Raw genomic sequence first — 114,381 nt, forward strand, 5'->3', positions numbered from 1 at the left:
TGGCGCATGCGCCACTCGCTCACCGACATGGTGCGCAGCGCCTGGGAGGCCCGCCGCGCCGCGAGCTGAGCGCGAGTCATCCGCGCCCGAATCATAACGTCTGCTCAACACCCGGCGTGTCGTGACCCTCGTGAAGCCTCGACGGCGAATCGAGGGTTTACGATCTACGACTTGACTCTCACGAACTACACCGGTGTAATTGGTCGTGACACACCCTCTGGGTGGTCGGTACAACTGGGTGGGAGACGATATGGGAAGTCCTGAATATCGTTCTGGAGTACCTGACGATTGGTTCATCGATCCGGTCAGGCTGGGAGTTCCCGGCGTGCGACCGACGGTCGACGACGACAATCCGTTGGCGTGGCAGAGCGACGCATTGTGCGCGCAGACCGATCCCGAGGCGTTCTTCCCTGAAAAGGGCGGATCGACGAGGGACGCGAAGAAGATCTGCACCGGTTGCGAGGTTCGGGGCGAATGCCTCGAATACGCGCTCGGCAATGACGAGCGCTTCGGAATCTGGGGCGGACTCTCCGAACGCGAGCGGCGCAAGCTCCGCAAGCGGGCGGTGTGAGGCGCGGAGCCTGCTTCGGCAGGCTCCGCGCTCGGCTTTCCGGCCGCCGTTTTCGAGGCGCGCCCGCCTCGCTTGCGGATGCCGCGGGGTGCGCCGCTTAGGCTGACCCCGATGTTCCCCAGAGTCACCGCCGTCCTCGTCGTGCACCACGGCGGCGACCACCTCCGCCAGACGCTCGATGCAATCCGCTCCCAGGAGCGGACGCCTGACGCGCTCGTCGTCGTCCTCACCGAGGCCGACGACGTCGCACGAGAGCAGGTCGCCTCGGCCTCGCCCTCCCACCTCATCGACCTCTCGCAGCACCTCTCGTTCGGTGCGGCGATCCGAGCCGCCGACCGCGTGCTCGAGGCGCCGGACGGCGACGGCGACGCGCTCTGGCTGCTCACAGAGGACAGCGCCCCCGCGCCCGACGCACTCGCCCAGCTCGTCGCCGCCTTCGAGACCGCGAAGTCGGTCGCGGTCGCCGGCCCGAAGCTTCTCAACTGGGACGAGCCGGAGCGCATCGCCCGATTCGGCCGCTCGATCACCCGGCTCGGACGCAGCGTCGCGATTGTCACCGACGAACTCGACCAGGGCCAGCACGACGGGCTCAGCGACGTCCTCGGGCTCGACCCCGCGGCGATCCTCGTGCGGCACACCGTCTGGCGGGCGCTCGGCGGGTTCGACCCGGGACTCCCCACCGTCGACGACGCGCTCGACCTCTCGATCCGCGCCCGCCTGGCCGGGCACCGGGTCGCAGTCGTCCCCGAGGCGAAGGTGCGCTTCGCCGGTGTCGGCGTCGCCGGCCCCGAAGCCGGCCCGCGAGCTCGCACGACGCGCCGTCGCGTGCGTGCGACCCGTGCGGCCCAGCTGCACCGGCGACTCGTCTACGCACCGCTGCCGTTCGTGCCGCTGCACTGGCTCAGCTTCCTGCTGCTCGCCGTCGTCCGCTCGGTGCGGCTCCTGCTCGTCAAGGCGCCCGGCGCCATCCCCGGCGAGTTCGCCGCGGCGTTCACGACGATGTTCTCGGGCGCGCGGGTGCCGCGGGCCCGGCGGGCCCTGAAGTCGGCGCGCACGGTCGGATGGTCGGCGATCGCCCCGCTCCGCATGCAGCCCGACGAGATGCGGCGCCGGCGGCAGCACTCCGCCGAGGCCCGCCGTGAGCGGGCGCGCGGGCGCAAGCACGAGCTCCAGTTCATCGGCACGGGCGGGGGATGGATCCTCCTCGCGACGGCGGCCGCCTCCGTGGGGCTCTTCTCCTGGCTGCTCGGCTCGGGCGGGGTCGGCGGCGGGGCGCTCCAGCCGCTCTCGAACGACCTCGCCGACCTCTGGCGGAACGCCGCCTACGGATGGCGCGACCTCGGCACCGGATTCGTCGGCGCGGCCGACCCGTTCGCCGGCGTCCTCGCCGTCCTCGGCTCAGCGGCGTTCTGGGCGCCGTCGTTCGCGCTCCTGCTGCTCTGGCTCCTCGCGATCCCCGCCGCCGCCGTCGGCGCCTGGTTCGCCGCCTCGCGACTGACCGAACGCGCCTCGGTGCGCGCCGTCGCGGCGCTCCTCTGGGCCTTCGCGCCGCCGTTCCTCATCGCGCTCGGCGACGGACGCCCCGGAGCCGTGCTCGCGCACGTGCTGCTGGCGTGGTTCGCGTTCGCCGCCTTCGGCGCCGCCACCTCGTGGGCGGCGGCAGCCACCGCTTCGCTGCTCCTCGCCGCCCTCGTCGGCGCCGCCCCGAGCCTCGCACCCGCGCTGCTCGTCGCATGGATCGTCGCGCTCGCGGTGAGCGGGCGCGCCTGGGTGCGCCTCATCGGCCTGCCGATCCCGGCGCTCGTGCTCGCGCTGCCGCTCGTCGTCGATCAGCTCCGTCGTGGCACGCTGCTCGGCCTCGTCGCCGATCCGGGGCTCCCGACCGGGAGCGGCATCCCGTCGACCTGGCAGCTCGCCCTCGGACTCCCCGACGGCTCCTGGGGTGGGTGGGAGGACTTCTTCTCCGGCTCCGGCTCCGGCTCCGTCGACTTCCGCATCGCCCTCAGTGCGCTCGTGCTGCCGCTCGTGCTCGTCGCGCTCACCGCGGTGCTCACCCGCTCGCTCCGGGCCGCCGCGCTGTCCCTCGGAATCGCGCTCCTCGGCTTCGCGACCGCGGTCGCCGCGGCGCACCTCTCGGTCGCCTCGGCCGGGTCGCACGCCATCCCGGTCTGGACGGGCGGGGGCCTCAGCCTCGCCTGGCTCGGCCTCGTGCTCGCCGCCGTGCTTGCGCTCGACGCGATGCGACGCGGCCGCGCGCTGCTCGGATGGGTGGTGTTCGCCGCGATGGCGGCCGCGATGCTGCCGACCGGGATCGCGCTCGCAACGGGCTCCGTCGCCGTGCAGCCCGCGACCGCTCGCACGCTGCCCGCGTTCGTGGGCGCGGAGGCCGAGACCGACCCGCGGGTCACCACGCTCCGACTGACGCCGGCCGCCGACGGAAGCCTGCGCGCGACCCTCGAGCGCGGCACCGGGACCACGCTCGACGAGCAGTCGACGCTCGCGGCGACCGCGCGGACGCTGTCGGCCGAGGAGGAGGAGCTCGCGCTCGTCGCCGGCAACCTCGCCTCGCGCAGCGGCACAGGGGCGGAGGCGGCGGTCGAGGAGTTCGGCGCCTCGTTCGTGCTGCTCGACGAGCCGGTCGACGCCGACGACAGCGCCGCGGTCGCGGTGGCCGATCGCGCGCGCACCGCGCTCGACGCCAACTCGGCGCTCGTCGCCGTCGGCGAGACGGACTTCGGCACGCTCTGGCGCTTCACCGCCGCGGAAGCCGACGCCCCGGCCGCGCAGATCCCGGCCGACGCCGGAGGATGGATCGCCGGCGTCATCACCGCCGTGCAGCTCCTCGTGCTCGGAGCGACGCTGCTGCTCTCGATCCCCACCGGAGCCGGGAGGGAGGCGGATCGCCGACCCGAGCGGCGCCGCCCGGTGACGCCACGGCGGAAGGAGCGGGCCGCCGCGGCGGCCGCCGGTACCGCGGTCGCAGAGCCGGAGGTCGATGCGCAGCAGGACGATGCCGTCGACGACGCCGCCGATGCCGGCGAGAGCGGCCCCGCCGACGGGGCGGTCGATGCGGGGGATGCCTCGGCGGAGGACGCGCGCCCGGATGCGGGCGCGGAGCCCGATGCGGGCCCGGAGCCCGACGCCGGCACGGTTCCCGACTCGGCCCCCGATGCCGACGCCGGAGCCGACTCTGGCGAGTCGGGCCCCGAGGCATCCGAACCCGAACCCGAGCCCGAGCGCCCGGAGGAACCCACCCCCGCGAGCGAAGGAGACGACGATGGCCGATAAGCGCGAACTCGCTCGCAACGTCGCCCGCGCGGGTGGTCGCGGCCTCGCCCTCGTCCTCGCCGGCGGGATCGCGGCGGCCGCCCTCGCGGCGGCGGCCCTCGTCCCGTGGCCCGAATTCCGCGTCGAACCGCCCTCGACGGTGGTGGAGCCCGCGGAGACCGGGCAGCTGCGGGTCTGCCCCGGACCGCTGCTCTCGCTCGGCGACGACGCCGCCGACGCGACGACCGCGGTGTCGGTCGGCTCGACCTCGGTCACGACGGGCGTCTCGCCCGACGACGTCGAGATCACCGAGACGCCGCTCGGCGCCCCCGAGAACCCGAACGCCGACCGCGACGGCACCCCGCTCGCCATCACCACCGAGGCCGGTGCCGCCGGTGCCGGTGAACTCGCGGGAGCGCAGGGGCAGCGCAGCGAACGCGAGACGATCGCCGGATTCGCCGCCGCCGCGTGCGACGAAGCGGTCGCCGAGGCCTGGCTCGTCGGCGGTGCCACCGATGTCGGCCGGAGCAGCATCGTGCTGCTGTCGAACCCCAGCGAGGTCGCCGCGACGGTGGACGTGCGCGTCAGCGGCGAGAACGGCCCGGTGGAGGCCCCGTCGGCGCTCGGCATCACGGTGCCGGCCGGTGAGCAGCGCGTGCTCTCGCTCGCGGGGCTGGCGCCGAACCTCCGCTCACCCGTGGTGCACGTGACCAGCACGGGCGGTGCGATCGCGGCGACGCTCGAGCACTCGGTCATCGAGGGGCTCACCCCTGCGGGGGTCGAGCTCGTCGGCCCGACGGCGATGCCCGCGACGACCCAGCTGATCCCCGGCTTCGTGGTGCCGACCGCCGGCGGCGTCGACCCGGCCGACGACCACGCCGAGGGCGACGACCACCCGGCGGTGCGGCTCTTCGCGCCGGGCGACGAGCCCGTCGAGGTCTCGATCGGCGTCGCCTCCGAGTCGGGCGGCGGCGGGGCGGGCATCGACGTCTCGCTCGAACCCGGCCAGGTGACCGACGTGCCCCTCGGCGAGCTCGACGAGGGCGACTACACGATCACGCTCGAGGCCGACGCGCCGATCGTCGCCGCGGCCCGCGCGACCACCGGCACCCCGCAGGCGCAGACCGCCCCCGGCGGCGACGACGAGGAGTCCTCCGTCGACCTCGCCTGGACGGTCGCCACGGCACCGCTGCTCGATGACGCCGTCGTGGCCGTGCCTCGCGGGCCCGGTCCGGTGCTGCACCTGCTGAACCCGGGCGACGAGGAGCTCGAGGTGCTAGCCGTCGTCGACGGCGAGGAGCGCGTCGTCCGGCTCGCGCCCGAGGAGGCGGCGTCGATCGAGCTCGAGCAGCGCAGCGTCGTCGAGCTCGGCGGGGCCGACGGGGTGCACGCCACCGTCTCGTTCTCGGGCGAGCGCGCCCTGTCGTCGTTCCCGGTCCGGCCGCCCGGGCCGCTCGACTCGCCGATCGTCGTCACGCCGCGCTGAGCGGGGCGCGGTGCGCGCGGAGCCGTTCGTCGCCGCGCGGCGTCGCCGCACGCCGAGGGGCGCGTCAGAAGTGGCGGTAACGTCCCGGCGCGAGCTCCCACGGGTCGCGGCCCAGGAAGTCGGCCACGGCGCGGAAGACGCAGCTCTCGACGAGCAGCTTCTCGTCGCGGTCCTCGCCCTCCTGCAGCCGGAGGAAGCGCACGATCGGGAGCCGGAAGAAGACGATGCGACGCTCGTCGTGGTAGACCTTCCACCGGTCGATGTGGTCCTCGTGGATGGCCTCGGCCGGAGCCTGCGCGACCTCGAACACGACCCCGTCGAGCTCGGGCCAGAGTCCGCGCAGGTACGACACGGTCGTGCCGATGGTGAGCTCGAACTCGTCGAGCCGGGTCGAGAGCAGCGGAAGGTGCGGCCCGGTCACGGGGGAGCGCATGCCACGGCCGTGGCGGTCACGGGCCAGCCGTCTCGGAGAGCGGGGCGCGACACGACGGGAACGGGGCATGCATTCCATCCTATTGTCGGCACCGATCGCTACTCTTGATCTGCCATGAGACGTTGTTCGCGAACCGCATGCGCCGCCGAAGCGGTTGCGACGTTGACCTTCGACTACGCCGAGTCCACCGCGGTGCTGGGCCCGCTCGCCGTCGTCCGCGAGCCCCACGGCTACGACCTCTGCGCCAGGCACGCCGAACGCACCTCGGCGCCCGTGGGCTGGCAGGTCGTGCGGCACACGGCGCTCGGTGGGGTAGGTTTCAAGGCATGAATCCCGCTGCACCATCCGACGCACGCGCGCGCCTCGACGCGGTCGTGAAGGCGTACGACGTTCGCGGAATCGTGGGCGAGGGGCTCACCACAGAGACCGTCGAGGCACTCGGCGCGGCCTTCGTCGACGAGGTCGGCGCGGCCGGCGGGCGGGTCGTCGTCGGACACGACATGCGCGACTCGTCGCCCGCGTTCGCGGCCGCGTTCGCGGCCGGGGCGGCCGCGCGCGGCGCCGTCGTCGTGTCGATCGGCCTGTGCTCCACCGACGAGAGCTACTTCGCGTCGGGTTCGATGGATGCCCCGGCGGCGATGTTCACCGCCAGCCACAACCCCGCCGCCTACAACGGCATCAAGTTCTCGCGCGCGGGCGCCCAGGGCATCTCGCTCGACACGGGCCTCGCGGCGATCCGCGACCGGGCCGCCGACTTCCTCGAGCAGGGCATCACGCCCGTCGAGATGCCCGGTGCGGTCCTCGAGGCCGACGTCCTCGGCGACTACGCGGCCTACCTCCGCACGCTCGTCGACCTCCGCGGCATCCGCCCGCTCAAGATCGTCGTCGACGCGGGCAACGGCATGGGCGGCCTCACCGTTCCCGCCGTCCTCGGCGAGGCCGCAGGCCTTCCCGCACTGCCGCTCGAGATCGTGCCGCTCTACTTCGAGCTCGACGGCACTTTCCCGAACCACGAGGCCAACCCGCTCGAGCCGGCGAACCTCGTCGACCTGCAGCGTGCGGTCGTCGAGCACGGCGCCGACCTCGGTCTCGCGTTCGACGGCGACGCCGACCGCTGCTTCGTCGTCGACGAGCGGGGCGGCGCCGTCACGCCTTCGGCCGTCGCCGCGATCGTCGCCCTCCGCGAGATCGCCCGCGTCGGTGCAGCGGGCGAGACGAACGTCAACGTGATCCACAACCTCATCACTTCGCGCTTCGTGCCCGAGACCATCGAGGCCGCGGGCGCCGTGCCGGTGCGCACCCGCGTCGGGCACTCGCTCATCAAGGACCAGATGAAGGCGACGGCTGCCGTCTTCGGCGGCGAGCACTCGGCCCACTACTACTTCCGCGACTTCTGGGGTGCCGACAACGGCATGCTCGCGGCGATGCACGTGCTCGCCGAGTTCGGCGCGCAGGACGCCCCGCTCTCCGAGTTCGGCGCTCGGTTCGACCCGTACGCGCTCTCGGGCGAGATCAACTCGGTCGTCGACGACGTCCCGGCCGCGTACACGCGGATCGTGGAGGCGTTCACGGGCCGCGGTGAGTTCGATGAGCTCGACGGTCTGACCGTCATCGGCCAGACCGCCGGCGACGAGCCGTTCTGGTGGTTCAACGTGCGCCCCTCGAACACCGAACCGCTGCTGCGCCTGAACGTCGAGGGCGGCGACGAGCCCACGATGGCCGCCGTGCGCGACGAGGTCCTGGCGCTCATCCGCAGCTGAGCCCCCCCCCCGAAAGGGGGGAGGGAATCCCGACCGCGCGTCGGTATTGTCGGGAGCCGAACACGGTCCGGCCCAGCGACAGCGTTGCCGCGCACACGGTTCTTCCCGACCGGAACCCTACAGCCGGAGACCACGTGCGTCCTCGATCGACCCTGCCCGCCCTCGGTACCGCTCTGCGTCTCGGCCTCGTCGCCGTGCTCGCCTCGACCCTCGCACTGGGCGCGGTGTCGCCCGCGGTGGCGGAATCCGCCCCGCCGACCGCTCCTGCGATCGAGGAGACGTCGCCGCCGACACCAGGTGGCGAGGCATCCGAACCCGAAGCCGAACCCGCCCCCGCCGTCGACGAGCCGAGCGAGCAGGTCGCGAGTGCGACCCTCACGGGAGTCGTCACGTCGACCGACGGCGTACCCGTCGGCGACGTCGGCGTGAACGCCTACCGCCACAACGGGGAGTACCTCGACTACGTCGCCGGCACGCCGACCGCCGAGGACGGCGGGTACGCGTTCGACTCGCTCGAACCTGGCACGTACACGCTGGAGTTCACCCCGCCGTACGGATCGGCGTTCGTCGGCGAGTGGTGGAACGACCAGCGAGAGCAGTGGTCGGCAGACATGTTCGAGCTCATCGAGGGCGACGCGCTCTCGGGCATGGACGCCGTGCTGGCGCTCGGCGGTGCCGTCGAGGGCGTGGTCAGCGACGCCGACGGCACGCCGCTGCCGGACGCCGGTGTCACGGCGTACGCGGTCGTCGACGGTTCGCTCGAGCACCGGGGCACGGCCTGGACCGGTCCCGACGGCACGTTCCGGATCGGCGGGCTGTCCGAGGGGACCTACACGCTGGAGTTCGGCGCACCGTGGTCGACGGCGTATGCGGGCGAATGGTGGAACGACAAGCCCGACCAGAACTCGGCGGACACGTTCGAGGTCGTCGGCGGCCAGACGGTCTCGGGTCTCGTCGCCGGACTGTCCGCGGGCGGCTCGATCACCGGGGTCGTGACGGGCGTCGACGATGCGCCGCTCGCCGGCGTCAGCGTCGTCGCGGACGGCCCGAACTGGTCGGCCGCGGTCACCGACGCCGACGGGGTCTATGCGATCCAGGGCCTCGCCGCCGGCAGCTACACCGTCTCCTTCGAGCCCGACGCATTCGACCCCGGCACCGTCTCGGGGTACGTTGCCGAGTACTGGGACGATGCCGCGACCGTGCTCGACGCTGCACCGGTGAACATCGGCGGCGGCGAGACCGTGGCCGGCATCGATGCCCGACTCGCGAGAGCCGGTGGCGTCTCCGGCGTCGTGACGTTCGACGGCGAGCCGATCGCCGGCGTCGAGGTCTCCGTCAGCGGCGCCGGCTGGGGCTCCGCCACGACTGATGCGGACGGGCGATACGAGGTGCTCGGGCTGTCCGCCGGCGTGTACGACGTCTGGTTCTCGATGCCGAGCGGCAGCCCGTACCGCGGCGGCGGTGCCGCTGTCGAGGTGCCCGACGGCGAGACCGCGGTCCTCGACTACACTCCCGAGCGCGCCGCGGGCGTGAACGGGCGGATCACGGTCGCGGGCTCCGGCACCGCCGTCGCGGGGGCGACGGTCACGCTGTACACCTTCGGCGGCGCCTCGGCGGGCATCGCCGTCACCGACGACGACGGGCGGTACGTGGTCGCTCCGCTCGACGGAGGGCGCTACCTCCTCGAGGTGACCGGACCCGGGATCAGCACGACGTGGTCGGGCGGCTCGCCCACACGTGCAGGAGCGGACAGCTTCTCGGTGGCCCCGTCGACCGACGTCCGCCACGATGTCGAGGCGCCGGCCGCCGGATCGGGGGCGATCGCCGGAACGGTCTCGGTCGAGACGGGCGACGGCGTCGTCGCCGCGCAGGGAGCCGTCGTCGAACTGCACACGCAGCGCGGTCTCGTGCGCACCGTCTCCGCAGATGCCGACGGCGGTTACCGCTTCGACGGCCTCGATGCCGGCAGCTACGCGGTGCGGTTCGCCGAGACGCCGTGGTCGTCGCAGACGTGGTGGTGGGACGGGTCGCTCCGCGACACGGCACGCTTCTTCGAGGTCGGCACGGAGACCGTCACCCGCGACCTGACGCTTCCCGGGCTCGGCTGGATCAGTTCGGCCATCGACGTCGACCCCTCGTACACCGGGGACATCCTGATGGAAGCCGTCGACCCCGACACCGGTGAGGTCCTCGCTTCGGGCAGCACGATCGACGGCGACGTCCACACGCTGTACGAGGTGCCGGCCGGCGGGGTGAAGCTCCGCTTCAGCGGCCCGATCCACGACAGCTGGTGGGGTGGGGGATCCTTCGCCGAGGCGCCGACGATCGCCGTCCCGATCGGCGGCGAAGCGCGCGCGGACGCCAGCCTGTCGCTCGACACCGTCCTCAGCGGCACGGTACTCGATTCGGAAGGCGCGCCGGTCCCCGGCGTCGGGTTGCTCATCGCCGCCGTCGACGACGCGAGGACCTTCTGGGCGTACTCCGACGACTCGGGCGGGTACCGGGTCACCGGGCTCGAGCCCGGCGAGTACCGGGTGGGCGTCTCCGATGGCGCGGTCGGAGCATCGTCACCCGTGATCGTCGAGATCGCGGCCGGCGCCGCCGAGGCGACCCGCGACATCCGCCTCGAAGCGGCGACGCGCCTCGTCGGCACCGTGACCCATCGCGGCGAGCCGGTCGAGAGCTGCGTCGGGGTGCGCGAGGTCGGCGCGCCGAGCCGCGAGTCGTTCTGCACCGATTCGAGCGGTGCATACGAGCTCCGGCTGCGCCCGGGCACCTATCAGGTCTCCTTCCGCACGGTGAACGACGTCGGCGCCGCAGGACAAGTGCAGCAGGTCACTGTCGCCCCCGGGCACTCGGGCACGCTCGAGCTCGACGCCGACCTCGAGACCGGCGGCGTCATCGAGGGGCGGGTCACCGCCGATCTGGGTGACGGCCCGGAGCCGATCGCGGGGCACTGGGTGCATGCCGACGGGGTCGCCGGACCTGCCGCGTCCGCCGAGACCTCGGCCGACGGCTCGTACCGCCTCTGGGGTCTGCAGAACGACGTGCCGTACGACGTCGTGTTCGGGTATCCCTGGAACGATCTCGGCATGGAGTGGTGGAACGACGCCCCGTCACCCGGCTCGGCGACGACCGTGACTCCGGGCGCCGAGCCGGTGACCGGCATCGACGCCGAGCTCCGACGCGGGGCCGGGCTCAGCGGACGCGTCACCGACGCCGACGGGCTCGGGGCCTCGCACGTCACCGTCGAGGTCTACTCGGCCGACGGCGACCTCCTCGGAGACCAGCAGGCCGATTCTCAGGGCTCGTACTGGTTCAACGGCCTGCCCTCCGGTGACGTGAAGCTGCGATTCGTCCCCTCCGCCGACTGGACGCCCGGCTACCTGGCCGAATGGTGGCAGGACGCCGGCGCGGCAGCCTCGGCGGAGCCGGTCGCGGTCGAAGCCGGTCGGGAGACCGCCGGAGTCGACGCGACGCTGAACCGCGTCGGCACCGTTCCGGTCGAGCTGAGCGAGCCCGCGGTCTCGGGCGTCGCCCGCGTGGGGAGCACGCTGACGGCCGTCGCCGCGGCGACGACCGACGGCGCCACGCTCGGCTACGAATGGCTCGCCGACGACGCCGTGGTCGCCGGCGCAGCGGGTGCGGAACTCGTGCTCGAGCCCGAGCACCTCGGCAAGCGGATCTCGGTGCGGGTGACGGGAACGGCGGAGGGCCACCTGCCGACGACGCTGACCTCCTCCCAGACCGATCCGGTCGAAGCGGAAGGCGTCGACCCGACGCTGCCGCGGATCTCGGGTTCGCCGGTCGTCCGCGAGCGGTTGAGGGTCGACGCCGGCCCGAAGCCGCCCGGAGCGAGGTTCGCCTATCGCTGGTTCGCCGACGGTGCACCGATCGCGGGGCCGCCGACGTCGACGCTGCGACTCACTGAGGCGCACGTCGGTGCCCGCATCACCGTGCTCGTGACGACGCTCAGGGGCCGGGTCGTGGTCGAGCAGCGGATGTCGGAGCCCACCCTCCCGGTGCAGCCGGCCGGGGCCGTGCACCCGCGGGGTCCCGGCGCGCAGGGGTAGCGTTCCCGGCCGGGCCCGACGGCGACGCAGTGCGTCGCCGTCGGGCGCGGCCTGCGAGAATGGACGGCATGACGACGCTGCCCGCCACCACCGCACTCCCGTACAAGGTCGCCGACCTCTCGCTCGCCGAGGCGGGGCGTCACCAGCTTCGGCTCGCCGAGAACGAGATGCCGGGCCTCATGGCGCTGCGGGCCGAGTTCGCCGAGGCGCAGCCGCTCGCCGGAGCGCGCATCGCGGGCAGCCTCCACATGACGGTGCAGACGGCGGTGCTCATCGAGACGCTCGTCGCGCTCGGCGCGCAGGTGCGCTGGGCGAGCTGCAACATCTTCTCCACGCAGGACGAGGCGGCCTCCGCGATCGTCGTCGGACCCGAGGGCACGGTCGACGAGCCCAAGGGCGTGCCCGTGTTCGCGTGGAAGGGCGAGACCCTCGACGAGTACTGGTGGTGCACCGACCGCATCTTCGACTGGTCGGCCGAGGCCGCCGAGGCGGGCGCCGACTGGATCGGCCCGAACCTGATCCTTGACGACGGCGGCGACGCCACGCTGCTCGTGCACCGCGGACGCGACTTCGAGGCCGCCGGCGTCGTGCCTGAGGCCTCTGCCGCCGACAGTGGCGAGTACCGCGTGATCCTCGACACCCTGCGCCGTTCGCTCGCGACGAGCCCCGACCGCTGGACCCGTATCGCCGACGAGCTCACGGGCGTGACGGAGGAGACCACGACCGGCGTGCACCGCCTCTACGAGCTGCACGCGGAGGGCGGGCTGCTCTTCCCGGCGATCAACGTCAACGACTCGGTGACGAAGTCGAAGTTCGACAACAAGTACGGCATCCGCCACTCGCTGCCCGACGGCCTGAACCGCGCCACCGACGTGCTCATGGGCGGCAAGGTCGCGTTCGTCGTCGGCTACGGCGACGTCGGCAAGGGGGCCGCTGAGGCGCTGCGCGGCCAGGGAGCCCGCGTCATCGTCAGCGAGGTCGACCCGATCTGCGCGCTCCAGGCCGCGATGGACGGCTACCAGGTCGCCCGCGTCGAGGACGTCGTCGGCGAGGTCGACATCTTCGTGACCTGCACGGGCAACAAGGACGTGCTGCGGCTCGAGCACATGCTCGAGATGAAGCACCTCGCGATCGTCTCGAACGTCGGCCACTTCGACAACGAGATCGACATGGCAGCGCTCGAATCGCTCGAGGGCGCCGAGAAGGTCGAGATCAAGCCGCAGGTGCACGAGTGGCGTCTGCCGACCGGCCGCTCGATCCTCGTGCTCAGCGAGGGCCGGCTCATGAACCTCGGCAACGCGACGGGCCACCCGTCGTTCGTCATGTCGAACTCGTTCACCAACCAGGTGCTCGCGCAGATCGAGCTGTGGACCCGCATCGACGAGTACCCGATCGGCGTCTACGTGCTGCCGAAGCACCTCGACGAGAAGGTCGCGCGCCTCCACCTCGACTCGCTCGGCGTGCGGCTCACCGAGCTGAGCCCCGAGCAGGCGGCCTACATCGGCGTGCCGGTCGACGGGCCCTACAAGGTCGACCACTACCGCTACTGAGCGGCCGGATGCCTCGGCCCCCGCGTCAGCGCTCGGGGAAGCCGGGCGGGGTGGCGGTGAGCACGGGGGCGAGCGCGGCCATGCGCTCGGCCTCGAGGCCGAGCGCGACGAGGTCGCGTTCGCGCCGGAGCGCGGCGACCCCGGCGAGGAACCGCTCGGCCGGGGCGTCGGGGACCGGCGAGACGTAGGGGGCGACCTCCGCGGCGAGCGACGCCGCCACCCGCTCGCGACTCGCCGGCGCGAGGTGCGGGGCGTTCTGGAAGAACGACGCAACCCGGCGCGCGAGCGGGTCGGGAAGTCGCCCGAGGTCGGCGATGGAGGCCCATGCGGCGAGCTCGACCGGGACTCCGAACGCGGTCGACGGCGGCACCGGTACGCGCTCGACCTGGCCGTGGGTGCCGGCGAGCAGGTCGCCGAGCCGCTTCGATGAGGGATTCAGGAAGCCGACGAGCACCGCGAGCCCGCCGAAGGTCATGTAGATCTCGACGACGCCCACGAGCGCTCGGATGAAGGCGTGCCGGAAGCCGATCGCGCCGCCGTCGTCGCGCACCACGCGGAGCCCGAGGGCCAGCTTGCCGAGCGAACGACCCCGCGAGGCCGTCTCGACCGTCGTCGGCAGCACGACGAGCACCGCCACGAGACCGGTGATCAGCACTGCCCGGAAGGCCGCCTCGTCGACGCCGAGGCCCGCGAGCAGGAAGACGAGGCCGATGAGGAGCGCGATGTTCACGAGCACGTCGATCGCGGCACCGCCGGCGCGGATGAGCGCGCTCGCGGGCCTGAGATCGAGGCTGACCGCCTCGCCGGTGACCACTCCGTCGTCGTCGAAGCGGGCGAGCCGGACGGGCTCGGCGGTCGATTCGGCCATGGGTAGTATTCAAGCAGATGGACCTCGAAGCGCTCGCCTCAGCCCGCCGTGACGACTGGCAGCGACTCGACGCGCTCGCGCGCAGCCCGCGCCTCAGCGGGCCCGAGACCGACGAGCTCATCGAGCGGTATCAAGCCGGGGCATCCGACCTCTCGCTCGTGAAGTCGACGGCCGGCTCGACCGCCCTCGGCGACCGCCTCTCGCTCTCGCTCGCGCGAGCGCGGCTGCGGTTCACGGGCGCGCCCGAGAACCCGCTGCGCCAGCTCGCGCGGTTCGTCGCGCTCGACCTCCCGGCGGCGCTCCACCGCATCCGCTGGCTCACGCTCGCGGTGGCCGTGGCCACGTTCGTCATCGCGGCGCTGTACGCCTGGTGGATCCTCGGCGATCCGCGGGCGCTCGCCTCGATCGGCTCGGAGCGGGAGCTCCGGCAGATCGCCGAGGAGGGCTTCGCCGCCTACTACTCGGAGCACCCGGCGGGCTCCTTCGCCGGCTCCGTGTGGACGAACAACGCGTGGATCGCCGCCCAGTGCGTCGCCTTCGGCGTGCTCGGCGTCTGGGTGCCGTGGGTGATCATGCAGAACGCGCAGAACCTCGGCGTGAACGCCGCGGTCATGTTCGCGTACGACGAGGTCGACACCTTCTTCCTGTACATCGCGCCCCACGGACTGCTCGAGCTCACCTGCGTGTTCGTCGCCGCTGCGGCGGGTCTGCGCATCTTCTGGGCCTGGGTCGCCCCGGGGCCGAGGCCGCGCGGGGTCGCGCTCGCCGCCGACGCGCGGGCCCTCTTCACCGTGGCCATCGGACTCGTGTTCTTCCTCTTCATCGCGGGCCTCATCGAGGGCTTCGTGACGCCCGCACCGTGGCCGTGGGCCGTGAAGATCGGCATCGGGGCGCTCGCGCTCGGCGGGTTCCTCTTCTACATGCTCGTGGTCGGCGGTCGGGCGCGGCGCGCAGGGGCGACCGGCGACCTCGCGGCGTTCGACGCCGGGGCCACGCGGGTCGTCTCGGGCTGAGGCGCCGAGCGCTCCTGGCGCGCGCAGCGCGCTCCTCCCGGTTGCGGCGGCACGGGCCGAGAGGAGATCGTCGGGTTCGGAGGACGATCCGCGACGTTTCCTCCTCCCGATCGGTCGATCTCCTCCGCACCCCCGCGGACGTGCGGTGAGACGACGAAAGGCGGATGCCCCGTGGGGCATCCGCCTTCGTCAGTCGCAGTGTCGACTACGCGGTGAGCTTCGCGGGGCGGTCGAAGACCGCCTTGTAGATCACGCCGGCGAGCAGCGCACCCACGATCGGGGCGACGATCGACGCCCAGAGCTCGGTGAGGGCGAGCTGGCCGCCGAAGATCGCCGTCGCGATCGAGCGGGCCGGGTTGAACGAGCCGTTCGAGACCGGGCCGGCGACGAGCACGAGCACGGTGAGCGTGAGGCCGATCGCGAGCGGGGCGAGGTTCGACGCCGCGCGGCCGGCGGAGGTCACGCCGAGGATCACGAAGAGGAAGATCGCGGTGGCGACGATCTCGACGATGAGGAAGGAGCCGAGGCCGAAGCCGGCCGGGGAGAGCTCGTCGTAGCCGGTCGACACGCTGCGGAAGATCGCGATGTCGAACTTGGGGCCGGTCGAGAGGACGCCGAGCAGCACCACCGAGCCGAGGATGCCGCCGACGACCTGGGCGGCGATGTAGCCGAGCACGTCCTTCCAGGCGAAGCGACCGGCGATCGCGAGCCCGAGCGTGACGGCCGGGTTGAAGTGACCGCCCGAGATCGGGCCGAAGGCGTAGATGCCGACGACGACCGACAGGCCGAGTGCGAAGGCCACGCCGAGCAGGCCGGTGTTCGCGGAGGAGAAGATCGCCGCGCCGATGACGCCGAAGACGAGGATGAACGTGCCGAGGAGTTCGGCGATGAGCTTCTGGGCGGTCGACGGAGCGGCGACAGCAGGTGCGGTGCCGGCAGGTGCGGTGTCAGCAGGTGCAGTGTCAGACATTGAGTCCCTTTCGTAGGGTGGGCGGGCGCGGACGGCGACCGCCCGAGCGTGGCGCTGCCTCATCGGCGCCTCCCAGAGCGTAGCGAGAGTGCGGTTCTGCAGCGGTGAACCCCGCGCGAATGTTCGAAAACTGCGTCGTGTGACGCTGCGAGTCGCCGTCGGCGTGCGTGTCGGCGACGGGAACGGTGGGGTCAGAGGCGCCCGGCGGCCTTGAGCTCGAGGTAGCGATCGGCGAGGGCCGGGGGCAGCTCGTGCGGCGCGGCCGTGACCGTCTGGGCGCCGAGCCGGCGGATCGCCGCGCCGACCCGTTCGCCGTCGAGGAGGCCCCGCTCCGCGGCGGCGGCGGCGTACACCTCGTCGAGGTCGCCGCGCAGCCGGCTCGTCTCGATGAGGGTCGGGTCGGCGACCGAGGCGACGACGACCGTGTGCCGGGCGGTGAGCTGCGGCAGCACCGACAGCAGTCCCCTGGCGGAGCCGGGGGAGTCGGCCGCGGTCAGCAGCACGACGAAGGCGTGACGGCTCGTCACCGCACGCACCTGGCCGGGCACGAGCGCCCAGTCGGCTTCGACGAGCTCCGCGTCGATGCCCGCCATCGTGTCGACCATGCGGGCGAGGAGGTCGGCTCCGCTCGCGCCGTGCACGCGCCCGCGCAGTCGCCGGTCGGTCGCGAGGAAGTCGACGCGGTCGCCCGCGTGCGACGCGAGCGCGGCGAGGAGCAGCGAGGCCTCGTAGCTCGTGTCGAGCCGGGGTTCATCGGCGATGCGTGCTGCCGCGGTGCGCGAGGTGTCGGCCACGATGACGATGCGACGGTCGCGTTCGGGGCGCCAGGTGCGGACCATGAGCCGCGTGTTGCCAGGGACCTCGGGGTCGATGTGGCGCGCGGTCGCCCGCCAGTCGACGGAGCGCACGTCGTCGCCGCGGACGTACTCGCGGATCGAGTCGAACTCAGTGCCCTGGCCGCGGATGAGGAGCGGCGTCCGTCCGTCGAGCTCGCGCAGCCGGGTCAGCCGCGAGGGCAGGTGCACCCGCGAATGGAAGGGCGGCAGCACCCGCACCCGCCCCGGCGCCGCGAGGGTCGCCTGCCGTGCCCACAGGCCGAGCGGCCCGGCGGAGCGGATCGTCACCTGTTCGGTGCGGCGATCGCCACGACGGGTCGGCACCAGGTGCAGGGTCATCCGGCGGCGCTCGCCCGGTGGGATCGAGAGCCGGGGCCGGTTCGGTCCGGCGACCCCGGCCGAGGGCTCCCATCCGTCGCGGACGGTGGCGCGGAGCATCCGGCCGCCGAGGTTCTGCACCGTGAGCTGGGAGGCGACGGGCTCGCCGAGGCGCACCCGGTCGGGCAGTTCACGGCCGAAGGCGACCGTTCGGGGCGAGGCGGCGAGCGAGAGGTCGACGATGCCGGCACCGGTGACGACGAGGAGCCACCCGACGAGCGCGAGCCAGGCCAGCGGCGCGCTCGAGAGGCCCGCCACCACCACGGGGACGACCCCGAGGGCGACGAGCAGCGCGAATCGACCGGTCAGCGCCATCTCAGAGCGGAACCTGCACCTGCTGCACGATGCCGCGCAGCACCTGGTCGACCGAGACGCCCTCGAGCTCGGCCTCGGGGCGCAGCTGCACCCGGTGGCGCCAGACCGGCAGCAGCATCGCCTGCACGTGGTCGGGGGTGAGGGACTCGAAGCCCGTGAGCCACGCCCAGGCCTTCGACGCGGCGAGGAGCCCCGTCGTGCCTCGAGGGCTCACGCCGAGTCGCATCGAGGGACTGCGGCGGGTCGCACGGGCGAGGTCGACGAGGTAGCCGAGCACGTCGTCCTCGACGCGCACTGCGGCGGCCGCCCGGCGCGCGGCCGCGAGCTCGTCGGCGCCGAGCACCGGCGTGACGCCCGCGGCGGCGAGGTCGTGCGGGTCGAAGCCGTCGGCGTGGCGGCGCAGCAGCGAGACCTCGGCCTCGCGCTCGGGCACGTCGAGGACGAGCTTCAGGAGGAAGCGGTCGAGCTGCGCCTCGGGCAGCGCGTACGTGCCCTCGTACTCGATCGGGTTCTGGGTCGCCGCGACCATGAACGGGTCGGGGAGCGGCCGGGTCACGCCGTCGGCCGAGACCTGGCGTTCCTCCATCGCCTCGAGGAGCGCCGACTGGGTCTTCGGCGGCGTGCGGTTGATCTCGTCGGCGAGCAGGATGTTGGTGAACACCGGGCCCTCCCGGAAGGCGAACTCCCCGGAGCGCGGGTCGTAGGCGAGGGAGCCGGTGACGTCGCCGGGCATGAGGTCGGGCGTGAACTGCAGGCGCCGCGTGTCGAGCTGCAGCGTTCGGCTGAGGGTGCGCACGAGCAGGGTCTTCGCCACGCCGGGCACACCCTCGAGCAGCACGTGCCCGCGGGTGAGCAGGGCGATGATGAGGCCGGTCACCGCGCCGTCCTGGCCGACGACCGCCTTGCCGACCTCGGTGCGGACGCGGTTCAGCGCGCGCCGCAGCTCGTCGTCGGGCGTGGCGGGCGCCGGCGCAGCGGTCGTCTCGTTCGCGATCGGGTCGGTCATGGTCGCCTTCCTGGGTGTTCCGCATCGTGCGGGGTGGAGGTCTCTGGTGCGAGTGTCGCACGCACGGCGCTCTCGAGGTCGTCGAGTTCGTTCGCGAGCCGCACGAGATCGCGGTCGCCGGCGGGCAGCGCCTCGACGAGCACGGCGCGCACCTGCCACGGGTCTCGTCCGGTCGCGGCGGCCGCGGCGGCGGCGATCTCGGAGACGTCGGCGGTGCGGGGCAGTCGCAGCGCCGCGGCGATGCGGGCGATCGCGCCGAGGCGCAGCTGGTCGAGCGCGTGCGGGCGGGCGGCGTTCCTGGCGTACAGGCGCGCGCGGCCCACGGCGGTCTCGCCCGCCGGGACGTGCACGGGGAGGTTCTCGACGACGAGCGGACCGAAGCGGCGCCCCCGCCAGACCCCGGCGACGACGGTCACCACGATCGCGAGCACGAGCACCGGGCTGACCCAGCCGGGGGTCAGCTCGCCGAGCGTGGGCGCCTGGTCGGGGTCGACGTCGAGCGGGCCGGGCAGGTACCACACGAGTTCATCGGATGCCCCGGCGAGCCCGATGGCGAGCGCCGCGTTGCCGCGCTCCGTGATGCGGCCGTTCTCGAACGGGGTCGACGCCCCGACGAGGACGATCCGGCCGTCGCCCGATGAGGGCCCCTCGGCGACGGCGAATCCGTACTCGCCGTCGCGGAAGCACCCCTGCCAGCCGTCGGCGGTCGCCTCGTCGTCGAGGGTGAACAGACGCTGGTCCGTCGAGAGCGCCCCGGCGTCCTCGGCGGCGGGGAGCTCGCACGCGACGTCGTCGAGGGCGCCGGAGGCCGCCCCCGCCATCCTCACGCCGGGGGCGAGCGCCTCGAGTGCGGTGAATCCCGGCTCGACGACGACGAGGCGATCGGAGAACATCGCGAGCCGGCTGAGCCGCTGCTCGTCGAGCAGGCCGAACTCGTCGAACACGAGCACCGTGGCACCGGACTTCGCGGCGGTGAGCGCGGTGTCGAAGTCGGCGGCGGGCTCGACCTCGACGCCGTGGGAGCCGAGGACCTCGACGAGGGCCTTGGCTCCGAGCGGGGCCGGGTTGTCGGCGCCGAGGCGCTGCCCCGCGCCCGAGGCCCCGCCGCGGAGGACGAGCAGCGCGATCGCGCCGAGCACGAGCACGACCGCGAAGACGATCCAGATGCGTCGGCGGCGGACGCCGGCGCGGAACGTCGGGGTGATGGCGGCGGCGGGCGCCGGTTCGACGGCGCCGGAGGGAGCCGCTGCGGAGGGCGGTGCCGCCGTCACCGGACGGCCCCCGCCGCCTCGATGGCCGCGTCGGCGTCGCCGGCCGGTCGCGTCCGAGCGAGCTCCGCCTCGAGTTCGCTCATGCGCTCGTACGCCGCCGCGCTGCCGGTCCCGCCCAGGTAGCGGACCCCGTCGAACTCGGCGGCGGCGGACGCGAGATCCTGATCGCGACCGGGGAACGGACGCGCGGCCGCGATCGCGAAGGCATGGGCGGTGGTGCCCGGGTGCACCTGCACGAGGTCCCGGTCGACCGCACCCCTGACGAGTGCGCGGAAGCGCTCCTCGATGGCGAGCGGCCAGTTGCCGTCCGATGCCGCGAGCTCCGCGGCGCGCCGGAGCGCCGCGAGATCGCGACGGTCGTCATCGTCGAAGAGCGGGACGGCGGCCGACCGTCGCCGACGGAGGCGGGGGGCGCCGAAGACCAGGAAGGCGACGACGACGATCGCGGCGACGACGAGGACGACGATGAGCGTCACGACCGGCGCGGGTACGCCGCCGGCGCCGCCGAGGAGGTCGGCGAACCAGTCGCGGACGGCCTGCATCGCGAGGTCGAAGGCGGTGGGCTTCGAGTTCTGGTACTCGGGCTTCGCGAGTTCGTCCTCGAGCCACCGACGCGCTTCGGGCGCGTCGGGGTCGAGCGGGGTCAGGACGAGCACCGTCAGCGCCGGGGCTGCCCGGGCTCGCCCGCCTCGGGCGGGGTCGGCCAGGCCGTCGCGGGCGGGGTCGGTGCCGGGGCGTGCTGCGTCCAGGCGGGGGCGGCGGGCGGCGGCGCGTACGGGTCGCCTGTCGGGGCCGCGCCCGCATCGCGCTGCTCGACGTGGCGGGCGAGCTCGAGGTCGAGCCCCTCGGTGCGCATGCGGAGGTCGATGTAGATGACGGCGACGAGCGCGCTCTGCACGACCGCGGTGATCGCGCCGATGAGCACCGAGAGCACGAGGGTGACCACGCTCGTCGCGACCGTGATGCCGATGGCGGCCCCCGAGCCGGTCGGGTCGATGATCGCGGCGAGGATGGTGCCGACGAGCGACACCGGCTGCACGACGATCTGCGCGGCCACGTTCAGGATGAGCCCGACGAGCAGCAGGGTGCCGAAGGTGCGCCAGAAGTAGCCGTTCGTGAGCCGCCACGACCGCCGGACGGCCTGCCCGATCCCGGCGTGCTCGAGCACGATGATGCTCGGCACGATCGAGAGCTTCGTGCCGAGCCAGGCGCCGAGGACGGCGAGCCCGAGCACTCCGATGATGGTGACGAGCACCGCACCGATCAGGGCTCCGGGCGAGGTGAGCGCGGCGACGACGATGATGCCGGTGAACACGGCCACGACGATGAGCAGCGCGAGGGTGACGAGCGCCGTCCACCCGAGCAGCGGCCAGATGCGGCGTGCGGCGCGCCGCCAGAGCGCCCCGAATCCGAGGCGCTCGCCGAGGGTCCCGGTGGCGACCTCGACGACCATGACGCCCTGCAGGAAGGCGCCGGCGACGAGCGTGAGGGCGACCGGGACGAGCATGAGCAGGAGGAAGGCGCCCACCCCGCCCGACATGACGGCGTCCATGTCTTCAGTGGCGGCGTTCTCGACGCGGGTGAAGATGAACACCATGAACGGCACGACGACGGCGAGCGTCGCGAGCGCCGAGACGAGCTGCACCACGAGCCCGCTGCCGAAGGTCGCGGCCGGGTTGCGGCGCAGCGCCTGGAACGGCGCCCAGAGCAGGGTGCCGAAGCTCAGCGGACGCAGCGGCAGGAGTCCGGGCTTCGGCGGCGGTGCCCAGGCCCCGGGCGGCGGCTGGAGCCAGGGCTGCTGCTGCTGCGGGGGCGGGCCGTAACCCGGGACGGGCGGAGCCGGGGGTGCGCCGTAGGGCGGCGGAGCCGGGGCATCCGGAGCCGAACCGCTCGCCGGACTGCCGGGCGCCTGCCAGTCGTGATCCGACACCTGTACGCACTCCTTCCGGCGGGGTGCCCCCATGCTCGCACATTCGGCCGACCCGCACGCCGACCGACTACGCTGGAGCGCACCAGACCGCGCCGCGTCGCACGGCACCGACACGGGCCGCGCCGCGTCGCACGGCACCGACAGGAATGAACGGGATGACTTCACGCGTACTCGTCGTCGACGACGACACGGCCCTCGCCGAGATGATCGGCATCGTGCTGCGCACCGAGGGCTTCGAGCCGGTCTTCTGCGCCGACGGCGCCGGCGCGCTCGCCGCGTTCCGCGAGTCGAAGCCCGACCTCGTCCTGCTCGACCTGATGCTCCCCGGCATGGACGGCATCGAGGTGTGCGGTCGCATCCGCGCCGAGTCGGGCACGCCGATCATCATGCTGACGGCGAAGTCCGACACGGCCGACGTCGTGAAGGGCCTCGAGTCGGGCGCCGACGACTACATGGTGAAGCCCTTCAACCCGAAGGAGCTGGTCGCCCGCATCCGCACCCGGCTCCGGCCCACCCCCGACCCGGTCGTCGCGACGCTCGGCATCGGCGACCTCGTGATCGACGCGGCCGGGCACGAGGTGCGTCGCGGCGAGACCCGCATCAACCTCACCCCGCTCGAGTTCGACCTGCTCCTCACCCTCGCCTCGAAGCCGCAGCAGGTGTTCACCCGTGAGATGCTGCTCGAACAGGTCTGGGGCTACCACTACAAGGCCGACACCCGCCTCGTGAACGTGCACGTGCAACGGCTGCGGGCGAAGGTCGAGCACGACCCCGACAACCCGCGCATCGTCATGACGGTGCGCGGCGTCGGCTACCGCGCCGGCGCGACGACCTAGGCGACGGGCCGGATGACCGAGACCTCCGCCACGGCGATCCCGCTCGCGGGCTCGTGGCGCGAGCTGCCGAGACGTCTGAACGCGCTCTGGCGCCGGTCGCTGCAGTTCCGCACGGTCGTCATCACCATCGCGCTCTCCTCGCTCGCGATCTTCGTGATCGGCCTGTACATCTCCTTCAGCGTGGCGTCGAACCTGTTCCAGAGCCAGCTCGACCAGTCGCTCGCCGCCGCGAACAACGCGACGGTGGCGGCGCAGCGCATCCTCAACTCCTCGGTCGCGGCCGACCGCGGCGCCCTGCAGAGCCTCATGTCCTCGACGGTGCGCACCGTGCAGACGACGTCGGGATCCAACTCGATCGTCTACTTCCGGGTGCCGACCGAGACGGCCGTGCGCGATGCGCCGCCCGACCGTGGCGATCCGCAGGTGAGCGCGGTCATCACCGACGAGCTGCGCGAGCGGGTGCAGGCCAACCCCGACGGGCAGTTCTGGCAGTCGGTCGCGCTCGAGAACGCCGACGGCGGCACCGACCCCGGCGTGGTGGTCGGCAGCACCCTCGAGGTGCCGAGGGTGGGCGACTACGAGCTCTACATCGGCTACGACTTCGCCGATGCCCAGCGGACCCTCGGGTTCATGCAGGCGGTCGGCGTGCTCGGCGCGATCGCGCTGATCGTGCTGCTCAGCGCGATCACGCTGCTCGTCGTGCGCTGGGTGATCGAGCCGATCCGCTCGGCGGCCGCGACGAGCCGGCGGTTGGCCGCGGGCGACCTCGGCGTGCGCATGCCCTCGAAGGGAGAAGACGAGCTGGCGACCCTCGCCGCCTCGTTCAACGGCATGGCCGACAGCCTGCAGGCCCGCATCCGCGAGCTCGCCGAGCTCTCGGTGATGCAGCAGCGCTTCGTCTCCGACGTCTCGCACGAGCTGCGCACCCCGCTCACGACCATCAGGCTCGCGGGCGACGTGCTGTACGGCCAGCGCGAGGACTTCCCCGGACCGACGTCGCGCACGGTCGAGCTCCTGCACACGCAGACCGAGCGTTTCGAGCGGCTGCTCGCCGACCTGCTCGAGATCAGCCGCTACGACGCCGGTTCGGTCGAGCTCACGACCGAGCCCACGAACCTCGTGCACCTCGCTGGCGACGCGATCGAGTCGATGCACGAGCTGGCGCGCGAGCGGGGCAGCGAGCTGCGGCTCGTCGCGCCGGGCGGCCATCTCGACGCCGACGTCGACCCGCGCCGCATCCGCCGCATCGTGCGGAACCTCCTCGGCAACGCGATCGAGCACGGCGAGGGGCGCCCGATCGTCGTGTCGGTCGACAGCAACCCGTCGGCGATCGCGCTGTCGGTGCGCGACTACGGGCTCGGCATGACCGAGGAGGAGAGCGCTCGCGTGTTCGACCGGTTCTGGCGCGCCGACCCGAGCCGAACCCGCACGATCGGCGGCACCGGCCTCGGCCTCGCGATCTCGCTCGAGGACGCGGTCGCCCACCGGGGCACGCTCGACGTGTGGTCGCGGCAGGGCACCGGCACCGTGTTCCGGCTGACCCTCCCGCGCGGCGCCGACGCCGAGGCGGTCGTCTCGCCGCTGCCGCTCGAGCCCGACGACGCGCACGCGAGCGGGCCGCCGCCGACGGGCGTCGTCGCCGCGGTCGACGTCGACGCGGGAGGCGAGCGCGGGGCGGCCGCCGGTCGTCCCTCGGATGCCACGGGGAAGGGGGTCCACGATGCGTAGACGTGCGCTCGGGGCCTCCCTCGCGCTCGCGATGGCGGCGCTGCTCAGCGGCTGCGTCGCGCTGCCGACCTCGGGGCCCGTCGGCGTCGGGAACCCCGATCCGGTGGAGGAGTCGGCGGAGCTCGACACGTTCATCCGTCCGCCGCAGGCCGGGGCGACGCCCGATCAGATCGTGCAGGGGTTCATCGAGGCCGCTGCGAGCCCGCGCGGCAACTACGCCGCCGCACGGGATTTCCTCACGGACGAGTTCTCGGCGGAGTGGGTGCCGGGCGCGGGCGCGACGATCGACGTGCTCGCCGACCGTTCGATCGAGGAGCCCGTGGTCGCCGACGACGCCGCCGAGACCCAGCTCTCGGTGGGGGCGACCCCGGCGGCGGAGCTCATGCCGAACGGCCAGTACGAGCTGCCGGACTCGACGGCGGAGGTCACGCTGCCGTATCGCCTCGAACGCGTCGAGGGGGAGTGGCGCATCTCGGAGGCCCCGGACGGCATCCTCATCGACGAGCTGACCTTCGGCGAAGTGTTCCGGCCGTACGAGCTCGCCTTCTTCGATCCCACCTTCCGCTATCTCGTGCCCGACCTGCGCTGGTTCGCGGGGCGCGACTCGGCCCAGACGAGCATCGTCCGGGCCCTGATCGCCGGGCCGGCCGAGTGGCTCGCGCCCGGGGTCGAGACGGCCTTCCCCGAGGGTGTCTCGCTCGAGACGAGCTCGGTGCCGATCGCCAACGGCATCGCGAGCGTCGAGCTCTCGGGGGCGTCGTTCGACGACGTCCTCACCGTGCAGCGCATGCAGGAGCAGCTCGACGAGAGCCTCGTGGGCGTCGTGCGCAACGTCGACGAGGTCGCGCTCGCGATCGACGGGGCGGTGCAGGACGTGCCGCCGCTCGACGACCCACCGGTGCACGACCCGCCCGTCGACCCGCGCCCGGTCGTCTACAACGGCGCCGCCTTCGGACACCTCGCCGCATCGGGCGACGAGATCGAGCCGATCGAGGACATCTCGCCGCAGATCGAGGGGCTCGCCCCGACGGCGGCCGCCGTCGGCCCCCGTGGCCAATCGGTCGCGGTGCGCAACCAGGCCGGCGTCTCGGTCGTGCTGCCCGGCGAGCCCGCCGAGGTGCGCGATCCGCGACAGGGACTGATCACGCCGGCCATCGACCCCGAGGGGGTCGTCTGGTCGGTGCCCGCGACCGCGCCCGGCGAGCTCGTCGCGTACCTGCCGAGCGGCGAGGAGCGCGAGCGCCCCATCCCGGTGCCGTGGTCCGGGTCGACGATCGCGGCGCTCGAGGTCTCGCGCGACGGCACCCGCATCATCGCCCTCCTGGGCGACGGGGTCCGCACCCGCTTCGTGGCGGCGTCGATCGAACGGGACGCCGACGGCATGCCGATCGCCCTCGGCCCCGTGGTGCTCGACCTGTCGGGGCTCGCCGGGACGCCGCGCGACGTGGCCTGGCTCGACGCCAACACGGTCGCGTCGCTGACCTCGCTGCCCGGCGGCGACACGCGTCTCGTCGTGGAGGAGCTCGGCGGCGTGCCCGAGACGATCGCGGGGCCCGAGGGCGGCATCCAGCTCGACGCCGGCAACGGAGAGCGCGACCTCCGGGTGCTCACCTCGGCGGGCGACCTCGACGTGCAGAGCGGCGTGGGCTGGCAGATCCGCGCGAGGGGCATCGAGTTCGTCGCGTCCCAGATGCCCGGCTGATCCGGCGGGCGCGTGCACGTCGCCGCGGCGACCGCTCCTCCCCGGCGGGCTCGCTCGGCCGCGACGTCGCCGATCGGTGCCCGCCGCGGCCGGTCCCGTGCGGGTGCGGGCAGACTCCGTGACGTGAACGCGTCTCCGGCCCTGCGCCTCGTCCGCGCCGCGGCGACCGCTCGCGATGCCGTCCTCGACGGCCTTGCGGTGCTCGCCCCCGTCGCCTGCGCGGGCTGCGGCGCCCTCGACCGCGCCGTGTGCGCCGGGTGCCTGGCCGCCCTCGCCCCCGCGCCGCGCACGGTGACCCGGTCGATCCCAGGCCTCGATTCACCGATCGTCGTGCACGCCTCGCTCGAGTACGCGGGCCCCGTCGCCGCGATCCTCGCCGCATTCAAGGACGGCGGGCGCACGGACGCCGTGCGGCCCCTCGCCCGCGCCATGCGAGCGGCCGTCGTCGCCGCGCTCGCCGACGCCGTGCCGGGCGCCCCCGTCGAGCTGTGCACGGTGCCCTCGACCCGCCGTGCGCTGCGCGAGCGGGGCTACGCACCCGTCGAGCTGCTGCTCGCACGCAGCGGCGTCCGTCCCGCCCGAGTCCTCCGCCTCGCGCGCGACCGCGCCGACCAGGCCGGGCTCGACCAGGCGGCGCGACGGGCGAACGCCGCAGGCGGGCTCGTCGCCGCCCACCGGCTCGACGGGCGGCGATTCCTGCTGGTCGACGACATCCTCACGACCGGGTCGACGCTCGCCGAGGCGGCACGCGCCGTGCGGTCCGCGGGCGGTTCGGTCGCCGGTTCCGCGGTGCTCGCCGAGACCCCGTTGCGTCACATTCGGCTCTCGGCGAACTCTGGGGAAGCGCCCCGTGACATTGACGGTCAAGCGGGCTACGGTGGCAGGACAGGCGTGGTCGATCCACCCTTCAGAACCGGGTGACACGCCGGTGAACGGAGGTCGTCATGGAACTGAACATCGTCGGACGAAACCTGGGGATCACGGACCGCTTCCGCGCCTACGCGACGGAGAAGTCCGAGAAGGTCACGCACCTGAATGACCGGGCCATCTCCCTCGACGTGAAGCTCAGCCGCCACAACGAGAAGAACGGCAACCCGGGTCTCGACCGCGTCGAGCTGACCCTGTTCGGCAAGGGGCCGGTGGTGCGGGCGGAGGCCGACGGCACCGACAAGTACGCGGCGTTCGACGTCGCGCTCGGGCGATTGCTCGAACGCATCAGGAGGGCGAAGGACCGGCGGAAGGTCCATCGAGGCGGCAACCACCGCCACACCTCCCTCCGCGAGGCCACCGACGCAGGCTTCGCCGACGTGGGCGTGCAGGCCGCGGCACCGGAGGTGCTCGAACGGGTGCGCACCGGCGCCATCCCCGTCGTGTCCGAGGCCGACGGGATGGAGGAGGACGAGGTCTACAGCCCCGTCGTGATCAGGCGCAAGGTCTTCGCGTCGACGCCCATGACCGTCGACGACGCGCTCTACTTCATGGAACTCGTGGGACACGACTTCTACCTCTTCGTCGACGCCGAGTCGAACCGCCCGAGCGTGGTCTACCGCCGCAAGGGCTGGGACTACGGGCTCATCGGCCTCGATGAGAACTCCGACGCCGTGCTCGACAGCCCCGTGACGAAGGGGCGCGAGCCCGTGGCATCCTGACCTGACGCATGCTCTGAACCGGCGACCCCGCTCCGTATCGCACGATGCCGAGCGGGGTCGCTCAGGCTGCGGCCCACTAGCATGGCTATGATGACCGCTGGACAGGCGGCAGTGGGCGCCGCCGCCACCCGAGGCGGGCACCGACGACGCAGCGCCCGATGAAACACAGGAGAACATTCGTGGCTTCGATTCTTGAAAAGGTCCTCCGCGTCGGCGAGGGCCGAACCCTCAAGCGGCTCGAGAACTACGCGTCGGCGATCAACGCCCTCGAAGAGGGCTTCCAGGCGCTCAGCGACGAGGAGCTGAAGCACGAGACCGTCGAGCTTCGCGAGCGCTACGCGAGCGGCGAGTCGCTCGACGACCTGCTGCCCGAGGCGTTCGCCGCGGTCCGCGAGGCGTCGCGTCGCACCCTCGGCCTCCGGCACTTCGACGTGCAGCTCATGGGCGGCGCGGCCCTCCACCTCGGCAACATCGCCGAGATGAAGACCGGTGAGGGCAAGACCCTCGTCGCGACGACCGCCGCGTACCTCAATGCGCTCACGAGCCGCGGCGTGCACGTGATCACGGTGAACGACTTCCTCGCGAGCTACCAGTCGGAGCTGATGGGCCGCGTCTTCCGCGCCCTCGGCATGACGACCGGATGCATCGTGGCGGGCCAGACCCCGCAGGTCCGCCGCGAGCAGTACGCGGCCGACATCACGTACGGCACGAACAACGAGTTCGGATTCGACTACCTGCGCGACAACATGGCGTGGCAGGCCTCCGACATGGTGCAGCGCGGTCACTACTTCGCGATCGTCGACGAGGTCGACTCGATCCTCATCGACGAGGCGCGCACCCCGCTCATCATCTCGGGCCCCGCCTCGGGCGAGGCGAACCGCTGGTTCGCCGAGTTCGCGCGGCTCGCCGGCCGGCTCGTTCCCGGTGAGGACTTCGAGGTCGACGAGAAGAAGCGCACGGTCGGCGTGCTCGAGCCCGGCATCGAGAAGGTCGAAGACTACCTGGGCATCGACAACCTCTACGAGTCGGCGAACACCCCGCTCATCTCGTTCCTCAACAACTCGATCAAGGCCAACGCACTGTTCAAGCGCGACAAGGACTACGTCGTGATGAACGGCGAGGTGCTGATCGTCGACGAGCACACCGGCCGCATCCTCGTGGGCCGCCGCTACAACGAGGGCATCCACCAGGCGATCGAGGCGAAGGAGGGGGTGCAGGTCAAGGCCGAGAACCAGACCCTCGCCACCGTCACGCTGCAGAACTACTTCCGCCTCTACTCGAAGCTCTCCGGCATGACGGGTACCGCCGAGACCGAGGCGGCCGAGTTCATGTCGACCTACAAGCTCGGCGTCGTGCCCATCCCGACGAACAAGCCGATGGTCCGCATCGACCAGTCCGACCTCGTGTACAAGAACGAAGAGGTCAAGTTCGCCCAGGTCGTGGAGGACATCGTCGAGCGGCACAAGCAGGGCCAGCCCGTGCTCGTCGGCACGACGAGCGTCGAGAAGAGCGAGTACCTCTCGCGCCTGCTCGCGAAGAAGGGCGTGCGGCACGAGGTGCTGAACGCGAAGAACCACGCCCGCGAGGCCGCGATCGTGTCGCAGGCGGGCCGTCTCGGCGCGGTCACCGTCGCCACGAACATGGCCGGCCGCGGCACCGACATCATGCTCGGCGGCAACGCCGAGTTCATCGCCGTGCAGCAGATGCACGAGCGGGGCCTCTCGCCGGCCGAGACGCCCGACGAGTACGAGGCCGCGTGGGACGGCGTGTTCGAGGCCGTCAAGGCCGAGGTCGACGTCGAGGCCGAGAAGGTGCTCGCCGCCGGCGGTCTCTACGTGCTCGGCACCGAGCGCCACGAGTCGCGGCGCATCGACAACCAGCTGCGCGGCCGCTCGGGCCGTCAGGGCGACCCCGGTGAGAGCCGCTTCTACCTGTCGCTGACCGACGACCTCATGCGCCTCTTCAACGCCGGTGCGGCCGAGAACCTGATGGCGCGCGGCGTGCCCGACGACGTCGCGATCGAGTCGAAGGTCGTCTCGCGGGCGATCCGCTCGGCGCAGTCGCAGGTCGAGGCGCGCAACGCCGAGATCCGCAAGAACGTGCTGAAGTACGACGACGTCCTCAACCGCCAGCGCGAGGCGATCTACGGCGACCGCCGTCACATCCTCGAGGGCGACGACCTGCACGAGCGCACGCAGAAGTTCCTCGAGGACGTGATCGACGAGGTGCTCGCGCAGCACACCGCCGAGGGCAACCCCGACGAGTGGGACTTCGACGCCCTCTGGACCGAGCTGAAGACCCTCTACCCGGTCGGCATCACGATCGACGAGGTCGTCGCCGAGGCGGGCGAGAAGGGCCGCGTCAACCGCGAGTTCGTGCGCCGCGAGATCCTCTCCGACGCGAAGCTCGCCTACCAGCGCCGCGAGGAGCAGCTCGGCAGTCCGGCGATGCGCGAGCTCGAGCGCCGCGTGGTGCTCTCGGTCATCGACCGTCGCTGGCGCGACCACCTCTACGAGATGGACTACCTGAAGGACGGCATCGGCCTGCGCGCGATGGCCCAGCGCGACCCGCTGGTCGAGTACCAGCGCGAGGGCTTCGCGATGTTCCAGCAGATGATGGGCTCGATCCGCGAGGAGACGGTCGGCTTCCTTTTCAACCTCGAGGTCGAGGTCGCACCGCAGGGCGGTACGGGCCCGACGATCGAGGCGAAGGGCCTCGGCCGGCAGAGCGCCTCCGACGACAAGCTCAGCTACACGGCGCCGAGCGACTCGGGCGGTGTCGAGGTGCGCAACCAGCGCGGTCAGGTGCAGCAGGCCGCGACCCAGCGTGCGCGTCGTGCGGTCGCCGAGAGCCAGGCGCCGGCCGCCGAGCCCGAGCGCGGCGCCTTCGGCCAGCGTGCGGGCGGCGAGGTCGCCCCGCAGAACCGCTCGGAGCGTCGCGCCCAGGAGCGCAAGGGGCGCTAGTCCCCGTCGACGTCCGCGGCCCGCGAGTTCCCTCCGAACTCGCGGGCCGCGCTCGTTCCCGAACACGGGTGCCCACGAGTGACGTGCGCCCCGTACGATCGGAGGATCGCCCACTCGAGGAGGAGCCATGGCGTCACGACCCGATGATGCGGCCGCGCTGCGTTCGGACACGATCCACGAGACCGGCGAGGCGGTGATCACCGGGGTCGGCAGCGGGATGCTCCGCGGCTCGCGTTCTGGCGGCATCGCCCGGTTCCTCGGGGTGCCCTACGCGGCGGCGCCGTTCGGGCCCCTGCGGTTCGCCGCCCCCGCGCCGCACCCCGGATGGTCCGGGGAACGCGACGCCACGCGCCCCGGCGCCACTGCGCCGCAGGCGCCCTACGGCGGCGGCCTCGAGCGGGTGCTGCCGAGCGTCGAGGTGGCCGGTGACGAGATCCTGAACGTGAACGTCTGGGCGCCCGAGCCAGGGGACGCCGATCCGACGCCCGAGCCCGACGGCGTCGCCGGGCCGCAGGCCCCGGCCGGCGGGCGCGCGCTGCGGCCCGTGCTCGTCTGGGTGCACGGCGGCGCGCTGTCGCGCGGCGCGAACGCCCTCGACAGCTACGACGGCAGCACGTTCGCCCGCGACGGCGTCGTCTTCGTGGCGATCAACTACCGGCTCGGCTCAGAAGGATTCTCGGTGCTCGAGGGGGCGCCACTGAACCTCGGACTCCTCGACGTCATCGCGGCCCTCCGCTGGGTACGGCGCGAGATCAGCGCGTTCGGCGGCGACCCCGGGCAGATCACCGTCGCCGGGCAGTCCGCCGGCGCCTCGCTCATCGCCGCGGCGCTCGCGCACCCCGACGGGAAGGGCCTCGCCGACCGGGCCATCCTGCAGAGCGGACCGCTCGCCGCCCGACCGCGCGAACGGGCGGGTCGCATCACCCGGCTGATCGCCAAGGACCTCGGCATCGCCGCCGAGCGCGACGCCTTCGCCTCGGTCGCGCCCGACGAGCTCGTCGCCGCGCAACTTCGGGTCACCGCCGGCACGACCCCCGTCACCGGAGGCCCGGGCTTCGCGCTCGCCGTCGGCGAAGGGCTCGCCGACCCCGAGGTCGTGCTCGGGGCGGGAGCCGCCGACGCGATCCCCGTGCTCATCGGCTCGACCCGCGAGGAGGCACGGCTCTGGCTCGAACCGACCGGCCTCACCGCGCGCATCAGCGCCCTGCACCTCGCCGCGGCCCGGCTCAGCTTCAAGATCCGCGGCGCGACCATGCGCGTCTACCGGCGGAACAGGCCCGGCGCGAGTCGTGGCGAGCTGTTCGGAGCCCTCGCCACGGACCTCCTGCTCCGGCTTCCGATCAACCGGTTCGCCGACGCCCGCCTCGGGCGCGGCGCCGCGACGTGGGTGTACGAGTTCGGCTGGTCGAGCCCGCGCCTCGGCCTCGGTGCTGCGCACTGCATGGAGCTGCCTGCGGTCTTCGACCGGCTCGACGCCGCCGACGCGCTCGCGCTCACCGGGGGAGCCGCGCCCGAGTCGCTCGCCGGCGAGATGCACGGCGCATGGGTCGCATTCGCCACGCAGGGCGACCCGGGATGGGAACGCTGGACGGCCGACCGGCCGGTGCGCACCTTCGACGCGCAGACGCGCACCGTGCTCGCGCCCAGGGAGGACGAGCGAGCCTGCTGGGACTGAGCCCCAGGCTGCTCAGAGCACGCTGACGGCGCTCGCGCGCCAGCGCCGGTCGAAGCCCTCGAGACGGATCGCCACCGCTCGAGAGCGCGCACGCTGATGCACCAGCACGACCGCCTCGACGACACCCTCGGCGGGCTCGTGGAGGTGGACCCGACCGATCGCGAACGTGGGGCGCTGCGCCTGCTGGCCCTTGACCCGGCGGGCCCTGGCCGCGAGCACGACCCGCTTCGACAGGGCGCGGTAGACGTCGTCGGTGACCCAGCGCGCCAGCTGCTCGAGGTCGCGAGCCCCGGCGAGCGACTCGAGGACGCAGTGGGTGAGGTTGCGCAGCAACGGCTCGGGGTCGGGGAGCTCCGAGCTCCGCGTCGGCTGGCGTGCGAAGTAGTCGTCGTCCAGCTCGAGGTGGCGGGCGGCACTGCCCTGCACCGCGGCCGTTCGGGCGGCAGCGGCATCGCGTACGGTCATCTTTGCTCCAGTAGGGCTGGGAGTCGCCGTTCGGGCAGCGACGAGGCTCACCCCCCGAGAGGGGGACAGAAGTGACTCACTGGAGTGAAATTTAGGCAGGGCGTCGGATCGTGTCAAGAGATTTCTCCGCCTGTGGAGAATTCGGGCGTCACGGGGCGTCACCCGGTAGCGTCGCTGCATGCGATGGGACCTGCTGTTCGACGACCTCGAGTCGCAGCTCGATCGCGAGCAGCACGACGAGCAGCGAGCACTCGCGCTCGAGGAGGAGCGCCTCCGGCTCGGCCGGCTGACGTTGCGCGATCGACTGGCCGCCATCGCGCGTGCGAGCGACGCCGGGGGAGCGGGCGACGAGCTCGTGCGCCTCGAGCTGCAGGGCGGAACGGTGCTGGGCGTCCGTCCGCTCGGGTTCGGCCGCGACTGGATGAGCGCCGAGATCCGCCATCACGGCCGGCCGGTCGAGCAGTGCATCGTGCCGCTCTCGGCGGTCGCCGCGATCCTGCCGGGCCGCGGTCAGCTCGATCCGAGCCTCGCGGTGCTGCCCGAGGCATCCGTTCGACTGGCCGAGCGCATCGGACTGCCCTTCGTGCTGCGCGATCTCTGCCGTCGGCGCACCGCCGTGCAGCTCACCACGATCGACGGCACCGCGCACGGCACGATCGACCGGGTTGCGCGCGACCACCTCGACCTCGCACTCCACGAGCGTGGGAGCGCTCGCCGCGAACGCGAGGTGTTCGGCTACCGCATCGTCCCGCTCGCGCGCCTGCTCCTAGTGCGGTTCGACTGAGTCGCTCGGGTCAGTCGACGGGGCGGACGCGACCGCTGCGGGCCCCTGAGAGCTCGGTGACGTTCGCGAACTCGCCCTCGTTCCACGCCACCCCCACGCGGGTCTCCTCGTACTGCAGCTCGATCCAAACCTCGAGCTGGGCGCGCTCGATGCGCCACGGCCCGGAGGTGCCGACCCGGATCGCCGGCAGCTCGCCGCTGCGGATCAGCTCGTCGACGGTCGCGACGTCGACGGCGAGGATCTCGGCCGCGTCGGCGATCGTGAGGAAGCGGCCGATCTCGCCGCCCGAACCGGGTGAGGTCATGTCTCGATTATCGACCCGATGGCAGTGCCCACGGGGGAGCCCGAGCCACTGTGGATAACTTCGGGACGTTCGTCGCGGTTCGGGCGACCATGGGTGCGGCGCACCCGCGCCGACGACAGAAGGCAGGACCGATGACCGCTCGCAGCCGGGCCGAACGCGGAGCCTTGAGGCTCGACCCGAGGCTCCTCATCGGGCTCGTGCTCGTCGCGGGGTCGACGTTCGGCGTCTGGGCGCTCGTCTCGGGCCTCGACGACACGGTCGAGGTCTACGTCGCACGCGACACGCTCACGCCGGGCGCGGTGCTCGAGCTCGAGGCGCTCGACGTCGCCTCGGTGCGCCTGGGCGCGAGCGAGCAGCACTACCTCCTCGTCGAGGGGGCACCCGAGTCGGCGCTCGTCGTCGCGCGCACCGTGCGGGCCGGGGAGCTCGTGCCGGTCGCCGCCGTCGACGACACCGACCGCACCGGCCTGTCCACCGTCGTGGTGCCGAGCCGCGGCCCGCTGCCGAGCGGGCTCGAGGCCGGGTCGCGGGTCGACGTCTGGTCGGCGAAGGCGACCGAGCGCAGCGGTTTCGAGGCCCCCAGGGTGCTCGTCGGCGGGGCCGAGATCGCCGCACTCGTCGAGGAGGCGGGCATGATGGCCTCCGAGGGCACCTCGGTCGAACTCCTGATCCCGCGCGAGAAGGTCGCCGCGCTGCTCGAGGCGCTCGCCGCGGGCGACGCGATCGATCTCGTCGCGACGCGATCGGCGGGCGACTGAGATGGCGCGCCTCGCGCTCGCACTCGACGCCGCCACCGAGGACCGCCTGCTGCCCGACCTCGTCGAACACGGGCACGCGGTGGTCGCCCGGCTCGTCGGATGGCGTGATGTCGTCGAGAGCCTCGACGTGCTCGCGCCCGACGTCGTGCTCGTCGGAGCCGGGCGGGGCACGCTGAGCGCCGAGCTGCTCGCCGCCTGCGACGAACGCGGAATCCGCCTCGTGGGGGTCGCGGCGAACGATTCCGAGCGCGCGCACGCCGGTGCACTCGGGGTGCACGAGCTCGTCGAGGCCGAAGCCGAGTGGGCCGCCTTCGAGACGCTCGTGAGCGGCGGGGTCGCCGTGCCCTCCCGCCTCGGCGGGCCGGGCGACGGCGCATCGCCCAAGGCCGCGGTCATCGCCGTCTGGGGTGCGGCCGGGGCGCCCGGCCGCACCACCGTGGCGGTCAACGTCGCCGCCGAGCTCGCTGCGGCGGGGCACCGTGTCGCTCTCGTCGACGCCGACCCGTACGGCGGCGGCATCGCCCCCGTGCTCGGACTCCTCGACGAGACGCCCGGATTCGCTGCGGCGTGCCGGCTCGCCGGCGCCGGCGCGCTCGACCGCGCCGAACTCGAGCGCATCTCGCAGCGCTACTCGTCGCCGCGCGCCTCCTTCGACGTCTTCACCGGGCTCGTCGGGCCGAGCCGCTGGCCCGAGCTCTCGCACGAGCGCGTGACGAGCGCGCTCGCGACGATGCGCGAGCACGTCGAATACCTCGTGATCGACACCGGGTTCAGCCTCGAACGCGATGAGGAGCTCACGAGCGACCAGTTCGCGCCCCGGCGCAACGCGGCGACCTTCGCCGCGCTCGACTCCGCCGACCGTGTGATCGCGGTCGGCCTCGCCGACCCGGTCGGGCTCTCGCGCCTGCTTCGCGGTCACGACGAGCTCGGGTCGCTCGTCGACGCCGAGCGCATCGACGTGGTCGTCAACCGGGTACGGCAGAGCGCGCTCGGCATCGACGCGCACGCGCAGGTCCGCCAGACCCTGCGCCGATTCGCCGGGATCACCGACGCCGTGCTGCTGCCGCACGACGGGCGGGCCGCCGACGCCGCGATCCTCCGTGCGCGAACCCTGCGGGACGCTGCGGGGCGGGCACCCCTTCGCTCGGCGCTCCGTGCGTACGTGCTCGGCTCGATCCTTCCCGCACCCGAGCCGGCCCCGCGGCGTCCCCTCGCGCTGCCACTGCTCCGCCGTGCTGCGGCAGGCTGACGCATCCGCGCACTACGCTGGATGGGTGTCGACCCTCAGTGAACTCGTCCTCGCCCAGGGCCGCAGCAGTCAGGCCGACGTCGACTGGCTGCACATGCTCGTCGGCGACCTCCAACTGCTCGCCGATCTCGCCTTCGCCGACATCGTGCTGTGGGTGCCCTCCGGCGACGACGACTTCGTCGCGGTCGCGCACTCCCGCCCATCGAGCGCGGCGACGCTCTTCTACCGCGACTTCGTCGGACAGGGCATCAAGCCCCAGTGGCGCGACCTCGTGACCGAGACGTTCGGTACGGCCCGCATCGCCGACTCCTCGGCTCCCGACTGGTACGAGGAGATGCCGACGCGCGTGCGTGCGGTGCCGGTGATGCGCCGCATCACCGCGACCGGCACGGCGATCGCGGCCGAACCGGTCGCGGTGATCACCCGGCACACGAACCTCGGTGCGACCCGCACGCCGAGCCGGCAGGAGCTCACCTTCAACGAGTGCGCCGAAGAGCTCTTCCAGATGATCGCCTCCGGCGACTTCCCCGACCTCGGCGCGCCGACCGGGCCCCGGCGCGGTGCGCCGCGTGCGTCCGACGGTCTGATCCGACTCGACGTCGACGGCATCACGACCTTCGCGAGTCCCAACGCTCTCTCGGCGTTCAACCGGATGGGCTTCGACGACGAGCTCGAGGGCGAATCGCTCGCCGAAGTGACGACCGCGCTCCTCGGCGGCAAGCTCGTCGTCGACGAGTCGCTGCCGCTCGTCGTGACCGGGCGGGCGCCGTGGCGTACCGACGTCGAGTCGCGAGGCGTGACGGTGTCGCTCCGCGCGATCCCGATCCGCCGGCACGGCGACCGCACCGGCGCGATCGTGCTCACCCGCGACGTCACCGAACTCCGCCACCAGGAGCAGGAGCTCATCACCAAGGACGCGACGATCCGCGAGATCCACCACCGGGTGAAGAACAACCTGCAGACCGTCGCGTCGCTGCTGCGCATCCAGGCACGCCGCACGCACTCCGACGAGGCGCGCGACGCGCTGACGCAGGCGATGCGCCGGGTCGGCGCGATCGCCGTCGTGCACGACACGCTCTCGACCGGGCTCTCGCAGAACGTCGACTTCGACGAGGTGTTCGACCGGGCGCTGCTCCTTGTCGCCGAGGTCGCCTCGGCGCACAACACGACGGCGCATCCGAAGCGCACGGGCTCGTTCGGCGTGCTGCCGAGCGAGTACGCGACGCCGCTCGCCCTCGCGCTCACCGAGCTCGTGACGAACGCGGTCGAGCACGGCCTGGCCGGTCAGGAGGGCGACGTCGAGATCAGCGCCGACCGTTCGCAGACCGAGCTCACCGTCCAGGTGCGCGACACCGGCGCGGGCCTGCCCGAGGGCAAGGTCGGCGAGGGGCTCGGCACGCAGATCGTGCGCACGCTCATCCAGGGCGAGCTCGGCGGCACGATCGACTGGCACACGGTCGTCGGTCGCGGCACCGAGGTGACGATCGAGATCCCGCTGCGCTGGATCACGCAGCCCTAGGGCATGCTGAGCGGTCCTGGGATGCCGCCGACGAGCTGATCACCCGGGTGCCGCTCGCCTTCGGCGCGCCGACGTCCGCGATCGCAGGGCCCGGCGGCGCCGACTGAGGCGTCGTCAGCAGCGACGGTCACCGGGGCGGGCGACCGCCCGAGCAGCGAAAGATGCCCCGGGGCCCGCCGAACGCGGACCCCGGAGCATCGAGGCGATGGGGCTCAGCCCGCGCGGCGGGCGCGAGCGGCGCGGCGCTTGAGGGCGCGGCGCTCGTCTTCGGAGAGGCCTCCCCAGACGCCCGAGTCCTGACCGGTCTCGAGGGCGTACTGCAGGCAGATCTCGGTGACGGTGCAACGGGCGCAGACCGTCTTCGCCTTCTCGATCTGGTCGACGGCGGGGCCGGTGTTGCCGACCGGGAAGAAGAGTTCCGGGTCTGCGGTGAGGCAGGCGGCCTTGTCGCGCCAATCCATGGAGATGCTCCTTGCGTGTACTTCGTTCGCAGACGCGCACGATTGCGCTTGCCCGTGAGGGCTGCTGCAGGGGGAAAGTCGAATCTCGGGAAGTAGGATCATGACTGATCGGCTCACGTCCCTGTGAGCATCAATTCGACCTCATAAATGGTCGCATAGTGGAGAGATCGAATCAATAGCCATGTATGGGACAACGCTGTGAATCGACGCGACGAGACCCGGCCCGAGGCATCCGATCAGGGGGCGAACGAGTCGGCGGGTGCCGGCGGGTCCGTCGAGCCGGCGCAGGACGGCGGTGTGCGCGCCGCGCTCGTGGTCGTGAGCGCCGTGCTCTTCGCCGAGGCCCTGCTCATGGTCGGGCTCGTGATCTGGCTGATCGTCGACCTGTTCGCGCTCGAGCCGTCGTCGATGGCGACGGCGATCGCACTCCTCGTGCTCGTCGTGATCGGCGCCGTCTGGGTGACCGCCGTCGCGTTCGCGTCGTTGCGGCGCGCCCCGTGGTCGCGGGCGGCGGCGATCGTCTGGCAGATCCTGCAGGTCTCCGTCGCGGTCGGCGCGTTCCAGGGGCTCTTCGCTCGCCCCGACGTCGGATGGGCGCTGCTCGTGCCCGCCATCACCGTCATCGGCCTCCTGCTCTGGACGCCCGTGCGGATCGCGTACTCGCGCCCCGAGGACCAGCCCGCCGCCTGACCCTGCGGCGCTGCCGATGAAGCGCGATCGGGCCCGGCCGCAGATGCGGCCGGGCCCGATCGGCGGTCGTCGGGGCGTGTCGCTCCGACGACCGGCTCAGGCGTCGAGGCCGAGCTCGCGTCGCACCCGTGCGACGTGGCCGGTGGCCTTCACGTTGTACATCGCCCGCGCGATGCGGCCCTCCTCGTCGATGATGAAGGTCGAGCGGATCGAGCCCACGACGATCTTGCCGTAGAGCGACTTCTCGCCCCAGACGCCGTACTGCTGCTGCACCGCGAGGTCAGGGTCGGCGAGGAGGGTGAAGTTCAGGCGGTCGCGTTCGGCGAACCGGGCGAGCTTCGGGGCGTCGTCCTTCGAGACGCCGAGCACGCGGATCCCGGCGCTCTTGAACGAGTTGAGGCTGTCGCGGAAGTCGCAGGCCTCGGTGGTGCAGCCCGGGGTCATCGCCTCGGGGTAGAAGTAGAGGACGACCTTCGTTCCGCGCAGCGACGAGAGCGTCAGGGGGACGCCGTTCTGGTCGTCGAGCGTGAAGTCGGGGGCGAGGTCGCCAGGGCCAAGTCGTGCATCGGTCATGTCACCCATCGTAGGCACGCTTCGATGTGCGGATGCTCCGTGGAGGGACGCCTGGGGCGCCCTCCGCGGGCTAGGCGAAGGTGGCGAGCAGGCGCTGCAGCGAGTCGAGGCGGGCGCGCCCCGTCTCGCCGAGCTCGCCCGCGTCGACCGCCTCGACGATCGCGCAGTCGGGGGAGTCGGCGAGGTGCGTGCAGCCGCGCGGGCAGTCCTCGGCGATGCGGGCGAGGTCGGTGAAGGCGCCGAGGATGTTCGCGGGGTCGACGTGGCCGAGCCCGAATGAGCGCACGCCCGGGGTGTCGATCACCCAGCCGGTGCGGCCGTCGTGGTCGATGCGCAGCGACACCGTCGACGAGGAGGTGTGGCGGCCCCGGCCGGTCACGACGTTGACGTGCCCCGTCGCCCGGTGGGCGCTCGGCACGAGGGCGTTGACCAGCGTCGACTTGCCGACGCCCGAGTGACCGACGAAGACGGTGCGGTGACCGAGCAGCGCCTCGGTGATCTTGGCGAGCGGCATGTCGTCGCTGCGCGAGCGGAACACGGGCAGCTCGAGGCCGGGGAAGTTGCGGAGGAACTCCTCGGGGTCGGCGAGGTCGGTCTTCGTCATGCAGAGCAGGGGACGGATGCCGGCGTCGAACGCGGCCACGAGGTAGCGGTCGATGAGCCGCACGCGTGGCTCGGGGTTCGCCGCGGCCACGACGATGAGCATCTGGTCGGCGTTCGCGACGATCACGCGCTCGACCTCGTCGGTGTCGTCGGCGCTGCGCCGCAGGAGCGTCGTGCGCTCCTGCACCCGCACGATGCGCGCGAGGCTGCCCGCATCGCCCGAGACGTCGCCCACGAGGTCGACCCGGTCGCCCGTCACGACCGACTTGCGACGCAGCTCGCTCGCGCGGGCCGCCGTGAGCTCGTGCTCGTCGGCCCCGCCTTCGTCGACGAGCACGGAGTAGCGGCCGCGGTCGACGCCGAGCACGGTTCCGGTGATCGCGTCGGCGTGCTCGGGGCGTGTCTTCGTGCGGGGGCGGGAACCGCGCCGGTTGGGACGCACCCGGACGGCGGACTCGTCGAACTCGGGCTCGTCGTCCTCGTCGTCGTCGGTGCTCCACCAAGTCATGCGAGCAGCCGCTCCCAGAGCGCGGTGAACTGCGGCAGCGTCTTGCCCGTCGAGGCGATGTCGTCGACGACGACGCCAGGCACCGCGAGTCCGATGATCGCCCCGCTGGTCGCCATCCGGTGGTCGGCGTACGCGCGCCAGGGGCCGCCGTGGAGCGGCGCGGGTTCGATGCGCAGTCCGTCGGGCAGCTCGGTGACCCGCCCGCCCAGGCCGTTCAGCTCGGTCGCGAGTGCGGCGAGCCGGTCGGTCTCGTGGTGGCGGATGTGCCCGATGCCCGTGATCGTCGAGGGCTCGTCGGCGAGGGCCGCGAGGGCGACGAGGTTCGGCGCGAGCTCGCCGGCCTCCGAAAGGTCGAGCTCGACGCCCCGGATGCCGCGGCCGCCGTCGGCCGACGGCGACGGTGCGTGCACGGTCAGCCGGTCGCCGTCGAGCTCGACGCGGGCGCCGAATCGGGGGAGGAGCTCGGCCAGCTGCGCACCCACCTGCGTGGTGGTCTCCGGCCACCCGACGATCGTGACCGAGCCGCCGGCGACGAGTGCGGCGACGAGGAACGGGGCCGCATTGGAGAGGTCGGGTTCGAGCTCGACGTCGATCGCGCGGATCGGCCCCGGAGCGACCACCCAACGGCCGGTCTCGGGAGTCTCGACCTCGACGCCGCGTGCGGCGAGGGTCTCGATCGTCATCTCGATGTGGGGCAGGCTCGGCAGTCGTTCGCCGACGTGGCGGAGGTCGAGGCCCTGTTCGAAGCGGGGTGCCGAGAGCAGCAGGCCCGAGACGAACTGGCTCGAGGCCGAGGCGTCGATCTCGAGCGCGCCGCCCGCGACCCGTCCGGTGCCGTGCACCGTGAAGGGGAGGGTGCCGCGGCGGTCGTCGTCGAGGTCGACGCCGAGGCCCTTGAGGCCCTCGATGACCCCCGACATCGGGCGGTTGCGCGCGTACTCGTCGCCGTCGAAGGTCGTCGGGCCGAGCGCGAGCGCGGCCACCGCCGGCATGAATCGCATGACGGTGCCCGCGAGTCCGCAGTCGATCGTCGTCGAACCGAGCAGCTCGTCGGCCGGGGTGACCCGCAGGTCGTCGCCGAACTCGCCGCGGCCGGGCAGGCGCTCGAACCCCGTGCCGAGGGCGCGCAGCGCCTCGACCATCAGCTCGCTGTCGCGCGACCAGAGTGGCGCGCGCAGGGTCGACGGCCCGTCGGCGAGTGCGGCGAGCACGAGCTCGCGATTGGTCAGCGATTTCGACCCCGGAAGCGACACGACCGCGGACAGCGGCGACGTCGCGAGCGGCGCGCGCCACCCGGTATCCGTCTCGGTCGTCTTGTTGTCGCCGTACGGATCGAACTCGGGCTCGGAATACCTCGAAATCTGCATCGGTTATCAACAGTAGCGTCAGGGACGCGGAAGGAGATGGTGCGGATGTCGCTTGCGGTACTCGAACGGCCGGCGGAGCAGCTCGGAGCCCCTCGCAGGGTTCTCGACGGAACCGACGATCTAAGCTTGACGGTGATGACTGCCGACGAGATCGACCAGGCGCCGACCGAAGCCGAGACCCCCGACGAGGCCCGGCCTCTCGGTGAACTCTTCGAGGAGCAGGCGCTGCCGTTCCTCGACCAGCTCTACGCCGCAGCGCTCCGCATGACGAAGAACCCGGCCGATGCGCAGGACCTCGTGCAGGAGACCTTCGTGAAGGCGTTCGCCGCGTTCGGGCAGTTCACGCAGGGCACGAACCTGAAGGCGTGGCTCTACCGCATCCTGACCAACACCTTCATCAACAGCTACCGCAAGAAGCAGCGCGAGCCCTATCAGGGCACGATCGACGAGCTGGAGGACTGGCAGCTCGGCGGCGCCGAGTCGACGACCGCCCGGTCGAGCCGCTCGGCCGAGGCCGAGGCGATCGACCACCTGCCCGACAGCGCCGTGAAGGACGCCCTGCAGGCGCTGCCCGAGGACTTCCGGCTCGCCGTGTACTTCGCCGACGTCGAGGGCTTCTCCTACCAGGAGATCGCCGACATGATGAACACCCCCATCGGGACCGTGATGAGCCGTCTGCACCGTGGCCGGCGACTGCTTCGCGAGTCCCTCGCCGACTACGCCCGCGAACAGGGGTTCGCCGCGGCCGAGAAGGCGCCCAAACCCGCGAGGAGCAAGAAATGACCGACTGCGGCTGCGAGAAGGCGCGAGCCGAACTCGAGGAGTACCTGCACAACGAGCTGCAGGCCGTCGACGCCTCGGACATCCGCGAGCACGTCGAGAACTGCGTCGACTGCCAGGCGGAGCTCCGCGTCGGCGTCGCGATCACCGAGGTCGTGCAGCGGGCCTGCCGCGAGAGCGCCCCTGATCAGCTGCGTGTGCAGGTGCTCGCGCAGATCCGTCTCTACCAGTCGACGCACACCGTCGCCTGACCGGGTCCCGGTCCGCCGACTCAATCGTTCGTTCGATGCGCGCCCGGCCGGTGCGCCCGTAGCGTCGACGGTGTGATCGACACCCCTGCTCAGAAGCACTCGCGCGTCCCGACGTGGCTGCGCGTGCTGATCCCCGCCCTCCTCATCCTCATCTGGTTCGCCGCGTTCGGCGCGGGCGGCGCGTCGTTCGGCTCGCTGAGCAAGCTGTCGGTGAACGACCAGAGCCAGTTCCTGCCCGCGTCGGCCGAGGCGACCGAGGTCGCCGCCCTGCAGGAGGAGTTCCGCGACGCCGAGACGATCCCCGCGATCGTCGTCGTCGCGACCGACGACGGCACCGACCTCGACGACGCGCAGCTCGCCGCCGTCGACGAGCTGCGCTCGGCGTTCGCCGACGTGCCGGGCGTCGTCGACGACGAGGTGTCGCCGGCGATCGCCTCCGAGGACGGCGAGGCGGTCGAGATCGTCGTGCCCATCGAGTCGGGCGACGGGGCCGAGCGGGCGTCGGTCGTCGTGGGCGAGCTCCGGGCCGCCGTCGACGACGCGCCGATCGAGGGGGTGACAGTCGCCGTCGCCGGGCCGGCCGGCTTCAGTGCCGACATCGCGGGCGCCTTCAGCGGCATCGACGGACTGCTGCTCGCCGTCGCGCTCGCCGCCGTGTTCCTCATCCTCATCGTCGTCTACCGCTCGCCGCTCCTGCCGCTCATCGTGCTGTTCACGAGCATGTCGGCGCTCTGCGCGGCCGTGCTCACGGTCGTCTCGCTCGCGAGGGCCGAGGTGATCGTGCTCTCGGGGCAGACGCAGGGCATCCTCTTCATCCTCGTGATCGGCGCCGCGACCGACTACGCGCTGCTGTACATCGCGCGGTATCGCGAGACGCTCGCACGGTACGAGCGCAAGTGGGATGCCACGTGGGCGGCGCTGCGCGGATCGTGGGAGCCGATCGTCGCGAGCGGCGGGACGGTCATCGTCGGACTGCTCATCCTGCTCGTGAGCGAGCTGAACTCGAACAAGACGCTCGGCCCCATCGCCGCGATCGGCATCGTGTTCGCCCTCCTGTCGGCGCTCACCCTGCTGCCCGCGCTGCTCCTCTGGGCGGGTCGTGCCGCGTTCTGGCCCCGTCGGATCGCGCACCGCGGCGAGGCCGCCGAGCCCGCGCACGGCGTGCACGCGGCCGGGGTGCTGCACGAGGCATCCGCACCCGACGAGCGCGACCTGCCCGACCGGGGCCTCTGGGCCGGTGTCGGCCGCCTCGTCTCGCGGCGCCCCCGTACCGTGTGGATCGTCTCCGTCCTCGCGCTCGCCGGCATGTCGCTCGGCCTCGCCCAGCTCGATGCCGACGGCGTGCCCTCGAGCGAGTTCGTGCTCGGCGAATCGCAGGCGCGCGACGGTCAGGCGATGATCGGCGAGCACTTCCCGGCGGGCTCCGGCACCCCGGCGGTCATCGTGGGACCCGAGGACGAGCTGCAGGAGATGGCCGACGTCGCGCTCGCGACCCCGGGCGTCGACTCGGTGTCGGTGGTCTCCGCCGACTCGCCGTCGGGCTCGGCCCCCCTCACCGAGGACGGCGTGCAGGCGTTCGGCCCGCCCGGAACCCCGGCGCCGGCGCCCACCGTCGTGGACGACCGGGTCCTGTTGCAGGCCACCCTGTCGGACGCGTCGGACTCGCTCGAGGCCGAAGCGACCGTCGCCGCCCTGCGCACCGCGCTCGACGAGGTCGGCTCCGAGGTCCTCGTCGGCGGCCAGACGGCGGTCGCGCTCGACACGAACGACGCGGCGATCGCCGATCGCAACCTCGTGATCCCGCTCGTGCTCGCGGCGATCCTCGTGATCCTCATGCTGCTGCTGCGCTCGATCGTGGCGCCGCTCATCCTCATCGGCAGCGTCGTGCTGTCGTTCACGGCCGCACTCGGCGTGTCGGCGCTCGTGTTCGAGCACGTCTTCCATTTCCCTGGGGCCGACCCGTCGGTGCCGCTGTTCGGATTCGTCTTCCTCGTCGCGCTCGGCGTGGACTACAACATCTTCCTCATGACCCGCGTGCGCGAGGAGTCGATGCAGTTCGGCACGCGCCCGGGCATCATCCGCGGGCTCCGGCTCACGGGCGGGGTGATCACCTCGGCGGGGCTCGTGCTCGCGGCGACCTTCGCGGCGCTCGGCGTGCTGCCGATCCTCTTCCTCGTGCAGATCTCGTTCATCGTCGCGTTCGGGGTGCTGCTCGACACCTTCCTCGTGCGCACGCTGCTCGTACCGGCGCTCGCCTACGACCTCGGCCGGGTCATCTGGTGGCCGAGCAGGCTGGCGCGCAGGCCCGAGTAGCGGGCCGGTGCCGTCCGTCGGCGTCGAAGGGCGACTCGCCTCGGCGGGGTTCCCCTGCGACGGCGTGTCGCGGAGCACCGCCGACAGACAGGCACACCCGCGGCTGAGCGGGCCGCCTGGCGCGAGCCCGGGCGGCCGCAACGACGAAGCGAGCGGATGCCGGTGGCATCCGCTCGCTTCGTTCGTTCGTCGAGTGCTAGAGCGTCGTCGCGCGACGCACGAGCTCGGCCTGCTCGGTCGCGTGGCGCTTCGCCGAACCCGTCGCGGGAGATGCCGCGGCCTGGCGGGCGACGACCGTGACCGTGCGGGGCCCGAGCTTGTTCGTCTCGATGATGAAGTACGGCCAGGCGCCCTGGTTCTCGGGCTCGTCCTGGGCCCACATCAGCTCGGCCTCGGGGTACGCGTCGACCACGGCCTTGAGCTCGGTCGCGGGCAGCGGGTAGAGCTGCTCGAGCCGCACGACCGCGATCTCGGTGTTCTGCTGCTTGTCGAGCTCGGCGATCAGGTCGTAGTAGATCTTGCCCGACACGAACACGACGCGCTTGACCGCGGCCCGGTCGCTGATGCGGGGGTCGTCGAGCACCGGCTCGAACCTGCCCTCGGTGAAGTCGGCGACCTCGCTCGTCGCCCCGCGCAGGCGCAGCATCGCCTTCGGCGTGAACACGACGAGCGGGCGACGCGGCCGTGCGTAGGCCTGACGGCGCAGCAGGTGGAAGTACGACGCGGGCGTCGAGGGACGGGCGACCGTCATGTTGTTCTCGGCGCAGAGCTGCAGGTAGCGCTCGATGCGGGCGCTCGAGTGGTCGGGGCCCTGGCCCTCGTAGCCGTGGGGGAGCAGCAGCACGACGCTCGAGCGCTGGCCCCACTTCTGCTCGGCCGAGGAGATGAACTCGTCGATGATGGTCTGCGCGCCGTTGGCGAAGTCGCCGAACTGCGCCTCCCACATGACGAGCGCGTCGGCGCGCTCGACCGAGTAGCCGTACTCGAAGCCCATCGCCGCGTACTCGCTGAGGAGCGAGTCGTAGATCCAGAACTTCGCCTGGTTCTCCGACAGGTTCTGCAGCGGCAGCCACTCCTGGCCGTTCGCGCGGTCGTGGAGCACCGCGTGGCGCTGCACGAAGGTGCCGCGGCGGGCGTCCTGTCCGGCGAGGCGCACCGGGGTGCCCTCGAGCAGCAGCGAGCCGAGTGCGAGCAGCTCGCCGAAGCCCCAGTCGACCTTGCCGTTGCGGCTCATGTCGAGGCGCTTCTGCAGCAGCTGCTGGATCTTCGGGTGCACCGTGAAGCCGGCGGGCTTGTTGTTGAACGCGTCGCCGATGGCGTGCACGACCTCGACGCCGACGCCCGTGGTCTCGAGCTCGCCCGTGGGCTGCTCGGGGACGTGGGTCTGCTCGGTCGCGCCGATCACCGCGATCGCGCCGGTCTGCACGGCGTGGGTCTCGGCGAAGGCCCGCTCGAGGCGGTCCTGGAAGTCGCGGTGCGCCTCTTCGTACTCGGCCTCGGTGATGTCACCGCGGCCGACGAGGGCTTCGGTGTAGAGCTTGCGCACGCTGCGCTTCTGCTCGATGAGGTTGTACATGAGGGGCTGCGTCATCGAGGGGTCGTCGCCCTCGTTGTGGCCGCGGCGGCGGTAGCAGACGAGGTCGACGACGACGTCGCGCTTGAACTCCTGGCGGTAACGGAACGCGAGCTCGGCCACGCGGACGACGGCCTCGGGGTCGTCGCCGTTCACGTGGAAGATCGGCGCCTGGATCGTCTTCGCGACATCGGTCGAGTAGATCGAGGAGCGGGCGTCGCCCGGCACCGTCGTGAAGCCGACCTGGTTGTTGATGTTCACGTGGATCGTGCCGCCCGTGCGGTACGCGCGGAGCTGCGACATCTGCATCGTCTCGACGACGATGCCCTGTCCGGCCATGGCCGCGTCGCCGTGCACGAGGATCGGCAGGGTCGAGAAGGTGCCGATGGGCTTGCGGTCCTGCTTGGCGCGGACGATGCCCTCGAGCACGCCGTCGACGGCCTCGAGGTGCGAGGGGTTCGCGGCGAGCGAGACGGGCACCTGGTGGCCGTCGTCGGCGGTGAAGGTGCCCTCGGTGCCGAGGTGGTACTTCACGTCGCCCGAGCCCTGGCCCGCGGTGGCGCCCTCGAACTCGCGGAACACCTGGCCGTACGTCTTGCCGGCGATGTTCGTGAGCACGTTGAGGCGGCCGCGGTGCGCCATGCCGATGGCGACCTCGTCGAGGTTCTCCTTCGCGGCGCCCTGCAGGATCTCGTCGAGGAGCGCGATGACGGACTCGCCGCCCTCGAGGCTGAAGCGCTTCTGCCCGACGTACTTCGTCTGCAGGAAGGTCTCGAACGCCTCGGCCTCGTTGAGCTTGCCGAGGATGCGCATCTGCTCGTCGTGGGTCGGCTTCTCGTACTTGCGCTCGACCTGCTCCTGGATCCACCTGCGCTGCACGGGATCCTGGATGTGCATGTACTCGATGCCGATGGTGCGGCAGTACGAGTCGCGCAGGACGCCGAGGATGTCACGCAGGAGCGCGGTGCGGGTGTCGCCGAACCCGCCCGTGACGAACTCGCGGTCGAGGTCCCAGAAGGTGAGGCCGTGGCTCGAGATGTCGAGGTCGGGGTGCGAACGCTGGACGTACTCGAGCGGGTCGATGTCGGCCATCATGTGGCCGCGGACGCGGAAGGAGTTGATGAGCTCCTGCACGCGGGCCGTCTTGTCGATCGCGCTCGCGACGTCGACGGCGATGTCGGGAGCCCAGTGGATGGGCTCGTACGGCAGACGGAGGGCGGCGAAGATGTCCTCGTAGAAGTTGCGCTGGCCGATGAGCAGCTCGTGCACCTTCTTCAGGAACTCGCCGGAGCCGGCACCCTGGATGACGCGGTGGTCGTAGGTCGAGGTGAGCGTGATCGTCTTGCCGATCGCGAGGTTCGCGAGCGTCTTCTCGCTCGAGCCCTGGAACTCGGCAGGGTACTCGAGGGCGCCGGCGCCGATGATGCAGCCCTGGCCCTTCATGAGGCGGGGCACCGAGTGCACGGTGCCGATGCCGCCGGGGTTCGTCAGTGAGATCGTCGCGCCCGAGAAGTCGTCGGCCTTGAGCTTGTTCTGGCGGGCCCGCGACACGAGGTCTTCGTAGGCGCTCAGGTACTCGTTGAACGACATGGTCTCGGCGCGCTTGATCGCGGGCACGAGGAGGGCACGGGTGCCGTCGGGCTTCGGGATGTCGATCGCGATGCCGAGGCCGATGTGCGCGGGCTTCACGAGGCTCGGCTTGCCGTCGACCTCGGAGTAGAAGACGTTCTGGCTCGGGAACTCCTTCAGCGCCTGGATGAGCGCCCAGCCGATGAGGTGGGTGAAGCTGATCTTGCCGCCGCGGGTGCGCCGCAGGTGGTTGTTGATCACGATGCGGTTGTCGATCATGAGCTTCGCCGGCACGGTGCGCACGCTCGTCGCGGTCGGCACGGTGAGCGAGGCGTCCATGTTCGCGGCGAGGGCCTTCGGCATGCCCTTGAGCGCCACGACCTCGTCTTCGGCGGGGGCGTCGGCCACGACCGGCTGCGGGCTCGTGACGGGCACGTCGGCCGGCACCGGCTGGGTGCGCGGCGCCACCGAGGTGGTGCGGGCGGCCGGGGTCTGCCCGATCACGGGCACCGGCGCGGTCGCGGGGGCGGCGGGCGCCGCGGCGTCGGCCGCCGGCGCGGCCGGTGCGGCCTGCTGCGGGGCGGATGCCTCGGCGGGAGCCTCAGCGGCCGGCGCGGCCGCGGGCGCCTGGCCCTGCGGGGCGGCGCCGTTCGTCGCGGGGGCCGCTGCGCCCTGTTCGCTCTGCGCGCGGCGCCGCTCGAGCACCGGCCTCCAGGTCTGGTCGACCGAGTCGGGATCGGCGAGGAACTTCTCGTACATCTCGTCGACGAGCCATTCGTTGGCTCCGTATTCGCCCGACGCCGTTTCGTCGGATCCCGCTCCGGTCAATTGGCTCGACACAGCCGCTCGCCCACTCTCTCCGTTGATGCTGGATTCTCGGAGATCGACCCGGCCGCGAACGCGTCGTGGCCGATCACCCACACAAGCCTAAACCCCGCGCGAGGCGCCTCGTGCACGCCGCAGGGGCGCGGCCTACGCTGAGGGCATGGAGTTCTACCGGACGGCCCCGACCCACGACCTGACCTACTCCGACGTGTTCCTCGTTCCGAGTCGTTCGGGCGTGACGAGCCGGCTCGACGTGTCGCTCGCCCCCGACGACGGATCGGGGGCGTCCGTGCCGATCGTCTCGGCGAACATGAACTCGATCACGGGCCCTCGACTGGCGGCGACGCTCGCCCGCCGCGGCGGCATCGGCGTGCTCCCGCAGGACCTGCACCTGCAGGACCTGGCCGAGTCGATCCGCTCGGTGAAGTCGCAGTCGCCGCGCTTCGACACCCCGCACGCGTTCCACCCCGACGCGACCGCTGCCGACGCGCTCGAGTCGCTGCCGCCGTTCGAGGGGCACGGCATCGTGCTCCACGACACGACGGGGCGCTACGTCGGATGCCTCCCCGCGACGAGGCTCGCGAGCGCGCTGCCCGACGCTCGGCTCGGCGACCTCGTGCACGGCGGCATCGCCTCGCTCGACGCCGACGACGTCGACAGCCCCCGCCGCGCGTTCGACCTCATGGTCGAGGCGGAGCTCGACTTCGCGCCGGTGCTCGAGCACGGCCACGTCGTCGGCACGCTGAGCCGGCGGAGCGCCCTGCGCGGCACGATCTACGAGCCGAACGTCGACCGGGACGGCCGGCTGCGGGTGGCGGCGGCGGTCGGCATCAACGGCGACGTGGCCGCGAAGGCGCGCGCGCTCGCGGCGGCGGGCGTCGACATGCTCGTCCTCGACACGGCGCACGGGCACCAGGAGGGCATGATCCGGGCGGTGTCGACCGTGCGCGACCTCGACCTCGGCATCCCGATCGTGGCGGGCAACATCGTGACCGCGGCGGCCGTCGGCGACCTCGTCGACGCGGGCGCCGACGTGCTCAAGGTCGGCGTCGGCCCCGGCGCGATGTGCACGACCCGCATGATGACGGCGGTCGGCCGCCCACAGTTCTCTGCGGTGCTCGAGACGGCCGAGGCCGCGCGCGAGCTCGGCGCCAGTGTGTGGGCCGACGGCGGGGTGCGGTACCCCCGCGACGTCGCGCTCGCGCTCGCGGCCGGCGCCGCCTCGGTCATGATCGGCTCCTGGTTCGCCGGCACGATCGAGGCGCCCGGAACGCTGCGGCGCGATGCATCCGGCCGCCTCTTCAAGGAGAGCTGGGGCATGGCCTCGACCAAGGCGGTTCGCGAGCGCTTCGACCGCCTCTCGCCGTACGAGCTCGCCCGCAAGGAGCTCTTCGCCGAGGGCATCTCGTCGTCGTCGATCTACCTCGACCCGCTGCGTCCCTCGCTCGAGGACCTGCTCGACATGATCACCTCGGGGGTGCGCAGCTCGTTCACCTACGCGGGTGCGCGGACGCTCGCCGAGTTCCGCGAGCGCGCGCTCGTCGGCATCCAGTCCGCCGCCGGCTACGAGGAGGGCAAGGCGCTCCCGGTCAGCTGGTGAATGAGCCCGGTGGTCGTCGGGATCGCCCGCATATACTTGAACGACCATGGATGATCCTCCCTCTGCGAAGAACCCCGGCCATAGACCCTCGCCCGTGACCGTTCGGGGAGGCAGCGTTGTCTGAGTGGATACTCCTCGGCATCGGACTCCTCCTCACGATCGGCACGGGCTTGTTCGTTGCGAGCGAGTTCGCGCTCGTCAATCTCGATCGCGCCGATCTCGAGGCGCGACGCGAGCGGGGTGAGACCCGCCTCGGCATGACGATCGCGGCGTTGAAGATCACCTCGACGCACCTCTCGAGCGCGCAGCTCGGTATCACGCTGACGACGCTGCTCACCGGGTACACGATGGAGCCGGCGATCTCCTCGCTCCTCGCCGAGCCGCTCGCCGCGATCGGGATCCCCGACTCGCTCGTCCGCCCGGTCGGCGCGACGACGGCGATCGTCGTCGCGACCCTCCTCTCGATGATCATCGGCGAGCTCGTGCCGAAGAACTTCGCGCTCGCACTGCCGCTCGCGACGGCGAAGCTCGTGATCCCGTTCCAGACGGCGTTCACCTGGGTGTTCCGGCCCGCGATCGTCGTGCTGAACGGCAGCGCCAACGCCATCCTGCGCGCCGTCGGCATCGAGCCGAAGGAGGAGCTGTCGGGCGCGCGTTCGGCCGAGGAGCTCTCCTCCCTCGTGCGCCGCTCCGCGAGCGCCGGCCTCCTCGAGAAGGACACGGCCACCCTCCTCGGACGCACGCTGCGCTTCTCCGACCACGACGCCTCCGACGTCATGACCCCGCGCCCGCGGGTCGCGGCCGTGCAGCGGCTCGAACCGGCCGAGGCCGTGCTCGAACTCGCCCGCCAGACCGGCTTCTCGAGGTTCCCGGTCTACGACGAGAACCTCGACGACGTCGTCGGCGTCGTGCACGTGAAGCAGGCCGTGGCCGTGCCGCGCGAGCGCCGGGCCGAGGTGCCGGCGTCGGCCCTCCAGTCCGACGCGCTCCGCGTGCCCGAGACGATCAAGCTCGATGCGCTGCTCGGCGAGCTGCGCGGCCGGGGGTTCCAGATGGCGGTCGTCGTCGACGAGTACGGCGGCACCGCGGGGGTCGCGACGCTCGAGGATCTCGTCGAGGAGCTCGTCGGCGAGGTCGCCGACGAGCACGACCGCACCCGGGCGGGCATCGTCCGACGTGGCGACAACGTGAGCTTCCCCGGAATACTGCGACCCGACGAGCTCGTCGAGCGCACCGGCATCCACGTGCCCGAGAACGGCGACTACGAGACCGTCGCCGGCTACGTGATGTCCGAGCTCGGGCGCCTGCCCGTCGTCGGCGACGAGGTCGCGATCGACGAGGGCACGCTGAGCGTGCAGCGCCTCGACGGCCGCCGCATCGACCGGCTGCGCTTCGTGCCGAAACCCCTACCGGCCGACGCGGCCGCCGATGACGAGGAGGCGGGCCGATGAGCGACTGGGCTGGCATCGCCTGGCTGTTCGTGCTGCTCGCGGCGAACGCCTTCTTCGTGGGCGCCGAGTTCGCCGTCATCTCGGCCAGGCGCTCGCAGATCGAGCCGCTCGCCGAGCAGGGCAAGCGCAGCGCCAGGACCGCGCTCTGGGCGATGGAGCACGCGACGCTCATGCTGGCGACGAGCCAGCTCGGCATCACGGTGTGCTCGCTGCTGATCCTGAACGTCTCCGAGCCGGCGATCCACCACCTGCTCGAGGTGCCGCTGCACCTCACGGGCTGGTCGGTCGAGGTCGTCTCGACGGTCGCGTTCATCGTGACGCTCGTGCTCGTCTCGTACCTCCACGTCGTGTTCGGCGAGATGGTGCCGAAGAACCTCTCGTTCTCGGTGCCCGACCGGGCGGTGCTGCTGCTCGCACCTCCGCTCGTGTTCGTCGCGCGCGTGTTCAAGCCGATCATCGTCGCGCTGAACGCGACGGCGAACGGCGTGCTGCGCCTGTTCGGCGTCGAGCCGAAGAACGAGGCGACCTCGACGTTCACGCTCGAGGAGGTGCAGACGATCGTCGACCAGTCGCGCCGCGAGGGCGTGCTCGACGATGCGAGCGGCACGCTCACGGCGGCGTTCGAGTTCACCACGAAGCGCGTGAAGGATGTCACGGTGCCGATGTCGGGCCTCGTGAGCCTGCCGCCGGGGGCGACGCCGGGCGATGTCGAACGGGCGGTCGCCCGTCGCGGCTTCTCGCGCTACCCGATCCTCGGCGAGGGCGGCGAGCCCGACGGCTACGTGCACCTGAAGGACGTGATCGACCTCGACGACGACGAGTTCGACGACCCGATCCCCGCGAAGCGGGTGCGCCGGCTCGTGTCGATCTTCGACGGCACCGACCTCGAGGACGCGCTCGCCACGATGCGCCGCCTCGGCACGCACGTGGCGCGCACCTTCGAGGAGGACGGCTCGACGAGCGGGGTGATCTTCCTGGAGGACATCATCGAGGAGCTCGTCGGCGAGGTGCAGGACGCGACCCGTCGGGGGTAGTCCGTCGGAGGGGGAGGCGGCGTAGACTTTCCACGACCCGAGGAACTCGAGGAATGATCATGTTCGAGAAACTCACGGCGTGCGCCGTCCTCCCCGCCGCCGACATCGACCGGGCGCGCAGTTGGTGGCACGACGTGCTCGGCCGCGACCCGGTGTACGAGGAGACCGAGGGAGGGATGCTGTTCTACGACGTCGGCGGGACGGCGGTCATGGTGTACCGCACCGACTACGCCGGCACCGCGCAGAACACCGCATTCAACCTCTTCAGCGACGACCTCGACCGCGACATTACGGCCCTCCGCACGCACGGGGTCGTGTTCCACGACTACGACCTGCCCGGGCTCACGACCGTCGACGGCGTGGCCGAACTCGGCGACGAGCGCAGCGCCTGGTTCAGCGACAGCGAGGGCAACATCTTCGCGATCGGGCAGATGTCGGCCGAGTCGATGGAGCGGATGGCGCGCATGCGGTCGGACTCTGCGAGCTAGTCGCCCCGACCGGTCGTCACCACTCGCCGTCGTTGTGCTCGGGCCGGGCCCGGAGGTACTGCGCCGGCCACATCGACGTGTCGGCGCCGAGTTCGTGCGCGGCGCGCATCGCGAAATGCGGGTCGCGCATCATCGCCTTGCCGAACATGACGGCGTCGGCGCGGCCCTCCGCGACGAGGTCCTCGGCGTGACGGGCGTCGGTGATGCGGCCGACGGCCGACACCGGCGCCTCCGAGCGCTCGCCGACGTACTCGGCGAAGTGCGCCTGATAGCCCGGTGCGACGGGGATGTCGGCGACGGCCACGAGCCCGCCCGTCGAGATGTCGAAGAAGTCGGCGCCCGCATCTTCGGCCCAGGCCGCGACGACGGAGGTCTGCGCCTCGTCCCATCCGCCCGGCACCCAGTCGGTCGCGGAGAACCGCACGAACAGCGGCATCTCCTCGCCGATCTCCGCACGCACCGCCCGGACGATCTCGAGGAGGAGTCGGGCTCGATTCTCGAGGCTGCCGCCCCACCGGTCGTCGCGCGTGTTCGCGAGCGGCGAGAGGAACTGGTGCACGAGGTAGCCGTGAGCGGCGTGGACCTCGACGAGGTCGAACCCCGCCGTGACCGCACGGCGGGCCGCGGTGCGGAAGTCGTCGATCACCCCGGCGATGCCGGCCTCGTCGAGGGCGAGCGGCTCGCGGTAGCCGTCGAACGCGACGGCCGACGCCGACACGGTCGGCCATCCGCCCTCCTCGAGCGGCTGGGATCCGCGCCGCCGCATCGGTTCGGGCCACACCGAGGCCTTGCGCCCCGCATGCGCGAGCTGGATGCCCGCGGCGGCCCCCTGCGACCGGATGAACCGGGTGATCCGCGACCAGGCCGCCGCCTGCTCGTCGTTCCAGAGGCCCGTGTCGTGGTCGGAGATGCGGCCCTCGGGATTCACCGCGGTCGCCTCGGCGATCACGAGCCCCGCGCCGCCCGCGGCCATCGCACCGAGGTGCACGAGATGCCAGTCGTGCGGCACGCCGTCGCGCGCCGTCACCGAGTACTGGCAGAGGGGCGGCACCCAGACGCGGTTGCGGATCTCGAGCCCGCGGATCGTGATCGGTCGGAACAGCGCGGGACCCTTGTGCGCCGCCCCGCTCACGCCAGGCTCCGGAGCCAGCGCTCGAGCCCCGCGGCATCCGTGAAGACGTGCCCGTCGCCGCCGACGGCGCGCGCGCCCTCGACGTTCTCGGCCCGGTTGTCGACGAAGAGGAACTGCGCGGGCTCGATGTCGAGCTCGTCGATGACGTGCTCGTAGATCGCGGCCTCGGGCTTCACGAGCTCGAGCTCGCCGCTCACGAACACCCGCTCGAAGAGCGGCGCGAACGACCCGTGGCGGAGCCAGCCCGAGAAGTCGGCCCCCGCATTCGAGAGGAGCGCGAGGCGCGTGCCGCCGTCGGCCAGCGCGTGCAGCACCGCGAGCGTGCCCGGGTCGACCGAGAGCCAGCCGCGATGGTCGATCGCCCAGAGCTCGTGCACGTCGAGCGCGCCCCACGCGGCGCCCGTGTCGCGGGCGACCGCCTGCCAGTACCCGGCGATCGAGGTCGTGCCGCGGTCGAGCCCCTCGCGGTGGGCCCAGTACGAGTCCCAGAACGCCTCGGCCGGCACGCCGGCTCGCGCGACCAGCGCGACCCGGTCGGCCTCGGTCGGCTCGCGCGAGATGACCTCGCCGTAGTCGAAGACGACGACCGAGGGCGAGAGGCTGATCGGGGCGAGGGCTGTCGGAGTCATCCCACTCAACCTATCGTTGGTATATGGGCGAACCGTGGCAGGAATGGACCGCCGATGAGGCGGCCGGCTGGGTGAAGGCCCCCTATGCCGGGGACGACAAGTACTCGCGCGGCGTGCTCGGCGTGATCACCGGATCGACCGACTACCCCGGGGCCGCCGTGCTCGGGGTCGAGGCCGCGACCCGGACCGGCGTCGGCATGGTGCGCTACACCGGTCCGCGCGGTGTGCGCGCCGCCGTGCTGCTGCGCCGTCCCGAGACCGTGACGGTCCCCGGACGCGTGCAGGCCTGGCTCATCGGCTCGGGCATCGATCCGACCCGGCGCTCCTTCATGCTGCAGGGCGACCTGCAGCACGCACTCGCCGCCAGGGTTCCCGCCGTGCTCGACGCCGGCGGGCTCGATCTCGTCGGCACGCACACGGCGCCGACGGTGATCACCCCGCACGCTCGCGAGCTCGCGAGCCTGCTCGTCACCCGCGAGGTCGAGGTGAGCGTCGACGAGGTGCGCGCCGATCCCAGGGGCTGGGCCGACCGCGCCGCACGAGAGCTCGGCGTCGCGGTGCTGCTCAAGGGGGCGGTGACCCACATCGCCGATCCCGACGGGGATCGCTACACCGTGACCGCCGACACGCACTGGCTCGCGAGCGCCGGCACCGGCGACGTGCTCGGCGGCATCCTCGGCGCGCTCGTTGCCACGCACCACGCCGAGCTCGCGGTCGACGCCGAGGTGCTGACGAAGCTCGCGGCGACTGCCGCCTGGATCCACGGCGAGGCCGCGCGCCGCGCCAGCGCGGCGGTCGACGGCGGGCCGGTGGCTGCGCTCGACATCGCCGCCGCGGTGCCCCAGGTGATCGGCGGGCTGCTGCAGCGCTGAGGGCGGTAGCGGTGGTTGCGGGCGTGCTGCGCCGCGCTAGCCGTCGAGGAAGCGCGCCAGGAACTCACGCGTGCGCGGCTCGCGCGGCGACGCGAAGAACTCGGCGGCCGGCGCCTGCTCGAGGATGCGGCCGCCGTCGAGGAGCACGACGCGATCGGCGACGTCGCGCGCGAAAGCCATCTCGTGGGTCGCCATCACGATCGTCGTGCCGCGTTCGGCGAGCGAGCGAACGAGCGCGAGCACCTCGCCCACGAGCGCGGGGTCGAGAGCGCTCGTGACCTCGTCGAGGAGGAGGAGCTCGGGGTCGGTCGCGATCGCCCTGACGATCGCCGCCCGCTGCTGCTGGCCGCCCGAGAGCCGATCGGGGAACGCGCCCGCGAAGCCTGCGAGACCCACCGAGTCGAGCAGCTCGAGGCCTCGACGCTCGGCCTCCCGCCGGGGCATCCGATGCACGAGCCGAGAGGCGAGGGTGACGTTGTCGAGCACGCTGAGATGCGGGAAGAGGTTGTAGTGCTGGAACACGACGCCGATGCGTGCGCGCACGCCGTCGGCGTCGACGCGCGGGTCGCTGATGTCGTCGCCGCGGAGCAGGATGACGCCGTCGTCGATCGGCTCGAGGAGGTTGATCGAGCGCAGCAGGGTGGACTTGCCCGAGCCGCTCGCCCCGATGAGTGCGACGACCTCGTGGGCGCCGACCTCGAGGTCGATGCCGTCGAGCACGACCTTGTCGCCGAAGGCCCGCCGGATGCCCTGCAGCCGGAGCAGCGGCTCGGTGGTCGTGGTCATACGATGCTGCCGATCTGCTCGCGTTCGCGCATGCGCGCGGTCACCCAGTCGGTGAGCCGGATCATCGGCCAGGCGAGCAGCACGAACAGCAGCCCCGCGACGACATAGGGCGTGAAGTTGAAGTAGTGGGCCGTCTCGATCTGGGCGGCGCGCACGGCGTCGACGGCGCCGAGCACCGAGATGAGCCCGACGTCCTTCTGCATGGCGACGAAGTCGTTCATGAGCGCCGGCGTCACCTTGCGCATCGCCTGCGGCAGCACGACGCGGCGCATGGTCTGTCCGTGGCTGAGGCCGAGCGAGCGGGCGGCGAGCCGCTGCGAGGGGTGCACCGCCTCGATGCCGGCGCGGAACACCTCGGAGACGTACGCCGAGTACGTCAGCACGAGCGCGATCGTGCCCCAGAACGCGACAGGCATGGCCGGGAAGAAGTCGAGCCCTGGCACGCCGTAGCCCACGAGGTAGAGCACGATGAGCAGCGGCACGCCCCGGAACAGGTCGGTGTAGCCGGCCGCGAGGGCGCGGAGCGGGAAGAACACCGGGCCGCGAAGCGTGCGGAGCGTGGCGAGCAGCAGCGCGAAGATCATCACGCCGATGCTCGCCGCGACGAGCACCTGGATGTTGAGCCAGAGCCCCTCGAGGATGCGGGGCAGCGAGGCGATCGCCACCTCGGGGTCGAAGAACGACTGCTGCACCGCCGCCCAGCCGGGTGAGCCGATGAGCGCCCACGCGAGCAGGGCGGCGAACACGACAGTCGAGCCCGCGCTCACGAGCACCGAGCGGCGGGTCTGCCGTCGGCGGAACGCCCGCCGGTCGAGCTCGACGGCACTCGGCCGCCACGTGGCGGCGCCGGCGTCGTCGCGGTCGGTCGTGGTCACGACGACCACGCTAGCGGCAGCACGGGGATGCCTCGCCGGCCGGCGTTCGGCCGGGCGTCACTCGAGGACCGGGGCCGCGCCCTCGCCGCCGAGCCACTCGGCCGCGAGGGCGTCGAGGGTGCCGTCGGCGCGGAGCGCGTCGACCGCGGCGGTGACCTCGTCGGTGAGCGGGGAGTCCTTCGCGAGCACGAAGCCGAACTCGTCGCCGCCCGCCGAGGTCTCGGGCAGCTGGCCGATGATCTCGCCGCCGTCGAGCTCGGCGCCGGTGAGGTAGAACGCCGTCGGCAGGTCGACGACGATGGCGTCGACGGTGCCGTTCTGCAGCGCGAACTTCGCGTCGTCGTTCGTGTTGAACACGCTCGCGCCGGCCGTCGGCCGGATGATCTCCTCGACCGCGTCGAGGCTCGTCGTGCCCGTCTGCGCGCCGACGTTGAGCTTCTGCAGCTCGTCGATCGAGGTGGCGCCCGAAGCGGGGGAGCCGGCGACCGTGATGACCACCTGGGTCGTCGCGTAGTACGGCGAGGAGAAGTCGACGTTCGCCGCGCGCTCCTCGGTGATCGAGAACTGCTGGAGGTTGAGGTCGAAGGTCTTCGGGCCCGGGGCGATCGCCTGGTCGAAGGTCGTGCGCACCCACACCACGTCGTCGTCGGCGAAGCCGAGCTGCTCGGCGACGGCGTACGCGACGGCCGCCTCGAAGCCCTCGCCGCTCTCGGGGGCGTCGTCGACGACCCACGGGAAGTAGGCGGGCTCGCCGGTGCCGATCGTGAGCTTGCCCGCGGTGACGTGGCCGTCGCCCGCGGCCTCGCCGGTCGCACCGTCGTCTGAACCCCCGGCGGCGCAGCCGACGAGCGCGAGCGTCGCGGACGCGACGAGGGCGAGTGCGGCGAGTGTGCGTCGGGTGTGCGTGCGTCGAGTCATGGCGGCCTCCGGTTGCGTCGGCCTCCAGCATCCCGGATCCCGCCGACACGGCGCGTGCGCGTGGCGGAATATGACGCTCGGCTAGGCTCGTCGCGTGACCGGGGGAGGCGAGCGCGAGACATCCGCTGCCCGGTTGCGGCACGCCCTCGGCGGCCGCGCCGCCCTCTGGACCGCTTTCGCCGCGGTGCACCTGCTGCTCGCGTGGCTGAACCTCTCGGCGCCCGGGTACCCGATGGGCGACGTCACCGGGGTCTACCGGGTGTGGGCCGAGAACGCCTCGCAGGGCTGGCTCCGCATGGGCATCGACGCGCCCTGGGTGTATCCGATCCTCGCATTCGCGCCGATGGCGGCGGCCTTCGCATTCGGCGAGGCGTACATCGCCCAGTCGTGGCTCGCCATCGTCATCGTCCTGGATGCCCTCGCCTTCTCGATCCTGCTCGGCCGTGCGGCGCTCTCCCGCCCGCGGCGGGCGGCCGCCTGGTGGTGGCTCGGTTTCCTCGCACTCCTCGGACCGATCGCGCTCGGCCGCATCGACGCAGTGACGGTGCCCTTCGCGATCGCCGGCCTGCTGTGGGCAGCGGGTCGTCCTCGGGTCGCGGCCACACTGCTCACGATCGGCGCCTGGATCAAGGTGTGGCCCGCCGCCCTCGTGGCCGCGCTCGTGATCGCCTCGCGCCGGCGCGGCGAGGTCGTGACGATCGCGCTCTCGCTGAGCGCGGCGATCATCGGCGTGAGCCTGCTCGCCGGCGCCGGGACGAACGCGTTCGGGTTCATCGCCGAGCAGGCGGGCCGCGGCCTGCAGATCGAGGCTCCCGCCGCGGTGTTCTGGCTGTGGCAGATCGTCGCGGGTGCGAAGGACGTCACGATCGAGTACTCGCAGGACATCCTCACGTTCCAGATCGTCGGACCCGGCGCCGACGCCGCGGCCGCGCTCACGACGCCCCTCATGCTCGTCGCCGCGCTCGTCGTCGCCGCCTTCGGCGTGCGCGCTGCACGTCGCGGGGCGCCGTTCGTCGTGCTCATGGCGCCGCTCTCGCTCGCCTTCGTCGTCGTGCTCATGCTCGCCAACAAGGTCGGATCGCCGCAGTTCGCGACCTGGCTCGCGGCGCCCGTCGTGCTCGGCCTCGTGCTGCGCCCCGTCCGGTTCGCGGCGCCGGCGCTGCTCGCCGCCGCCGTGGCGCTGCTCACGCAGATCATCTACCCGTACTGGTACGGCTGGCTCCTCATCGCGAACCCGGCGTTCGTGTTCCTGCTCACCATGAAGGTCGCCCTGCTCGGCGCACTCCTGGTCTGGTCGCTCATCGTCGTGTGGCAGGCTGGCACCAGGCGGGAGGCCGCGTTCACGACGGGTTGAGCGACGGCACCGACCCCACCCGCCGAGGAGGCAGCATGCTGGTGGCGTTCTCCGTCGCGCCGAGCGGAACGGGCCGCGCGGACGGATCCGTGCACGACGCCGTCGCCGCGGCGGTCCGGATCGTCCGCGAGTCCGGGCTCCCGAATCGCACGACCTCGATGTTCACCGAGATCGAGGGCGAGTGGGACGAGGTCTTCGACGTGGTGCGGCGTGCGACCGAAGCGGTGGGCGAGTACGGCTCGCGGGTCTCGCTCGTGCTGAAGGCCGACATCCGCCCGGGCTGGTCGGGCGAGCTCGATGCGAAGATCGACCGGCTCGAGTCGGCGATCGACGAGGCGGGCGAGGGCGCCGGAGCACCACAGGACTGAGCCCGCCGCTCGGATCCGACGATGTCGCCGTCGGTCGCCCGTTCGGCGTCGGGCTTCTCGAATCGATTCGATCCGTGAGAGAATCGCTCGGTGACCCACGCCTCCGACGAACCGACGACCCTGTCGCCGACCCGCACCCGCCTCGCGCTCCTCGCGCTCGCCCTCGGCGGATTCGGCATCGGCTCGACCGAGTTCGTCGCCATGGGCCTCCTGCCGAACATCGCGGCCGACCTGCTGCCCGGCACCTACGCGGCGTCGCCGGACGCGGCCAACGCGACCGCCGGGTGGGTCATCTCGGCCTACGCACTCGGCGTCGTCGTCGGCGCCCCGACGATCGCCGCCGTCGCCGCACGCTGGCCCCGCAAGCGGCTCCTGCTCGTCCTCGTCGCGGCGTTCACGATTGGCACGATCGCCTCGGCGCTCCTCCCGAGCTTCGAGCTCGTGCTTGTCGCGCGCTTCCTGTCGGCGCTGCCTCACGGTGCCTACTTCGGCATCGCCTCGCTCGTCGCCGCGAGCCTCATGGGCCCGGGCAAGCGCGCCCGCGGCGTCGCCCTCGTGCTCTCGGGCCTCACCATCGCGAACGTCATCGGCGTGCCCGCGATCACCTGGCTCGGCCAGGCGGCCGGATGGCGCGTCGCCTACCTCGCCGTCGCCGCGATCTTCGCGCTCACCTTCGTGGCCGTGCTCGCCGCGGTGCCGTGGCAGGCGGGCGACCCGTCGGCGAGCGTCCGACGCGAGCTCGGGGCGTTCGCCCGCCCGCAGGTCTGGTTCGCGATCGCGATCGGGGCGATCGGCTTCGGCGGCTTCTTCGCGATGTACAGCTACATCGCGCCGCTCGCGACCGAGGTCACCGGCCTCGAGGCCGCGGCCGTGCCGCTCGTGCTCGTCGCCACCGGCCTCGGCATGACCGTCGGCAACCTCGTCGGCGGCCGCCTCGCCGACTGGAGCGTGCGGCGCACGATGTACGTCGCCTTCGTGGCCCTCGCCCTCTCGCTCGCGCTCCTCGCGCTCACGGCGCAGTTCGTCGCCGGCCTCTTCATCGGCGCGTTCCTCATCGGCGCGACCTCCTCGGCGCTCGCGCCGACAATCCAGACCCGCCTCATGGACGTGGCCCGTGACAGCCAGTCGATCGCCGCGGCGCTGAACCACTCGGCGCTGAACATCGGCAATAGCCTCGGCGCGCTCCTCGGCGGCACCGTGATCGCCGCGGGGCTCGGCTACGTCGCCCCGATCTGGGTCGGCCTGCTGCTGACCCTCGCCGGGATCGGGCTCGCCCTCGCGAGCTTCGCGCTCGACCGTTCGCGTCAGCGGCGCGGCCACGCGGTGCCGTACGCGACGGGTGCGACGCCCGCGATCGACTGATCAGCGAGGCATCCGCCCGCCCGTCGTCAGTCGGACTGCAGCAGGATGCCGTCGGCGATCGCCCGCTTGCGCAGCGCCACCTTGGTGCCGACGTCGTAGCCGGAGGCGCGGTACTTCTCACGGATGCGTTTGAGGTAGCTCTTCGCCGTCTCCTCGGAGATGCCGAGTTGGAAGGCGACGGCCTTCACGGGCTGACCGGCGCCGTAGAGCGCCATGACCCGGCGCTCCTGCGCGGAGAGCTTCGGCAGCGTGCCGTCGTCGAGCAGCGTCGCCTCGAGCTCGGGGGTCAGGTAGGAGACGCCCTGCTGGGCGGAGCGGATCGCCTCGATGATCGACTCGACCGGCTCGCTCTTCACGAGGTAGCCCATCGCGCCCGCGCTCAGCGCTTCGCGCACCACGGCGGGTTCGGAGTAGTTGCTCATGAGCATCGTCTGCACCTCGGCCGACTTCAGCATCGACAGCTTCAGCGAGATGGGGATGTTGTCGCGGAGGTCGAGGTCGAGGAGCACCACATCGACCGGGAAGTCGGGATGGGCGAGCAGTTCGGACCAGGAGGGGACGGCGGCGACGAGTTCGATCTCGGACGACGCACCGCGCAGCCACTCGGTCAGGGCGCCGAGCAGCATGCGATGGTCGTCGACGATCGCCAGGCGGATCGGTGGAGCGTTGTCGGGCATTCAGCTTCCCCTCGGACGGGCCGCCTCGGCGGCCGACGCACTCACCGGAACGGTCGGGTCCGTCCGGCATTCGATTTCGATGCGGAAGGAATCGGACCCCGCGACGACGTCGTGTGATCCGACACTACCGACAGCATCCCACGTCGCGGGGTCGAGACGTCGTTGGACGACGCCGGAGACCTCGATCGCGAGATGCACCACGGGGGAATGGTGCTCGCCGTCGTCGTCGCCGTCGGGTGCGGAGACGGTGACCTCGATCGGCCGGGGCTGCCCCTTGCGGAGCTCGCCCACGAGCAGCCACAGCGCGAGCAGCAGGTTGTCGCGCTGCTCCTGCGCGAGGAGGCCCGCCGAGCCCTCGGGGTCGTCGACCACGACCCGATCGCTGAGGTAGGCCGACTCGGTCACCGCATGGCGGAGCCAGGTGTCGGTCCGCCCGGCGATGAGGCGCAGGCGCAGCGCGGCGGCCAGGCGACCCGCGCGCTCGGCGTCGGCGGCGGGCAGCGGGATCGCGATGCGCCCCGAGCCGACGTCGTCGAGCAGCGTCTCGGCGTCGAAGTCGAGTTGCGCGAGCTCTTCGGAGGCGCGCATGCCGAAGGCCGAACGCGGTGTGGATACCGTGCTCTGCACGATCGAGAGATCGAGTTCGCGTCCGACGAGCCGCCGGAATCCGCGGGTCGCGACGACGGCGAGGACGAGCGGCAGCACCGCGGAGGCCGCGACCGAGATGCCCGTCGCGAGGTACGGGCCGGCCGAGGCGGCCTGCAGGAGCGTCGCGACGAGGAGCACCAGTCCGATCGCGGAGGCGACGACGAGGGACACCCGCGTGCCGCGGATCGCGGCGACCGGCATGAGCACGGCGCCCGTGGCCGCGGCGGCGGTCGGCGTGACGCCGAGGTGGAGCAGGCCCCAGCTCGCCGAGACGTCGAGCCACACAGGCACCGCGAGGGCGACGAGCAGCACGACGTACAGCGGGTCGGGCAGCGGCTGGGCGCGCGAGAAGATGCGCGAGACGACGCCGACCGCGAGGATCGCGAGGACCGCCAGCCACGCGCCCCATGGGCCGGCCCCCGGCGGGAAGACGGGCGCGAGGAGCACCGCACGTGCCAGGTGCCAGAGGATGACGATGGCGGCGGCGATCGTGATGCCGGTCGCCAGCCGTCGCCCGCCATGACGCTCTCGGACGTCGCCGACGGCGTGCGCCGTGCGCCTCGGGCGGCGGAAGCCCGCCAGGCCCCCGGTCTCGATCGATCCGGTGCTCATGGCTTCGGCACCTCGAGCATCACGGTCGTGCCCGATCCGGGCGAGGAGAAGATGCGGGCGCGCCCGCCGACGGTGTTCAGGCGCCCCACGACCGACTCGGCGTAGCCGAGGCGCGCGGTGCCGATCGACTCGGGCTCGAACCCGTGCCCCGCGTCGGTCACCATCGCGCGCACCGTGCGGTCGTCGTCGCTCACCGTGACATCCGCTTCGTTGACGCCCGAGTGCCGACGCACGTTCTCGAGGCACTCGCCGAGCGCCCCGAGGAGCGCGTCGAGGGTCTCGCGGGGGAGCGCCAGCTGCCCCGCCCCGTGCCAGTTCACGTCGAGTCCCATCCGGGCGAAGCGCTGCCGGACCGACTCGAAGGTCGTGCTGAGGATGTCGTCGTCGGAGTCGGGGGAGAAGATCGCGTTCGAGGCGCTGTCGAGCGGTGCGCCGAGCCGCAGCTGCTTCAGCAGGCGCGCATCGTCGCCCGCCTGCTGGCGCAGCGCCGCCGAGCCGACGCCGACGCCCGAGTGCGCGAGCAGGCTGAGCGTGGCGAGCACGGTGTCGTGCAGCACCCGGGCGTCCTGCCGCTGGCGCGATTCGAGCTCGCTCGCGAGACGTTCGGCCTCGTGAGCGCGCCCCACCTCGCCGATGCGCTCGGCCGCGCCGGCGATCGCGTGGTCGACGACCGAGCCGAGCGTGGCGCCCACTGCCCAGCCGGCGACCGTCGCGAGCGCCACGGCGGTCATCGGATGCCCGGCGAGGGCGATGAGGCCGACGGCGATGAGGAAGAGCGCGGCGAGACCGCCGACGAGCGGCACTCCGTCGCGGCGGACGACGAGGGTGATCGCGACGGACGGGGCGGTGACCGCCGCAGCGAGGGAGATCGCGGCGACCGCCACCGGGTCGACGACCGGCCCGCTGCCGAGCACCGCGACGGTGCCGAGCGCTGCGGCGACCACGCCGAGCGCGGCCGTCACGCTGCCGTGCATCGAGTGCACGACGACGAGCACCGCGGCGGCGAGCGACAGGAGCACCACGAGCGCGAACTCGAGGGTCGACGGCGACCCGGGGATGAACATGCAGGCGCACGTGCCGAGTGCGCCGGTGAGGCCGGCGATGCGTGCGAGCCTGCGAAGCAAGCGGTCGCGCTCCTTGTGGATGCGCTTCATGTCACCCCCTCGGCGACGACGGCCCCGGCGCGGGGCGCCCGTCATTCGAACTGTAGCCCAGTCGGGCCCCGGCGGCGCGGATCGCCTCGATTCGAGGGGCCGCGATCACGCCGCCAGCAGGCGGGCGAGTTCGGCGCCGACCACCGCGTCCTCGATGAGGAAGGCGTCGTGGCCGAACTCCGAGGCGATGACGACCGGCTCGGCACCGTGCACGCTGTTCGGCAGGAGCGAGGCGATCTCGCGCTGCCCGGCGAGCGGGAAGTACCGGTCGCTGTCGATGCCGAGCACGAGGCTCTTCGCTCGGACGCGGGCGAGCGCCGCAGCCACTCCGCCGCGCCCGCGCCCGACGTCGTGGGAGTTCATCGACTCGGTGAGCACGATGTAGCTGTTCGCGTCGAAGCGCCGGGTGAACTTGTTGCCGTGGAAGTCGAGGTAGGACTCGACCGCGAAACGGCCGTCGCCGCCGAGCGGGTCGAGCTCGGACTGCCAGCTGCGCTCGAATCGCTCGTTGAGCTCGGCCGCCGTGCGGTAGTTGAGCATCGCCATGCGACGGGCGAGCGCGAGCCCGCGCGAGGGACCCTCGCCGTCGGGTGCGTCGTAGAAGGCCCCCGCCGCGAACGCCGGATCCGTGCGGATCGCTTCGATCTGCACCGAGTTCAGCGCGATCTGGTCGGCGGTGGTCGCCGCGGGGGCGGCGAGCACCGCGATGCGCTCGACCGCCTCGGGGGCCTCGACGGCCCACTCGAGCACGTGCATCGCACCCATCGAGCCGCCGATGACCGCGGCGAAGCGCTCGATGCCGATCGCCCGCGCGAACGCGATCTGCGCCCGCACCTGGTCGCGGATCGTGAGGAAGGGGAATCGGGCACCCCACTCGGCGCGGTCGGGCGCGAGCGAGGCCGGACCGGTCGAACCCTGGCAGCCGCCGAGCACGTTCGGCGCCACCACGAAGTAGCGCTCGGTGTCGATCGCGAGGCCGGGGCCGACGACGCCGCGCCACCAGCCCGCACTCGGGTGCCCTGGGCCGGCCTGGCCGATCACGTGGCTGTCGCCCGTGAGGGCGTGCAGCACGAGCACCGCGTTGTCGCGCTCGGGCGAGAGCGTGCCCCACTGCTCGTAGGCGATGCGCACGCCCGGCAGCTCGCGCCCCGACTCGAGGGCGAGGTCGCCGATGCCGACGAAGCGGCGGTCGCCGACGGCGTCGCCCTCCCGCCAGGCGCCCGTCGCGGGCGCCCGCCCGAGCAGTGCGAGCGCGCCCGCCGCGGGCACGATGCTCGCGGGGGCCGCGTCGGCCGTCGTCTGCCAATCCATGTGTCGATTCTCCCGCGTCCCCGCGGCCCCTCGCCCTTTGTTACGTGCACCGCATCGCGGCGCGGACCCCGAAGACGGCGGATGCCGCGAGCCGTGTCGGGCTCGCGGCATCCGCCGTTCGATCGGGGCGTGTCAGACGCGCGCCGCCTCGGTGGCCGCGCGGGCGGCCGCGAAACCGGCCTCGAGGTCGGCCTTGAGGTCGTCGATGTTCTCGATGCCGACCGAGAGGCGCACGAGGCCGGGCGTGACGCCGGTCGTGAGCTGCTGCTCGGGGGTCAGCTGCGAGTGGGTCGTCGAGGCGGGGTGGATGACGAGCGAGCGCACGTCGCCGATGTTCGCGAGGTGCGAGAACAGCGAGAGGTTGTCGACGAGCGCACGGCCGGCGTCGACGCCGCCCTTGAGTTCGAAGGAGAGCACCGCGCCGACGCCCTTCGGGGCGTAGCTGTTCGCTGCGGCGTACCAGGGGCTCGAGGGGAGACCCGAGTAGTTGACGCTCGCGACGTCGGCGTGGTTGTCGAGCCACTCGGCGATCTCCTGCGCGTTCTGCACGTGGCGCTCGATGCGCAGCGAGAGGGTCTCGATGCCCTGGATGAGCTGCCAGGCGTTGTTCGGGGCGATCGCGGCGCCGAGGTCGCGGAGGAGCTGCACGCGCGCCTTGATGATGTACGCGAGTCCGTCGCCGACCGCGGCCGTGTAGCTCGCGCCGTGGTACGAGGGGTCGGGCTCGGTGAGGCCGGGGAACTTCTCGACGTTCTTCGACCACTCGAAGCGGCCGCCGTCGACGATGACGCCGCCGACCACGGTGCCGTGGCCGCCGAGGAACTTCGTCGCCGAGTGCACGACGATGTCGGCCCCGTGCTCGAACGGGCGGATGAGGTACGGCGTCGCGATCGTGTTGTCGACGATGAGGGGCAGCCCTGCTTCGTGGGCGATGCCCGAGACGAGTCCGATGTCGAGCACGTTGATCTTCGGGTTGCCGATCGTCTCGGCGAAGAAGAGCTTCGTGTTCGGGCGCACCGCGCGGCGCCACTCTTCGGCGTCGTCCTGGTTCTCGACGAAGGTCGTCTCGATGCCGAGCTTCGCGAGCGTGTACTTGAACAGGTTGTAGGTGCCGCCGTAGATCGACGACGACGAGACGATGTGGTCGCCGGCCTGCGCGATGTTCAGCACGGCGAAGGTCTCGGCCGCCTGGCCCGAGGCGACGAGCAGCGCGCCCGTGCCGCCCTCGAGCGCCGCGATGCGCTCTTCGGCGACCGCCTGGGTCGGGTTCTGGATGCGGGTGTAGATGTTGCCGAACTCGGCGAGCGCGAAGAGGTTCTGCGCGTGCTCGGCGCTGTCGAACACGTAGGAGGTGGTCTGGTAGATCGGGGTCGCCCGCGCCTTCGTGACGGGGTCGGGTGCGGCGCCCGAGTGGACCTGCTTGGTCTCGAAACGCCAGGCGGCGGTGTCGCTCATGGGTGGCTCCTCAGAAGTCGGGTGGCGGCGGGGCCGCGGGTGTTGCAGTCACGTTAGGCGGGCGCGGCGGCGCGGGCAACGGACCCCGCAACACGGCGTCACGGGCGCAGGGGGCGGGGTCAGTGCCGCTCGGGGTCGGGCGGCAGCACGAGCGTGCCGGTCGCCGTCGACGGCTCGGGGCGGAACAGCCAGCGCGCCCGAGGTTCGACGAGCGGCCGGAACACCCGGCGCACGGGTTTCAGCGAGAGCACGATCGAGATGCCGATGCAGAACAGGATCATCGCGGGCAGCACCCAGAACGGCTGGTCGCCCGCGAGGAGCTCGGTCTCGCGGAAGGGGAAGAGCACGAAGGTGTGCAGCAGGTAGATGTACATCGTCGCGCCGCCGAACGAGGTGAACCAGTGCGCACCGCGCGGCATCAGCAGGAGGAACGCGACGGCGAGCACCATGGCGGAGAGGAGCAGCACGAGGCGGATGCCGCCGGACCAGGGCTCGTCGTAGCCGATCGCCTCGTACGACTCGTCGTAGAGCATGAAGCGGCGCAGCTTCAGGTCGCGCATCGTCTCGATCGTCATCGGCATGAACGCGAGCCCGAGCGCGAAGAGCGCGATCGCACCGGCCCGCCAGCGCCAGGCGACGGCGGACCGCAGCTCGAGCCAGCGACCCGTGAGCTGCCACTGCCGGAGCTTCCACCCGAAGACGAAGAAGGGCAGCATGCCGAAGGTGCGCGTCAGCGCGAAGGTCGAGTCGATCGTCTCGGTGTACCCGGCGCCGATCGAGATGACGATCGCGATGATGAGCGGGAACCGCAGGAGCACGAGGTAAGGCAGGACGATGCGCCAGATCGCGAGGGCGATCAGGAACCACAGCGTCCACGATGCAGTCGTGTAGTCGAGGGAGAACTCGCCGCCGAGGACCCAGCGGAGCACCGTCCAGATCGTCTCGAAGATCAGGAACGGGAAGACGATGTCGGTGAGGACCTGCTTGAGCGCCCTGGCGTTCGGCGGTCCCGACTTCGCGAAGTAGCCGCTCACCGTGACGAAGACGGCCACGTGGAACGAGTAGATGAACAGGTAGACGCTGTATGCCGAATCCGACTCGGCGATGAGCGGGAGGATGCCGTGGCCGATCACGACGAGCGTGATCGCGATCCACCTGGCGTTGTCCCAGAGGGGAACGCGCCTGCGCGTCGGCTTCCGGGGTTCGAGCCTCGTGTGCATCAGTCCATTCAACCGCACGGCGTCCTGGGCGCCGTGCTGCGGCGGTCGATCGGCCGGCGGCGAATCGGCTCCGCGGGGCGGAGATTCGCCGAATCACTTGACATCGCGGCGGGTTGGCGTGAGTGTGGTCGCGTTAGTTGGATGAAATCCAATTAATGCCCGTATGTCGGGCTCGACCTCCACGACGACGTGGACGAGGGAAGGAACCAAGCGTGACCGAACACGGAAGCAACGACCGCACGACGACCGGCCGTCCGCGACGGCAGTTCCTGGCCGGTGCCGGGTTCGCGGCACTCGGGGTGATGGCGGCGGCGACGAGCGCCAGGCTCATGACGGCCGCCGATCCTGCGCAGGCGCTCGGCTCGTTCGCGGTGCCCGGCGAAGCCGGCCCGCTCAAGCGGATCTGGATGGCCTGGCCGTCGAGCACCTCGATCTGGGGCAGCCTCCTCTCCGGCATCCAGGGCGACATCGCGAAGATCGCCAACGAGATCGTGAAGACCACGCCCGTCGTCATGCTCGCCGACGGCGCGACCGCCGCGAGCGCCGCACGCAGCCGGGTGAGCGCCGCGGTCACGGTGATCAGCTCCATCCCCGTCAACGACTGCTGGATGCGCGACTCGGGCGCGGTGTTCCGCACCGACGGCGCGGGCGGCCTCGACGCGATCGGCCTGAACTTCAACGGCTGGGGCAACGAGCAGACGCACGCCAAGGATGCGCTCGTCGCGCAGCGGATGGCGGCGTACAACGGCATCGCGTTCACCGCGGCGAGCGTCGTCGGCGAGGGCGGCGGCGTCATCGCCGACGGCGACGGCACCCTCATCGCCAACCGGAGCTCCTGGGTCGACTCGGCGAGGAACCCCGGCAAGTCGGCGGCGCAGATCGAGGCCGAGCTCCTCCGCGTGTACGGGGCGAGCAAGATGATCTGGTGCCAGGGCGTCTCCGGGCAGGACATCACCGACGACCACATCGACGCGACGGTGCTGTTCACCGGCCCGGGCAAGGTGATCGTCCAGCTCAGCAACCCGGCGCGGCCGACGAGCATCTGGTCGCAGTCGGCGATCGCGACGCGCAACCTCCTCGCCGCCTCGACCGACGCCAAGGGGAGGCAGCTCCAGGTCACCACCATCTACGGGCCGGCCTCGCTCCCGCGCATCCCGCAGGCCCAGCAGTCGACGTTCTTCGACGGCTACCTGAACTGCATCGTGACGTCGGGCTCGGTCATCACCGCGCAGTTCGGCGACCCGACCACCGACGCGGCGGCGCGCGACGCGCTCGCCGCGGCGTTCGGCCGCCCGTGCGTGCAGCTGAACCTCGACGTCCTCATGGGCGAGGGAGGGGGCGGGGCGCACTGCGTCACGATGGAGGAGCCCATGAGCTCGGGCGGGTCGACGCCCACCCCGACGCCGACGCCGCCGGCGGGCGCCGCCGTCACCGCGGACCGCACCTCGGTCGCGCGCGGGGGCACGATCCGGGCGACCGTGACGGGCGGGCCCGGCGGCCGGCGCGACTGGGTGGGGCTGTACCGCGCGAGCGACTCCGACCAGGCCGGCGGCGTCGTCGAGAAGTACCTCAACGGCCAGGACACCCCGCCCGCGACGGGGCTCACCACGGCGACGATCGCCTTCACGGCACCGTCCACGCGCGGAACCTACGAGTTCCGCTTCTTCGCGAACGACGGCTACACGCGGCTCGCGAAGAGCGCCACCTTCCAGGTCACCTGAGCCCAGTCGGTTCCGCGGGCGCGCCGGCGCCGCTCGGGGCCCCGCCGTTCGACGCGGGGTTCCGAGCCGGCGTTCCCGCACCCGCACCCCGAAGTTCGGCAGAATAGGGCGCATGGCGAATCTGCGGGCGGTCGTGACGGGTGCGAGTTCGGGGATCGGTCGTGCGACCGTCACGGCACTGCGCGACGCCGGATGGGACGTGGTGGGCGTCGCCCGCCGCGAGGACCGGCTGCGCGCCCTCGAGGCCGAGACCGGGGCATCCGTGTTCGTCGCCGACCTCACGAAGCAGGGCGACGTCGACGCGCTGCGCGACCACCTCGCCGCGACGGGGCCCATCCACGCGCTCGTGAACAACGCGGGCGGGGCGAAGGGGCTCGACTCGGTCGAGGCCTCGTCGATCGACGACTGGGCGTGGATGCTCGAGGTCAACGTGCTCGCGCTCAAGCGCGTGACGAGCGCATTGCTGCCGCTGCTCCGCCGCGGCGCCGCCCTGCGCGGCGTCGCCGACATCGTCAACATCACCTCGATCGCCGGGCACGTCGCCTATGTCGGGGGCGGCGGCTACAACGCGGCGAAGTTCGCCGCCCACGCCCTCACCGAGGTGCTGCGGCTCGAACTGAACGGCGAGCCGCTCCGGGTCATCGAGGTGGCGCCGGGCATGGTCAAGACCGACGAGTTCGCCCTCGTGCGATTCGGCGGCGACCGGGCACGCGCCGAGGCCGTCTACGACGGCGTGCCCGAGCCGCTCACCGCCGAGGACATCGCCGGGGTCGTCGTCGACGCGGTGCTGAAGCCCCGGCACATCGATCTCGACCTCATCGTCGTGAAGCCGGTCGCGCAGTCGGCGCCGCACCTCGTGGCCAAGGGGCCGCTCGTCGTGCGCGAGACGGACGGGGACTGAGCATGGCCGCGGAGGAGCGGCCCGCACCCCGCCGTGAGGCCTGGGAGCGTCGCACCACCGTGCCGCTCGTGGTGCTCGGCATGGTCTTCATCGTCGCGTACACGATCTACGTGCTCGCGCCCTGGATCCCGCGCGGCCCGGGTTCGCCGCTCTTCATCGCGCTGCTCGTGGCCTGGGTCGTCTTCGTCGTCGACGTCGTGGTGCGGATCTCGCTCACGCCGCGCGGCGGCAGGTGGGCGTTCATCCGGACGCACCCGATCGACGTGCTCTCGGCGATCGTGCCGCTGTTCCGCGCGTTCCGCGTGCTGGCGCTCCTGCGGAACGTCCCCTACCTGCAGCGCCGCAGCGGCGCGGCCGTGCGCGCGAACATCATCATCTACGGCTCGACCTACGCGGTCGTCTTCGTCTACTTCATCGCCCTGGCGACCCTGCAGGCCGAGCGCAACGCCCCCGGCGCGACCATCACGACGTTCGGCGACTCGATCTGGTGGGCGATCGTCACGATCGCGACCGTCGGCTACGGCGACATGTACCCGATCACGGCCGAGGGGCGCTTCTACGCCGTCTTCCTGATGTTCGGCGGCGTCGCCATCGTCGGCACGGCCTCGGCGACGATCATCTCGTACATCGGCGAGCGGGTCGGGCGAGCCCACTCGCATCACCCCGACGCCTCGTCCGAGGCGACCGAGGCCCCCATGGAGGCACCTGGGCGCGCGATCCAGGAGGCGATCGAGGACGCCGGGCAGCCGCCGGAGGACGAGACCGGTCGGTGATCCGCGGTACGTCGTCGGGAGGCGCGCGGACTAGCCTTGCCTCATGACGTTCGATGCGAATGACGCGGCGACCGGAGACCCCGGCATCCGTCGCGAGATCCTCGATTGGGACCAGTTCGGCGAGGCCGCTCGCTCGCTCGCGGGGGAGGTGCTCAGCTCCGGCTTCCGGCCCGACGTGGTCATCGCGATCGCCCGCGGCGGCCTGCTGCTCGCCGGAGCGATCTCCTACGCGCTCGGCACGAAGCAGTGCGGCTCGATCAACGTCGAGTTCTACACCGACATCGAGAAGGTGCTGCCCGAGCCGATCGTGCACCCGCCGATGCTCGACGCGCCCGCGCTCGCCGGCAAGCGGGTGCTCCTCGTCGACGACGTCTCCGACTCGGGGCGCACGCTCGCGAAGGTGCTCGACCTCCTCACCGAGGTCGGAGCCGAGGTGCGCACCGCGACGCTCTACACGAAGTCGCGCACGATCCTCGTACCCGACTTCAGCTACCGCGCCACCGACGACTGGATCGTCTTCCCCTGGTCGTCGAAGCCGCCGGTGCGGGTCGACGCATGAGCGTCCACCTGGTCGGGGGCGGTGCCCTCGCGCTGTCGGATGCCCCGCTGTACGCACCGTTCGTCGCCGAAGCCGCCGCCCTGGCACGTGCGGCCGGACGCTCGCGCCCGCGCATCGCGGTGATCTCGATCCACCCCGAGGCCGATGAGCGGGCGGGCATGCTCGTCGACGTCCTCACCGCCGCGGGCGAGTTCGAGCCGCGGGTGACGGCGCTGTCGGGCCCCGAGCCGGTCACGACGGCCGCGCTCGCCGAGGTCGACGCCATCGCCGTCGGCGGCGGCGTCGTCGAGCAGGTGCGGGCGGGCCTCGAGCCGGTCTTCGGCGAACTCCGCCGGCAGGTCGCCGGGGGAGTGCCGTACCTCGGCGTCTCGGCCGGCGCGATGGTCGCGGCCGAGGGATCGCTCGGCGGCGGCACCCGCATCGACGGGGTGCAGCTCGCGCCCGAGGATCCGGAGTGGCCGGGGGTCGAGTTCGAGGTCGAGCACGGCATCGGGCTCGTCGACGTGGCGATCGACGCCCACGTCGCCCAGCGCGGCTCGCTGTCGCGTCTCGTCGCCGCCGTCGAGTCCGGCCTCGTCGAGGGAGCGCTCGGCATCGACGAGCGCACCGCCCTCATCGTCGGCGAGGGCGGGCTGCGCGTCGAGGGCTCGGGCAGCGTCTGGCGCGTCCTCCCGGCCGATGGCGGGGTACTGGTCTCGACGATCGGCGCCTGATGCCGGCGCAGGGGGCGGGCGAGCTCGCCGCCACGGGTCTCATCGACCCGGCGTGGGCGGAGGCCCTCGCCCCGGTCGCCCCGCAGCTGGCACGCATGGGCGCGTTCGTGCGCGCCGAGCGGGCGGCGGGCCGCGACGTCCTGCCGGCCGACGAGCACGTGCTGCGCGCCTTCGCCGCACCGCTCCCCGACGTGCGGGTGCTGATCGTCGGACAGGACCCGTACCCCACCCCGGGGCATCCGATCGGGCTCTCGTTCGCCGTCGACCCGCACGTGCGCCCCCTGCCGCGGAGCCTCGGGAACATCTACCGCGAGCTGCGCGACGACCTCGGCATCGAGCCGCCGGCGCACGGCGACCTGACCCACTGGAGCCGGAGCGGCGTGCTGCTGCTGAACCGGGTGCTCACGGTGCGCGCCGGCGAGGCGGGCTCGCACCGCCGCAAGGGCTGGGAGCCGGTCACCGATCACGCGATCCGTGCGCTCGCGGGGCGCGGCACCCCGCTCGTCGCGATCCTCTGGGGGCGCGACGCGCAGCAGCTGCGACCGCTGCTCGGCGAGACGCCCGTGATCGAGTCGGCGCACCCGAGCCCGCTGTCGGCGTCGCGCGGCTTCTTCGGCTCGCGGCCCTTCAGCCGGGCGAACGCGCTGCTCGCGGAGCAGGGCGGCGCCCCGATCGACTGGAGCCTGCCCGGCTGAGGCGGCGCCGAGGCATCCGGTTCTCGAAACATGCGCGTGATCTGGGCGTCGTAGGCTGACGGAATGCTCGAAGAGGAATATCAGGAACGGCGGGTGCTGCCGCGGCACCTGCGGCCGCAGCCGCCGGCCGAGGCGCCGTTCGAGTACACGATCCGCGACGCGACGGCGGCCGACCTGCCCTCGGTGCGCGAGATCTACAACTACTACGTCGCGAACTCGACCGTCACCTTCGACGAGGACGCGATGACCCTGGCCGAGTGGCGGGCGAAGTTCGCCCAGCTCACCGAGTTCGGCATGCCGTTCCTCGTCGCCGAGTCGTCCTCGGGGCAGTTGCTCGGCTACGCCCTCGTCACGCCGTGGAAGCCGAAGCGCGCGTACCGGTTCACCGTCGAGAACTCGATCTACCTGGGCCCGGCCGCGTCGGGCAAGGGGCTCGGCCGGGTGCTCCTCGGCGAGCTCATCGAGCGCTCGAAGGCCGCCGGGCTGAAGGAGATGATCGCGGTCATCGCCGACCAGGGCGCCGAGGCGTCGATCGCGCTGCACGAGAAGTTCGGCTTCACCGAGATCGGGCGCATGGGGCGGGTCGGCTTCAAGTTCGACCGCTGGCTCGGCACGGTGCTGCTGCAGCGCTCGCTGAAGTAGGGCGGATGCCGCGGGCCGCCGCCGGCGGTCGCGTGCCCGCGTCGTCGTAGGCTCGAGCACATGACCGAGCTGCACGACCACACCGCCCTCGAGCTTCATCAACTGCTGCAGCGGGGCACGGTGTCGCCGGTCGAGCTCGCGACGCACTACCTCGACCGCGTCGAGCGGCTGAACCCCGAGGTCGGCGCGTTCACGACCGTCACCGGCGAGGCGGCCCTCGAGCGGGCCCGGCTCGTCGAGCGCGAGGCGCCGCGATCGCGGCCGCTCTGGGGCCTGCCGCTCGCCGACAAGGACCTGCAGGAGCGGGCCGGGGTGCCGGCCGGGTTCGGCTCGCGCGCCTTCGCCGGGTACGTGCCCGAGGAATCGGACGAGCTCGTGCAGGCGGTCGACGCGGCCGGTGCGGTGAGCCTCGGCAAGACCGCGACGCCCGAGTTCGGCCTGCCCTCCTACACCGAGGGGCTCGCAGGTCCGCCCGCGCGCAACCCGTGGGATCCCGCGCTCGGCGCCGGCGGCTCGAGCGGGGGAGCGGCGGCGGCCGTCGCCGCCGGCATGCTGCCGTTCGCGCCCGGATCCGACGGGGGCGGCTCGATCCGCATCCCCGCCGCGGTGTGCGGACTCGTCGGGGTGAAGCCCTCGCGCGGCCGCGTGCCCGGCGGTTCGGGACTCACGAGCCTCGCCGGCCTCCCCGTCGCCGGGCCGATCGCGCGCACCGTCGCCGACGCGGCGCTGCTGCTCGACGGGCTCATCGCGCCAGAGGGGTACCCGCCGCGCCACCGCTCGGCGGTGCGGGCGCCCGGCGACGACGGACCGTACCTCGGGGCGGCCGTGCGCGGGGAGGGGCGGTTCCAGGTCGGGGTCATGCTCGACAGCCCGTGGGACGAGGCCTACGACATCGTGATCGACGAGCCGTCGCGGGCCGCGCTCGACCTCGCGGTCGGGGTGCTCGACGGGATCGGCCACGGCATCGAGCAGGTGGCGCCGGCGCCCGAACCCGGGTACGCCGACGCGTTCCGCACGATCTGGCAGGCGGGAGCCGCGACCATCCCGGTCGACGGGCAACGGGAGGCGCTGCTCGAGCCGCTCACGCAGTGGCTGCTCGGGCGGGGACGCGCCGTGCCGGCGCGGCAGCTCGCCGAGGCGCTCGGGTGGCTCGCGCGCTTCGAGCAGCGGGTGATCCGGCGATTCGCCGGCTACGACGCGGTGCTGACCCCGGCGCTCGCCCTCGAGCCGCGGCCGGTCGGCTGGTACGACGCGGAGGACGGGGAGCGCAACTTCGCCCAGCAGGTGCAGTTCACCCCGTTCACCTCGTTCGTGAACGTCTCGGGGCTGCCGGCGATCACGGTGCCGGTGTCGTTCACGGCCGGGGGAGTGCCGGTGGGCGTGCAGCTGATCGGCCGACCGGGCGGGGAGGCGACGCTGTTCTCGCTCGCCGCGCAGCTCGAGCGCCGTGTGCGGCGCGCGCCGAGGCATCCGGTCGTCTGGTGACATTCGAGTTCTGAGGTCGCGGGGCGGTGTGTCAGACTTAGGTAATGCTTACCTCAGTGGCCGAGGCCCCGCGGCGCCAGCGATCCGCCTATCGCAACTTCCGTGCGACGGTCGCGCGCGTCGAACGGCTGTCGCCGACGTTCGTGAACGTGACGTTCACGGGCGACGACCTCGGCGACTTCGGCACCGCGGGCCTCGACCAGCGCGTGAAGGTCGTGCTGCCCCTCGACGGACACGGATTCGCCTCCTTCCCCGACGGTGAGGACTGGTACACCGCCTGGCGCGAGCTGCCCGCCGAGCTGCGCAACCCGTTCCGCACCTACACCGTGCGCGCGGTGCGCCCCGAGCTCCGCGAGGTCGACATCGTGTTCGCCGGCCACGGCGACGCCGGCCCCGCCTCGGCCTGGGCCGGGCGCGCGAAGCCGGGCGACGAGATCGTGCTCATCGGGCCCGACGAGTTCGGCCCCGGCCGCAGGCTCGGCATCGACTGGCGTCCGGGCGAGGTCGACACCCTGCTGCTGGCGGGCGACGAGACCGCGACCCCGGCGATCTGCGCCATCCTCGAGTCGCTCCCCGCCGACGCGACGGGCGCGGCGTTCCTCGAGGTGCCCGAGGCGGGCGACCGGCTCGCGGTGCGGGCCCCGCAGGGCGTCGAGGTGCGCTGGCTCTCGCGTGCGTCCGCCGACGACGACGGGCACCCGTCCGCCGCGCACGGGGAACTCCTCGCGCCGGCCGTGCGCGACTGGGTCGTGCGCCACCTCGCCGACCTCGGCGTGACGAGGGCGGCCGGCGACGAGTCGGCTGCGGCGCTCGCCGCCGCCGAACGAGCCGACCTGCCCGACACGCCGCTCTGGGACGTCCCGGCCGGGCAGAGCCTCGACGGCGCCTGCTACGCCTGGCTCGCCGGCGAGGCCTCGGTCATCACCGGCCTCCGCCGGTTCCTCGTGCGCGAGGCGGGGCTCGACCGTCGACAGGTGGCGTTCATGGGGTACTGGCGCCGCGGGCGCGCTGAACTCGAGTGAGCGCGCCGCAGGTGCCGCGCGCCGCGGGCGCCGGACCGGGCGGTGCCTCCGACACCGCGGTCCTCCCGCGCGCGCCGCGCAGGGTCGGCGCCGCGCGTGCGATCGCGGTCCTCGTGATCGCGGCGATCGTCCTCATCGCGATCGTCGGCGCGAGCCTCGTCCTCGGGGTCCGCTCGATCGACCCCGCGGTCGCCTGGCAGGCGATCGTCGCCCCCGACGCCGCGAACGCGGACCACAACGTCATCTGGCAGCTGCGCGTGCCGCGCACCGTGATCGGTCTGCTCGCCGGCGTCGCCCTCGGACTCGGGGGCACGCTCATCCAGGGCGTGACCCGCAACCCCATCGCCGACCCGGGCCTGCTCGGCCTGAACGCGGGCGCCTCGCTCGCGGTCGTGCTCTGCATCTCGCTGCTCGGCGTCGCCGACCCGCTCGTCTTCGTCTGGTTCGCCTTCGCCGGCTGCGCGGCCGCGGCGGCCGTCGTCTTCTCGATCGGGCGCGGCAGGCCGGTGCGACTCGCGCTCGTCGGCGCTGCCGTGACCTCCTTCGTCACGCCGCTCGTGGCACTCGTGCTCCTGCGCGATCCCGAGACGTTCAACCAGTACCGGTTCTGGGCCGTGGGCTCGCTCACCGGGCGCGGTCTCGACACTGCGGCGGTGCTGTGGCCGTTCATCCTGCTCGGCACGGTCGTCGCGATCGCGCTCGCGAACCGGCTCAACCTGATCGCGCTCGGCGACGACGTCGCGAACGCGCTCGGCCAGCGGGTGGGCACGACCCGGGCGTTCGCCGGTATCGCCCTGGTGCTGCTCTGCGGCACGGCGACCGCGCTCGCCGGGCCGATCGCGCTCGTCGGACTCGTGGTGCCGCACGCCGCGCGACGGCTCGTCGGCACCGACTACCGCTGGATCGTCGCCGCCGCGCTCCTGCTCGGGCCGATCATGCTCCTCGCCGCCGACGTGATCGGCCGCCTCATCGTGCCGAACGCCGAGCTCGAGGCCGGCGTCGTCGCCGCGTTCATCGGCGCCCCCGTGCTCATCGCGATCGCGCGCAGCCGAACGGTGGCGGGCCTGTGACCACGACGACGGATGCCGCGAAGCGCCCGATCCCGGCCGAATCCGCCGTCGTCGCCGCGGTCGCCGGGGTGCGTGCGCGCAACCGGCGCCGGCTCGGCGTCGTCCTCGGCGCAGGTTTGGCGCTCATCCTCGTGATCGCCGTGATCGCCCTCTCGTCGGGGGCGGCGAGCCTGTCGCCCGACCGCGTGATCGCGACCCTCCTCGGCCAGGGCGAGCGCACCGAGCAGCTCGTCGTGTTCACGCTCCGCCTGCCGCGCATCCTCGCGGCCGTGCTCGTCGGCGCCGCCTTCGGCCTCGCCGGCGCGGTCTTCCAGTCGGTGCTCCGCAATCCGCTGGCGAGCCCCGACATCCTCGGCGTCTCGACCGGGGCGAGCCTCGGCGCGGTGTGGGCGATCCTCGGCCTCGGCATCACGGGCGCGGCCGTCGCGGGCTTCGCGCTCGCAGGCGGGCTCGCCGTCGCGGCGATCATCTGGGCGTCCGCGTGGCGCCAGGGCCTGCACGGCATCCGATTCGTGCTCGTCGGCGTCGGGCTCGCGTACGTGTGCGCGTCGCTCATCGCCTGGCTGCTCGCGCGCGCCGACGTGCGCCAGGCCCAGACCGCGCTGCTCTGGACGGTCGGCAGCGTCTCGGACGTGCGGGGCGACGAGCTCGGGCTGCTCGCGGCCGGGCTCGTGCTCGGCTGCCTGCTCGTCGCGCTGTCCGCCCGGGGGATCGCGGTGCTCGGCCTGGGCGACGAGCGCGCGGCGTCGCTCGGGATGCGGGCGAATGCGAACCGCGGCCTGCTGCTGCTCTCGGCGGTGCTGCTCATCGCCCTCGGGACCTCGGCCGCCGGGCCGATCGCCTTCGTCGCCCTCATCGCCCCGGCGATCGCGCGCCGCCTCGTCGACGACGGCAGCGCGGCGCTCACCGCCTCGGCCGTCTCGGGGGCGGCGCTGACCCTCGGCGCCGACGTGCTGGGCCAGTTCGCCATGCCGGGGCTCACCGCCCCGGTCGGCATCGTGACCGGGCTCATCGGAGCCCCCTACCTGCTGTGGCTGCTGTCGCGCAGCGAGAGGAAGTCCCGCCCATGAGCGACACATCCGCTCCCGCTCCCTCCGCCGGCGCCGCGACCGGGCTCGCCGCGCACGGCGTGCGGCTCGGCTACGACGGCCGCGTCGTCATCGACGGACTCGACCTCGTGATCCCTCAGGGACGCGTCACGGCGATCGTCGGACCGAACGCGTGCGGCAAGTCGACGCTTCTGCGGGGCCTCGCGCGCCTGCACCCGCTCGACGGCGGCCGCATCACGCTCGACGGACGTGACGTGTCCACGATGCCCCGCCGCCACCTCGCACGCCGCGTCGGCGTGCTCCCGCAGTCCTCCATCGCGCCCGACGGGGTGCGCGTGGCCGAACTCGTCGGCCGTGGCCGCTCTCCGCACCAGGGCTGGTTCGGGCGGCACTCGAGCGACGACGACCGCGTGGTCGCCGAGGCGCTGGTCGCGACGGGCATCGCGGACCTCGCCGAACGGCGGGTGGAGGAGTTGTCGGGCGGGCAGCGTCAGCGCGTCTGGATCGCGATGGTGCTCGCGCAGCAGACCGACATCGTGCTGCTCGACGAGCCCACGACCTTCCTCGACGTGACCCACCAGCTGGAGCTGCTCGACCTGCTCACCGAGCTCAACCACGACCGCGGCACGACGGTCGTGATGGTGCTCCACGAGCTGAACCTCGCCGCTCGGTACGCCGACCATCTCGTGGTCATGTCGTCGGGCGCCGTCATCGCGGAGGGCCGACCCGGCGACATCCTGACCGAGGCGATCGTGCGGGACGCCTTCGCGCTCGAGTCCTCGGTGATCCCCGACCCGGTGTCCGGCAGCCCCATGATCGTGCCGGTCGGGCGGTTCCACAGCGGTGCCCGTGCGGCCGGGGGTGCGCCTCGACCGGTCGAGCCGGCGGCACCCGGCGATCCCGCAGCCCCGCCCGCCGCGGCATCGTGACGCGTCCGTGACGTCGCGATGCGGCATCCTCATTTGATTTAGGTTAGCCTTCCCTTATCCCCACCCCCTGAACCGAGGAGAGATCCGTGCGTCTTCGACGTCCGCTCATCGCGGTGGCCGGCCTCGCCGCCGCCGCCCTGACCCTGACCGCCTGCGCCACCGGCACGACCGAGGAGCCGAGCGCGGCGCCCACCGCGGCCGCGGGCGAAGGGTTCCCGATCACGATCGAGCACGCCTTCGGCGAGACCGTCGTCGAAGAGGCGCCGGAGCGGGTCGCGACGTGGGGCTGGGGCTCGACCGAGGCCGCGATCTCGGTCGGCGTCTTCCCGGTCGCCATCGCCGAGCAGTCCTGGACCGTCGGCGAAGGCAACCTCCTGCCGTGGGTCGAGGACGCGTACGACGACGCCGGCGCCCCGCACCCGGTCGTCCTGAACGACGACGAGGGCGGCGCGACGGTGCCGTACGAGGAGTTCATCGCCGCCGAACCCGACCTGATCCTCGCGCCCTACTCGGGGCTCACGCAGGAGCAGTACGACACGCTCAGCGAGATCGCCCCCGTCGTGGCCTACCCGGAGTCGCCCTGGACGACCCCGTGGGACGAGAACATCCGCATCTCGACGACCGCGCTCGGCCTGCAGGCCGAGGGCGAGGCGGTGCTCGACGAGATCGACGGCTACTTCGCCGAGCAGGCCGAGGCCCACCCCGAGTTCGCGGGCAAGACCTTCGCCGGCATCTGGGACGGCGACGGCTTCGTCTACGTCTACACCGCAGCCGACTCCCGCATCGAGGTGCTGACCGAGCTCGGCCTCGAGGTCGCCCCGAGCGTCTCCGAGCTCGACACGAGCGACGGCGGCTTCTTCTACGAGCTCAGCTACGAGCAGCTCGACAAGCTCGACGCCGACTTCATCGTCAGCTACCACGCCGACAAGGCCGAGGCCGACGCGTTCCTCACCAAGCCCGAGATGCAGGCGATCCCCGCAGTGGCGGCCGGCAAGGTCGCGCAGGTCTACGACCCGGTGACGGTCTCGTCGGTCTCGCCGCCCACCGCGCTCAGCGTGCAGTGGGAGGGCGGCATGCCCGCCCTCATCGAGGCAATCTCGGGCGCCGTCTCCGAGTAGTCCACGCGCAGCGACGGCCGGCGACCCGAGACGGGTCGCCGGCCGTCGCCGTCTCCACGGGTGCCCGGCCGAGCCGAATTGACGCAGTTAGGTAAGCCTCACCTATAGTTGGAGGCATGCTCGGTCTCGACCTCACGATCTCCTACAACGGCACGCCCGTCGTGCACGGCGCGGAGCTCCACCTCGAACCGGGCAAGGTCACCGCGCTCGTCGGCCCGAACGGCAGCGGCAAGTCGACGCTGCTGCGGGCACTCGCGCGGCTCCACCAGCCCGACTCCGGACGGGTGCTGCTCGCCGACGGCGACGCGCACACGGTCTCCGACGGCGCGGCCGCCGGTGCCCGCCAGCTCGCCGAGCACGGGGTCGACGCGGCCACGCTGAGCGCTCGCGAGTTCGCGCGCCGCGTCACGCTCCTCGCGCAGAGCCGCCCGACGCCGGGCGGCCTGACGGTGCGCGAGCTCGTGGAGTTCGGCCGTCATCCGCACCGCGGCCGGTTCATCGCCGGCGACGCGGGCGGCGCCGCGATCGTCGACCGCGCCATGGAGCTGACCGGCGTCGGGAGCCTCGCCGGCAACGCGGTCGACCAGCTCTCCGGCGGGCAGCTGCAGCGGGTCTGGCTCGCCGCCTGCCTCGCCCAGGACACGGGCGTGCTGCTGCTCGACGAGCCCACCACCTACCTCGACCTCCGCTACCAGGTCGAGCTCCTCGACCTCATCCGCGAGCTCGCCGACGAGCACGGCGTGACGATCGGCGTCGTGCTGCACGACCTCGACCAGGCCGCCGCCATCGCCGACCGTATCGTGCTGCTCGAGTCGGGCCGCGTGCGCGCCGTCGGCACGCCCGCCGAGGTGCTCGTCAGCGACGTGCTGAGCTCGGCCTACGGCATCCGCGTCGACGTCGACATCGACGAGCGCGGCTGCATCACCACCTGTCCCATCGGCCGCTACAACACGCGTCAGCGCTCCGAACGACTCGTCGTCGCCTAGCGACGTCTCCACCCACCACCCCCTCGCGCGGTCAGTCCTGCCCGCGCGCCGATCCGTGAGGAAACCCTCTCCCATGAGAACACCCGCCATCACCCTGGGCGCGGTCGCTGCGGCGTCCCTCCTGCTGCTCACCGGCTGCGGCACGACCGAGGCCCCCGCGGCCGCCGACGGCGCCGAGGGCGCGATCACCGTGACGGACGATCGCGGCGAGGAGATCTCGCTCGACGCACTGGCCGAGAAGGTCGTCGCACTCGAGTGGAACACCGCCGAGAACCTCGTCGCGCTCGGCGTGATGCCGACCGGCGTGGCCGACGTCGCGGGATACAGCGCGTGGGTGCAGTCGGAGCCGCTCGACGAGGGCGTCACCGACGTCGGCATGCGCGGCGAGCCCTCCGTCGACGCGATCGCGGGCCTCGCGCCCGACCTCGTCGTGACGACCACCGACCTGCCCGAGACCGTGATCTCGCAGATCGAGGAGTTCGCCCCCGTGATCGTGGTGCGCGGCGCCGACGCCTCGAACCCCATCGGCCAGATGGAGTCGAACCTCGAGCGCATCGCCACCGCCACCGGCACCGAGGACGAGGGCGAGGCGCTGCTCGACGGCTTCCACGCGAAGATCGACGAGGGTGCGGCCGCACTCGAGGAGGCCGGGCTCGCCGGCACCCCGTTCATGATGAGCGACTCGTGGGCGAGCGGCGGCCAGGTGTCGATCCGCCCGTTCACCGAGGGCGCGCTGCTCACCGCGGTCACCGAGGAGCTCGGTCTCGAGAACGCCTGGACGGGCGAGGGCGACGCCGACTACGGCCTCGGCTCGACCGACGTCGAAGGCCTGACCGGGCTCGACGACCTCGAGTTCCTCTACATCACGAACGGCGAAGCCGACGCCTACGCGGTCGACCTGGCCGACAACGCGGTCTGGAAGTCGCTGCCGTTCGTCGCGAACGGCAACGTGCACCGCCTCCCCGACGGCATCTGGATGTTCGGCGGCCCGTCGTCGATGAACGACTACATCGATGCGGTCGTCAGCACCCTCGCGGGCTGAGACCGGCACGGCGCCGGCCGGGGGCGAGCGCCGCCCCCGGCTCGGCGCAGTGCTGCTCATCGCCCTGGGGCTCGTGGTCGCGACACTGCTCGCCGCGGTCCACGTCACCCAGGGATCGGCCGACGTGGGCCTCCCTGAACTCCTCGGCCTCCTCACCGGCACCGGCGGCGACGAGCAGTCGGCCGCGGTCTTCCTCGCCTCTCGTATGCCGCGCATGGTCGCGGGCGTCGTCGTGGGCGTCGCGCTCGGCGTCGCGGGACTCGTGCTGCAGTCGGTGTCGCGCAACGTGCTCGCGTCGCCCGACACCCTGGCGGTGAACGCCGGCTCGTACCTCGCGGTCGTCGTGGTCGCGGCCTTCGGCATCTCGCTGCCCGTCCTCGGCGGCGGTGCGGTCGCCTTCCTCGGCGGGCTCGCCGCGGCCGGCCTCGTGCTCGCGCTGTCGTCGGGCGGCTCGCGGTCGTCGGGCTCGGGCGGAGGCGGCACCGTCCGGCTCGTGCTCGCCGGCTCGGCGATCGCGCTTGCGCTCACCGCGCTGACCACCATGCTCCTGCTGCTCTTCCCCGAGCGCACGAACGGCCTCTATGCCTGGAGCCAGGGCACCCTCGCGCAGACCGGCATCGGGCCGGCCGCCCAGCTCGCGCCGGTCGTGCTGGTCGCCGTCGTGGCGCTCCTCGTGTTCGCCCGTCAGTTCGATCTCGTCGCCCTCGGCGACGACACGGCGACCGTGCTCGGCGTCGACGTGCGACGCACGCGGCTCGTCGGCGTCCTGATCGCCGTGCTGCTTTCGGCGGCCGCCGTCGCCCTCGTCGGTCCCATCGGCTTCGTCGGCCTCGCTGCGCCGGCGATCGTCCGACTGATCGCGGCACGGGTGCCCGGCATGCAGAAGCACGTGCTCCTCATCCCGGCCGCCGCCGTGATGGGCGTCATCGTCGTGCTCGGGGCCGACGTGCTGCTGCGGCTCGCCTTCGGCGGCCAGGCCGGCGTCGAGGTTCCCACCGGCATCGTCACCACGATCTTCGGCGCGGTGTTCCTCGTGGCGCTCGCGCTGCGGTCGCGAGCGACCTCCGAGGCGGCGAGCGGCTTCGTGATCGGCGCCGGGCTCTCTCGGCGTGGACGACGCCTCGTCATCGGGGGATCGGTGGCGCTCCTCCTCGTGCTCGCCTTCGTCTCGCTGCTCCTCGGCGACGCGAAGCTGCTCGGCGGCGACGTGCTCAACTGGATCACCGGCCAGGCCGGTCCGCTCGTCGAGTTCGTGATGAACACCCGCGCCCCGCGGGTGGCCGCCGCGATCCTCGCCGGCGCCGCCCTCGCCGTCGCCGGCACGGTGGTGCAGGCGGTCTCGCGCAACCCGCTCGCCGAGCCGGCGATCCTCGGCGTGACCGGCGGCGCCGGCGTCGGGGCCGTGCTCGTCATCACCTTCTGGCCGCTCGCGAGCTTCGTCGCCGTCACGACCGGCGGCTTCGCGGGCGCCGCCGTCGCGGCGCTCATCGTCTTCGGGCTGTCGCTGCGCGGCGGGCTCGCCACCAGCCGGCTGATCCTCGTCGGCCTCGGCGTCTCCGCCGCGGCGTCGGCGGTCGTCGCGATGCTGATCATCGCGACCGACCCGTACAACGCGGCGAAGGCACTCACCTGGATGTCGGGCTCGACGTACGGTCGCACCTTCCCGCAGCTCATCCCGCTCCTCGTCGTGCTCGCGGTCTCGTTGCCGGTGCTCGCCGGCATGCGCCGGGAACTCGATCTGCTCGCCTTCGATGACGACACCCCGCGGGTGCTCGGCGTCCGGCTCGGGCGCGCCCGCCTCGGACTGCTCGCGATCGCCGTCGCGCTCACCGCGACCGCGGTGTCGGCCGTCGGCGTCGTCGGTTTCGTCGGCCTCGTGGCGCCGCACGCCGCGCGCGCCCTCGTCGGTGCGCGGCACGGACTCGTGCTGCCGCTCGCCGCAGTGCTCGGTGCACTGCTCGTCACGGTGGCCGACACCATCGGCCGTACCGTGATCGCGCCCGGCCAGCTGCCCGCGGGGCTCGTCACCGCGGTCGTCGGCGCTCCGTACTTCGTCTGGCTGCTCTGGCGTTCGCGCCGCACGGCCTGAAGGGCCTCGGCGTCGATCGAACGGGCGTGGTGCTACGGGGTGCCGGAAGCACGGCCGCGCCGGGGCGCCGGCCGGCGCGGCAGGTACCCGCCCGCCTCGAGCCCCGCCTCGATCTCGAAGCGGTTCCGCAGCGGGTCGCGGCCGGCGATGAAGTACAGCAGCGGGAAGAGCATGCCGTACCTGCGCCACTGCTCGCGGTGCACGACCTCGTGGCCGAGCACCCGGTCGCCGTCGTTCGCGCCCGTGAGGTAGCAGCCGCCGACGCAGGACCCGCCGCGCCCGTATGTCCACTTCGGCATGCCGGTGAACACGATGAGTCCGTGTCGGCGGCGGATCGGCCCGGTGCTCCAGATGAATCCCCAGGTGAAGCCCACGGCGGTCGCCCACCAGTAGCCGAGTCGGCTGATCGGCGAATCCGTGAGGCGGATGCGCAGGGTCGTGTTCGGTTCGGCGTCGCTCACGCGGCGGGCTCCTCGTCGTCGTCATCGGTGGTTCCGGTCGAGGGGGAGTCGGGCTGCTCGCCCGCCGCGGCGCCCTCGGCGGCGCCCGGCCGGCCGAGCGCCTCGAGCAGTCGCAGCCACACCTCGCTCATGGTCGGGAAGGCGGGCACCGCGTGCCAGAGCCGATCCACCGGCACCTCGCCGACGATCGCGACGGTCGCCGCATGCACGAGCTCCGAGACATCCGGGCCGACGAACGTGGCGCCGATCACCGTGCCGAGCTCGCCGTCGACGACGAGTCGCGCGCGACCGGCGAAGCCGTCGGCGTGGATGCCGGCTCCGCTCACCGAGCCGAAGTCGACGTCGGCGACGCGCACCGCCCGGCCCTCCCGCCGTGCCTCCTCGACCGTGCGGCCGACTGCGCCGCACTCGGGCTCGGCGAACACGATCTCGGGCACGGCGGCGTGGTCGGCGGTCGCCGTGTGCGCGCCCCACGGCGCGAGCTCGAGCGGGCGGCCGGTCGCGCGCGCACCGATGAGGTCGCCGGCCGCGCGTGCCTGGTACTTGCCCTGGTGGGTGAGCAGCGCGCGGTGGTTGACGTCGCCGACGGCGTAGAGCCACGGGGTCTCGTCGTTCGTCGAGGCGCGCACGAGCAGGCTGTCGTCGACGTCGAGCCAGTCGCCCGGGGCGAGTCCGACCGTCTCGAGGCCGAGCCCGTCGGTGCGGGGCCGCCGCCCGGTCGCGACGAGCACCTCGTCGGCGACGAGCGTCCCGCCGTCGTCGAGTTCGAGGCGGACCTCGTCGTTCGGGGTGCGCTCGACGCGCACGACCTCGACGCCGAGGCGTACGGATGCCCCGAGCCCGCGCAGTCCGTCGGCGACGGCCTCTCCCGCGAAGGGCTCCATGCCGCCGAGCAGCGTATGACGTGCGAGCACGGTCACCTCGGTGCCGAAGCCCGCGAAGACGGTCGCCATCTCGGCGGCGACCGAGCCGCCGCCGATCACCGCGAGCCGGCGGGGCGGCGTCGAGACGCTCGTCGCCTCGCGGCTCGCCCACGGGCGCGCCAGGGCGAGCCCGTCGATCGGCGGGATCACCGGGTCGGAACCCGTCGAGAGCACGACGGCGTGACGCGCGAGGAGCGTCACCGTGCCTCCGTCGGATCGCTCGACGACGACGCGGCGCGGCCCGTCGAGCCGGCCGTGTCCGCGCTCGAGTTCGATGCCGACGCTGTCGAGCCAGTCCACCGCGCCCTGGTCGCTCCAGTCCGAGACCCAGTAGTCGCGGCGGCGCAGCACCGCGTCGACGTCGAGCTCGCCGGTCGCCGCCTCCGCGGCGCCGGGCACGCGTCGGGCGGCGCGCAGCGCGGCGGCGCTGCGGAGGAGCGTCTTGGACGGCACGCAGGCCCAGTAGGAGCACTCGCCGCCGACGAGTTCGTGCTCGACGATGACGACCTCGAGCCCGGACGCCCGTGCCCGATCGGCGACGTTCTCGCCCACCGGCCCTGCGCCGATCACGACCACATCGGTCTCGCGCTGCATCGCCGCCCCCTTGCCCGTGAGGTTCTCGTGACGGGCCGCGGAGGAGCCCGTCTGGGTTCCGGCCGTCCTGCGCCGCACCCGGTCCCATCAGCCTAGGGGCGGGAGCCGCCGCGAAGGTCAGCCGCGCGTGCGCGCGCCCGAAGTGAGCGCCCCGACGAGCCGGAGGATCGTCGGCAGGTCGTCGACGGCCGACTCGGGGTTCGACGGCGTGAAGCCCGTGATCGCGGCACCCGCCACGGTGAAGCGGGCCACCACCTCGCGGACGAGCGACGCGAGTTCGCCGGCCCCGATGCCGAACGGCATCGGATACGACAGGCCCGCGAGCGCCGACGGGTCGAGCACGTCGAGGTCGATGTGCACGAAGACGTTCGACGCGCCCGTCGCCTCGAGCTCGGCGACCACCGCCGCCGGGTCGGAGAGGTCCTCGACGGTGAGCACCGAGATGCCGTGCTCCTCGATGAAGCGGTGCTCCTCCGCGTCGATCGCTCGGATGCCGCCGAGCACGAGCCGAGCCGGCGCGACCCTGGTCGCCTCGTCGAGGGCGAGCCCCTCGGCCCCGTCGCCGGTGATCGCGCGAAGCGTCATGCCGCCGAAACCGCCCGACGGCGAGGTCTCGGGGGTGTTGAGGTCGGGATGGGCGTCGAGCCAGAGCACCGCGAGGTCGCCGCGGGTGCGCTCCGCGGCGTGCGCGACGGCGGCGAGCGAACTGCCGCAGTCGCCGCCGATCGTCAGCGCCCAGTCGGGCACCTGCGCGAGCGCGTGCGCGGTCGACTCACGCACCCGCCGGATCGTGCTGTACCGGCGGACGCCCGTGCCGAGCGACTCGCCGGCCTCGACCGGCACGTCGACGACGACGGTCGAGGAGGAGGGCAGGTCGCCGCGGATGGCCTCGGCGCCGTCGGCGAGGCTCATGGCGCGCGAGGAGACCGACCCCTGCCAGAGCGGCACGACGACGAAGGTGGCGGGCATGAGACCAGTATGCGCCACCGCCGTGGGTCGACCGCCGAACACGGCGGATGCCGCGACCGACGTGCGGTCGCGGCATCCGTTCGTGCCCTGGAGCTGCGTTCAGCCGCCGATGGCGCCCTGCGAGCCGCCGGCCTTCAGCGCGGCCAGCCGGGCGTCGACCTCCGTCAGCTCGCCGAGGTCGTCGAGCTCGTTGAACTGGGCGTCGAGGCTCGACGCGGCGAGCTCGGCCTGGCCGCGCACGACGGCCTCCTCGCGACGGATCTTCTCCTCGAAGCGGCCGATGTCGCTCGTCGGGTCGAGGATGTCGATCGACTTGACCGCGTCCTGCACCTGCTTCTGCGCCTGGGCGGTCTTCGCCCGCGCCACGAGCTCGGAGCGCTTGTTCTGCAGCTGGACGAGCTTCTCCTTCATGCCGTTGAGCCCGGCCTTCAGCTTGTCGACGACCTCGGTCTGCGCGGCGATCTGCGGCTCGGCAGCCTTCGCCTCGTTCTCGGCCGAGATCTGGCGGCTGAGCGCGACCTTCGCGAGGTTGTCGAACTTGTCGCCGCCGGCGGCGTCGCCCGCCGTGCGCATCTCGTCGCCCTTGCGGCTCGCCGCGATGGCCTTCTCGCCCCACTCGCGCGCCGCCTCGACGTCCTCGCGGTGGTCGTCCTCGAGGAGGCGCAGGTTGCCGATCGTCTCGGCGATGGCCGCCTCCGCGTCGGCGATCGAGTTGGTGTAGTCGCGCACCATCTGGTCGAGCATCAGCTGCGGGTCCTCGGCCTGGTCGATGAGGGCGTTGATGTTGGCTCGGACGAGCTGCGAGATCCGCCCGAAGATGGACTGCTTGGTCATGGTTGCTCCCTGTTCGTGGTTCTGAGGTCGGTCGATGGTCGGTGGAGATGCGGTCTCGTGCGGTCGTGGTCGTCGTCGGTCAGAATCGGCCCCCGCTTCCGCGTCGCGAACGCGTCGCCGAGCCGCCGAAGCTGCCGGGGGAGCGTCGACCGCCTCCGCCGAAGCCGCCGCCTCCGCCGAAGCCGCCTCCGCCCCCGCCGAAACCGCCGCCGCCCCCGCCGCCGAGGACCGAGTTGATGAGGATGCCGCCGAGCACCGCGCCGAAGAGATCGCCTCCCGAGCCGCCGGTCGTGCCGCCCTGCGCGGCACCGCCGCCGTAGCCGCCGAACCCGCCGACGTCCTGCTGCGCGAGCTGCATCGCCGAGCGGGCGAGCTGCTCGGCGCGCTGGGCCGCCGCGAGCGCGGCCGCCGCATCGCTCGCGGCGGTCTGCTCGGCCTGCACCAGCAGGCGCCCGGCCTCGGCGAGGCGGGTCCTCGCCTCGGGCCCGACGGCGCCGCGTCGAGCGACGAGGTAGTCCTCGGCCGCCTGGACCTGGCTGCGCGCCGCCTGCAGGCTCCGCCCGAGCTGCGCCTGCGTGCGCGCGGCCTGCTCGGCGGCGTCGCGGGCGCCCTGGATCGCGGCGTCGATCTCGCCGTCGACCTGTTCGAGGCGCGCCTGCAGCGCGAGCGGGTCGCGGCCGGGTGCGGTGATCGCGCTGCGCAGTTCGGATGCCTCGGCGGCGACCCGGTCGGCGAGGGCGCTCGCGCCGGGGTCGTCGAGGCCGCGCGCGGTCTGCACGTCGCGGTCGAGCTCATCGGCACCGGCGGCGACGGCGCGGTCGGCCGCGGTGAGCTCGGCGGCGAGCCGCTCGATCGACACCGAGAGGAGTTGCGCCTGGTCGACCGCCTCCTCCGCCGCGCGGATCTCGACGGCGGCGGCGGCGCCTTCGCCGCGGCCGACCGCGGCGCCGGCTTCGGTGAGCGCCTCGCGGGCGAAGCCCATCCTGGTCTGGGCCTGCGCCGGGTTGTCGACGACCGGGGCGAGCGCGGAGGCGGCGTACTGCGACTGCAGCGCGGCGAGCCGCTGGGCCGCCGGGGCGATGCCCCGCTCGACGGTCGCGGCGAGCGCCTCGACCCGGGCGAGCGCCTCGGGTGCGTTGCGTTCGAGGTCGCGGAGTTCGTCGAATCGCGCGGCCTGCTCGTCGAGCAGCGCATCGGCCTCGCCGGTGAGCGAGATGATGCCGCCGTACCAGGCACGGCGCTCCTCGTCGGTGTCGGGGTCGGCGTCGTCGAGCCGCTGCTGCAGCGCGAAGGCCTCGGCGATCTTCGCCTTCGCCCCCTCGAGGGCGGCGCGGAAGTCGGCCGTGGCCTCGTCGCCGTAGGAGGCGACGGCGAACCCGAGTTCCTCCTCGCTCGTCTTCAGCGCGTCGTCGGCCTGGACGAGTGCGCTGCCGGCCTGACGCCGGAGGTCGTCGATCGACGGGTGCGGGGCGCCCCCGCCCGCGGCGGGGCTGCGCTTCTTGCGGCGGGCGAGGACGATCCAGACGATCACGACGATGATCGCGGCGATCACGAGGAACCAGATGAAGCCGGCCCCCCAGCCGCCGCCCGCGCCGCTGTCGCCCGCGATCGCGGCCGAGCCGGCGATCGCCGCGCCCGCCCAGTCCTCGTCGCGCAACTCGGGTTCGATGACCTCGAGGCTGATGCGGTCGAGCTCCTCGTCGGACAGCGAGGCGTCGCTCGCCGCGGAGAGGAAGTACTGCCGCCCCTCGACGGCGACCGCGAGCAGGTAGTCCTCACTGCCGAGGCCGTTGTCGATCGCCGTCTGCTCGGCCCAGGCGTCGGCGGCGGACGGGTTCTCGAACTCGTCGACGTAGGCGACGAAGAGCTGGCGGCTGCTGCGGTCGGCGTCGGCCGCGAGCGCCTGCTCGACCTCCGAGGTGCGGGTGCCGAGCACGCCCGCCGTGTCGACGACGGGGGAGGAGCCGAAGGAGACGGGGTCGTCAGCCCAGGCCGTGCCTGCCGCTCCGACACCGATCAACCCCGTGATCATCGCCACCGTCACGAGCCATCTGCGTCCTGCGCGCATGCACCAGTGCCTTTCCCCCGTCCGGACGGACGTTCTCGAGTCTACGGTGGGGCCGTGGCGATCGTCCACGACCGGGCGGGCCGCCGAGCGGATTCAGCAGAACTCCGCGACATGCCCGGGTTCCCCGGCCGGACGCAGCGCCCGATCCCGGAGCACGAGCGAGTCGGGGGAGTCGCGATCGGCGCACGCCTGCGGGAACGAGCCGCGCAGCTCATCGGGATACTCGATGCCGAGGACGTGTTCGCCGTAGACCTCCCGGTACGCGCCGCACTCGTCCCAGGCGTGGCACGACTCCGCGATCGCGAAGTCGAAACCGGCCTGTTCCCGCAGCACGCCGGCCGACTCCGCGGTGTTCTTCTGCGCGATCGCGAGCCCGTTCGCGTGGGCCCGATCGGCGAACTCGCCCGCGAGCGCGAGGTTGTCGGCGAGATCGAGCCGCCCGTGCGAGCGGGTGAACGAGTCGAGGTTGTCGATCTCGACCGCGTCGTAGCCCGCTCGGGCGCAGTCGTCGATCATCGCCCCGACGATGCGTGCGATCCCCGAACGCCGCTCGGGCGTCGAGGTGTCGAGGAGCAGTTCGTCGGGCCAGGCGGGGTCGACGACCGCCTCGCCGTCGACGGAGAGCAGGAGGTCGCTCGGGTCGCTCCGCCACCGGGCGGCGTCACCGGGCTGCGTCTGGAAGCCGTTCACGTAGCAGATGGAGTACCGGGCGGGGTCGGGCGAATCGGTGCGATCCCGGACGACGATCTCGACGTCGGCGTCGGGCGGGTACGCGCCGCCGAGCTGGTAGTCGAAGGTTCCGCCGACGGGCGGCAGGGAGGGTGCGGACGAGCCGGTCGACGCGGGATCGTTCGCCGACGAGGGTGGCGCGGCAGCGCACGCCGCGAGGCAGCCGATCATCGTCGCGATCAGCGCTGCGCCGGTCGAGCCGCGTCGCAGGCGGCTGCGAGCAGCGGATCGCGAGACGAGGGCCGGACGGCCCTCGACCCGCTCATTCATACGTGCCCCCGGAGGGATTCGAACCCCCGACCTACGGTACCGGAAACCGGCGCTCTATCCCCTGAGCTACGGAGGCGCACAGTTGAAAACCCTACCATCCCCGGAGGTGCTCGAGCGCCGAGCGGGACGCGATCGGGGCCCCGCCGACGCGGGCGCCGCGCGGCTCAGGGCATGGCGAGGCGGGCGACTCGGCCGAGCAGCTCCTCGCGCACCTTCGCCGTGAGGAAGGCGTGCGCGCCCTGCAGGACCGCGTCGCCGACGATGTGCGTCGCGACGACCTCGGGGTACCAGCGGCTGAGGCGTCGGATGTCGCGCTCGACCGCCTCGGCGAGCCGGGCACCGCCGACCGCGGCGGTGGGGCCCGCCAGCACGAGCAGCCCCGGGTCGAGGGTCGCGAGCAGCGGCAGCGTGATGTGCGCGATGCGCAGTCCGATCTCGTCGATGATCTCGTCGCGGTCCTCGCTCGCCGCGATCGACTCGAGCACCGCGGCGAAGTCCGCGCCGCCGATCCCTCGGGCCTCGGCGAGACGACGTACTGCGGCCGCTCCGACGAGGTCGGTGCTCGTACGGGCGTGCCCGTCGAGCGCGTGCGCCTCGACCGAGAGCGGGAGGAACCCGATCTCGCCCGCGCCGCCGAAGGTGCCGCGGTGCAGGTCTCCGGCCACGTCGAAGGAGGTGCCGACCCCGTTGCCGAGCCAGAGCAGGGCGAACACGTCGCGCCCGGCGCCGGCGCCGCCCTCGCGTTCGGCGAGCGCGGCGAGGTTCACGTCGTTCTCGATGAAGACGGTGATGCCGAGCGCCTGCTCGAGCACCCCGCGCAGCCCCGTGGTCGGCCATCCGGGCAGGGTCTCGCTGAACAGCTCGCCCTCACCGCCCGGGTCGACGTAGCCGGCGGTGCCGATGCACACCGTGTGCACCATCCCGGGGTCGGTCCCGGCGGCCGCGCTCGCCTCGCGGATCGCCGCCGCCACCTCGTCGACGGCGGAGCGCTCGGCGGGGTCGCGGGGCAGCACGATGGTGACCGCGGGCCGGTCGCCGCCCGCGGCGTCGACGACGCGCGCACGCAGTCGGAACGCGTCGATCGCGATCGCGACGCCCAGGGGGCGATCGGTGCGCGCCGAGTAGAGCACGGCGTTGCGCCCGGGGCTTCCGGCGAGCTGACCGCTCTCCTCGACGACGCCCGCGGCGATGAGCCGGGTCATCATCATCGAGGCCGTCGGCTTCGAGACGCCGACGAGCTCGCAGATGCGGTTGCGGGTGAGCGGGCCGTGGTCGAGGAGGGCCGAGAGCCCGACCCGGTCGTTGACCGCGCCGAGCCAGGACGGGGTGCCCTGGGAGTGACGGGTCGTCGGGGCGTCCATCAGGCCGCCAGGTTCTCGAGGATCGCGGCGACGAGCACCTGCGCGTCGCCGGGCTCGACGAACTCGGCCGACTCCACGACGATCCAGTACTGACCCGAGAACACCTGCGCCTCGCCCTGCTCGTCCGTGACGGAGAAGTACCCCTCCACCTCGGGCGGGGTGCCGTATGTCGGGACCGGCTTCGATCCGAGCGCCGCGTCGTTCTTGCGCCCCTCGAGCGCGCCCTCGGGCGGCGTCGCGACGCCGAACTCGATGAGCGCCCCGCTCGTCTGGTTGAGCAGGCCGCACGTGGTGCCCGCCTCCTCCTCGACGCCGAGGACGCCGTCGGCGGCCGGCTCGTAGTCGGGGGCGTTGCCGAGGTTCGGGTTGTAGGCGTAGACGTCGTCGGCGGAGAGCAGTTCGTCGCAGGCGATCTCGAACGGCGTCGGCTCCTCGGCGGGGGCCTCGCTCGCGCCGGGATCGGTCGCTGCGGCCGACGGGTCGTCGGCCGGGGGAGCGGGTTCGGAGCACCCGGCGAGGGCGAAGACGGATGCCGCGACGGCGAGCGCGAGCCCGGCCGATCGCAGTCGAGGCAGACGATGGAGGCGCGGCATGTGACGAACCTTACCAATCGCCACCCGGTAGGATTTGCGGGTGACTCCCACCGACCTCTCACTCGCCCTGTACGACCTCGTCCTCGCCCTCGCCGAGCGACGTCGGGCCGCGGGCGCGGAGGTCGAACTGGCGCTGGCTCCCGGCGACGTGACGCTCGAGCGTCCGAAGCTGCGCGAGCACGGTGACTGGGCGTCGAACGTCGCCATGCGCATCGCGAAGCCGTTCGGCCAGAACCCGCGCGAGCTCGCCGGCGAGCTCGCCGCGGCGATCGCCGGCCTCGACGGCGTCGCGAGCGCAGAGGTCGCCGGGCCGGGCTTCATCAACATCCGCCTCGAGGCCGCCGCGGCCGGCGCGCTCGCGAAGACGATCGTCGACGCGGGCGCCGAGTACGGCCGCAGCGACTCGCTCGCGGGCAGCGTGATCAACCTCGAGTTCGTCTCGGCGAACCCGACCGGCCCGCTGCACATCGGGCACACCCGCTGGGCGGCGCTCGGCGACTCGATCAGCCGGGTGCTCCGCGCCGCCGGGGCCGAGGTCGCCAACGAGTACTACATCAACGACGCCGGCAACCAGATGGAGATCTTCGGCGCCTCCGTGCTCGCCGCCGCGAAGGGCGAGCCGACCCCCGAGGGCGGCTACCCGGGCAGCTACATCGCCGACCTCGCGGCCCGCGTGCTCGAACGCGAGCCGAACCTCGCCGAGCTCGACCGCGAGCTCGCGCTGCACACGGCCACCGAGATCGCCTACGAGCTGCAGCTCGCCGAGATCCGCGCCTCGCTCGAGCGCTTCAACGTGCACTTCGACGTGTGGACGAGCGAGCGCCGCCTGCACGCCAGGGGCGACGACGGCATCAACGACATCGACACGGCGCTCGCCCGGCTGCGCGCCCAGGGCCACGTGTACGACGCCGACGACGCCGTCTGGGTGAAGACGACCGACTTCGGCGACGACAAGGATCGGGTGTTCGTGCGCGGCAACGGCGTGCCGACCTACTTCGCCGCCGACGCCGCCCTGTACCTCGACAAGGGCGACCGCGGGTTCAAGCACAAGATCTACCTGCTCGGCGCCGACCACCACGGGTACGTCCACCGCCTCAAGGCGCTCGCCGGTGCGGCGGGCGACGACCCCGAGCGCGACATCGAGGTGCTCATCGGGCAGCTCGTGAGCGTGAACGGCGCGAAGCTCTCGAAGCGCGCCGGCAACATCATCGAGCTCGACGACCTGCAGGCCTGGCTCGGCACCGACGCGCTCCGCTACACGCTCGGACGCTACCCGGCCGACTCGCCGCTCACGATCGACCCCGAGATCCTGCAGCGCCGCACCAACGACAACCCCGTCTTCTACGTGCAGTACGCGCACGCCCGCACCTCCGCGGTCGCGCGCAACGCCGCGGCATCCGGGGTCGACCGCTCGTCGTTCGCCCCTGAGCTGCTCACCCACGAGACCGAGTCGGCGCTCCTCGGCGCGCTGCAGGAGTTCCCGCGCATCGTGGCCCAGTCGGCCGAGCTGCGCGAGCCGCACCGCGTCGCACGCTATGTCGAGGAGCTCGCGGGCCTCTACCATCGCTGGTACGACAACTGCCGCGTGCTGCCGCTCGGCGACGAGCCGGTCGGCGAACTGCAGCGCACGAGGCTCTGGCTGAACGACGCCACGGGCCAGGTCATCCGCAACGGACTCGGGCTGGTCGGCGTCTCGGCCCCCGAGCGCATGTAGGCACACCCGAAACGATCCCGAGGGGGAACCGATGTCCGACGAGCACGCGACGGTCGAGTTGGATGTCACGGAGCCCGAGCCTCGGCGTCGGCTCTCCCGGGGCGCCCGTATCGGGCTCATCGTCGCGGGCTCCGTCGTCGGCCTCGCCGCGCTCCTCGTGGTCGCCGACGTGGTCGCGCGGGGCATCGCGGAGCAGCGCGTCGCCGACGAGGTGCGCGCGAACCTGCCTGCGGGTGTCGAGGGCGACGTGGACGTGACGATCGGCGGCCTCTCGGTGATCGCGCAGTACCTCGCGGGCACGATGGAGCAGGTGTCGCTCAGCGCACCCGAACTCGTCGTCGACGGTGCGCCGCTCGACGTCGCGGTCGACCTCCGCGGCGTTCCGGTCGACCTGGGCAGCCCGGTCGAGCGGCTCGAGGCGACGGTCTCGGCCGAGCAGGACGCGGTGAACAGCCTCGTCCAGGTGCCGAACTCGACCGGCTCGATCACCCTCGGCGACGCGACCGTCGGCTACGAGGGCGAACTCGAGCTGTTCGGGCAGTCGATCGCCTACCAGGTGACCGCGACGCCGTCGGCGGCCGGCAACGAGGTGCTGCTCGAGCCGGTCGGCGTCGAGGTCGGCGCGGGCGGCGGCTCGCTCGACCTCTCGGGCATCGTCGAACGGGTCCTCGGCGGCGACCCGATCGCGGTCTGCGTGGCCGAGCACCTGCCCGAGGGCATCGAGGTGACCGACATCGCCGCGGCGCCGGGCGTCGTGCAGGTCGAGCTCGAGGGCTCGGAGGTCACGCTCGACGCGGCGCACCTGCAGCAGACCGGGAGCTGCGACTGACGGCTCGATTCGGCCTCGCCGTGCGGCCTCGGTAGACTCGCCGTACGCCGACCCACAAGGTCGGCACGCATCAGGCTTCAGGAACCGATCCGGGTTCGCTCGCCGCGAGCGACCGTCGATTCGTCCCCTCCGTGAGGTTTCTCCGTGGCATCCGTCTCCATCGCCGTCCCCTCGGGCCCCGCCGTGCCCGACGACGTCAACGGGCTCGAGCCGCAGGTCTGGCCTGAGTCGGCCCATCGCGACGACGCCGGCCGGCTCGTGCTCGCGGGTCTCGACGCGGCGTCGCTCGCCGCCCGGTTCGGCACCCCGCTGTACGTCGTCGACGAGGACGAGGCGCGCGGGCGCGCCCGCCGAACCCGTGAGGCCTTCGAGGTCGCGGCGCGAGCCGCGGGCACCGATGTGACGGTCTATTACGCGGGCAAGGCGTTCCTCTCGGGCGCGGTCGTGCGCTGGGTCCTCGACGAGGGGCTCGCGGTCGATGTCTGCACCGGCGGCGAGCTCGCGGTCGCGCTCGGCGCGGGGGCCGATCCCGCGCGCCTCGGCTTCCACGGCAACAACAAGTCGCTCGCCGAGATCGACGCCGCGGTCGCCGCGGGTGTCGGGGCGATCGTCATCGACAGCGAGGTCGAGATCGAGCGGGTCGCGGCCGCAGCCGCACGCGCCGGGCGACGCCAGCGGGTGCGCCTCCGCGTGAACAGCGGCGTGCACGCCTCGACGCACGAGTTCCTCGCGACCGCCCACGAAGACCAGAAGTTCGGGGTCCCGCTCGAGCGCGCGGCCGAGCTGGGCGCCCGCATCCGCGGCCACGAGGCCCTCGAGTTCCTCGGCCTGCACTGCCACATCGGCTCCCAGATCTTCGACGCCGAGGGCTTCGCCGAGTCGGCCTCGCGCCTGCTCGAGGCCCACGCCGAACTCTCCGCGGCCGGGCCCGTGCCCGAGCTCAACCTCGGCGGCGGCTTCGGCATCGCCTATACCGCGGCCGACTCGCCGCAGCCGATCGAGGACATCGCCCGAGGCATCCTCGACGCCGTCGTCGCCGGCTGCCGCGAACGCGGCCTGCCGCTGCCGAAGCTCGCGTTCGAGCCCGGACGCTCGATCATCGGCCCGGCGGGCGTCACGATCTACACGGTCGGCACGATCAAGTCGGTGCCCATCGAGGGCGGCGAGCGGCGCTACGTGAGCGTCGACGGCGGTATGAGCGACAACGCGCGCACCGCGCTCTACGGCGCCGAGTACTCGGCCCGCCTGGCCTCGCGCGTCTCGGCGGCGGCGCCCGCGCTCTCGCGGGTCGTCGGCAAGCACTGCGAGTCGGGCGACATCGTCGTCGACGCCGAGTACCTGCCGGCCGACACCGCACCGGGCGACCTGCTCGCGGTGCCGGCCACAGGGGCCTACTGCTGGTCGCTCGCCTCGAACTACAACCACGTGCCCCGTCCGCCCGTCGTCGCCGTGCACGGCGGCGAGGCCCGCCTCATCGTGCGCGGCGAGACGATCGACGACCTCCTCTCCCGCGATCTCGGGCTCGAGCCGACCGCGAGAAACACCGTCGCTACCGAAGGGACCCCCGCATGATCGAGTACCGCTCCATCCGAGTCGGACTGCTCGGAGCCGGATCGGTGGGATCGCAGGTGGCGAGGCTCCTCCTCGAGCACGCCGACGAGCTGGAACAGCGCGTCGGCGCCCGCCTCGAGCTCGTCGGCATCGCCGTGCGCGACACGACCGCGAAGCGCGACGTCGAGCTGCCCGCCGAACTCCTCACGACCGACGCCGAGTCGCTCATCCTCGGTTCCGACATCGTGATCGAGCTGGTCGGCGGCATCGAGCCCGCCCGGAGCCTCGTCCTGCAGGCGATCGGCTCGGGCGCCGATGTCGTGACGGGCAACAAGGCCCTGCTCGCCTCGCACGGCCCCGAGCTCTTCGCCGCGGCCGAGCAGGTCGGCGCGCAGCTCTCCTACGAGGCCGCCGTCGCCGGGGCGATCCCGATCATCCGGCCGCTCCGCGAGAGCCTCGCCGGCGATCGGGTCGACCGCATCCTCGGCATCGTCAACGGCACCACGAACTTCATCCTCGACCGCATGGACACGACCGGGGCATCCCTCGAGGACGCACTCGCGACCGCGACCGAGCTCGGCTACGCCGAGGCCGACCCGACCGCCGACATCGGCGGCTACGACGCCGCGCAGAAGGCGGCGATCCTCGCGAGCCTCGCCTTCCACACGAGCGTGCCCGTCGAAGCGGTGCACCGCGAGGGGATCACCGAGGTCTCGGCCGACCAGGTCGAATCGGCGCGGCGCGCGGGCTACGTCGTGAAGCTCCTCGCGATCTGCGAGCGCCTCACCGACCCCGAGACGGGCGACGAGGGCGTCTCCGCGCGCGTGTATCCCGCGCTCGTGCCGCGCAGCCACCCGCTCGCCGCCGTGCACGGCGCGAACAACGCCGTCTTCGTCGAGGCCTCCGCCGCGGGCCCGCTCATGTTCTACGGCGCCGGGGCCGGGGGAGTGCAGACCGCCTCCGCCGTGCTCGGCGACCTCGTCGCGATCGCCCGCCGCCGCGTCTCCGGCGGCCCCGGCACCGCCGAATCGACGCAGGCCGAAGTGCCCGTGCTCGAGATCGGCCGCATCACCACGCGCTACGCGATCACCCTCGAAGTCACCGACGAACCCGGTGTGCTCGAGCAGATCGCCCGCATCTTCGCCCTGCACGGAGTCTCGGTCGAGCAACTCCAGCAGAGCGTCAGCGAAGGGAGCCAGCGGGCTACGCTGGTCATCGGGACGCATGAGGCGAAGGAGTCCGCGCTCGCCGAGACCGTCGCCGCCCTCGCCCAGAGCCCCGTCGTCGCATCCGTCGCGTCCGTCCTCCGAGTCGAAGGAGCACTGTGAACCACCCCACCCCCAAGGCCAACTCCCGCCAGTGGCGCGGAGTCATTCGCGAGTACGCGGACCGCCTCGACGTCACCGACGCCACCCCGGTCGTCACGCTCGGCGAGGGCGGCACGCCGCTGCTGCCCGCCCCGGCGCTCTCGGCCCGCACCGGTGCCGACGTCTGGGTGAAGTTCGAAGGCATGAACCCGACCGGCTCCTTCAAGGACCGCGGCATGACGATGGCGGTCACGAAGGCCGTCGAGCACGGCGCGAAGGTCGTCATCTGCGCCTCGACCGGCAACACCTCGGCCTCGGCGGCCGCCTACGCCACGCACGCCGGCATCAAGGCCGCCGTGCTCGTGCCCGAGGGCAAGATCGCGATGGGCAAGCTCAGCCAGGCCATCGCGCACAATGCCGAGCTCCTGCAGGTGCAGGGCAACTTCGACGACTGCCTCGACATCGCCCGCGACCTCGCTGCGAACTACCCGGTGCACCTCGTGAACTCGGTCAACAACGACCGCATCGAGGGGCAGAAGACCGCGGCGTTCGAGGTCGTCGAGGTGCTCGGCGACGCTCCCGACTTCCACTTCATCCCGGTCGGCAACGCCGGCAACTACACCGCGTACACGCGCGGCTACCGCGAGGACATCGCGGCCGGCAACGCCACCCGCCTGCCCCGGATGTTCGGATTCCAGGCCGCGGGCTCCGCGCCGATCGTGCGCGGCGAGCCCGTGAAGGACCCCGACACCATCGCGAGCGCAATCCGCATCGGCAACCCCGCGTCGTGGGAGCTCGCCCTGCAGGCGCGCGACGAGTCCGACGGCTACTTCGGCGCGATCGACGACGACAAGATCCTCGAGGCGCAGCGCATCCTCTCGGCCGAGGTCGGCATCTTCGTCGAGCCCGCGTCGGCGATCTCGGTCGCGGGCCTGCTCGAGCGCGCCGAGGCCGGCGTCGTGCCGAAGGGCGCGCGCGTCGTGCTCACCGTCACCGGTCACGGACTGAAGGACCCGCAGTGGGCCCTGCGCACGGCCGACGGCTCCGACGTCCAGCCGACCATCGTGCCGGTCGACACCGCGCAGATCGCGTCGGTGCTCGGGCTCGCCTCGTGACCGGCACCCTCGTCGCGCCGGCGACCACCGCGCTCGCGGGCCGCGCCGTGCAGGTGAAGGTGCCGGCGACCTCGGCGAACCTCGGGCCGGGCTTCGACACGCTCGGTCTCGCGCTCGCGCGCTACGACGAGCTCGAGGTCCAGGCGACCGAGGCGGCCGGCGTCGTCGTCGAGGTGCACGGCGTCGGCGAGGGCGAAGTGCCGCTGGATGCCTCGCACCTCGTCGTGCGCTCGATCGCGCACACCTTCGAGCGCGCCGGCGTCGCCCTGCCGGGCCTGCGCCTCGTCGCGCACAACACGATCCCGCACGGCCGCGGGCTCGGCTCCTCGGGTGCGGCGATCGTCGCCGGCGTCGTCGCCGCGAAGGGGCTGCTCGACGGCGTCGTCGACTTCACCGCCGACGAGCTGCTCGAGCTCGCGACCGAGCTCGAGGGGCATCCCGACAACGTCGCGCCCGCGCTGTTCGGCGGGCTCACGATCGCGTGGGTGACGCCCGAGGGCCCCCGGCACAAGAAGCTCATCGTGCACCGCGGCGTCTCGCCGCTCGTGCTGGTGCCCGAGCACGAGATGTCGACGGCGCTCGCGCGGTCGCTCCAGCCCGAGTCGGTGCCGCACGAGGACGCGGTGTTCAACGTCTCGCGTTCGGCGCTGCTCGTCGCCGCGCTCATCCAGAGCCCCGAGCTGCTCTTCCAGGCGACCGAGGACAAGCTGCATCAGCACTACCGCGCCGCGGCCATGCCCGAGACCGATCGGCTCATCCGTGCGCTCCGCGAGGCGGGGCATCCCGCCGTCGTCTCGGGCGCCGGCCCGTCGATCCTCGTGCTCGCGAGCGACCCGAGCGAGCGTGCCGCCGCGACCGCGCTCGTCGAGGGCGTCGCCGACACCGTCTGGCAGGCGCTGCCCCTCGCCGTCGACTTCAAGGGCGCGACAGTTCAGAGCGCGTAGCGGTCTGAACTCGTCGCGAAAGGCAGCAGCCCCAGCGTCCGCGGCGCCCAGCGCCGCGACGCGTCTCCGGGAGACCGCTCGAGGTGACGCCACCCTTTGCGGGAGACCGTGGAGCGCAAGGCGGCAGCCCCAGCAGACGGGGTGACGCCGCCCTTAGCGCCGGATCGCCGAGAGAACGGCGACAGCTCGGCCTCCGAGACTCCCGGATTCACCTTCTCCACAGGGCGCGTCGCATGGCGAAGTCGAGCGCCGCACGGTGTTAGACTGACACCGCACCCGGCAGGCGACGTACTGCAGACACATGCACTGTTCGTGCTCCCGGCCGCATCGTGCAATTCCCGGCAATCTCTTGCTTTCGCTCTCGCGCATGTCTGCGCCACCGCGCGCCGACCTCGCTCGAGGACGCGATCAGCTCTCCTGCCGCGCAAATCTTGCGCCAGGGGAAAGGAAAACACCCAGTGACCAACGCATCCGACCACGCTGCAGGCGTGGCGAACAGCGCCCCTCTGACCGGCCTCAAGGTCGCCGAGCTCCAGGAGCTCGCCGTCTCGCTCGGCATCGTGGGCGCATCCAAGCTCCGCAAGGGCGAACTCGTCGAGGCGATCTCCGCCCGTCAGGCCGAGCAGGCGGGCGACGTCGCCCCGACGCTCGACCTCGACGGCGCGCCGGCCGCCGCCGACCCGGCGCCCGCCGAGAGCCTTGTCGTCGAGGCGCCCGCCGCCCCGGCGGCGGAGTCGGCGCCGATCGAGGCGCCTGCCGTCGAGCAGGCCGCGCCCGAGGCATCCGCAGCCGAGCAGACCGCGCCCCGTCGCGGTCGCCAGCCGCGCCGCGCGACGAGCGCGACGACGGCCGCCGCGCAGCACGTCAACGCCGGCGGCGCCGGCGTCGGCCTCGTGCCCGCGAACGACGACGAGGCCCGCGAGGCCGCCCGCGCGGCAGTGCGCGAGGAGCTCGCCGCCGCGACCGGTGAGGGCGCCCGCCCCGCCGCCGACGGCGAGGGCGAGCAGGCCCAGACCGACGAGCCCCGCCAGGGCCGTGGCCGCAACCGCGGTCGCCGTGGCGGCGAGCGCGGCGGCAACGACCGCGGTGAGCGCGGCGACGACACGCAGAAGCAGGGCGGCGACCGCCGCCAGAACGGCCAGGGCGGCCAGAACGACGGTGCCCAGGGCGGCGAGCAGCGCGGCAAGCGCGACGAGGGCGGCAAGTCCTCCGAGCGCCAGGGCGAGGCCGAGAAGGGCAAGCAGGGCGGCCAGGGTCGTGACGGCCAGGGTCGTGACGGCCAGAACCGCGACGGGCAGGGCCAGGGTCGCGAGGGTCAGGGTCGCGAGGGTCAGGGCCGCGACGGCCAGGCCCAGGGCCAGGGCCGCGACGGCCAGGGCCGCGACGCCCAGCAGCAGCTCGAGGGCGAGGGCGGCCGTCGCAGCCGCTACCGCGACCGCAAGCGCCGCGGCCAGGGCGGTGCCGGCGACGAGCTCGAGCCCGAGATCCTCGACGACGACGTGCTGATCCCGATCGCGGGCATCCTCGACGTGCTCGACAACTACGCGTTCGTGCGCACGACGGGGTACCTCCCCGGTCCGAGCGACGTCTACGTCTCGCTCGGCCAGGTCAAGAAGTACCACCTGCGCAAGGGCGACGCGGTCGTCGGCTCGATCAAGCAGCCGCGCGACAACGAGGCGAACAGCCGTCAGAAGTACAACGCGCTCGTCAAGGTCGACTCGGTCAACGGCCAGTCGATCGACGAGGCCGCCGCGCGCGTCGAGTTCCAGAAGCTGACGCCCCTCTACCCGCAGGAGCGCCTGCGCCTCGAGACCGAGCCGACGAAGCTCACGCAGCGCATCATCGACCTCGTCGCGCCCATCGGCAAGGGCCAGCGCGGCCTCATCGTCGCGCCCCCGAAGGCGGGCAAGACGATCGTGCTGCAGCAGATCGCGAACGCCATCTCGATCAACAACCCCGAGGTCCACCTCATGGTCGTGCTCGTCGACGAGCGCCCCGAAGAGGTCACCGACATGCAGCGCACGGTGAAGGGCGAGGTCATCGCCTCGACCTTCGACCGCCCGGCCGAAGACCACACGACGGTCGCCGAGCTCGCCATCGAGCGTGCGAAGCGCCTCGTCGAGCTCGGCCACGACGTCGTCGTGCTGCTCGACTCGATCACCCGCCTCGGCCGCGCCTACAACCTGGCCGCGCCCGCTTCGGGCCGCATCCTCTCGGGCGGTGTCGACGCCTCGGCGCTGTACCCGCCGAAGCGCTTCTTCGGCGCCGCGCGCAACATCGAGAACGGCGGCTCGCTGACCATCCTCGCGACCGCGCTCGTCGAGACGGGGTCGAAGATGGACGAGGTGATCTTCGAGGAGTTCAAGGGCACCGGCAACTCCGAGCTGCGCCTCTCGCGCCAGCTCGCCGACAAGCGCATCTTCCCGGCCGTCGACGTCAACGCCTCGTCGACGCGTCGCGAGGAGATGCTGCTGAGCCCCGACGAGGTGAAGATCACCTGGAAGCTGCGTCGTGCCCTCGCCGGCCTCGACCAGCAGCCGGCCCTCGAGGCCGTGCTCGGTCGCCTGAAGGAGACGCAGTCGAACGTCGAGTTCCTCATGCTCATGCAGAAGTCGATGCCGGTCGCCGGCCACGGCAGCGCGCACGGGCACGAGACCGACCACCGCTGAGGCTCCCGTGTTCGATTCGGTCCAACCGCTGCTCGCCGAGCACGCGCAGCTCCAGGAGGAGCTCGCGGACCCGGCGCTGCACGCCGACGCGGCGCGCGCGAAGAAGGTCAACCGGCGTTACGCCGAGCTGAGCCGGATCGTCGCGGCGAACACGGCGTGGCACGAGGCGCAGGACGACCTCGCGGCGGCCCGTGAGCTCGCGAAGGAGGACGAGGCCTTCGCCGAGGAGGTGCCGGCCCTCGAGGAGGGTCTCGCGCAGGCGCAGGAGAAGCTCCGGCGACTCCTGATCCCGCGCGACCCCGACGACGGACGTGACGTGATCATGGAGATCAAGGGTGGCGAGGGCGGCGCGGAGAGCGCCCTCTTCGCGGCCGACCTCCTGCGCATGTACATCCAGTACGCGCAGTCGAAGGGCTGGAAGACCGAGCTCCTCGAGCGCAACGAGTCCGACCTCGGCGGCTACAAGGACGTCCAGGTCGCGATCAAGTCGAACGCGAGCGACCCCTCGCAGGGCGTCTGGGCGCACCTCAAGTACGAGGGCGGCGTGCACCGCGTGCAGCGCGTGCCCGTCACCGAGACGCAGGGCCGCATCCACACCTCGACGACGGGCGTGCTCGTCTTCCCCGAGGTCGACGAGCCCGAAGAGGTCGAGATCAACCAGAACGACCTCAAGATCGACGTCTACCGTTCGTCGGGCCCGGGCGGTCAGTCGGTGAACACGACCGACTCGGCCGTGCGCATCACCCACCTGCCGACCGGCATCGTCGTGTCGATGCAGAACGAGAAGTCGCAGCTGCAGAACCGCGAGGCGGCGATGCGCGTGCTCCGCGCCCGCATCCTCGCGCGCCAGCAGGAGGAACTCGACGCCGCGGCCTCGGACGCCCGCAAGTCGCAGATCCGCTCGATGGACCGTTCGGAGCGCATCCGCACGTACAACTTCCCCGAGAACCGCATCGCCGACCACCGCACGGGCTACAAGGCGTACAACCTCGACCAGGTCATGAACGGCGCGCTCGACCCGCTCATCGAGTCGGCCATCCAGGCCGACGAAGAGGCGCAGCTCGCCGGTCGCGAGGACTGACTCCGCGGGTCGCACCGCGAAACGACGAGGGGCGGATGCTCCGGGGCGCGCCCCGGGTCATCCGCCCCTCGTGGTTCGACGGCTCAGATGTGCCAGTCGTGCACGCCGCGCGCGGCGTCGGCGGTCTGGTGCGACAGCGGCCGCACCGTCGCGGGCACGCCGACGACGAGCGAGTGCGGGGGGGCGCTGCGCGTGACGACCGCGTTCGCGCCGACGGCGCTCCAGGCGCCGATCGTGATGTCGCCGAGGATCTTCGCGCCGGCGCCGACCGTGACGCCGTCGTCGAGGGTCGGGTGCCGCTTGGTGCCGGGCGGGGTGTTGCGCGGCGCCTTCCCGCCGAGGGTGACGCCGTGGTAGAGCATGACGTCGTCGCCGATGACCGCGGTCTCGCCGATCACGACGCCCATGCCGTGGTCGATGAAGAAGCGGCGGCCGATGGTCGCCCCCGGGTGGATCTCGATGCCCGTGAGGAACCGCGTCAGCTGCGAGATCACCCGTGCGGGGAACCGCCACCGGGCCCGCCACAGCCGGTGCGCGAGGCGGTAGGCCCAGATGGCGTGAAGGCCCGAATACACGAGGAAGACCTCGAGGCCGCTCCGTGCTGCGGGGTCGTGCGCACGGGCGGTCGCGAGGTCTTCTCTCAGGCGTCTGAAGATCGGCACCTGATCAGTCAAGCAGACCCTCGTACAGGACGGTCGACAGGTACCGCTCGCCGTAGCTCGCGACGATGACGACGATCGTCTTGCCGTCGTTCTCGGGGCGCTTGGCGAGCTCGAGCGCGGCGTGGACGGTCGCGCCGGAGGAGATGCCGCCGAGGATGCCCTCCTCGGTGCCGAGCCGGCGCGCGGTGGCGACGGCCTGGTCGATGTTCACGTCGATGATCTCGTCGTAGACGTCGCGGTCGAGGATGTCGGGCACGAAGTTCGCGCCGATGCCCTGGATCTTGTGCGGGCCGGGTGCGCCGCCGTTGAGGATGGGCGACTCGGCGGGCTCGACGCCGACGACCTTCACGCCGGGCTTGCGCTCCTTCAGCACCTGGCCGGTGCCGGAGAGGGTGCCGCCGGTGCCGATGCCCGACACGAAGATGTCGACGCCGCCGTCGGTGTCGTTCCACACCTCTTCGGCGGTGGTGCGGCGGTGGATCTCGACGTTCGCCTCGTTCTCGAACTGGCGGGCGAGGATCGCGCCGGGGGTCGCCGCGGCGATCTCCTCGGCCTTGGCGACCGCGCCCTTCATGCCCTCGGAGCCGGGCGTGAGCACGAGCTCGGCGCCGTAGGCCTTGAGCAGCGACTTGCGCTCCTTCGACATGGTCTCGGGCATCGCGAGGATGACCTTGTAGCCGCGCGCCGCGCCGATGAGGGCGAGGGCGATGCCCGTGTTGCCGCTCGTGCCCTCGACGATGGTGCCGCCGGGCTGCAGTGCGCCCGAGGCCTCGGCGGCGTCGACGATGCCGACGCCGAGGCGGTCCTTCACGCTCGCGGAGGGGTTGTAGAACTCGAGCTTCGCGAGCACGGTCGCGCCCGCGCCCTCGGTGAGGCGGTTCAGGCGCACGAGCGGGGTGCGGCCGAAGGCCTGCGTGATGTTGTCGTAGATCTGAGCCATGGGCAGGCCTTTCTGGAGGGGTGGTGCGGGCGTTCTCAGCCTATTGGGGCGGCTGGAGCGGCGGGGGTGCGTTACATTCCATTGCGTGGATGCACCAGAGGACCAGGCCGCCCGACCGCTGCGCGAGGTGCGCGACGAACTCGTGAGGATGCTCGCCGAGGCCGGGGTCCCCGACCCCGAGGTCGACGCCGAACTCCTCATCGGGCACGTGCTGGGACTCAGCCGCGGTGGGGTGCAGGCACGGCTCGTGATCGGCGGCGGGTTCTCCGCCGAGGATGCCGCGGCGCTGGCCTCGCTCGCCGAGCGTCGCGCCCGGCGCGAGCCCCTCCAGCACCTCACGGGGCGGGCGGCGTTCCGTTCGCTCGAGCTCGCGGTGGGGCCGGGGGTGTTCGTGCCGCGCCCCGAGACCGAGGGCGTCGCCCAGATCGGCATCGACGCGCTGCGCGCGGTGGCTGACGCCGAGCCGATCGGCATCGACCTCGGTTCGGGCAGCGGCGCGATCGCGCTGGCCCTCGCGACCGAGGTGCCGCATGCGAAGGTGTGGGCGGTCGAGAACTCGCCCGAGGCCTTCCCGTGGACGCGTCGCAACGTGGAGGAGGTCGGGGCGCCGAACCTCGAGCTCGTCTTCGGCGACCTCGCGACGGCGCTGCCCGAACTCGACGGACGGGTATCGGTCGTCGTCTCGAACCCGCCGTACATCCCGTTGGGCGCGATTCCCCGTGACCCCGAGGTGCGGCTCTACGACCCCGAGCGGGCGCTCTACGGCGGGGCCGACGGCCTCGACGTGGTGCGGGTGCTCTCGCAGCGCGCGCGAGCGCTGCTGGTGCCCGGCGGCCTGCTCGTGATCGAGCACGGCGAGGCGCAGTCGGCCGACATCGCGGCATTGCTGGAGGCCGACGGCTGGCGGGCGATCTCGCATCACCGAGACCTCACCGGGCGCGACCGGGCGACGACCGCGCTGCGCTGAGGCGGAGTTACTTCTTCTTCTCGTGCTTCTCGCGCTCGAGGGCGTGCTTGATCGACTCGCGCTCGCGCTTCTGCGCCTCGCGCAGCGCCTTCTGCGCCTCGCGCACGGCCTTCTCGGCCTCGCGCCGCGCCTTCGCCGCCTCGCGGACCCGCGGGTCGCGCGGGAGGTCGAGCTGCGCCGGCAGCTCGGCGAGCGGCTCGGGCGCAGCGGGTGACGAGGTGCCGCCGAGGCGGTCGATGTGGTGCTCGATGCCGTCGAGGATACGGAGGAGCCCGAAGGAGAAGTCGTCGTCGGTGTCGCCCGGGTGCGTGCCGGGCTCGGCGACGTAGCCGCCGGCGGCGAGCAGCGGGCTGAGGTGCGGGAAGCGCTCGGGCGTGACGAGCTCGGTGAGCGCGACGAAGGCGCTCTCCCCGGTGACGTCGGCGGGGTCGTCGGCGGCCAGGGCGGCCGCGCGGAGGTCGCGGTCCTGCGCGCTCGTCGCGCGGGCGTAGCTCGTGAGCAGGAGGAGCGCCGACATCTTCTCGCCGTCGCTGAGCGGCAGCTCGCGCACCTCGCGGAGGAACCAGTCGACGATGAGGAGGCTGTTCGGCGTGATCGGGGCGCCCGAGATCGGGATGTCGACGAGCCACGGGTGCTCGTGGTACGCGGCGCGCATGGCGAGCACCCAGGCCGTGACGCCCTCGCGCCAGCCCCGTTCGACGGACTCGTCGGGCACGGGCGGCTCGACCGCGCCCTCCTGCATGAGCAGGATCAGGTCGTCCTTGCTCGTGACGTAGCGATAGAGCGACATGGTCGTGAACCCGAGGGATGTCGCGACGCGGCTCATCGAGACGGCGCCGAGCCCCTCGGCGTCGGCGATCTCGATCGCCGCATCGACGATGCGCTCGATCGAGAGCTCGCGCTTGGGCCCGCGCTGGGGGTGGGCGGCGACACCCCAGGCCAGCGCGACGCCGCGGGGGAGTTCGGGGTCGGCTCGCAGATCGTCGCTCATCGGGCTCCAGTTCGTCGGTGCGCTTGACCACAGTCTAGAACTGTGTATTACTTAAACAACAGTGCATCACATAAACAGTTTGCGTCATACGCAGCCGACAGGACCGCGGCGCAGACCCGAATGAACGGAGTACGACAGATGGAACTCGCCATCGACGTCCGTGGCCTCCGCAAGCAGTTCGGCCGGACCGAGGTACTCGCGGGGCTCGACCTCGCCGTGCCGCAGGGGAGCGTCTTCGCCCTCCTCGGGCCGAACGGTGCGGGCAAGACCACGACGATCAACATCCTCACGACGCTCGTCGTCCCCGATGCGGGCACCGCCCGCGTCGCGGGACACGACGTCGTCGATCGCCCGGGGGAGGTGCAGCAGCGCATCGCGCTCACCGGCCAGTCGGCCGCCGTCGACGAGGTCCTCACCGCCACCGAGAACCTCGTCATGATGGGCCGGCTCTCGGGGCTCACGCGGCGCGACGCGAAGGCGCGCGCCGCCGAGCTGCTGCGGCGCTTCGACCTCGACGCGGCGGCCGATCGCCGGGTCGGCACCTACTCGGGCGGCATGCGCCGCAGGCTCGACCTCGCGCTCAGCCTCGTCGTCGACGTGCCCGTCCTCTTCCTCGACGAGCCGACGACCGGGCTCGACACCCGCAGCCGGCAGGAGCTCTGGACCGTCATCCGCACGCTCGCCGACGCGGGCACCACGGTGTTCCTCACGACCCAGTACCTCGAGGAGGCCGATCGGCTCGCCGACCGCATCGCCGTGCTCGACCGCGGGCGCATCGCCGCCGAGGGCACCGCCGACGAGCTCAAGTCGCGGGTGGGCGGCGACGTCGTCGAACTGCGCGACGCCGACGGCGCGCTCGTCCGCGAGATCCCGACCGACGGCAGCGTGCACGGCCTGCGCGCCGCGATCGACGAGCTCGACCGGGCCTCCGCCGTCGGCGGCGGCGACGGGGTGCAGGTCTCCATCCGCCGTCCGAGCCTCGACGACGTGTTCCTCGCGATCACGGCCGGCGCCGAGGCATCCACCCCCGAACTCGTGGAGGCGAGATGACCACCGCAACCGCAACCGCAACCGCAACCGCAACCGCAACCGCAACCGCACCCGCACCCGCCCACCGGCCCCGCCTGCGCGGCGTGGCCGCCGAGCGCGTCTTCATCGGGCGCAGCCTCATCCACTCCGTGCGCGACGTCGAGGCGCTGCTCATGGCGGTCGTCCTGCCGACGATGCTCATGCTGCTGTTCACGTTCATCTTCGGCAACGCGATCGACCCCTCGGGCGGCTACGTCGACTACGTCGTGCCCGGCATCATCCTGCTGTGCGCGGGATTCGGGGCCTCCGGCACCGCGATCTCGGTGTCGCGCGACATGACGACGGGCATCATCGACCGATTCCGCACGATGCCGCTGCGCAGCGGCGCGGTGCTCACCGGGCACGTCGTCGAGAGCCTGGTGCGCAACCTCGTCGCCACGGCGGTGGTGATCGGGGTCGCCCTCCTCGTCGGGTTCACCCCGACCGCGACGCCGCTCGAATGGCTCGCCGCCTTCGGCGTCGTGGCGCTCTACATCCTCGCGATCACCTACCTGTTCGCCGCGATCGGCCTCGCGGCGTCGACGCCGGAGGCGGCGAGCGGCTACGGCTTCATCCTGCTGTTCCTGCCGTACCTGTCGAGCGCCTTCGTGCCGGTCGACACCATGCCCGAGTGGCTGCAGTGGATCGCGGAGAACCAGCCGATCACCCCGGTGATCGAGACGATCCGCTCGCTCCTGCTCGGCACACCCATGGGCGACTCGGCCTGGTGGGCGGTCGGCTGGTGCGTCGCCATCATCGCCGTCGCGGCGGTCTGGGGCGCGTGGCTGTTCCGTCGCAAGGCGGGTCGGCGCTGAGCGAGCCGGCATCGAACCGGATGCCCCGGGCGGTACGCCGCCCGGGGCATCCGATCGTCCGGCCGCGCTGGTCTAGAATCGGCAGGTCATGACTGCCATCTACGACTGCTCGGTCGACTCCCAGTTGCTCACCGGCATGCGACTCGCCCGCGGCGCGATCGGGCGCGGCGAACTCGTCGTCATCCCGACCGACACGGTCTACGGCGTCGCGGCCGACGCCTTCGACGCGAAGGCCGTCGCGAGGCTGCTCGAGGCGAAGGGCCGCGAGCGCACCTCGCCGCCGCCCGTGCTGATCCCCGGGCTGCCGACGCTCGACGCACTCGCGAGCGAGGTGCCGCCCGTCGTGCGCGACCTCGTCGGCGAGTTCTGGCCGGGCGGACTGACGGTCATCCTCCGCGCGCAGCCCTCGCTCCAGTGGGACCTCGGCGAGACCCGCGGCACGGTCGCCCTGCGCATGCCCGCGAACCCGATCGCGCTCGAACTGCTCTCCGAGACGGGCCCGCTCGCGGTCTCCTCGGCGAACCTCTCGGGCCTGCCGAGCGCGACGACCGCCGCCGCGGCGGAGGAGATGCTCGGCGAGTCGGTCACCGTCTACCTCGACGGCGGCGACGCCGGCTCGGGCTACGAGGCGATCGGCGAGCGCCCGGGCGACACCTCCTCGACGATCGTGGATGCCACGGGGCTCGACGAGCACGGGGGAGTGCTCCGCATCGTGCGCGCCGGGGTCATCTCGCGCGAGCGCATCGCCGCGGTCGTCGGCGAAGACCTGCTGGAGCCCGAAGGCGGCGACGCGACCGCCGAGTCGGCCGGGGCCGCCCCGTCCGCCGCCGGCGACCCGTTCGAACCGGGCGTGCCCGAGACATCCGCCGCCGATGCCGACGCCGACGCGGTCGACGCAGCCGGGCCCGAGGCATCCGATGCCGATGCCGACGCGGTCGACGCAGCCGGGCCCGAGGCATCCGCCCCCGTCGACCGTGCCGATGAGGCGGGCACCGCCGCCTCATGACCCTCTTCCTCTCGCTCGCGCTGCTGGCTGCGCTCGTCACCTTCGGCGGCTCGATCGTCGTCTGGAAGCTCAGCCTGAAGTACCGGCTCTACCCGAAGATCCGCGAGCGCGACGTGCACACCCGGCCGACGCCGAGGCTCGGCGGCATCGCGATGTTCGTCGGCATCGTCGTCGCGATCGGGGCCGCGGCCTTCGTCTCGAGCCTCGGGGTGTCGCGGTTCTCAAACGTCTCGATCATCTTCGAGAACCCGGGTCAGATGCTCGCGATCCTGGGCGCGGCGCTCCTCATCGTGTCGATGGGCGTGGCCGACGACATCTGGGACCTCGACTGGACCACCAAGCTCGCGGGGCAGTTCATCGCGGGCGGACTCATCGCGTGGCAGGGCGTCACGATCGTGTCGCTGCCGATCGCGGGCATCACGCTCATCCCGTCGTGGCTGAGCGCCACCCTCACGGTCTTCATCATCGTGCTCGTGATGAACGCGGTGAACTTCATCGACGGGCTCGACGGGCTCGTCGCCGGCGTCTCGCTCATCGCCAACGGCGTGTTCTTCCTCTACACGTACCTGCTCGTGCAGCAGACCTCGCCGCTCAACTACTTCAACCTGGCGTCGCTGCTCGCGGTGATCGTGGTCGGCGCGTGCGCGGGCTTCCTGCCGCTGAACTGGCACCCCGCGAAGCTCTTCATGGGCGACGCGGGCGCCCTGCTCATCGGCCTGCTCACCGCGACCGCGGCGATCGCCGTGACGGGCACGATCAACCCCATCAGCGTCGGCTTCGAGAACCTGTTCGCGGCCTTCATCCCGATCCTGCTGCCGTTCGTGGTGCTCGTGATCCCGCTGCTCGACTTCGGGCTCGCGGTGGTGCGCAGGCTGAGCGCGGGCAAGTCGCCCTTCGCCGCCGACCGCAAGCACCTGCACCACCGCCTGCTCGACATGGGGCACTCGCACCTGAACGCCGTGCTCATCCTCTACGGGTGGACGGCCGTCGCCAGCGTCGGGTGCCTGCTCACCTACGTGCTCCCGACGTACTTCGGCGTCGACAGCGCCTGGGCCTTCGTCTTCCTCGGCGTCGGCTTCCTCGTCTGCGCCGTGATCACGCTCGCGCCGCTCGGTCGCCGAAAGCGCCTCACGATCGCCGCCGAGGAGCGCCCGAACGCCAGCCCCGTCGCGGCCGACGAACTCGAAGGTCCGGCTCGGTAGAATCGGGCGACCCCCGACTGGAGCATGATGACCGACGCACGTCCCGCACAGCCCGCCGACCGCACGCCGACCTCGAACCCGGTGCTCCGCCGCGCCCTCATCTGGGGCGGCGTGCTCGCCGCCGTGATCCTCGTGGTGAGCGCGGTGCTCGGCCTCGTCTTCGCGGGGCTCCCCGGCCTCTGGGGCGCCCTCATCGGCACCACCATGGCGGTGGTGTTCATGGGCATCACCGCGGCGAGCATCCTCCTCGCCAACCGCTTCTCGGGCAGCGACCTCTTCGTGGGCGCGTTCTTCGGCATCGTGCTCGGCGGATGGCTCCTGAAGTTCATCGTCTTCATCGTGCTCGTCGTGCTGCTCCGGGATGCCGCGTGGCTCGACACGACGGTGCTGTTCCTCAGCCTCGTGGCCGGCGTTCTGGCCTCACTCGTGGTCGACGTGCTCGTCGTCGCGAAGTCGCGGCTGCCCTACGCGAGCGACGTCGAACTGCCGAAAGCACCCGAGGACGACTGAACTCGATTCTGAATTCGTCTGCTCGTAGAAGTCTTGCTAGAGTATTCCCGATCCCCCCACGGTTCTGCCCTCATCACGCATGGGCGAACCGAGGCCCATGTTCGTCGTCGCGAGAGCCGAGCTCCACGCCCCGAAACAGGAGAAAGCGCTGCTAGCACACGCTCTGAACCTGCTGGTTCCGACTGCCACCGAAGACGGTGAGTTCCACGGTCCGTCGATCGAGGAATTCTTCCCCGGCCCGCTCCTGTTCGAGGGCACGGACTTCGAGGTCAACCGCATCATCCTGGTGCGCTGGGTCGCAGTGATCGCACTGGTCCTGGTCTTCTGGCTCGGCACCCGACGCATGAAGGTCGTCCCGGGCCGCTTCCAGAGCCTCGTCGAGATGGGTCTCGACATGGTGCGCGTCAACATCGCCGACGACCTGCTCGGCAAGAAGGACGGCAAGCGGTTCCTGCCGATCCTCACGACGATGTTCTTCATGATCCTGTTCATGAACCTGACGGGTGTCATTCCGTTCCTGAACATCGCCGGCACCTCGGTCATCGGCGTCCCGCTCGTGCTCGCGATCGTCGCGTACATCACCTTCATCTACGCGG

Annotated in this window: 99 protein-coding genes, 1 tRNA gene and 1 pseudogene (2 of these 101 cut by a window edge); 63 read left to right on the forward strand and 38 right to left on the reverse strand. The window is 72.4% G+C overall.

Going from position 1 to position 114,381, the window contains the following annotated elements; all coding sequences use genetic code 11:
* From galE to ACFVTR_RS03585, 4 genes are all read left to right on the forward strand, one after another.
* A protein-coding gene (galE, locus tag ACFVTR_RS03570) for a UDP-glucose 4-epimerase GalE (protein WP_387034798.1) crosses the window boundary here: on the forward strand, window positions 1-69 show its final stretch. It extends 894 nt beyond the left edge of the window; the window shows 69 of its 963 coding nt (coding positions 895-963); the start codon falls outside the window, past its left edge; the stop codon is at window positions 67-69.
* Between the two features lie 181 nt (window positions 70-250).
* On the forward strand, window positions 251-571 hold the full coding sequence (locus ACFVTR_RS03575) for a WhiB family transcriptional regulator (protein ID WP_376941052.1): 321 nt from the start codon (window positions 251-253) through the stop codon (window positions 569-571).
* Window positions 572-682: 111 nt separating this feature from the next.
* Complete coding sequence (locus ACFVTR_RS03580) at window positions 683-3,859, forward strand: glycosyltransferase (RefSeq protein WP_387034800.1); 3,177 nt, start codon at window positions 683-685, stop codon at window positions 3,857-3,859.
* Complete coding sequence (locus ACFVTR_RS03585; RefSeq protein ID WP_387034802.1) at window positions 3,849-5,324, forward strand: DUF5719 family protein; 1,476 nt, start codon at window positions 3,849-3,851, stop codon at window positions 5,322-5,324. Before ACFVTR_RS03580 ends, ACFVTR_RS03585 begins: the two co-directional genes overlap by 11 nt.
* Before the next feature lie 64 nt (window positions 5,325-5,388).
* On the opposite strand, the gene ACFVTR_RS03590 is transcribed toward ACFVTR_RS03585, so the two are convergent.
* Window positions 5,389-5,745, reverse strand: coding sequence for a hypothetical protein (locus ACFVTR_RS03590; protein WP_387034804.1), 357 nt, complete (start codon window positions 5,743-5,745; stop codon window positions 5,389-5,391).
* A 126-nt stretch (window positions 5,746-5,871) separates the two neighbouring features.
* On the opposite strand from ACFVTR_RS03590, the pseudogene ACFVTR_RS03595 reads away from it, so the two are divergent.
* From ACFVTR_RS03595 to ahcY, 4 genes and pseudogenes are all read left to right on the forward strand, one after another.
* Window positions 5,872-6,051, forward strand: a pseudogene (locus tag ACFVTR_RS03595) (DUF3499 family protein); the annotation flags it as partial.
* A gap of 32 nt (window positions 6,052-6,083) precedes the next feature.
* Window positions 6,084-7,517 (forward strand): phosphomannomutase/phosphoglucomutase, encoded by a 1,434-nt coding sequence (locus ACFVTR_RS03600; protein WP_387034806.1) that lies wholly within the window; start codon window positions 6,084-6,086, stop codon window positions 7,515-7,517.
* 134 nt (window positions 7,518-7,651) lie between these two features.
* Entirely contained in the window at window positions 7,652-11,590 is a 3,939-nt protein-coding gene (locus tag ACFVTR_RS03605) for a carboxypeptidase regulatory-like domain-containing protein (RefSeq protein ID WP_387034808.1), read from the forward strand.
* Window positions 11,591-11,658: 68 nt separating this feature from the next.
* Window positions 11,659-13,140, forward strand: coding sequence for an adenosylhomocysteinase (ahcY, locus tag ACFVTR_RS03610; protein ID WP_387034810.1), 1,482 nt, complete (start codon window positions 11,659-11,661; stop codon window positions 13,138-13,140).
* Window positions 13,141-13,165: 25 nt separating this feature from the next.
* Here the strand turns inward: ahcY and ACFVTR_RS03615 are convergent, their stop codons facing one another.
* Window positions 13,166-14,008, reverse strand: a complete 843-nt coding sequence (locus ACFVTR_RS03615; RefSeq protein ID WP_387034812.1) for an RDD family protein — start codon at window positions 14,006-14,008, stop codon at window positions 13,166-13,168.
* A gap of 17 nt (window positions 14,009-14,025) precedes the next feature.
* On the opposite strand from ACFVTR_RS03615, the gene ACFVTR_RS03620 reads away from it, so the two are divergent.
* Window positions 14,026-15,021 (forward strand): stage II sporulation protein M, encoded by a 996-nt coding sequence (locus tag ACFVTR_RS03620; protein ID WP_387034814.1) that lies wholly within the window; start codon window positions 14,026-14,028, stop codon window positions 15,019-15,021.
* 205 nt (window positions 15,022-15,226) lie between these two features.
* Here ACFVTR_RS03620 and ACFVTR_RS03625 read toward each other — a convergent pair whose 3' ends face one another.
* From ACFVTR_RS03625 to ACFVTR_RS03650, 6 genes are all read right to left on the reverse strand, one after another.
* Entirely contained in the window at window positions 15,227-15,991 is a 765-nt protein-coding gene (locus ACFVTR_RS03625) for an aquaporin (protein WP_387034816.1), read from the reverse strand.
* A gap of 191 nt (window positions 15,992-16,182) precedes the next feature.
* Window positions 16,183-17,520 carry a DUF58 domain-containing protein gene (locus tag ACFVTR_RS03630; RefSeq protein WP_387034818.1) on the reverse strand — a complete coding sequence of 446 codons (1,338 nt, stop codon included), beginning with the start codon at window positions 17,518-17,520 and terminating at the stop codon, window positions 16,183-16,185.
* Between the two features lies 1 nt (window position 17,521).
* A complete protein-coding gene (locus tag ACFVTR_RS03635) occupies window positions 17,522-18,526 on the reverse strand; it encodes an AAA family ATPase (RefSeq protein WP_387034820.1) in 1,005 nt (334 codons plus the stop codon).
* A complete protein-coding gene (locus ACFVTR_RS03640) occupies window positions 18,523-19,797 on the reverse strand; it encodes a DUF4350 domain-containing protein (protein WP_387034822.1) in 1,275 nt (424 codons plus the stop codon). The genes ACFVTR_RS03635 and ACFVTR_RS03640 overlap by 4 nt, the downstream gene beginning before the upstream one ends.
* Window positions 19,794-20,453 (reverse strand): DUF4129 domain-containing protein, encoded by a 660-nt coding sequence (locus ACFVTR_RS03645; protein WP_387034824.1) that lies wholly within the window; start codon window positions 20,451-20,453, stop codon window positions 19,794-19,796. Before ACFVTR_RS03645 ends, ACFVTR_RS03640 begins: the two co-directional genes overlap by 4 nt.
* A gap of 2 nt (window positions 20,454-20,455) precedes the next feature.
* The gene (locus ACFVTR_RS03650; RefSeq protein ID WP_387034826.1) at window positions 20,456-21,727 is read right to left on the reverse strand and encodes a hypothetical protein; all 1,272 of its coding nucleotides are present in this window, start codon (window positions 21,725-21,727) and stop codon (window positions 20,456-20,458) included.
* A 155-nt stretch (window positions 21,728-21,882) separates the two neighbouring features.
* Here ACFVTR_RS03650 and mtrA point away from each other — a divergent pair, with 155 nt between their 5' ends.
* From mtrA to ACFVTR_RS03685, 7 genes are all read left to right on the forward strand, one after another.
* Window positions 21,883-22,563: an MtrAB system response regulator MtrA gene (gene mtrA / locus ACFVTR_RS03655; RefSeq protein ID WP_157422484.1), complete on the forward strand. Its 681-nt coding sequence runs from the start codon at window positions 21,883-21,885 to the stop codon at window positions 22,561-22,563.
* A gap of 12 nt (window positions 22,564-22,575) precedes the next feature.
* Window positions 22,576-24,291: an MtrAB system histidine kinase MtrB gene (mtrB, locus tag ACFVTR_RS03660; protein ID WP_387034829.1), complete on the forward strand. Its 1,716-nt coding sequence runs from the start codon at window positions 22,576-22,578 to the stop codon at window positions 24,289-24,291.
* Entirely contained in the window at window positions 24,284-25,993 is a 1,710-nt protein-coding gene (locus ACFVTR_RS03665; RefSeq protein ID WP_387034831.1) for an LpqB family beta-propeller domain-containing protein, read from the forward strand. The genes mtrB and ACFVTR_RS03665 overlap by 8 nt, the downstream gene beginning before the upstream one ends.
* Before the next feature lie 123 nt (window positions 25,994-26,116).
* Window positions 26,117-26,914 carry a ComF family protein gene (locus tag ACFVTR_RS03670; protein WP_387034833.1) on the forward strand — a complete coding sequence of 266 codons (798 nt, stop codon included), beginning with the start codon at window positions 26,117-26,119 and terminating at the stop codon, window positions 26,912-26,914.
* 23 nt (window positions 26,915-26,937) lie between these two features.
* Window positions 26,938-27,642, forward strand: coding sequence for a ribosome hibernation-promoting factor, HPF/YfiA family (gene hpf / locus ACFVTR_RS03675; RefSeq protein WP_376941034.1), 705 nt, complete (start codon window positions 26,938-26,940; stop codon window positions 27,640-27,642).
* Window positions 27,643-27,821: 179 nt separating this feature from the next.
* On the forward strand, window positions 27,822-30,605 hold the full coding sequence (secA, locus tag ACFVTR_RS03680; RefSeq protein ID WP_387034836.1) for a preprotein translocase subunit SecA: 2,784 nt from the start codon (window positions 27,822-27,824) through the stop codon (window positions 30,603-30,605).
* Between the two features lie 127 nt (window positions 30,606-30,732).
* Window positions 30,733-32,280, forward strand: coding sequence for a carboxylesterase/lipase family protein (locus ACFVTR_RS03685; RefSeq protein ID WP_387034838.1), 1,548 nt, complete (start codon window positions 30,733-30,735; stop codon window positions 32,278-32,280).
* A gap of 12 nt (window positions 32,281-32,292) precedes the next feature.
* Here the strand turns inward: ACFVTR_RS03685 and ACFVTR_RS03690 are convergent, their stop codons facing one another.
* Entirely contained in the window at window positions 32,293-32,745 is a 453-nt protein-coding gene (locus ACFVTR_RS03690; RefSeq protein ID WP_387034840.1) for an Rv3235 family protein, read from the reverse strand.
* A 178-nt stretch (window positions 32,746-32,923) separates the two neighbouring features.
* On the opposite strand from ACFVTR_RS03690, the gene ACFVTR_RS03695 reads away from it, so the two are divergent.
* The gene (locus tag ACFVTR_RS03695) at window positions 32,924-33,529 is read left to right on the forward strand and encodes a hypothetical protein (protein ID WP_387034842.1); all 606 of its coding nucleotides are present in this window, start codon (window positions 32,924-32,926) and stop codon (window positions 33,527-33,529) included.
* Window positions 33,530-33,539: 10 nt separating this feature from the next.
* On the opposite strand, the gene ACFVTR_RS03700 is transcribed toward ACFVTR_RS03695, so the two are convergent.
* A complete protein-coding gene (locus tag ACFVTR_RS03700) occupies window positions 33,540-33,833 on the reverse strand; it encodes a helix-turn-helix domain-containing protein (protein ID WP_387034844.1) in 294 nt (97 codons plus the stop codon).
* 131 nt (window positions 33,834-33,964) lie between these two features.
* Between ACFVTR_RS03700 and ACFVTR_RS03705 the strand changes: the two genes are divergently transcribed.
* From ACFVTR_RS03705 to ACFVTR_RS03715, 3 genes are read left to right on the forward strand one after another with little or no spacing between them, the layout of a single operon-like run.
* Entirely contained in the window at window positions 33,965-34,591 is a 627-nt protein-coding gene (locus ACFVTR_RS03705; protein ID WP_387034846.1) for a hypothetical protein, read from the forward strand.
* 1 nt (window position 34,592) lies between these two features.
* Window positions 34,593-35,840, forward strand: coding sequence for a CpaE family protein (locus ACFVTR_RS03710; protein WP_387034848.1), 1,248 nt, complete (start codon window positions 34,593-34,595; stop codon window positions 35,838-35,840).
* Window positions 35,841-35,865: 25 nt separating this feature from the next.
* Window positions 35,866-37,359: a sensor histidine kinase gene (locus ACFVTR_RS03715; protein WP_387034850.1), complete on the forward strand. Its 1,494-nt coding sequence runs from the start codon at window positions 35,866-35,868 to the stop codon at window positions 37,357-37,359.
* 212 nt (window positions 37,360-37,571) lie between these two features.
* On the opposite strand, the gene ACFVTR_RS03720 is transcribed toward ACFVTR_RS03715, so the two are convergent.
* Window positions 37,572-37,820, reverse strand: a complete 249-nt coding sequence (locus tag ACFVTR_RS03720; RefSeq protein WP_022888365.1) for a WhiB family transcriptional regulator — start codon at window positions 37,818-37,820, stop codon at window positions 37,572-37,574.
* Window positions 37,821-38,018: 198 nt separating this feature from the next.
* Between ACFVTR_RS03720 and ACFVTR_RS03725 the strand changes: the two genes are divergently transcribed.
* Entirely contained in the window at window positions 38,019-38,510 is a 492-nt protein-coding gene (locus ACFVTR_RS03725) for a hypothetical protein (RefSeq protein ID WP_387034852.1), read from the forward strand.
* Between the two features lie 96 nt (window positions 38,511-38,606).
* Here the strand turns inward: ACFVTR_RS03725 and bcp are convergent, their stop codons facing one another.
* From bcp to aroA, 3 genes are all read right to left on the reverse strand, one after another.
* Window positions 38,607-39,083, reverse strand: coding sequence for a thioredoxin-dependent thiol peroxidase (bcp, locus tag ACFVTR_RS03730; RefSeq protein ID WP_387034854.1), 477 nt, complete (start codon window positions 39,081-39,083; stop codon window positions 38,607-38,609).
* Between the two features lie 70 nt (window positions 39,084-39,153).
* Window positions 39,154-40,194: a ribosome small subunit-dependent GTPase A gene (rsgA, locus tag ACFVTR_RS03735; protein WP_387034856.1), complete on the reverse strand. Its 1,041-nt coding sequence runs from the start codon at window positions 40,192-40,194 to the stop codon at window positions 39,154-39,156.
* The gene (gene aroA / locus ACFVTR_RS03740; RefSeq protein WP_387034858.1) at window positions 40,191-41,561 is read right to left on the reverse strand and encodes a 3-phosphoshikimate 1-carboxyvinyltransferase; all 1,371 of its coding nucleotides are present in this window, start codon (window positions 41,559-41,561) and stop codon (window positions 40,191-40,193) included. Before aroA ends, rsgA begins: the two co-directional genes overlap by 4 nt.
* Before the next feature lie 135 nt (window positions 41,562-41,696).
* Between aroA and ACFVTR_RS03745 the strand changes: the two genes are divergently transcribed.
* The 3 genes from ACFVTR_RS03745 to ACFVTR_RS03755 all read left to right on the forward strand — a co-directional run bounded on the left by ACFVTR_RS03745 (window position 41,697) and on the right by ACFVTR_RS03755 (window position 44,905).
* Entirely contained in the window at window positions 41,697-42,344 is a 648-nt protein-coding gene (locus ACFVTR_RS03745; RefSeq protein ID WP_376942452.1) for a sigma-70 family RNA polymerase sigma factor, read from the forward strand.
* Window positions 42,341-42,592, forward strand: coding sequence for a zf-HC2 domain-containing protein (locus ACFVTR_RS03750; protein ID WP_387034860.1), 252 nt, complete (start codon window positions 42,341-42,343; stop codon window positions 42,590-42,592). The genes ACFVTR_RS03745 and ACFVTR_RS03750 overlap by 4 nt, the downstream gene beginning before the upstream one ends.
* A gap of 75 nt (window positions 42,593-42,667) precedes the next feature.
* A complete protein-coding gene (locus ACFVTR_RS03755; RefSeq protein ID WP_387035378.1) occupies window positions 42,668-44,905 on the forward strand; it encodes an MMPL family transporter in 2,238 nt (745 codons plus the stop codon).
* A 196-nt stretch (window positions 44,906-45,101) separates the two neighbouring features.
* Here the strand turns inward: ACFVTR_RS03755 and ACFVTR_RS03760 are convergent, their stop codons facing one another.
* Window positions 45,102-48,887, reverse strand: coding sequence for a multifunctional oxoglutarate decarboxylase/oxoglutarate dehydrogenase thiamine pyrophosphate-binding subunit/dihydrolipoyllysine-residue succinyltransferase subunit (locus ACFVTR_RS03760; RefSeq protein ID WP_387034862.1), 3,786 nt, complete (start codon window positions 48,885-48,887; stop codon window positions 45,102-45,104).
* A gap of 145 nt (window positions 48,888-49,032) precedes the next feature.
* On the opposite strand from ACFVTR_RS03760, the gene ACFVTR_RS03765 reads away from it, so the two are divergent.
* The 4 genes from ACFVTR_RS03765 to ACFVTR_RS03780 all read left to right on the forward strand — a co-directional run bounded on the left by ACFVTR_RS03765 (window position 49,033) and on the right by ACFVTR_RS03780 (window position 53,445).
* A complete protein-coding gene (locus ACFVTR_RS03765) occupies window positions 49,033-50,472 on the forward strand; it encodes a GuaB1 family IMP dehydrogenase-related protein (RefSeq protein ID WP_387034864.1) in 1,440 nt (479 codons plus the stop codon).
* Between the two features lie 116 nt (window positions 50,473-50,588).
* Window positions 50,589-51,923, forward strand: coding sequence for a hemolysin family protein (locus ACFVTR_RS03770; protein ID WP_387034866.1), 1,335 nt, complete (start codon window positions 50,589-50,591; stop codon window positions 51,921-51,923).
* Entirely contained in the window at window positions 51,920-52,957 is a 1,038-nt protein-coding gene (locus ACFVTR_RS03775; protein WP_387034868.1) for a hemolysin family protein, read from the forward strand. The genes ACFVTR_RS03770 and ACFVTR_RS03775 overlap by 4 nt, the downstream gene beginning before the upstream one ends.
* A 59-nt stretch (window positions 52,958-53,016) precedes the next feature.
* Window positions 53,017-53,445, forward strand: coding sequence for a VOC family protein (locus ACFVTR_RS03780; RefSeq protein WP_387034870.1), 429 nt, complete (start codon window positions 53,017-53,019; stop codon window positions 53,443-53,445).
* Between the two features lie 16 nt (window positions 53,446-53,461).
* Here the strand turns inward: ACFVTR_RS03780 and ACFVTR_RS03785 are convergent, their stop codons facing one another.
* Together ACFVTR_RS03785 and ACFVTR_RS03790 are read right to left on the reverse strand one after the other, a co-directional pair.
* Complete coding sequence (locus tag ACFVTR_RS03785) at window positions 53,462-54,577, reverse strand: NADH:flavin oxidoreductase/NADH oxidase (RefSeq protein WP_387034872.1); 1,116 nt, start codon at window positions 54,575-54,577, stop codon at window positions 53,462-53,464.
* Entirely contained in the window at window positions 54,574-55,206 is a 633-nt protein-coding gene (locus ACFVTR_RS03790) for an HAD family hydrolase (RefSeq protein ID WP_387034874.1), read from the reverse strand. Before ACFVTR_RS03790 ends, ACFVTR_RS03785 begins: the two co-directional genes overlap by 4 nt.
* Window positions 55,207-55,229: 23 nt before the next feature.
* On the opposite strand from ACFVTR_RS03790, the gene ACFVTR_RS03795 reads away from it, so the two are divergent.
* A complete protein-coding gene (locus ACFVTR_RS03795; protein ID WP_387034876.1) occupies window positions 55,230-56,078 on the forward strand; it encodes an NAD(P)H-hydrate dehydratase in 849 nt (282 codons plus the stop codon).
* Between the two features lie 36 nt (window positions 56,079-56,114).
* On the opposite strand, the gene ACFVTR_RS03800 is transcribed toward ACFVTR_RS03795, so the two are convergent.
* Genes ACFVTR_RS03800 through ACFVTR_RS03810 form a run of 3 tightly spaced genes read right to left on the reverse strand, consistent with a single transcriptional unit; the run spans window position 56,115 to window position 58,657 of the window.
* Window positions 56,115-56,864 (reverse strand): amino acid ABC transporter ATP-binding protein, encoded by a 750-nt coding sequence (locus tag ACFVTR_RS03800; protein WP_387034878.1) that lies wholly within the window; start codon window positions 56,862-56,864, stop codon window positions 56,115-56,117.
* Window positions 56,861-57,739 carry an amino acid ABC transporter permease gene (locus ACFVTR_RS03805; protein WP_387034880.1) on the reverse strand — a complete coding sequence of 293 codons (879 nt, stop codon included), beginning with the start codon at window positions 57,737-57,739 and terminating at the stop codon, window positions 56,861-56,863. Before ACFVTR_RS03805 ends, ACFVTR_RS03800 begins: the two co-directional genes overlap by 4 nt.
* Window positions 57,740-57,796: 57 nt before the next feature.
* Window positions 57,797-58,657, reverse strand: coding sequence for an ABC transporter substrate-binding protein (locus ACFVTR_RS03810; RefSeq protein WP_387034882.1), 861 nt, complete (start codon window positions 58,655-58,657; stop codon window positions 57,797-57,799).
* Between the two features lie 94 nt (window positions 58,658-58,751).
* Between ACFVTR_RS03810 and ACFVTR_RS03815 the strand changes: the two genes are divergently transcribed.
* The 3 genes from ACFVTR_RS03815 (at window position 58,752) to ACFVTR_RS03825 (ending at window position 61,741) form a co-directional block, all read left to right on the forward strand.
* Window positions 58,752-60,011, forward strand: a complete 1,260-nt coding sequence (locus tag ACFVTR_RS03815; RefSeq protein WP_387034884.1) for a hypothetical protein — start codon at window positions 58,752-58,754, stop codon at window positions 60,009-60,011.
* 35 nt (window positions 60,012-60,046) lie between these two features.
* Window positions 60,047-60,379 (forward strand): MTH1187 family thiamine-binding protein, encoded by a 333-nt coding sequence (locus ACFVTR_RS03820; RefSeq protein WP_387034886.1) that lies wholly within the window; start codon window positions 60,047-60,049, stop codon window positions 60,377-60,379.
* Between the two features lie 90 nt (window positions 60,380-60,469).
* Window positions 60,470-61,741: an MFS transporter gene (locus ACFVTR_RS03825; RefSeq protein ID WP_387034888.1), complete on the forward strand. Its 1,272-nt coding sequence runs from the start codon at window positions 60,470-60,472 to the stop codon at window positions 61,739-61,741.
* A 26-nt stretch (window positions 61,742-61,767) separates the two neighbouring features.
* Here the strand turns inward: ACFVTR_RS03825 and ACFVTR_RS03830 are convergent, their stop codons facing one another.
* The 6 genes from ACFVTR_RS03830 to ACFVTR_RS03855 form a co-directional block, all read right to left on the reverse strand.
* Window positions 61,768-62,418 carry a response regulator gene (locus ACFVTR_RS03830; protein ID WP_387034890.1) on the reverse strand — a complete coding sequence of 217 codons (651 nt, stop codon included), beginning with the start codon at window positions 62,416-62,418 and terminating at the stop codon, window positions 61,768-61,770.
* Complete coding sequence (locus ACFVTR_RS03835; RefSeq protein WP_387034892.1) at window positions 62,419-63,678, reverse strand: hypothetical protein; 1,260 nt, start codon at window positions 63,676-63,678, stop codon at window positions 62,419-62,421.
* Window positions 63,675-64,832: a sensor histidine kinase gene (locus tag ACFVTR_RS03840; protein ID WP_387034894.1), complete on the reverse strand. Its 1,158-nt coding sequence runs from the start codon at window positions 64,830-64,832 to the stop codon at window positions 63,675-63,677. Before ACFVTR_RS03840 ends, ACFVTR_RS03835 begins: the two co-directional genes overlap by 4 nt.
* Before the next feature lie 105 nt (window positions 64,833-64,937).
* Window positions 64,938-66,143, reverse strand: coding sequence for a homoserine O-acetyltransferase (locus ACFVTR_RS03845; protein WP_387034896.1), 1,206 nt, complete (start codon window positions 66,141-66,143; stop codon window positions 64,938-64,940).
* A 132-nt stretch (window positions 66,144-66,275) separates the two neighbouring features.
* Window positions 66,276-67,598 (reverse strand): bifunctional o-acetylhomoserine/o-acetylserine sulfhydrylase, encoded by a 1,323-nt coding sequence (locus ACFVTR_RS03850; RefSeq protein WP_387034898.1) that lies wholly within the window; start codon window positions 67,596-67,598, stop codon window positions 66,276-66,278.
* A 119-nt stretch (window positions 67,599-67,717) separates the two neighbouring features.
* On the reverse strand, window positions 67,718-68,818 hold the full coding sequence (locus tag ACFVTR_RS03855) for an acyltransferase family protein (RefSeq protein ID WP_387034900.1): 1,101 nt from the start codon (window positions 68,816-68,818) through the stop codon (window positions 67,718-67,720).
* A gap of 212 nt (window positions 68,819-69,030) precedes the next feature.
* Between ACFVTR_RS03855 and ACFVTR_RS03860 the strand changes: the two genes are divergently transcribed.
* The 16 genes from ACFVTR_RS03860 to ACFVTR_RS03935 all read left to right on the forward strand — a co-directional run bounded on the left by ACFVTR_RS03860 (window position 69,031) and on the right by ACFVTR_RS03935 (window position 85,612).
* Window positions 69,031-70,539 (forward strand): agmatine/peptidylarginine deiminase, encoded by a 1,509-nt coding sequence (locus ACFVTR_RS03860; RefSeq protein WP_387034902.1) that lies wholly within the window; start codon window positions 69,031-69,033, stop codon window positions 70,537-70,539.
* A 112-nt stretch (window positions 70,540-70,651) separates the two neighbouring features.
* The gene (locus ACFVTR_RS03865) at window positions 70,652-71,440 is read left to right on the forward strand and encodes an SDR family oxidoreductase (protein ID WP_387034904.1); all 789 of its coding nucleotides are present in this window, start codon (window positions 70,652-70,654) and stop codon (window positions 71,438-71,440) included.
* 2 nt (window positions 71,441-71,442) lie between these two features.
* Complete coding sequence (locus ACFVTR_RS03870; RefSeq protein ID WP_387034906.1) at window positions 71,443-72,213, forward strand: potassium channel family protein; 771 nt, start codon at window positions 71,443-71,445, stop codon at window positions 72,211-72,213.
* Window positions 72,214-72,256: 43 nt separating this feature from the next.
* Window positions 72,257-72,772, forward strand: a complete 516-nt coding sequence (locus ACFVTR_RS03875) for a phosphoribosyltransferase (RefSeq protein ID WP_387034908.1) — start codon at window positions 72,257-72,259, stop codon at window positions 72,770-72,772.
* A complete protein-coding gene (locus ACFVTR_RS03880; RefSeq protein ID WP_387034910.1) occupies window positions 72,769-73,485 on the forward strand; it encodes a Type 1 glutamine amidotransferase-like domain-containing protein in 717 nt (238 codons plus the stop codon). Before ACFVTR_RS03875 ends, ACFVTR_RS03880 begins: the two co-directional genes overlap by 4 nt.
* The gene (locus ACFVTR_RS03885) at window positions 73,485-74,180 is read left to right on the forward strand and encodes a uracil-DNA glycosylase (protein ID WP_387034912.1); all 696 of its coding nucleotides are present in this window, start codon (window positions 73,485-73,487) and stop codon (window positions 74,178-74,180) included. The genes ACFVTR_RS03880 and ACFVTR_RS03885 overlap by 1 nt, the downstream gene beginning before the upstream one ends.
* Before the next feature lie 63 nt (window positions 74,181-74,243).
* Window positions 74,244-74,822 carry a GNAT family N-acetyltransferase gene (locus tag ACFVTR_RS03890; protein ID WP_387034914.1) on the forward strand — a complete coding sequence of 193 codons (579 nt, stop codon included), beginning with the start codon at window positions 74,244-74,246 and terminating at the stop codon, window positions 74,820-74,822.
* A 60-nt stretch (window positions 74,823-74,882) separates the two neighbouring features.
* Window positions 74,883-76,307 carry an amidase gene (locus tag ACFVTR_RS03895; protein ID WP_387034916.1) on the forward strand — a complete coding sequence of 475 codons (1,425 nt, stop codon included), beginning with the start codon at window positions 74,883-74,885 and terminating at the stop codon, window positions 76,305-76,307.
* Window positions 76,308-76,351: 44 nt separating this feature from the next.
* Window positions 76,352-77,329 carry a siderophore-interacting protein gene (locus ACFVTR_RS03900; RefSeq protein WP_387034918.1) on the forward strand — a complete coding sequence of 326 codons (978 nt, stop codon included), beginning with the start codon at window positions 76,352-76,354 and terminating at the stop codon, window positions 77,327-77,329.
* Entirely contained in the window at window positions 77,326-78,399 is a 1,074-nt protein-coding gene (locus ACFVTR_RS03905) for a FecCD family ABC transporter permease (protein ID WP_387034920.1), read from the forward strand. Before ACFVTR_RS03900 ends, ACFVTR_RS03905 begins: the two co-directional genes overlap by 4 nt.
* On the forward strand, window positions 78,396-79,469 hold the full coding sequence (locus ACFVTR_RS03910; protein WP_387034922.1) for a FecCD family ABC transporter permease: 1,074 nt from the start codon (window positions 78,396-78,398) through the stop codon (window positions 79,467-79,469). The genes ACFVTR_RS03905 and ACFVTR_RS03910 overlap by 4 nt, the downstream gene beginning before the upstream one ends.
* Window positions 79,466-80,377 (forward strand): ABC transporter ATP-binding protein, encoded by a 912-nt coding sequence (locus tag ACFVTR_RS03915; protein WP_387034924.1) that lies wholly within the window; start codon window positions 79,466-79,468, stop codon window positions 80,375-80,377. Before ACFVTR_RS03910 ends, ACFVTR_RS03915 begins: the two co-directional genes overlap by 4 nt.
* 86 nt (window positions 80,378-80,463) lie before the next feature.
* Window positions 80,464-81,495 (forward strand): iron-siderophore ABC transporter substrate-binding protein, encoded by a 1,032-nt coding sequence (locus tag ACFVTR_RS03920; protein ID WP_387034926.1) that lies wholly within the window; start codon window positions 80,464-80,466, stop codon window positions 81,493-81,495.
* A 116-nt stretch (window positions 81,496-81,611) separates the two neighbouring features.
* Complete coding sequence (locus ACFVTR_RS03925; RefSeq protein ID WP_387034928.1) at window positions 81,612-82,481, forward strand: ABC transporter ATP-binding protein; 870 nt, start codon at window positions 81,612-81,614, stop codon at window positions 82,479-82,481.
* Window positions 82,482-82,554: 73 nt separating this feature from the next.
* A complete protein-coding gene (locus ACFVTR_RS03930; protein ID WP_387034930.1) occupies window positions 82,555-83,523 on the forward strand; it encodes an iron-siderophore ABC transporter substrate-binding protein in 969 nt (322 codons plus the stop codon).
* Window positions 83,495-85,612, forward strand: coding sequence for an iron ABC transporter permease (locus ACFVTR_RS03935; RefSeq protein ID WP_387034932.1), 2,118 nt, complete (start codon window positions 83,495-83,497; stop codon window positions 85,610-85,612). The genes ACFVTR_RS03930 and ACFVTR_RS03935 overlap by 29 nt, the downstream gene beginning before the upstream one ends.
* A gap of 32 nt (window positions 85,613-85,644) precedes the next feature.
* Here ACFVTR_RS03935 and ACFVTR_RS03940 read toward each other — a convergent pair whose 3' ends face one another.
* From ACFVTR_RS03940 to ACFVTR_RS03980, 9 genes are all read right to left on the reverse strand, one after another.
* Window positions 85,645-86,073, reverse strand: coding sequence for a Fe-S oxidoreductase (locus ACFVTR_RS03940; protein WP_387034934.1), 429 nt, complete (start codon window positions 86,071-86,073; stop codon window positions 85,645-85,647).
* Window positions 86,070-87,590, reverse strand: a complete 1,521-nt coding sequence (locus ACFVTR_RS03945; protein WP_387035380.1) for a dihydrolipoyl dehydrogenase family protein — start codon at window positions 87,588-87,590, stop codon at window positions 86,070-86,072. The genes ACFVTR_RS03940 and ACFVTR_RS03945 overlap by 4 nt, the downstream gene beginning before the upstream one ends.
* A gap of 117 nt (window positions 87,591-87,707) precedes the next feature.
* Window positions 87,708-88,559 carry an arginase family protein gene (locus ACFVTR_RS03950; protein ID WP_387034936.1) on the reverse strand — a complete coding sequence of 284 codons (852 nt, stop codon included), beginning with the start codon at window positions 88,557-88,559 and terminating at the stop codon, window positions 87,708-87,710.
* Window positions 88,560-88,658: 99 nt separating this feature from the next.
* Window positions 88,659-89,393, reverse strand: a complete 735-nt coding sequence (locus ACFVTR_RS03955; RefSeq protein WP_387034938.1) for a PspA/IM30 family protein — start codon at window positions 89,391-89,393, stop codon at window positions 88,659-88,661.
* Between the two features lie 79 nt (window positions 89,394-89,472).
* Window positions 89,473-91,461 (reverse strand): TPM domain-containing protein, encoded by a 1,989-nt coding sequence (locus ACFVTR_RS03960; RefSeq protein ID WP_387034940.1) that lies wholly within the window; start codon window positions 91,459-91,461, stop codon window positions 89,473-89,475.
* Window positions 91,462-91,554: 93 nt separating this feature from the next.
* Window positions 91,555-92,460 carry an endo alpha-1,4 polygalactosaminidase gene (locus tag ACFVTR_RS03965; protein WP_387034942.1) on the reverse strand — a complete coding sequence of 302 codons (906 nt, stop codon included), beginning with the start codon at window positions 92,458-92,460 and terminating at the stop codon, window positions 91,555-91,557.
* Between the two features lie 3 nt (window positions 92,461-92,463).
* Window positions 92,464-92,536 (reverse strand) — tRNA-Arg (locus tag ACFVTR_RS03970).
* Between the two features lie 88 nt (window positions 92,537-92,624).
* Window positions 92,625-93,821 carry an ROK family protein gene (locus ACFVTR_RS03975; protein ID WP_387034944.1) on the reverse strand — a complete coding sequence of 399 codons (1,197 nt, stop codon included), beginning with the start codon at window positions 93,819-93,821 and terminating at the stop codon, window positions 92,625-92,627.
* Window positions 93,821-94,414, reverse strand: coding sequence for an iron ABC transporter ATP-binding protein (locus tag ACFVTR_RS03980; RefSeq protein ID WP_387034946.1), 594 nt, complete (start codon window positions 94,412-94,414; stop codon window positions 93,821-93,823). Before ACFVTR_RS03980 ends, ACFVTR_RS03975 begins: the two co-directional genes overlap by 1 nt.
* Before the next feature lie 40 nt (window positions 94,415-94,454).
* Between ACFVTR_RS03980 and ACFVTR_RS03985 the strand changes: the two genes are divergently transcribed.
* The 8 genes from ACFVTR_RS03985 (at window position 94,455) to prfA (ending at window position 105,624) form a co-directional block, all read left to right on the forward strand.
* Window positions 94,455-96,128 carry an arginine--tRNA ligase gene (locus ACFVTR_RS03985; RefSeq protein ID WP_387034948.1) on the forward strand — a complete coding sequence of 558 codons (1,674 nt, stop codon included), beginning with the start codon at window positions 94,455-94,457 and terminating at the stop codon, window positions 96,126-96,128.
* Between the two features lie 31 nt (window positions 96,129-96,159).
* Window positions 96,160-96,957: a DUF2993 domain-containing protein gene (locus ACFVTR_RS03990; RefSeq protein ID WP_387034950.1), complete on the forward strand. Its 798-nt coding sequence runs from the start codon at window positions 96,160-96,162 to the stop codon at window positions 96,955-96,957.
* A 144-nt stretch (window positions 96,958-97,101) separates the two neighbouring features.
* Window positions 97,102-98,529, forward strand: a complete 1,428-nt coding sequence (gene lysA / locus ACFVTR_RS03995; protein WP_387034952.1) for a diaminopimelate decarboxylase — start codon at window positions 97,102-97,104, stop codon at window positions 98,527-98,529.
* Window positions 98,526-99,836, forward strand: coding sequence for a homoserine dehydrogenase (locus tag ACFVTR_RS04000; protein WP_376940973.1), 1,311 nt, complete (start codon window positions 98,526-98,528; stop codon window positions 99,834-99,836). The genes lysA and ACFVTR_RS04000 overlap by 4 nt, the downstream gene beginning before the upstream one ends.
* Complete coding sequence (gene thrC, locus ACFVTR_RS04005; RefSeq protein WP_387034955.1) at window positions 99,833-100,930, forward strand: threonine synthase; 1,098 nt, start codon at window positions 99,833-99,835, stop codon at window positions 100,928-100,930. The genes ACFVTR_RS04000 and thrC overlap by 4 nt, the downstream gene beginning before the upstream one ends.
* Window positions 100,927-101,874: a homoserine kinase gene (thrB, locus tag ACFVTR_RS04010; protein WP_387034957.1), complete on the forward strand. Its 948-nt coding sequence runs from the start codon at window positions 100,927-100,929 to the stop codon at window positions 101,872-101,874. The genes thrC and thrB overlap by 4 nt, the downstream gene beginning before the upstream one ends.
* Window positions 101,875-102,332: 458 nt before the next feature.
* Complete coding sequence (rho, locus tag ACFVTR_RS04015; protein WP_387034959.1) at window positions 102,333-104,543, forward strand: transcription termination factor Rho; 2,211 nt, start codon at window positions 102,333-102,335, stop codon at window positions 104,541-104,543.
* Window positions 104,544-104,550: 7 nt separating this feature from the next.
* The gene (gene prfA / locus ACFVTR_RS04020) at window positions 104,551-105,624 is read left to right on the forward strand and encodes a peptide chain release factor 1 (RefSeq protein WP_376940969.1); all 1,074 of its coding nucleotides are present in this window, start codon (window positions 104,551-104,553) and stop codon (window positions 105,622-105,624) included.
* Between the two features lie 83 nt (window positions 105,625-105,707).
* On the opposite strand, the gene epsC is transcribed toward prfA, so the two are convergent.
* The gene (gene epsC / locus ACFVTR_RS04025; protein WP_387034962.1) at window positions 105,708-106,286 is read right to left on the reverse strand and encodes a serine O-acetyltransferase EpsC; all 579 of its coding nucleotides are present in this window, start codon (window positions 106,284-106,286) and stop codon (window positions 105,708-105,710) included.
* A 4-nt stretch (window positions 106,287-106,290) separates the two neighbouring features.
* The gene (cysK, locus tag ACFVTR_RS04030; RefSeq protein ID WP_387034964.1) at window positions 106,291-107,226 is read right to left on the reverse strand and encodes a cysteine synthase A; all 936 of its coding nucleotides are present in this window, start codon (window positions 107,224-107,226) and stop codon (window positions 106,291-106,293) included.
* 118 nt (window positions 107,227-107,344) lie between these two features.
* On the opposite strand from cysK, the gene prmC reads away from it, so the two are divergent.
* On the forward strand, window positions 107,345-108,193 hold the full coding sequence (gene prmC / locus ACFVTR_RS04035; protein ID WP_387035382.1) for a peptide chain release factor N(5)-glutamine methyltransferase: 849 nt from the start codon (window positions 107,345-107,347) through the stop codon (window positions 108,191-108,193).
* Window positions 108,194-108,200: 7 nt separating this feature from the next.
* Here the strand turns inward: prmC and ACFVTR_RS04040 are convergent, their stop codons facing one another.
* Window positions 108,201-109,184, reverse strand: coding sequence for a TetR/AcrR family transcriptional regulator C-terminal domain-containing protein (locus ACFVTR_RS04040; protein ID WP_387034966.1), 984 nt, complete (start codon window positions 109,182-109,184; stop codon window positions 108,201-108,203).
* A 138-nt stretch (window positions 109,185-109,322) separates the two neighbouring features.
* Here ACFVTR_RS04040 and ACFVTR_RS04045 point away from each other — a divergent pair, with 138 nt between their 5' ends.
* The 6 genes from ACFVTR_RS04045 to atpB all read left to right on the forward strand — a co-directional run.
* Entirely contained in the window at window positions 109,323-110,234 is a 912-nt protein-coding gene (locus tag ACFVTR_RS04045) for an ATP-binding cassette domain-containing protein (RefSeq protein ID WP_387034968.1), read from the forward strand.
* A complete protein-coding gene (locus ACFVTR_RS04050) occupies window positions 110,231-111,067 on the forward strand; it encodes an ABC transporter permease (protein ID WP_387034970.1) in 837 nt (278 codons plus the stop codon). Before ACFVTR_RS04045 ends, ACFVTR_RS04050 begins: the two co-directional genes overlap by 4 nt.
* 88 nt (window positions 111,068-111,155) lie before the next feature.
* Window positions 111,156-112,073, forward strand: a complete 918-nt coding sequence (locus ACFVTR_RS04055; protein ID WP_387034972.1) for an L-threonylcarbamoyladenylate synthase — start codon at window positions 111,156-111,158, stop codon at window positions 112,071-112,073.
* Entirely contained in the window at window positions 112,070-113,275 is a 1,206-nt protein-coding gene (locus ACFVTR_RS04060) for an MraY family glycosyltransferase (protein WP_387034974.1), read from the forward strand. The genes ACFVTR_RS04055 and ACFVTR_RS04060 overlap by 4 nt, the downstream gene beginning before the upstream one ends.
* A gap of 27 nt (window positions 113,276-113,302) precedes the next feature.
* Window positions 113,303-113,785 (forward strand): hypothetical protein, encoded by a 483-nt coding sequence (locus ACFVTR_RS04065; RefSeq protein ID WP_387034976.1) that lies wholly within the window; start codon window positions 113,303-113,305, stop codon window positions 113,783-113,785.
* A 163-nt stretch (window positions 113,786-113,948) separates the two neighbouring features.
* Window positions 113,949-114,381, forward strand: partial view of a F0F1 ATP synthase subunit A gene (gene atpB, locus ACFVTR_RS04070; protein ID WP_387035384.1) — the 5' portion only. Its footprint extends 365 nt past the window's final position; 433 of the gene's 798 nt are visible here — the first part of the coding sequence; it begins with the start codon at window positions 113,949-113,951; its stop codon lies off the right edge, out of view.

The sequence above is a fragment of the Agromyces sp. NPDC058126 genome, assembly GCF_042884595.1.
GTDB lineage: Bacteria > Actinomycetota > Actinomycetes > Actinomycetales > Microbacteriaceae > Agromyces.

Excerpts from the sequence above, each read along its gene's own strand:
- ACFVTR_RS03945 (WP_387035380.1), bottom strand. The coding sequence starts at position 87,590 with ATGCAGCGCGAGACCGATGTGGTCGTGATCGGCGCAGGGCCGGTGGGC.
- ACFVTR_RS03600 (WP_387034806.1), top strand. The coding sequence starts at position 6,084 with ATGAATCCCGCTGCACCATCCGACGCACGCGCGCGCCTCGACGCGGTC.
- ACFVTR_RS03625 (WP_387034816.1), bottom strand. The coding sequence starts at position 15,991 with ATGTCTGACACTGCACCTGCTGACACCGCACCTGCCGGCACCGCACCT.
- ACFVTR_RS03965 (WP_387034942.1), bottom strand. The coding sequence starts at position 92,460 with ATGAATGAGCGGGTCGAGGGCCGTCCGGCCCTCGTCTCGCGATCCGCT.
- ACFVTR_RS03710 (WP_387034848.1), top strand. The coding sequence starts at position 34,593 with ATGGCGCGCCTCGCGCTCGCACTCGACGCCGCCACCGAGGACCGCCTG.
- ACFVTR_RS03820 (WP_387034886.1), top strand. The coding sequence starts at position 60,047 with ATGCTGGTGGCGTTCTCCGTCGCGCCGAGCGGAACGGGCCGCGCGGAC.
- ACFVTR_RS03800 (WP_387034878.1), bottom strand. The coding sequence starts at position 56,864 with ATGACCACGACCACCGAGCCGCTGCTCCGGCTGCAGGGCATCCGGCGG.
- ACFVTR_RS03865 (WP_387034904.1), top strand. The coding sequence starts at position 70,652 with ATGGCGAATCTGCGGGCGGTCGTGACGGGTGCGAGTTCGGGGATCGGT.
- ACFVTR_RS03795 (WP_387034876.1), top strand. The coding sequence starts at position 55,230 with ATGGGCGAACCGTGGCAGGAATGGACCGCCGATGAGGCGGCCGGCTGG.
- ACFVTR_RS03955 (WP_387034938.1), bottom strand. The coding sequence starts at position 89,393 with ATGACCAAGCAGTCCATCTTCGGGCGGATCTCGCAGCTCGTCCGAGCC.
- ACFVTR_RS03580 (WP_387034800.1), top strand. The coding sequence starts at position 683 with ATGTTCCCCAGAGTCACCGCCGTCCTCGTCGTGCACCACGGCGGCGAC.
- bcp (WP_387034854.1), bottom strand. The coding sequence starts at position 39,083 with ATGACCGATGCACGACTTGGCCCTGGCGACCTCGCCCCCGACTTCACG.
- ACFVTR_RS03835 (WP_387034892.1), bottom strand. The coding sequence starts at position 63,678 with ATGAGCACCGGATCGATCGAGACCGGGGGCCTGGCGGGCTTCCGCCGC.
- ACFVTR_RS03775 (WP_387034868.1), top strand. The coding sequence starts at position 51,920 with ATGAGCGACTGGGCTGGCATCGCCTGGCTGTTCGTGCTGCTCGCGGCG.
- ACFVTR_RS03790 (WP_387034874.1), bottom strand. The coding sequence starts at position 55,206 with ATGACTCCGACAGCCCTCGCCCCGATCAGCCTCTCGCCCTCGGTCGTC.
- ACFVTR_RS03925 (WP_387034928.1), top strand. The coding sequence starts at position 81,612 with ATGCTCGGTCTCGACCTCACGATCTCCTACAACGGCACGCCCGTCGTG.
- ACFVTR_RS03575 (WP_376941052.1), top strand. The coding sequence starts at position 251 with ATGGGAAGTCCTGAATATCGTTCTGGAGTACCTGACGATTGGTTCATC.
- ACFVTR_RS03585 (WP_387034802.1), top strand. The coding sequence starts at position 3,849 with ATGGCCGATAAGCGCGAACTCGCTCGCAACGTCGCCCGCGCGGGTGGT.
- ACFVTR_RS03830 (WP_387034890.1), bottom strand. The coding sequence starts at position 62,418 with ATGCCCGACAACGCTCCACCGATCCGCCTGGCGATCGTCGACGACCAT.
- ACFVTR_RS03850 (WP_387034898.1), bottom strand. The coding sequence starts at position 67,598 with ATGAGCGACACCGCCGCCTGGCGTTTCGAGACCAAGCAGGTCCACTCG.
- ACFVTR_RS03960 (WP_387034940.1), bottom strand. The coding sequence starts at position 91,461 with ATGCGCGCAGGACGCAGATGGCTCGTGACGGTGGCGATGATCACGGGG.
- ACFVTR_RS03890 (WP_387034914.1), top strand. The coding sequence starts at position 74,244 with ATGCTCGAAGAGGAATATCAGGAACGGCGGGTGCTGCCGCGGCACCTG.
- ACFVTR_RS04065 (WP_387034976.1), top strand. The coding sequence starts at position 113,303 with ATGACCGACGCACGTCCCGCACAGCCCGCCGACCGCACGCCGACCTCG.
- ACFVTR_RS03855 (WP_387034900.1), bottom strand. The coding sequence starts at position 68,818 with ATGCACACGAGGCTCGAACCCCGGAAGCCGACGCGCAGGCGCGTTCCC.
- ACFVTR_RS03980 (WP_387034946.1), bottom strand. The coding sequence starts at position 94,414 with ATGCCGCGCCTCCATCGTCTGCCTCGACTGCGATCGGCCGGGCTCGCG.
- cysK (WP_387034964.1), bottom strand. The coding sequence starts at position 107,226 with ATGGCTCAGATCTACGACAACATCACGCAGGCCTTCGGCCGCACCCCG.
- ACFVTR_RS03700 (WP_387034844.1), bottom strand. The coding sequence starts at position 33,833 with ATGACCTCACCCGGTTCGGGCGGCGAGATCGGCCGCTTCCTCACGATC.
- ACFVTR_RS03630 (WP_387034818.1), bottom strand. The coding sequence starts at position 17,520 with ATGGCGCTGACCGGTCGATTCGCGCTGCTCGTCGCCCTCGGGGTCGTC.
- ACFVTR_RS04060 (WP_387034974.1), top strand. The coding sequence starts at position 112,070 with ATGACCCTCTTCCTCTCGCTCGCGCTGCTGGCTGCGCTCGTCACCTTC.
- mtrB (WP_387034829.1), top strand. The coding sequence starts at position 22,576 with ATGACCGAGACCTCCGCCACGGCGATCCCGCTCGCGGGCTCGTGGCGC.
- ACFVTR_RS04055 (WP_387034972.1), top strand. The coding sequence starts at position 111,156 with ATGACTGCCATCTACGACTGCTCGGTCGACTCCCAGTTGCTCACCGGC.
- ACFVTR_RS03780 (WP_387034870.1), top strand. The coding sequence starts at position 53,017 with ATGTTCGAGAAACTCACGGCGTGCGCCGTCCTCCCCGCCGCCGACATC.
- rsgA (WP_387034856.1), bottom strand. The coding sequence starts at position 40,194 with ATGACTTGGTGGAGCACCGACGACGACGAGGACGACGAGCCCGAGTTC.
- ACFVTR_RS04045 (WP_387034968.1), top strand. The coding sequence starts at position 109,323 with ATGGAACTCGCCATCGACGTCCGTGGCCTCCGCAAGCAGTTCGGCCGG.
- ACFVTR_RS04040 (WP_387034966.1), bottom strand. The coding sequence starts at position 109,184 with ATGAGCGACGATCTGCGAGCCGACCCCGAACTCCCCCGCGGCGTCGCG.
- ACFVTR_RS04050 (WP_387034970.1), top strand. The coding sequence starts at position 110,231 with ATGACCACCGCAACCGCAACCGCAACCGCAACCGCAACCGCAACCGCA.
- ACFVTR_RS03720 (WP_022888365.1), bottom strand. The coding sequence starts at position 37,820 with ATGGATTGGCGCGACAAGGCCGCCTGCCTCACCGCAGACCCGGAACTC.
- ACFVTR_RS03990 (WP_387034950.1), top strand. The coding sequence starts at position 96,160 with ATGTCCGACGAGCACGCGACGGTCGAGTTGGATGTCACGGAGCCCGAG.
- ACFVTR_RS03870 (WP_387034906.1), top strand. The coding sequence starts at position 71,443 with ATGGCCGCGGAGGAGCGGCCCGCACCCCGCCGTGAGGCCTGGGAGCGT.
- ahcY (WP_387034810.1), top strand. The coding sequence starts at position 11,659 with ATGACGACGCTGCCCGCCACCACCGCACTCCCGTACAAGGTCGCCGAC.
- ACFVTR_RS03935 (WP_387034932.1), top strand. The coding sequence starts at position 83,495 with ATGCGGTCGTCAGCACCCTCGCGGGCTGAGACCGGCACGGCGCCGGCC.
- ACFVTR_RS04000 (WP_376940973.1), top strand. The coding sequence starts at position 98,526 with ATGATCGAGTACCGCTCCATCCGAGTCGGACTGCTCGGAGCCGGATCG.
- ACFVTR_RS03930 (WP_387034930.1), top strand. The coding sequence starts at position 82,555 with ATGAGAACACCCGCCATCACCCTGGGCGCGGTCGCTGCGGCGTCCCTC.
- ACFVTR_RS03750 (WP_387034860.1), top strand. The coding sequence starts at position 42,341 with ATGACCGACTGCGGCTGCGAGAAGGCGCGAGCCGAACTCGAGGAGTAC.
- mtrA (WP_157422484.1), top strand. The coding sequence starts at position 21,883 with ATGACTTCACGCGTACTCGTCGTCGACGACGACACGGCCCTCGCCGAG.
- ACFVTR_RS03950 (WP_387034936.1), bottom strand. The coding sequence starts at position 88,559 with ATGCCCGCCACCTTCGTCGTCGTGCCGCTCTGGCAGGGGTCGGTCTCC.
- ACFVTR_RS03885 (WP_387034912.1), top strand. The coding sequence starts at position 73,485 with ATGCCGGCGCAGGGGGCGGGCGAGCTCGCCGCCACGGGTCTCATCGAC.
- ACFVTR_RS03685 (WP_387034838.1), top strand. The coding sequence starts at position 30,733 with ATGGCGTCACGACCCGATGATGCGGCCGCGCTGCGTTCGGACACGATC.
- ACFVTR_RS03705 (WP_387034846.1), top strand. The coding sequence starts at position 33,965 with ATGACCGCTCGCAGCCGGGCCGAACGCGGAGCCTTGAGGCTCGACCCG.
- ACFVTR_RS03840 (WP_387034894.1), bottom strand. The coding sequence starts at position 64,832 with ATGAAGCGCATCCACAAGGAGCGCGACCGCTTGCTTCGCAGGCTCGCA.
- ACFVTR_RS03745 (WP_376942452.1), top strand. The coding sequence starts at position 41,697 with ATGACTGCCGACGAGATCGACCAGGCGCCGACCGAAGCCGAGACCCCC.
- ACFVTR_RS03895 (WP_387034916.1), top strand. The coding sequence starts at position 74,883 with ATGACCGAGCTGCACGACCACACCGCCCTCGAGCTTCATCAACTGCTG.
- ACFVTR_RS03665 (WP_387034831.1), top strand. The coding sequence starts at position 24,284 with ATGCGTAGACGTGCGCTCGGGGCCTCCCTCGCGCTCGCGATGGCGGCG.
- ACFVTR_RS03635 (WP_387034820.1), bottom strand. The coding sequence starts at position 18,526 with ATGACCGACCCGATCGCGAACGAGACGACCGCTGCGCCGGCGCCCGCC.
- aroA (WP_387034858.1), bottom strand. The coding sequence starts at position 41,561 with ATGCAGATTTCGAGGTATTCCGAGCCCGAGTTCGATCCGTACGGCGAC.
- ACFVTR_RS03695 (WP_387034842.1), top strand. The coding sequence starts at position 32,924 with ATGCGATGGGACCTGCTGTTCGACGACCTCGAGTCGCAGCTCGATCGC.
- ACFVTR_RS03620 (WP_387034814.1), top strand. The coding sequence starts at position 14,026 with ATGGACCTCGAAGCGCTCGCCTCAGCCCGCCGTGACGACTGGCAGCGA.
- ACFVTR_RS03880 (WP_387034910.1), top strand. The coding sequence starts at position 72,769 with ATGAGCGTCCACCTGGTCGGGGGCGGTGCCCTCGCGCTGTCGGATGCC.
- ACFVTR_RS03615 (WP_387034812.1), bottom strand. The coding sequence starts at position 14,008 with ATGGCCGAATCGACCGCCGAGCCCGTCCGGCTCGCCCGCTTCGACGAC.
- hpf (WP_376941034.1), top strand. The coding sequence starts at position 26,938 with ATGGAACTGAACATCGTCGGACGAAACCTGGGGATCACGGACCGCTTC.
- ACFVTR_RS03810 (WP_387034882.1), bottom strand. The coding sequence starts at position 58,657 with ATGACTCGACGCACGCACACCCGACGCACACTCGCCGCACTCGCCCTC.
- ACFVTR_RS03875 (WP_387034908.1), top strand. The coding sequence starts at position 72,257 with ATGACGTTCGATGCGAATGACGCGGCGACCGGAGACCCCGGCATCCGT.
- ACFVTR_RS03845 (WP_387034896.1), bottom strand. The coding sequence starts at position 66,143 with ATGGATTGGCAGACGACGGCCGACGCGGCCCCCGCGAGCATCGTGCCC.
- ACFVTR_RS03900 (WP_387034918.1), top strand. The coding sequence starts at position 76,352 with ATGCTTACCTCAGTGGCCGAGGCCCCGCGGCGCCAGCGATCCGCCTAT.
- ACFVTR_RS03690 (WP_387034840.1), bottom strand. The coding sequence starts at position 32,745 with ATGACCGTACGCGATGCCGCTGCCGCCCGAACGGCCGCGGTGCAGGGC.
- ACFVTR_RS03915 (WP_387034924.1), top strand. The coding sequence starts at position 79,466 with ATGAGCGACACATCCGCTCCCGCTCCCTCCGCCGGCGCCGCGACCGGG.
- ACFVTR_RS03975 (WP_387034944.1), bottom strand. The coding sequence starts at position 93,821 with ATGGACGCCCCGACGACCCGTCACTCCCAGGGCACCCCGTCCTGGCTC.
- ACFVTR_RS03765 (WP_387034864.1), top strand. The coding sequence starts at position 49,033 with ATGGAGTTCTACCGGACGGCCCCGACCCACGACCTGACCTACTCCGAC.